The sequence below is a fragment of the Streptomyces sp. NPDC029164 genome, from assembly GCF_055563995.1.
Genome location: NZ_JBVHWW010000001.1, coordinates 1 through 103,523, shown reverse-complemented (window position 1 = coordinate 103,523; position 103,523 = coordinate 1). Strand labels below are relative to the sequence as shown.

Here is a 103,523-nt window from a genome sequence, read left to right as displayed (position 1 = left end):
GTGTGTCTGGTCCTTGGGGTTTGTGGTTTTGGTTGTGTTTCTGCTTCGGTTCCCTCCCCCCCCCTCCCTCCCCCCCCCCCCCCCCCCGGGGGGAGGGAGCTGCGGGGGTGCCCCCGTCCGCGGCGCGGTCATGGCAGCAGCCAGTCGACGGGGCGCCGGGCGGCGAGGTGGACGGCGCCGGTGAGCGGGGTCCGCGAGTCGAGGGCGTACGGGGGCCCGTCCGCGGAGGACCACCGGTAGCCGGACTTGGTGGAGGGCGATCGTTCGAGCCGTACGAGCACGGCGACCGGGTTGCCGTGGCCGGCGAACTGTTCGGCGAGCCCGTCGTCGCCGAGGAAGCCGCCGATCTGCGCCGGTGTCTGGGGTGTGCGGCCGACCGCCTGGACGCGGCCGCGCAGCGTGCCGAACTGCTGTTGCGGGACGGACTGGACGCTGAGGTCGACCGCGGCGCCCACGGGGATCGCCGAGCCGTTGCCGCCCGGTACGTACAGAACGGCCACCAGCGGGTCCTCCGGATTCTTCACACGTTCCACGGTCGCCACGTCCGCCCCCGTGGCGACGACCGAGCCGACCTTGGCCACCAGTGCCGTCAGCCGGCCGCCGGTCACCACGCGCACGGGGCGGTCGCCTTGTTCCGTACGGACGTTGAGCAGGGGCGCGCCGGCGTCCAGCAGCTGGCCCTCCTCGGCGAGGACTCCGGTCACCTGTCCCGCGACCGGGGTCTGCAGTACGTAACTGCCCTCGGCCTGGGTGAGGATGCCGGGTGCGCTCAGCTTGGAGGAGACGGTGCCCGTGAAGGCCCAGAAGCCGGCGGCGGCCATGACGACGACCGTGACGGCCAGGACGAGGCGTCCCTGCGGGCGCGCGAACCGGACGGGCACATCCAGTTCTTCGGGCGATTGCAGCTTGGAAAGAGCCTTTTGACGAAACTGCACGGATCATTCCTTCCACTGCATTCGCATCGATCGGGCACGCGGGCAGCCAGGAACCCCGGAGCCGTGGGGGACGCTCCGGGGTTCCTGGGGATATCCGGATCAGAGACCGGCGCGCCCGGTGTTCACCGAAACGCCGGTGAGGCCCGTGACGAGACCGGGGACGTGGGACACGATGCCCTGTGCGGCCTGGACGGTGTGGAGGGAGCCGACGACGCCCACGACGCCGCTGACATCGCTGGTCACGGCGCCGGCCAGACCGCCGGAGACGCTGATGATGCCACCGGAGACGGCGTCCAGCTCGGTGTCGGCGATCTCACGGGTCTCGATGTCGTTACGCATGACGCGCACCTTTCATTGGGGGGAGGAATTCACAGTTGCGGCGCCGGACGAGCCAAAACTCGGCCGTCTTTTCCGACTGCCGCAATGCGCAAGATGAAAGCACGCGAACGGGCTGCCCAGCCAATCCCGTTGACCCCCCATCACGGCCGGATGATCACCTCCGACGACTGACGTGCAGCTTGATTCACCGAATGGTGACGGCTTCTTCACAAGATCGAGTAACAGATAGGGGCCGCCTTCTGCCGACACGGAACCAAACAGGACAAGCCCCCACCAAAGCGCGGGGGCACATCCCTCACATCGTGGAGCGGAGGAGGCGGGCGGAAGCGCTCGCGAACACGATGTGCAGATTTTCGGAAGGCGCGCGGGGTGACCGGCCCCTCACGCCTGGTGTGCGTGCGGAAGGGCGTGCGCTCCAAGAGGATCGATTCGCCCTGCACCGGCCTGGATCTCGTTCATCCGCACCGGGGACCCCAACCATCCGACGATGCCGTGCTGGGAGCGACAGACCAGCGGTCCCGCACCACCATGCGCTTCGACACCGTCACCACGGCCGTTTCCCGTCTCACGCCGTACTGAGGGGACCGGCGATGGGCTGCTCCGTCCAGATCGTCTTCCCGGTGCCGGTGAACCGGCAGCCCCAGCGGTCGGTGAGCTGGGCGACGAGGAACAGGCCGCGCCCGCCCTCGTCCGTCTCCCGTGCCCGGCGCAGGCGCGGCTGCGTGCTGCTGGGGTCGGACACCTCGCAGACGAGTACCCGGTCCCGGATCAGCCGGAGCCCGACCGGGCCGCCCGCGTAGCGGATCGCGTTCGTGACGAGCTCGCTGACGACGAGCTCGGTCACGAAGCTCAGTTCGTCCAGCTGCCAGCCGGACAGCCGGCCCACCACCAGTTCGCGGGCGTGCGCGACGAGGGACAGGTCGGCTTCGAACTCCCACTCGGCGACCCGGTCGGACGGGAGGGCGTGGGTGCGGGCGAGCAGCAGGGCGACGTCGTCGGCGGGCTCCTGGGGCAGCACCTCGTCGAACACGCTCTGGCTGACCTCGCCCAGGGGCCGGCTCGATCCGGCGCCGACGAGCGAGCTGCGCAGTCTCGCCATCCCTTCCTCGATGTCGTCGCCGCGGCGGGCCACGAGTCCGTCCGTGAAGAACGCCAGTGTGCTGTCGGGCCGTACCCCGAACTCCGTCACCTCGAAGGGCATTCCGCCGACGCCGAGCGGCGGTCCCGGCACCATGTCCAGGAAGTGCGGCTCCTCCCCCGGGGGCAGCACGGCCGGCGGCGGATGTCCCGCGGTGGCGACGGCGCACCGCCTCGTCACCGGGTCGTAGACGGCGTACAGGCACGTCGCTCCGAGCACCGCGGGTTCCGTGCGGGACGCGCCGGTCATCTGCTCGTTGGAGAAGCCGAGCACCAGGTCGTCCAGGTGCGTGAGCAGCTCGCCGGGATCCAGGTCGAGGTCGGCCAGGGTCTGCACCGCGGTCCGCAGCCGTGCCATGGCCGCGGTGGCCTCGAGTCCGTGGCCGACGACGTCCCCGACGACGAACGCCACGCGCAGCGAGGGCAGCGGGATGACGTCGAACCAGTCCCCGCCGACCCCGGCGCCGCCGCCCGCCGGCTGGTAGATCCCCGCCGTGTCCGCGGCCGCCGTGTTCAGGACGGACTGCGGCAGCAGGCTTCGCTGCAGGGCCACCACCGACCGGTGTTCCTTCGTGTAGCGGCGCGCGTTGTCCACGCCGAGTGCGGCTCTGGAGGCGACGTCCTGGAGGAGGACCGCGTCCTCCTCGCCGAAGGCGGAGGGCAGCTGGCTGCGCCAGACCGTGACGCAGCCGAGGATCAGACCGCGTGCGTACAGGGGCACCGCGACGGTGGAGTGCGCCCCGCTCGGGACGAACAGGCGCAGGGTCTCGGTGTCCACCCCGAGCGCGGCGCGCAGGACGTCGACGTCGGACACGAGCACGGGCCGTCCCGCCATGAGCGGGCGCATCACGTCGGTGTCCGGTACGGGAGGGAGCGCCTCGCCGACCGGCAGGAGGTCTTCCGCGGAGACCCCCGGGCTCTGCGCGGCGGCGGTCCGGCGCAGGCGGACCTCACGGCTGGTGTCGAGCCGCAGCGGTTCGTCGCCCACCAGCACCGGCTCGGCGAGGTCCACGGTCGCGAGATCGGCGAAGTCGGGGACGAGCAGGTTCACGAGGACCTGGGCCATGTCCGTCACGTCCAGGGACGCCCCGATGCTCGCGGCGGCGGTGAGGGACAGCCGCTTGCGGCGTCGCTCCGCGTCGGGTTCGCCCGCGTCCTCCGCGGTCTCCGCCGGGCTGACCAGGACGAGCCACTGTGCTTCGGCGTCGCGATCGCCCGGAGTGCGGGCCGCGAGCCGGACGACCGTGCAGACCAGGGGCACTTTGGTGCCCACGTGCTCGCCAGCGGGAAGGGTCACCAGGCGCCGGGCCGGTCCCGCCTCCGCTCCGGCGCGCGGCAGCATCCCCAGCAAGGGGGCACAGGTCTCACCCGGCGGGCAGTCGATCAGCTTCGCAGCCCATTCCGAACGGGCGACGACCACGCCTGCGTCGTCCAGTACGACCGCTGCCGTCTCGGTCACGGGCACCGAGGCCGGGCTCGGGCCACGATGCTCCGGTTCACGCATGTCGCCTCCACGCACCGCAACCTTCAGTATCGACCCCGAGGGCAGACCCGGCGACCCGCGGCGGGCTCGCGGGGGCCGTGCCGGCCGTCACCATCGCGCGAGATCTCCGCCCCTCGGCGGTCGGGGGCGACGGCAGGCCGGTGGACGCGCGGCCGCCGGCCTGCCGCCGGGCGGCTACGGCACCGGCTGCTGCTGGGTGACGCAGTGGATGCCGCCGCCACCGGCGCCGAGCCGGTCGATGTTGAGCCGTTCCACGACGCGGCCGGGGAACAGGCGGGTCAGCGTGGCGCGCGCCGCGGCGTCGGCCTGGGTGTCGCCGAACTGACCGCTGATGACCGCGCCGTTGCACACGTAGTAGTTGGCGTAGGACGCGAGGAAGTCCCGGTTGGTGGAGCGGATCTTGTCGTAGTCGGGGCCCTGGAGCCTCTCCACGGTCATCCGGGCGCCGCCCGCGGTCGTGGCGGCGGACAGGATCTGGTACTGCTGGCGCGCGTCCTTGGCGTAGACGTCGTTGTCCGAGGCCGGCGGCATCTGGACGAGGGCCTTCCCGGGAGCGAGGAATCGGGAGGTCGCGTCGACGTGGTCGTCGGTGATGTCCTGGCCGACCACGCCGTCGAACCAGATCACCTTGGAGGCGCCGTAGGCGGTGCGCAGCGCCGCCTCGATCTGGCTCTGCGACATGGTGGGGTTGCGGTTGCGGTTCACCAGGCTGCTGCGGGTGGCCATCAGGGTGCCCGCGCCGTCCTGCTCGACCGCGCCGCCCTCGCCCACCAGGCCGGCGGCGGTGAAGGGGACGCCGAGGTAGGCGGCGATCCGGCCGGCGACCAGGGCGTCCTTGGAGTGGGTCTGCTTCTTGCCCCAGCCGTTGAAGTTCAGGCCGACCGCGTCCATGCCACCGGCCCCGTCCGTGCGGAAGACGGGTCCGGTGTCGCGCATCCAGCAGTCGTCGACGGGGATGGTGGTGACGACGGTGACGGTGGAGCCGCACAGGGAACGGGCCTTGGCGGCGCTGCCGGAGTTGGCGCAGATGTAGACCGGCTCGTACGTGGCGATGGTGCGGGCGATGAGCGCGATGTCGGACTGGACCCCGCTGAGGGTGTTGCCCCAGATGGAGGTGCTGTCCGGCCAGGCCATCCAGGTGCGCGTGTGGCGGACGTCCTCGATCGGCACCCGGAACGTGCCCGCCGCGGCGGCGGCCGGGCGGACCTCGGCCCGCGCCCGTCCCTCGGTGGCCGCGAGGGCGGCGGCCGCGGCGGTCAGTCCCGCTGCGGCCAGGAATCTGCGCCGGTCCAGGCCCGCACCGGGCGGGTTCACTGCGTGATCGTTCATGAGGGGCTCCCTGGGGGTCAACTTCCCGCGCCGACCGCGGGGTTGACCGGAAAGCTAGAACTGGCCAAGCGCTCGGTCAATAGTTTGGACGGGGTCATTCCGGTGGATCACGGAAAGCCGCAGGTGACGACGCGCGGGCTCGTTAGAGTGACGCCATGGCCGCTTCCCCGAAGAACTCGAACCCGCCCGCCGCCCCTGCCCGCACGGGGCGGCCCCGGCCCTCGGCGAAGGGCGAGCAGACCCGGGCACGGCTGATCACCGCCGCGCGGACCCTGCTGGCGGGCGGGATGAGCGAGCGGTTCACCACCCGCAACGTGGCGGCCCTGTCCGGCGTTTCGCATGGAATGTGCCACTACCACTTCCAGGACCGGACCGACCTCGTGCTGGCGGTCATCGAGGACATCCGCCCCGAGTGGATCCACCCCCTGGAGGAGGCGGCCGCCGCTCCGGGGTCGTTCGCCGAGCGGGCCGAGCGCGTGGCCGAGCTGCTGGGGCGGCCCGAGGGCGCCGAACTGTCCCACCTCCACTCGGCGTTGCACTGGCACGCCCTGAACGACGCCCGGGTCAGGGAGTGCCTGGAGGCGGAGTACCGGCGCTGGCGCGGCTGTTTCGTGACCCTGTTCGAGGTCCTGGCCGAGGAACGGGGCGGTGACGTCGACCCGCGCCTGCTGGGCGAAGCGGTGGCCGCCGCCGTGGACGGCCTGGCCGCGGCGGAGTCACTGGGCTCCGAGGTCGACTCCGGGCCGGTGCTGCGCACGCTGATCCGTACGCTCGCCGCCGGCACCTGATCCGGGCCCCCGGAGCGCCCGCTCCCGTACACCCCCCGCACGCCTGTACGCGCGCCCCCGCGCCCGCTACAGCGCCCGCCGGGCCGCGGCGATCACCGCCGGATCCCACCCCGGGCGGGGCACGGACTCCAGCAGCAGCCGGGTGTACGGATGCCCGGGCGCGGCGAGGACCTCCTGCGTGCCGCCCTGTTCGACCACGGCCCCGTGCCGCATCACGACGATCTCGTCGGTCACGCACCGCACCACCCCGAGGTCGTGGGTGATGAACAGGAACGCGATCCCGGTCCGCTCCCTGACGTCGGCCAGCAGGTTGAGGATCTGCGCCTGCACGGAGACGTCGAGCGCGGCGACGGCCTCGTCGAGGACGAGGACGGCCGGTTCGACGGCGAGCGCCCGGGCGAGGGCGACGCGCTGGCGCTGCCCGCCGGACAGCCGGCGCGGCAGGGCGTCGGCGGCGCGGGTTCCCAGGCCCACCTGGTCGAGCAGTTCGCGTACGCGCTTCGCGTGGTCGCGGCCGGGGAAGTGCAGGGCCAGGGCCTCCCGCAGGGCCGCTTCAACGCTGGTGCGCGGATCGAGGGAGAGGTACGGGTCCTGGAAGACCATCTGGATCTCGCGGGCGCGGGCGAGACGCGCGGCCCGGCCGCGGGTGTGCCCGGTCCGGGACCGGCCGCGGACCAGGACCTCTCCCCCGTCGGCGCGCTCCAGGCCGGCGATGATGCGGGCGGTGGTCGTCTTGCCGGAGCCGGACTCGCCGACGATGCCCAGCGATCCGCCCTCGGGGAGGGCGAAGGACACGGCGTCCACCGCGCGGACGGCGCCGAAGGAGCGGCTCAGCCCTTTGACCTCCAGTACGTTCTCAGGCATCGACGACGCTCCTGTCGAGCAGGTCGCTGTGGTGGCAGGCCGCCTGGTGGTCCGGCCGGCCCGGGGCCGCGGACGGCAGCGGGGCCCGCTGGTCGCAGACCTCCGTGGCGAGGGGGCAGCGGGCCGCGAAGGCGCAGCCGTGCAGTGGTTCCCGCAGGTCCGGGGGCTGGCCCTCGATGGCGGCGAGCCTGCCGCGCGGCCCCTCCATCCGTGGGGTGGAGGCGAGGAGGGCCGCCGTGTACGGGTGCCGGGGGCGGGCGAAGAGAGCCTCGGCGGGGCCGGACTCGGCGATCCGGCCGGCGTACATGACGTAGACGCGGTCGCTGATGGCGGCGGCCAGGTCGAGGTCGTGGGTGACGAACAGCAGCCCGGTGCCGAAGCGTTCGCGCAGCGTGGCCAGGAGGGCGATGACCTCGGCCTGGCTGCTGACGTCCAGGGCCGTGGTGGGTTCGTCGGCCAGCAGGAGCGCGGGGTCCCCCATCAGGGCCGCCGCGATCACGACGCGCTGGAGCATGCCGCCGGAGACCTGGCCGGGGTACTTGCGCAGGACGGAGTCGTCCAGGCCCACGGCCGCGAGGAGTTCGACCGCCCGGGCCGTGGCCCCGGTCCGGTTCATGGCCCCGGTGAGGGTGACGCTCTCGGTGAGGAAGTCGCCGATGCGGCGCAGCGGGTGACCGCGGCGCGCGGGTCCTGGAAGACCATGGCGACCGTGCCGGCCCGTACGTCGCGCAGGCGGCCGGTGTCCATGGCGAGCACGTCGTGGCCCTCGACCAGGACGGTGCCTTCGACGACCGCGCCGGGGGGCAGCAGTCGCAGGGCGCTGCGGGAGGTGAGGGTCTTGCCGGAGCCGGACTCGCCGACCAGGGCGACGGTCTCGCCGGCGGCGACGGTGAGGTCGACGCCGTCGAGGACGGGGCGGGCGGTGCCGGGGAGGGTGACCCTCAGCCCTTGGATGTCGAGCGTGTGCGCCGGGCGCGCCGGTTGCGCCGGGGGCGTCTGTCGCGTCGGGTTCATGGGGTCCTCCTGGCTACCCGGTCGGCCCACCGCTCGCCCACCACGTTGAACGCGACGACGGTCAGCACGATGAAGAGGCAGGGCAGGATCGCGGACAGCGGGTAGCCGTGCTGGATGGCGGTCTGCCCGTCGAAGACCATGCGTCCCCAGTCGGGGGTGAGCGCCGGAACGCCGAGCCCGAGGAACGACAGCCCGGCGAGGTCCATCAGGGCGTAGCCGAAGTTGATGGTGGACTGGGCGAGGACGACGGGGGCGATGTTGGGCAGGACGTGGCGCAGGCAGATCTGCACGGCCGAGTGGCCCTGGACCTGGTAGGCGCTCACGTACGGGCGGGTGCGCTCGGCGAGCACGAGGGAACGGGTGAGGCGGCTGACGTAGGGCAGGTAGCCGACGGCCAGCGCGATGACGGGGGCGAGCAGGCCCTCGCCGTAGACGGAGATGATCAGGATGGCCAGCAGCATGCCGGGGAAGGCGAAGACCAGCTCCGTGCTGCGGGACAGGACGGAGTCGAGCCAGCCGCCCCGCCAGGCGGCGGCCATGCCGATGGCGATGCCCGCCACGGTGGAGAAGGCGACGACGCCCAGCGGGCCGAGGAGGGAGGTCCGCGCGCCCAGCAGCAACCGGGAGAGCGTGTCACGGCCGGCGGCGTCCACGCCGAGCGGGTGCGCGGCGGCGGGTCCGGCGAGGGCGTTGCCCAGATCGACGGCGTTGGGGTCCTGCGGAACCACCCAGGGGGCGAGCAGCGCGGCGAGGACGACGAGGGCGACGAGACCCAGGCAGAGGAGGTGGAGCGGGGAGCCGGTGGCACGGATCCGGGAGAGGCCGGGGCGGCGGACGAGTACGGCGCTCATGCGGCGGCTCCCCTCGTTCCGAAGGTGACCCGGGGGTCGACCAGGGGCAGTAGCAGGTCCACGAGCAGGTTCACGATCATGAAGAGGGCGACGATGATCAGGGAGATCGCCTGGACGGTCGGGAAGTCCTTGGTGGTGGTGGACAGTTCGAGGAGCTGGCCGATGCCGCCGATGCTGAAGGCGGTCTCGACCAGGACGGTGCACACCAGGAGGGTGGAGACGATCAGCCCGCCAGTGGTCAGGACGGTTCCGAGGGAGTTGCGGAAGACGTGGCGGCGGATGACCTGGCGCTCCGGGACGCCGCGGCTGCGGGCGACGGTGACGTGCTCGCTGTCGAGGGCTTCGAGCATCGCCGAGCGGGTGACGCGGGCGAGCATGCCGATCAGGTAGAGCGCGAGGGCGACCGCGGGGAGCGCGAGGTGCCAGAGCATGTCCGCGAGGCCCTCGCCGGCGCCGCTGCTGGGGAACCACCCCAGCTGGACGGCGAACAGTCCCTGGAGGAGGACGGCCGCGACGAAGGACGGGGTGCCGACGGCGAACGTGGTGGTGACCAGGATGGCGGAATCGGTGGCCCCGCCCCGGACGGCGGCGGTCCGGCCGAGCAGCAGTCCGACCGCCACGACCACGGCGAGAGCCATGCCGATCAGCAGCAGGGTCACGGGGAGCCGGTCCGCCAGGAGCCGCGAGACATCGGTGCGGTAGGTGATCGAGCGCCCGAAGTCCCCCTGGAGCACGTCCCCGAGCCAGCGGAGGTAGCGGGTGAGGAAGGGGTCGTCCAGGTGGTACTGGGCGTTGACCGAGGCCAGGGCCTCCGGGGACGCCGACCGGCCGGCGAGCAGGAAGCCCGCCGGGCTGCCCGGCGCCAGGTACATGGCCCCGAAGACCACGAACGAGGCGGTGAGGAGGGTGGCGGCCATTTCCGCCACCCGTCGTACGGCGAAGCGGACGAAGCTCACTGTGCGGCCCCCACGTCGGCGGCCCACGGGTAGTACATGTACGAGATCGTGGTGGGCGCGCCCGTGACCCGCCTGCCGAGGAACAGCGCGGTCGGCCACTCCGCCACGGGGATCCACAGCAGCTGCTCGGAGGCCTGCTGCTGGAGTTTCGCCTCGATGTCCATGCGCTGCTCGACCGGGTAGACGCCGGTGGCCTGGTCGACGAGCTGGTCGTACTGGGGGTCGCTGTAGCCGGCGAAGTTCATGTAGGCGCCGGTCTTGAAGTTCGCCAGGAGGTCGAGCGGGTCGGTGATCGAGTCGTAGTAGGTGAGCGGGAACATGTCGATGCCCTCGCGCGCCTGGGGGTCGGTGAACAGTGCGGTGAAGGCGTTGGGGGCGATGGTCTTCAGCCGGACGTCCAGGCCGATCTGCGTGCCGGCCGCCTGGACGGCGGTGGCGAGGAGGGAGACGTCCTGGCCTATGGAACTGGTGGCCATGGTCAGGGTCTTGCCGGTGGCCCCGGCCTCCTGGATCAGGGCCTTGGCCTTCTCGATGTCCTGGCCGGAGGGCGGGAGGCTGTCGAAGGCCGTCTTCAGGGTGCGCTCGGGTGCGGCGGCCCACGCGGCCCTGGTGGTGAGGGAGTTGGTGACGGTGCCCGCGCCCCCGAGTCCGGCCTTGACGAATCCGGTGCGGTCGAGCGCCAGGGACAGGGCCCGGCGGACGCGGACGTCGCCGAGGGGGCCCTCCATGGTGGTGACGTTGACGTTGACCGTGCTCAGGCCCTCGCCGAAGTAGAGGGTGCCCGTGCCGCTGCCGCGCAGGCGGGCGTAGCTCTCGGTGGGGATCAGGTAGCCGCCGTCGACCTCACCGCTGAGCATGGCGTTGGTGCGGGCGGAGGGGTCGGTCAGTACGCGGAAGACGGCCTTCTTCGACTTGGCCTTGGCGCCCCAGTAGCCGTCGAAGCGGTTGAGTTCGATCGACTGGCCCTTGTTCCACGTGCCGAGTTCGAAGGGGCCGGTGCAGGCGAGCCCGCCGGCGGTGCCGTAGTCCTCACCCGCCGCCTCGACACCGGCCTTGGAGGCCACCACGCCGGCCGCCGTCGCCATGTACTGCGGGAACTGGGAGTCGGGCTTCTTGAGCTTGACGGTGACCTGGAGCGGGCCGCTCTTGGTGACGGCGGAGACGTTCTGGAACACCTGGGCCCAGGCGGCGGCGTTGTCGGGGTTCATCTGCCGGCCGAGGCTGAAGACCACGTCGTCGGCGGTCATCTCCTTGCCGTCGTGGAAGCGCACGCCGGGGCGCAGGTCGTACACCCAGGTGGTGGGGTCGGGGTTGGACGCCTTCTGGGCGAGGCCGGGCTCGGTGGTGAGCGCCGGGGTCCAGCGCATCAGGCTCTCGCACACGTTGGACAGGATGGTGTTCTGCGGATAGTCGAACGCCACCGTGTGGTCGAGGGTCGGCGGTTCGGCGTAGACGGCCCAGCTGAAGGAGTCGATCTCGCCGCGGGCCGGGGGCGTGGCGGCGGAGAGGTGGACGTCGGTGACCTCGCCCGCGTCGCCCTTGGGCGGGCCGGCACAGGCCGCGAGCAGGGCGAGGGTGGTCAGGACGGCACTGGTGAGGACCGCGTTGCGGCGGCGACGGCGCGGGCGTCTTGCCGTGCGGGGTGGGGAGGTGGTCATCGTCGCGCTCTCTTTTCCGTGAGGGGTGCGGGGGAGGAGCGAGCGGACCGCCGGGTGGCTCCCGGGTCGGTCCGCGGGGAACGGCGGGAGCCCGGGTCAGCCGGTGGCGTTCGCGCCGGTGCGTGCGGCGGGGATCTGCTGGGTGATGCAGTGGACCCCGCCCCCGCCGAAGGCGATGGCGAGCGCCCGGACGCCGACGACCTTGCGGCCGGGGTGGGCGGAGGCGATGACGGCGAGGGCGTCCTCGTCCTGGGCGAGGCCGGCCACCGGGACGACGACGCCGCCGTTGGCCACGTAGTAGTTCAGGTAGGACACCTCGATCTCGCCGTCGGCGACGTCGGCGAAGGCCGTCTGCGGTACGTCGATGATCTCCAGCCGGCGGCCCCGGGCGTCGGTGGTGGCTTCGAGCACCGCACGGTTGGCGCGCATCCGGGCGTAGTCGGGGTGGTTGGGGTTGTCGGGCAGGGAGACGACGACCGTGCCGGGCGCGGCGAAGGCGCAGACGCCGTCGACGTGGCCGTCGGTCTCGGTGTCGAGCAGGCCGCCGTACGGGAGCCAGATGACCTTGGTGACGCCGAGCCGGGCCTTCAGCTCGGCCTCGATCTCGTCACGGCTCATGCCGGGGTTGCGGTTGGGGTGCAGCAGGCACTGCTCGGTGGTGATCAGGGTGCCCTCGCCGTCGACGGTGATCGCGCCGCCTTCGAGGATCATGTCGGAGGCGATGCGGTCGGCCCCGACGTGCTCCAGCAGCAGGGCGCTGACCCGGTCGTCGGCGTCGAACGGGTGGTGCTTGCCGCCCCAGGCGTTGAAGCGGAAGTCCACGCCGGCGCGGTTGCCGTCGGCGTCGAGGACGAAGAGCGGGGCGCAGTCGCGGAACCAGGAGTCGTCGAGCGGCAGCTCGATGACGGTGATGCCGGCGGTGTCCCGGCCGCAGTGGGCGCGGGCGTCCTCGCCGTGGCCGGGCGGGGCGACCATCGTCACGGGCTCGAAGGCCGCGATGGCGCGGGCGACGTCGGCGTACTCCACCTTCACGTCGGCCAGCACGCTTCCCCACAGGTCCTCGCGGGTGGGCCAGGCCATCAGGCAGCCCTCGTGCTCGGACCACTCGGCAGGCATACGGTATGCGGACATCGGCTGTCTCATTTCTTTCGGTGGAGTCTTGCACCCGACTGAAAATTCAGTCAAGAGTTGGTCCGTGCGAGATGGCGGCGGGCCGGAGGAGCCCTCAGAGGAAATAGAGGCGGTTGAGCGAGACCTGCTGCGCCGGCTCGGAGCGCAGGGGTTCCCCGTCGAGCGTGACGAGACCGGTCCGGGGGTTCACGTCGACGTCTCCCAGCCGGGCGTTGGCGACCATGTCCTTGGGGCCGATGCCCCGGGTCCCCCGCACGGCGACACGGCGCCGCCGGGTGCCCAGGGAGTCGTACGGGGCCCCGAAGGAACCCGACTCGGCGGCGGCGCGGCTGACGAACGCCACCGAGAGGTCCGCGGGGGCGGCGCCGTGGGCGCCGAACAGCGGGCCCAGGACGAGCGGTTCGCAGGTGTCGGTGGCGGCGTTGGGGTCGCCGGTGACTCCGTACGCCGGGAAGCCGGACTTGAGGACGAGCTGGGGCTTGGCGCCGAAGAACTGCGGGCGCCACAGGACGATGTCGGCGAGCTTGCCGACCTCGATGGAGCCGATCTCGTGGGCCAGGCCGTGGGCGATGGCCGGGTTGATCGTCAGCTTGGCCATGTACCGCAGCACGCGGGCGTTGTCGTCGCCCTCGCCGTCACCGGCCAGGGGGCCGAGCTCGCCCTTCATCTTGGCGGCCATCGCGAAGGTGCGGCGGATCGTCTCCCCCGCCCGGCCCATGCCCTGGGCGTCGGAGGAGGTGATGCCGATCGCCCCGAGGTCGTGCAGCACGTCCTCGGCGCCCATCGTGCCCGCGCGGATCCGGTCACGGGCCATGGCGGCATCGCCCGGCAGGTCCGGCTTGAGGTCGTGGACGGAGACGATCATGCCGTAGTGCTCGGCGACCGCGTCCCGGCCGAAGGGCAGCGTCGGGTTGGTGGACGAGCCGATGACGTTGGGCACGCCCGCCATCTTCAGCACGTTCGGCACGTGCCCGCCGCCACAGCCCTCGATGTGGAAGGCGTGGATGGTCCGGCCGTCCAGGACCCGCAGGGTGTCCTCGACGGAAAGACACTCGTTGAGGCCGTCCGAGTGCAGGGCGACCTGCACGTCGTACTCCTCGGCCACCCGCAGGGCCGTGTCCAGGGCGCGGGTGTGGGCGCCCATGTCCTCGTGCACCTTGAAGCCGCAGGCGCCGCCCTCGGCCAGCGCCTCCACCAGCGGAGCCGCGTCCGAGGACGAACCCCGGGCCAGGAAGCCGATGTTCACCGGCCAGGCGTCGAAGGCGTTGAAGGCGTGCCTGAGGGCCCAGGCCGAGTTCACCCCCACGCCCCAGCTCGGCCCGATCTCCTGACCGATGATCGTCGTCACGCCACTCGCGAGGGACGCCTCCATGATCCGCGGGGAGAGCAGGTGCACGTGGGTGTCCACGGCGCCCGCGGTGGCGATCAGCCCCTCGCCCGACACCATGGTCGTGCCGGTGCCGACGACCACGTCGACGCCGTCGAGGGTGTCCGGGTTGCCGGCCCGCCCGATCGCGTGGATGCGCCCCTCACGGATGCCGATGGACACCTTGCGGATACCCAGCACGGCATCGATGACCAGCACATTGCTGATCACCACGTCACAGGTCTCGCGGACCGCGGCCGCCTTCAGGTGCAGACCGTCACGAGCCGTCTTGCCGAAGCCCGCCAGGAACTCGTCACCGGGCTTCTGCGCGTCGGACTCCACCCGGACGACGAGCCCCGAATCGCCCAGGCGTACCCGGTCCCCCGCCCTCGGGCCGTGCACCGCGGCGTACTCGTGCGGGTCGATGTGCCGGCTGCCGGGCGCACAGTGCGCGCTGTGATCGCCGTGCCGTGTCGGTCTGCTCATGAGGGAGTTCCTTCTGGGGTGGCCGCGCCCAGGTAGCCGCAGGCCGCGGCCTTGTGGAGGGCTTCTTCCTTGGCTCCGGGGGCGTCCAGCGGGCCGTCCACGAGGCCGGCGAAGCCGATCGCGATCCGATCGCCGCCGATGGGGACCAGGCCCACCTCGACGGTGGAGCCCGCGCCGAAGCGGACGGACGACCCCGCGGGGACGGCCAGCCGCATGCCGTAGGCCGCGGCGCGGTCGAAGTCGAGGCGCGGATTGGCCTCGAAGAAGTGGAAGTGCGAGGTCACGCTGACCGGGACGGTCGCGCGGTTGCGCACGTCGAGGACCACGGCCGGCGCGACGGCCTCGACGGCGTCCGCGGCGGGCAGTACGGCTCCCGGTGCGCCGTCGTCACGGGGGTACTCGCCGAAGGGTTCGCTGACCGCCGCGAGCCGGGTGCCGTCCTCGAACACCGCCTCGACCATCACCTCGGTCACGATGTCGACGACGCCGGGCAGGACGTCGTCCGGGCCGAGGACGCCACGGCCGCGCGCGAGGGCGTCGGCGAGGCGGAGGCCGTCGCGGGCCGCCTCGCACACCGTGTCGGCGATCACGGCGGTCGCCTCCGGGACGTTGAGCCGCAGGCCCCGTGCGTGGCGGGCCCGGGCCAGTTCGGCGGCGCCGAACAGCAGGAGTCGGTCACGTTCGGTGGGCGTCAGCGGCATGACGCCCACCGGGCGTCCGCCCAGGGATCCTGGCCGGTCGAAGCCTTCATGATCTGTCCATTCCTTCGCTCGGAGGCGGGTGAGGGAGGCACCGGGGCCGCGAAATCCGCGATCCGGGTGCGGAGGTGCGCGGAGCGCCGGGACCGTGGCGGCGGGACGGAGAGCGGGGGCCGGGCCATGGCCGGCGAGGGATCCCGGGGCCCACGGGGCCGGAGCGGGGCTCTGCGGCCGGCGGCGGCTCGGGCCCTCACTCTGGCATTGACTGAAAATTCAGTCAATAGAGGGGACAGCGAAAGGTCCGGGCCCCGCAGGGCAGGGCGACCCGGGTACGTCAGTTCTGCCGGAGCCCGGCCAGTTCGGCGTCGACGGCCCCGCGCATGAGCTCCCGCGCGTGACCGATCCGGATGCCGCCACTGAGCCAGCGCATGCTGAGCCCCTCCAGGAGGGCGGTGAGCCGTTCGGCGGCGGCCGCGAGCGACGAGGCGGGCGCCATCGGCTGGACCCGACCCAGCAGCGCGGCGACCTCCTGGACCCACACCAGGGTCGCCCGGGCGAGGTCCTCGCGCAGCACCTCGTCGAAGACGGCGCTGGCCCGCAGTTCACCCCAGGCCGAGCTGTTCTCCCGTACCTCCGCGGTGTCCTGGAGCTCCAGGAGCAAGGTCTCCTCCAGCTCCTCACGAGGGGTGAGCGGAGGGTCGTCCGGGTCGCGGTCGGTGGTGTAGCGCTCGGCGCGGTCGTTGATGAATTCGAGGGTCTGGCGCAGGACCCCCGTGCGGTCCTTGAAGTGGTAGTAGATCAGGGCGGTGGAGACCCCGGCCTCGGCCGCGAGTTCCTCCACGCGCAGCCCGCGGACCCCGCGCCGGGCGATCACCCGTGCGGCCGCTTCCAGGATCCGAGTGCTGCGAGACGCCATGATCCGCACCTTACCGGGGCCCTGCCGAACAGGTACACACGGCCCCGCGTCCGCTGCGCGCGCGATGCCGAAGTCGATCACTCGGGGACCGTCCCGGCGAGCAGCACGTCGGCCGGCTTGAGGTCGTACCGTGCGCACCGGCAGCGGTCCGTGCCTGCGCACCACCTCGTGCAGCGTGGGTCCGCGGCGAACTCGCCGCGGACGGCCTTCAGCGCGATGGGGGGCCTGCTACTAACTAAAGTTTCAGTCAATGTGTGACAATGCGAGACGCACACGGCCAGGAGGGATCAACAGTGACCGACCGCAGACGAGCCATCCTCACGGGCGCCGCGCGGGTCATCGCGCGCTGCGGCGTCCGCGGGCTGCGGGTGGCGGACCTGGCGGCCGAGGCCGGCGTGTCCACCGCCTTGATCTACTACCACTTCAAGGACCGGCCCGGCATCCTGCGGCACGCGCTGGCGTTCATCGGAGACCGGGCGGACCGCTACACCGCGACGGAAGAGGGCCAGGTCGCGGCCCGGCCGTCCGATCCGCGGCAGCTGCTGGAACAGACCTTGCTGCTGGAGTTCCAAGACCTGCCCGAGGTGCGCGAGAACAGCACGGCCTGGGGAGAGCTGCGGGCCCACTCGGTCTTCGACCCGGAGCTGCGGGAGGAACTGGCGGCTGCGGGGGCGGCCTGGGTGGCTGAGGTCGCCGGCCACCTCGCCGTGCTGTGCCCGGCCGCGCCGGCCGGCGCGGTCACGGCCGCCGCCGAGCGGCTGACCGCCCTGCTGGAGGGGCTGAGCGTCCGCTGGCTCAGCGGCCTGCTCCCCCTCGAACACGCCCGCGGCCTACTGCGCGAGGCGATCGGAGTGGAAATAGGGCGGCTGGGTTTCGCCACCGCCGAGAGTTGACTGAATTTCCAGTCAGTGAGAGAGTGGCGGCACGAGGCCGCATCACTCTCCGTGCAGAGCGGCCGTTCGCGGCGCGGAGCGCGCAGTCTGTTCGTAGGGCCCGGTTCGTCCGCCTACGCCACGCCTTCGTGCCCGCCCTGGCCGGATGCACCCCTTCCGCCAGCCCACGATCGGAGTCCCCCGTGTCCTTCCTGCCCCCCACCCGTCGGACCGTCCTGCGCACCCTCGCCGGAATCGGCGCCATCATCGCGGGCGCCTCGGCCTGTGGTCCCTCCGCGACCGGAGCCACCGCCGGCTCCTCGCAGCCCGCCACCACGGGCGGCAAGCGTCGCCTCGGCGCCGAGTGGGAGAGCCACACCCGCACCTTCATGTCCTGGCCGGCCCTGGCATCGGTCTGGGAGGAGGACCTGCCCTACGTACGCGAGGACATCGCGCGGATCGCGCGCGCCGTCGGGGAGTACGAGGCGGTCGTCATGATGGCCCGGCCCGATCAGGCGCACGCGGCCCAGCGGGCCTGCGGATCACAGGTCGAGGTGATCCCGCTGGCGGTCGACGACCTGTGGGCACGTGACACCGTTCCCGTCTTCGCCGAGGAGGGCGGGAAGGTCGTCGGCGTCGACTTCAACTTCAACGGCTGGGGCAACAAACAGGAGCACACGAACGACGGGGCGGTCGGCCGCACCCTGCTCCAGAAGTACGGGATCCCCCGGACCCAGGCCCCCCTCGTCGCCGAGGGCGGCTCCTTCGAGCCCGACGGCGAGGGCACCCTGCTGATCACCGAGAGCTCGATCGTCAACGACAACCGCAACCGGGGCAAGAGCCGGGACGCGATCGAGGCCGAGCTCAAGCAGACCCTGGGCGTCGAGAAGGTGGTGTGGCTGGCCGGCGTACGCGGCGAGGACATCACCGACGCCCACGTGGACAGCCTCGTCCGCTTCACCGCGCCGGGTGTGGTCCTGCTGGACCGCGCGCACCCCAGCACCCCGCCGGACTCCTGGTCCCGCTCCGCCGACCAGGCCAAGTCCGTCCTGTCGAAGGCGACGGACGCGCGCGGCCGGACCTTCGAGGTCATCGACCTGCCCCAGCCCGATCTGAACAGGATCACGGGCCAGGGCGACGACTTCGTGTCGACGTACGCCAACTTCTACATCGCCAACGACGCCGTCTTCATGCCCGAGTTCGGGGACCGCAAGGCCGACGACAAGGCCCGCGGCATCCTGCAGGAGCACTTCCCGAAGCGGGACATCGTGCCGGTCGCGATCGACACGATCGCCTCGGGCGGCGGCGGCATCCACTGCTCGACCCACGACCAGCCCGGCAAGCCCGCGGCCTGACCGCCGGACCGCCGGACCGCCGGACCGAAGCGAACGACGGGCCGCGGAGCGCGTTGTCAGACCCCTCCCCCATGATGGAGAGCTTCAAGGGGACATGGAGGAGGGGAGAGTTGGAGAAGCTCACCGAGGCAGAACTGAGGGATGTATTCCGGCTGTCGGAGACCGTGTGGTCACGCATCACCACCGGCATGATCGCCCCGATCGATCCCGCCCACACCGAGGGCGAGACGATGTGGTCGGGGCACGCCTTCGGCCGTTGGCTCGCCACCGAACATCCCGGCCTGGCGGGCAAGGGCCCCCTCCTGCTGCGCCCGGCGCCTCCCGTCGAGGCCCGCTACCTCGGCGGTGCGTACCGGACTCCCCAGGACGACACGGCCGTCGGCACCGAACTCTTCGCCGGGCTGTGGCGGACGCGCGCGGGCGTCGTCGCCGTCGTCTATCCCCTGCACGACGGGCCCGACGCGGAGAGCGAGCTCCTCGGCGTCCACGACGACGCCGGCACCATCGTCGTCGTCGGGTACGCCTACGACCTCGACGGACCCGGGCTGCGAGCGGTGGACCGGGACCGGCCCGAGCTCGTCTACCACCCCTCCTGGGCGCAACTGGCCGCCCATCTGGGGACCCGCGTCCCGTGGTGGCCCCCCTCGCTGCGCCGCGAGGAGCACCTGACCGCATGGCGGCCCGGGGACGCACCCCGGCCAGTGGAGGTGATCACCCAGCCCTCCTGGGAGCCGCTCTACGCGCTGGCGCGGCAGGAGCCCGAGGGTTCCCCCCTCCGGCACGCCTGTTTCACCATCGGTCACCGGATCCGGGCCGGAGCGGCGGAGAGCGCCACCCAGGAGATGGAGCACCTCCGCACCCGGGAGCCGTTCGCGACGGCCTCGATGGTGTTCCCGGCCGTACCGGACACGGCCGACCCCGGTCTCGCACAGCTCGCGGCGGAGGACGTCGTCGGCGCCGGACTCGCCGAGCTCTGCGCACGCACCGACGACCTGGCGGTGGAGTGCCTGGAACAGGTCAGCGGGTGGAGCGGCGCCGAAGACCTTCCGTACGGCGGCACGTTCCACGTGATGCGGACGGAGGTCACCCGGGCCGCGGCCGAGTGGATCAACCGGCTGCGGGCCGTGCCGCCGACCGCGCTCCACCGGGTCTGGGAGGAGGACTACGACACCGTGGGCACCTTCGTCGATCCGGCGACCGGAAGCCCCGTGGTCGCCGTCAAGGGAAGGTTCCGCTTCCGTGACGCCCGGGAGATCACCTATATCGGACGGGCGCCCAAGCGGCTTCCCGCCGGCTCCGTCCTCAAGGAGATCGTCCTCGACGAGCCGGTCTGGGTGCGCACCGGCGACGGCATGCTGTACCCGGCCCCCGTCATGGACGCCCCGGGCCTGTCCTGGGGGTACGGCGGCTCGGGGCCCACGACGCTCGCCGAGTACGTCGGCCGGCTGCTCGACGACGGGGGCAGCCACGCCGTCACGTACGACGACGACGGCTCGGAGGACGAACCCGGACTCCGCGCGTTCTTCCGGATCAAGCACGAGCGGGGCACGCGCATCTCACGGCGGGAACTCATACGCGCGCGCGACTCCTCCTGACGGCCCGCCCCGTCCACCCCACCGTGCGACCCGCGTCCCTCCCGAAAGGCCCCCCCTGCGCCCATGCCCCGACACCGCCCGCGCCCCGCATGGCAGGTCGCCGACCTCTTCGCCCTGGAGGGGGAAGCAGCGGCGTACCTCGCGGCGGTGGACGCCTGCGTAGCCGAACCGGCCACCGCGCGGCGCCTCGGCGTGCGTCCGCAGGCGACCGTCGAAAGCACCCGTGCGGCCATGCTCACCGAGGCCAACGTCGCACGTGCCGTGGAACCCTGCCAGGACACCCAGGCGCGCTTCCGTTCCCTGCTCGAACGGGAGGAACGGCTTCGCCGACGGCTCGACTACCTGCGCAACGGGACGCATCCGGCCACCGTGCTGCTCGGCTCGACCACGCTGCTGACGCTCCTGTTCCTCGCCTTCGCGTCCTGGTCCACGGCGCTCGCCGCCGCCGTGGTCCCGCTCCTGACCGCGGCCGCCGTGTGGCGGCACCCGGTGTGGCGCATGAGCGTCCTGCTGAACCTCCGGGAATGGCGGCTGCGGCCGTCCCTTCTCCTCGTGAGCAGGAGAACCGCATGGGCCGGTGCGGCCTGGCGCCGGGACCTCGAGGAGAACGGCGTGCGCCCGCTGGTCGCCCGTGTGGTGGAAGCGCTGCTCGGTGAGGACCACGACTCGCTCCTTCTCGCCGACAGTTACGACGGCCTGCGCTCCCCGCGCAGTCCGCAGTACGTGATCGACAGTCCGGCTGCCCGTAGCCTCGCCCGGAAGATCACCCAGCTGGAGAGCGGCGGCACCATCGCGGTCAGCGGCTCCCGGGGCGTGGGCAAGTCGACGCTCCTGGAAACCTGCGCGAACGACGCCGGGTTCGCGGTCGTCGTCCAGGCACCGGCCACCTACTCCCCGTACGACTTCCTGCTGTCCCTCTACGTCAAGACCTGCGAGAGCTACCTCGTCCATCACGGCTACGACCCGCCCGCCTTCGTCCGGCTCTCGACCGTGCGCAGGGCGGCGCGCCGCCTGTTCCCCGCCCTCCGGAACACGCTCACCGTGCTTGCCTTCGGACTCGCGGCGGGCGCGCTCGTCGTCCTCGGCCTCGCCGCGAACGCGCGCTCCCTCGCGACCCGGTACGAACGTCCCTTGCGCGCGCACGCGGCGGAGTACGGGCACCGGGCGGCCGACGTGGTGGCGGACGTCTGGCGGGGCGAGCGGATCGGGGCGGCCCTCCTCGCCGTCATCGCCGGCGTCGTCCTGTGGAGCCTTCGGCGGTGGAGCCGGTGGGCCGACCTCCTCCGGGGCGCCCGCTACGCGGTCGTCGCGATCGGCGCGCTGCTGAGCACGGCCGCGTTCGGCTCGCTGCTCTTCGACGGCGATGTCCGCAGCGTCATGGCGGGCATCGACAAGGACCCGGAGAGTCTCCTGCTGCTGACCGTGGCGTTGACCGGACTGGCGAATCTGATGCCCGACCAGCAGTGGGAATTCCGGGGGCGGTTGCTCCTCGGCACCGCCGCCCGCCGCCGGATCGCGGCCGGGATGCTCCTGGTGTCGCTCGCGCTGCTCCTCACCAGGCCCGTGGCGCAGGCGATCGTGACCGACCCCGAGAACCCCCTCCGGCTCGCCTGCGTCCTCGCGGGACTCCTGCTGGTCAGAGCCGGCTCCTGGACCCCTCCGGACCCGACGCCGTACCTCTTGACGGCCTGCCGCGACGAGCTGTACCGCCTGCAGACCATGCAGACGGCGTCCTCCGCGGTCACCGCCGGGGCCGCACAGCTCCTCACCACGCACACCGCCTCACTGTCGACCCTGCCACCGAACTTCCCCGATCTGGTATCCGACTTCCGTGACCTGCTGACGGACATCGCCGCCGAGCAGCAGCGGCGGGAGGAGCGGGTCGTGATCGCGATCGACGAGCTGGACCGGCTGGGCTCGGACACCGAGGCGCTCGCGTTCCTGAACGAGATCAAGGCCATCCTGGGCGTACCCCACGTCCACTACCTGATCTCCGTCGCCGAGGACGTCGGCGCTTCCTTCGTACGCCGGGGCCTGCCGCACCGCGGCGTCACCGACAGCTCGCTGGACGACATCGTGCACGTCCTGCCGTGCACACTGGAGGAGTCCAAGAAGATCCTCGGGCGCCGGGCCTCAGGTCTCTCCGAGCCGTACAAGGTGCTCACGCACGCCCTCTCGGGCGGAATACCCAGGGATCTCATCCGCTACGGCCTGCGCCTGGACGAGATCACCTCCACGACCCGGCTCATCGAACTCACCGACATCGCACACCAGTTGATCCTGGAAGAGCTCGCCGACACGCTCGCGGGGTTCCGCACGCTCCTGAGCAAGCAGCGGTGGACGCCACGGACCAGCGCGCTCCTCATCGCGTTCCGGAACCTGACGGGCCATCTGCGGGCCGGCTGCCCCTGCGTCTCCCCCGAGCTCCGGCGAGCCCTGGAACACGTGGCCTTCCACGATCTCCACCGGCACCTGGGGGAGGAGGCGGCCGCGGAGATCGCGGAGGCGGCCCGGAATCTCATCGACGAGGCGTCGGCGTACGTCCTGTTCTCCCTGACCCTGCTCGACATCTTCGGCGAGGGTGACCTGGCCCGCCGGCGGGACGAGGCGGCAGCACGAGGCCCGGAGGGGGACTTGGACCTCCTGGGCCAGGCCCGTCAGGAGCTGGAGGTGTCCCCGTACAGCGCACGACAGTTGATCGGCTCCATCCGCACCGCGTGGCGGCTCACGGACGGCCCGGCCGCCGGCCTTCCGCCGACGGTCCCGCCCGCCCGCGGCCGCGACTGCCCCCGGCATCCGCGGCCGGCGGCCTGACGGGGTCGTCGTGCCCGCGGGTAGGGTGTGAGTGCAGCTGGTACGCCCCCGTCCGCCAGGCGGGACGCGTCGTAAGAGGGAACCCGGTGGGAATCCGGGACTGCCCCGCAGCGGTGAGCGGGAACGACCGCCGTCATACGCACTGGGACCGGAACCGGTCCTGGGAAGCGACGGCCAGTAGGTGCCCGCCGGGAGACCGGCAGGCGCGCCCGCGAGTCCGAAGACCTGCCACTGCCCGCACGCCGAAGCGTCGTGCGGGGTCCCGAGGAACGCCTCCGGGACCTTTCTGCCGCGACTCGCGAAGGAGAGTTGACGTGGCCAATCGATCCGTGGCCCCCGATCCCCACCCAGGCCTGCCGGGGCTCCGCCTCAAACGCCGGCGAGGCTGAAATACCGGGGTCCGCCCCGCACCCCGCTCCTCAAACGCCGGAGGGGCTGGTTTGTGCGGCGAGGCCGGGCGGTGCGGCGCAGCTGGACGGCGCGCCTCAAACGCCGGCGAGGCTGAACTTGCCGGTTGGGACGGGGTCGGGTGTGTGTCGGGGTGTCCCCGCAGGGCGCCGAACACAACAAGACCGATCAATCCGACCCCCCGCCACGTTCGGCGCCCGAGGAGACACCCCGGCGCGCGCCCGACCCCGGCCCAACCGGCCCCCTCGTACCCCGGCCCGAGCGGCGCAGCCAAGCGGCGGCGCAGCCAACCGGCGCAGCCGACCGGCAGCCAACCGGCCCCCAGCCATTCGATCCATCCGCGGTGAGAGGACCACCCATGCCCCGCAACCACCACCCGAAGGCCGTGCTGTCCGCACTCGCCGTGGCCCTGCTGATATCCGGCTGCGGTGGCGGCACCGCCGAGCCCTCCGCCACCACGACCGCGGACGCGGCCGGCTTTCCGGTCACCGTGGACAACTGCGGGGTGACGAGCACCTATCGGCGGCCGCCACAGCGCGCCGTATCGCTCAACCAGCACGCGACCGAGGTGATGCTGTCGCTCGGCCTGGAGAAGTCGATGGTGGGGACGGGCTATCTCGACGACAAGATCCTCCCCGAGTACCAGGCCGCCTACGACAGCGTGAAGGTGCTCTCCAAGGAGTACCCGTCCTTCGAGGCGCTCCTGGAGGCCGAGCCCGACTTCGTCTACGGCGGGTGGACCTCCACCTTCGACGAGAAGGAGGGCCGCGGCCGGGCCGCCTTCGCCAAGGCCGGGATCAACACCCGCCTCAACACCGAGGAGTGCCCCACCGGTCCGGTGGACGTGTCCGCCATGGACGAGGAGATCCGTACGATCGCCAAGATCTTCGGCGTGCCCGAGCGGGCCGAGGAGCGGCTGGGGAAGCTGCACGCCACCCTCGCCGCGGTGGAGTCCCAGCTCACCGGGGTCACCCCGGTCAAGCTGTTCGTGTACGACAGCGGCGACAAGACGGCCTTCACCGCGGGCGGCAAGGGCATCGGCAACGAGATGATCCGGCGGGCCGGCGGGGTGAACCTCTTCGCCGACCTGGACAAGGCCTTCGGCGACGTCTCGTTCGAGCAGGTGGCGCAGCGCGCCCCCGAGGCGATCGTCATCTACGACTACGGCGACCAGTCCGTCGAGGACAAGAAGAAGTTCCTGCTCGCCCACCCGGCGCTGAAGGACGTGCCCGCGATCAAGAACCAGCGGTTCGCGGTCCTGCCGCTGTCCTCCGCGGTGGTCGGCGTGCGAGTGCCGGCGGCTGTCGAGTCGCTGGCGCGTCAGCTCCACCCGGGCCGCGTCCAGTGACCGGTGCGGGGGCCCCGGCGGCCCTTGAGGCCGCCCCACGTCAGGAGGGCCGGCCCGTTCCCGCGCGGCGGCCCGGGATCCCGTACTCCGTGGTGCTGACGCTCCTCGGTGTCCTGGTGCTCTGCGCCGCCACGGCCGGGATCGCGGCCGGCTCGATCAGCGTCCCGGCCGACCAGGTGTGGGGGATCCTGCTGCACCGCGTGCACCCGGCCCTCGCCGAGCCGACGTGGACCCCGGTGCGCGAGACGATCGTCGTGGACGTCCGCCTCCCCCGGGTGCTGCTGGCCGGGGTGGTCGGCGCGGGTCTGTCGGTGGCCGGCATGGCGCTGCAGGCGCTGGTCCGCAATCCGCTGGCCGATCCGATGCTGCTGGGCGTGTCCTCGGGCGCGTCGGTCGGCGCGGTGCTCGTCCTGGTCCTGAACCTTTCGGTGTTCGGACTGTTCACCCTGCCGGTGGCGGCGTTCTGCGGGGCCCTGGCCGCCCTGGTCGCCGTCTACTTCCTGGCCCGCTCCGGCGGGCGGATGACGACGGTACGTCTGGTCCTCGCGGGTGTGGCCACGGCCGAGGTGCTGTCGGCGCTGGCCAGCTTCCTGATCGTCACCTCGAACGATCCGCACAAGACGCAGTCCGCGCTGCGCTGGATGCTCGGCGGGCTGGCCGGCACCACCTGGACGACGGTGTGGATCCCGGTGGGTGCGGTCCTGCTCGGGACGGCCGTCCTCCTGGGTGTCTGCCGTCCGCTGAACCTGCTGCTGGCCGGGGAGGAGGCGGCCGCGGCCCTCGGTCTGGACGTGCACCGGTTCCGCGGCGCCCTGTTCACGCTGGTGGCCCTGATGATCGGCACGATCGTGGCGGTCAGCGGGCAGATCGGGTTCGTCGGGCTGATCATGCCGCACGTGGTGCGGCTGCTCGTGGGCGCCGACCACCGTCGCGCGCTGCCCGCCGCGGTCCTCCTGGGGGCGGCGTTCCTGATCTCCGCCGATCTGGCCGCGCGGACGTTCATGAGCCCGGAGGAGATACCCGTCGGCATCCTCACCGCCCTGGTCGGCGGTCCCTTCTTCCTCTGGCTGATGCGACGGAAGGCGGCCGGGTGAGCGACCGACCGATCGCAGAGCCCGGATCCCTGCGCGCCGAGGAGGTCAGCGTCGTGGTGAACGGCAGGGCGCTGGTCCACCAGGCGTCGCTGCAGGCGGCGCCCGGCGAGGTCGTGGGCCTGGTCGGCCCCAACGGCGCCGGCAAGTCCACCCTGCTGCGCACCTTGTACCGGGCGGTGCGCCCCACCTCGGGCCGGGTCGTCCTCGACGGCGAGGACGTCTGGCGGATGCCGGGCAAGCGGCTCGCCCAGCGGCTCGCGGCCGTACTCCAGGAGACCGCCGGGGACTTCGAACTGACCGTCTACGACGTGGTGGCGATGGGCCGTACCCCGCACAAGCGGGCCTTCGCCGGTGATGACGCGGACGACCGCGACATCATCACGCGGTCCCTGGCGGAGCTCCGCGTCGACGCCCTCGCGCACGCGCCGTTCGACCGGCTGTCGGGCGGGGAGAAGCAACGGGTGCTGATCGCCCGCGCGCTGGCCCAGCGCACGGGGACATTGGTGCTGGACGAGCCGACCAACCACTTGGACCTGCGTCATCAGCTCGACGCGCTCCGGCTCGTGCGCGGGCTCGGCGTCACCGCGGTCGTCGCGCTGCACGACCTGAACCTCGCCGCGGCGTTCTGCGACCGGATCTGCGTCATGGCGGGCGGCCGCGTCGTCGCCACCGGGACGCCCGAGGAGGTACTGACGGCGCGGCTGCTGTCCGAGGTGTACGAGGTCGAGGCGGAGGTCATCGAGCATCCGCGCACCGGGGTGCCGTTCGTCAGCGTCCTGCCCGGCTGGGAACGGCCCGCCGGCGGGGCACCGGCCGGCCGAGAACCGGAACGGGTACTGCCGCCCGTTCGCCGGGACTGACCGGTACGCCGCTCACGCGGCCCTCTCCGCGGTACGGGCCACGGGGTGCAGGGCCGCGTACTCCAGCGGCGCCGACGGGTCGATCGAGACGTCGAGCTGTGCCGGGGCCGAGCCCGCCCGCACCAGGAGGTCACCGACGGCGGCGATCATCGCCCCGTTGTCGGTGCACAGGGTGAGCGGGGGCACCCGCAGTTCGACCCCGGCGGCGGCGCAGCGTTCCTCCGCCAGCGCGCGCACCCTCGAGTTGGCGGCGACCCCGCCCACCACGACGAGCGTGCTCACTCCGTACTCCCGGCAGGCGGCCAGGGCCTTGCGGGTGAGCACGTCCGCCACGGCCTCCTGGAGGGAGGCGGCGCCGTCGGCCAGCGGGATCTCCTCGCCGCGCAGGCGGTGCTGCTCGGCCCAGCGCGCGGCGGCGGTCTTCAGCCCGGAGAAGGAGAAGGCGTACGGGGCGTCTGCGGGGCGCGTCAGCGGGCGGGGGAAGGCCACCGCGCAGCCGTTGCCGCCGCGGGCGGCCCTGTCGATGGCCGGCCCGCCGGGATAGGGCAGGCCGAAGACCCGGGCCACCTTGTCGAAGCACTCCCCGGCCGCGTCGTCCACGGTGTCGCCGAGATGCAGGATCGGATCGCGTACGAGGTCCCGTACGAACAGGAGCGAGGTGTGCCCGCCCGACACGATGAGCACCATGCACGGGTTGGGGAGCGGCCCGTGTTCCAGGGTGTCGGCGGCGACGTGTCCGGCCAGGTGGTGAACCCCGTACAGCGGTACGCCGGCCGCGTAGGCCAGGGTCTTCGCCCCGGCCAGCCCGACCTGCAGGGCGCCTGAGAGGCCCGGTCCGGTGGTGACCGCGACGGCGTCGATGTCGGAGATCCGCAGCCCCGCCCGGTCCAGGGCCTCTTGTACGACGGGGTTGAAGGCGTGCAGGTGGGCGCGGGCGGCGATCTCCGGCACCACCCCGCCGAACCGCGCGTGTTCGTCCATGCTCGACGCCACCACGTGCGCGAGCAGCCGCCCTTCGGACACGATCCCGGCACCGGTCTCGTCACACGACGATTCGATGCCCAGCACCACAGGAGAGCCCACCGGAAACCTCTTTCGCGCATCCAGATCAATTGCAAGTGACTTGCAATAAGGTACGCCGCCGGACGGACCCACCGCGGACGGGCGGCGGGCGGGAACTCGGACCGCACCGCGTACGACTACCTCCCCGGCGGCTCCCGCGCGGACGACCACGACGGGCGCAGCGCCGTACACGTACCCAGGATCTGGAGAGCCGATGACCGGAAGGCAACCCGAGACCCGCCCCGACGGCGCCTGGCCGCGTGGGGCGCCGCCACCGGCCCTGGCCGGCTTCGTCGTGCTCCTGGCGGCGCTGTTCGCCCTCTCCTACGGGGTGGGTTCGGCCGCCGGGCCGGTCGCCCCCGGCCTGCACCGCACCGGCACGGGTACGGGATCCACCGGCGGTTCGCACGGTGGCGGCGGCACGGGCGGCATGAACGGCACGCATCCGGGGAGCGGCCGATGACCGCGGACACGGCGGGCGGCACCCTGACGACGACCGATCTGATCGTCGGCGGCATGACGTGCGCGGCCTGTGTGAACCGGGTGGAGAAGCGGCTGGCCCGGCTCGACGGGGTGACCGCGACGGTCAACCTCGCCACCGGGAAGGCGCGGGTGAGCCATCCGCCGGCCGTGAGCGCCCAGGACCTGGTCGCGGCGGTGGAACGCGCCGGTTACACGGCCGAACTGCCCCCGCCGGCCACCGCTCCTCGTGCGCAGGCCCCGCCCGCGGATCCGCCGGCGGACGGTGAACACCCCGAGCGCGAACGGCTGTTGATCACCGCGCTGCTCTGCCTGCCGGTCCTCGTGCTGTCGATGGCGCCCGCCCTGCAGTTCCGCAACTGGCAGTGGCTGTGCCTCACTCTGGCCGCTCCGGTCGTCGTGTGGAGCGCCCTGCCGTTCCACCTGCGGGCGGTACGCGGGCTGCGGCACGCGACGGCCACCATGGACACCCTGGTCTCCCTCGGGGTGCTCGCCTCGTTCTCCTGGTCCCTGTACGCGCTGTTCCTCGGCGGCGCCGGCGATCCGGACATGCGGATGCCGTTCACCTTCCTCCCCTCGGCGGGCGGGGAGGTCGCGCACGTCTACCTGGAAGCCGCCGTCGGAGTTCCCCTGTTCGTCCTGGCGGGCCGCCACCTGGAGGGCCGGGCCCGGCGGAGCACCGGCGCGGCCCTGCGCTCACTGGCCGGGCTCGCCGTCAAGGACGTGACGGTCCGCGAGGACGGCAGGGAGCGGCTGATCCCCGTGGAAGAACTGCGGGTGGGGCAGGAGTTCCTCGTCCGGCCGGGGGAACGGGTCGCCACCGACGGTGTGGTGGTCTCCGGCAGCTCGGCCCTGGACCTGTCCCTGGTCACCGGTGAGAGCGATCCCGTGGAGGTGGGGCCCGGCCGGAAGGTGGTGGGCGCCGCCGTCAACGCCGGTGGGCTGCTCCTCGTCCGGGCCACCGCGGTCGGTGCGGACACCCAGCTCGCCCGGATCACCCGTATGGTCACCGAAGCCCAGGCGGGCAAGGCGCGGGCCCAGCGGCTCGCCGACCGCGTGGCGGGGGTCTTCGTCCCGGTCATCCTGGCTCTGGCGGTCACGGTGCTCGGTTTCTGGCTCGGCGCCGAGGCGGACCCGCAGGCGGCCGTGACCGCGGCGGTGGCGATCCTCGTCGTCGCCTGCCCGTGCGCGCTCGGGCTGGCGACGCCCACCGCACTGCTGGCCGCGACCGGCCGGGGCGCGCAGCTGGGCGTGCTGGTCAGCGGTCCGCAGGCGCTGGAGGCACTGCGGCACGTCGACACCGTGGTCCTGGACAAGACCGGCACGCTCACCACCGGGCACATGAGTGTCGTCCAGGTCACCGCGGTCAGCGGCGGCATCGGGCGCGAGGCGGTCCTGCGCCTGGCCGGGGCCGTGGAGCAGGGCTCGGAGCATCCGCTGGGCCGCGCCCTCGCCGCGTACGCGCAGCGCGCGCTGCCCGGGGGCACGCTGCCGCCGGTCACCGACTTCCTGGCGACGGCCGGGGCGGGGGTCACGGGACTCGTGGAGGGCCGGCGCATCGACCTGCTCTCTCCCGACGACGGCCTGCCGAAGTCGTTGGCGCAGGCCCTGGCCGAGGCGGAGGCGTCCGTGCTCACTCCCGTCCTGGTCCGGGTGGACGGCTTCGACGAGGCCCTGATCACCCTCGGGGACGTGCTGCGGCCCGGGAGCTACCGGGCCGTGGACCGGATGCGGCGGCTGGGAGTGGAACCGGTGCTGGCCACCGGCGACCGCGATGCCACGGCCCTGGCGGTCGCCGCGCAGCTCGGCATCTCCGCGGTCCACGCCCGCTGCACTCCGGAGGAGAAGGCCGAGCTGGTCACGCGCCTGAAGGAGGAGGGCCGCCGGGTGGCGGTGATCGGCGACGGGGTGAACGACGCCGCCGCCCTGGCCCGCGCCGATCTCGGCATCGCGATGGGCAGCGGTACGGACGTGGCGATCGGCGCCGCCGACGTGACGCTGGTGCGCGGTGACATCGAGGCGGTGGCCGACGCCGTCCGGCTGGCCCGTCGCACCCTGGGGACGATCCGCGCCAACCTCGTCTGGGCGTTCGGCTACAACGCGGTCACCGTGCCCCTGGCCGCGGTCGGCTGGCTCAACCCGATGGTCGCCGCCGCCGCGATGTCCGCCAGCTCCCTGCTGGTGGTCGGCAACAGCCTGCGCCTGCGGGCCTGGCAGCCCGCGCCGAAGCGCCACGGCGGCTTGTCACCCCGTCCCCGCCGAAAGGGTTTTCAGCGATGACCGATCCCCTCTCTCCCACCGCCTCGGCCGCCTCGGCCGCGGAGTCGCCCGGCGGCCGTCGGCTGCGCGAAGGCCTGATCGCCGTGCTCGCGCCGGTGACCGCCTGTCTCACGGCCCTGGTGGGGCTGACCGCGTGGACCACGGCGGGGGCCGCGGGCACTCCGGCCCGGATCGAGGTCGGCATCGGGCGGGTCTTCCTGCCGTACGCCGACAAGGAGCGCACCGCCGCGTTCTTCCGGATCACGAACACCGGTGGCTCCGGCGACCAGTTGGTCTCCGTGACCTCCCCCGTCGTCGAGGCGGTGATGCTGAGCCGGCACGTGAGCGCCGCGGGGGCGGATTCCATGCGCATGGTCCCCTCGGCGGAGATCCCCGCCGGCTCGACGCTGCAGATGACCCCGAGCACGCTGGACGTGATGATGACGGTCAAGGGCCGCTGGCAGGTGGGGGACGCCGTGCCCTTCGTCCTGCACTTCCGCACCAACGGGCCCGTCCAGGCCGTGGCGTTCGTCGTGCGGCCCGGCAGCTGAGCCGCCTCTCGTCACGGATCTCGTCGAACCTCGTCGATCTCGTCGATCTCGTCGGTTTCATCGATCTCGTCCATTTCGCCGATCGCGGGAACCCGGGGCCCGCTCCGGCCGACTACTGCCACGTGCGAGGCGGACACTGCGCCGAAATCATCCTGCTGCTGCAGAGGATCGAGGGACGAGAGATGGGCGGGATGGACGTCCACATGCGCGAAGTGGCCTGTCGGCACGGCCGGGTGGAGGCCGTCGCCGACGTGGATCTGGAGATCGCGGCCGGTGAGCGGGTGGCCCTGACGGGTACGAACGGTTCGGGCAAGACCACGCTGCTGCGTGCCGTGCTCGGCCTCCACCGACAGGTGTCGGGCGCGATCACCGTCGGCGGACGCGGCACCGGTTCCGCCGCGGAGTGGGCCTGGCGGCGCCGGGCCTGCGCCTGGATCCCGCAGAAGCCGGCCGCGGGGCGCTTCCCGCTGCTCGGCGCCGAGCTGCTGGCCAGCAGCGGCGCCGCGGCGGACGCGGCCGAGGCCGCGGACCGGCTCGGGGTGGGTCCGCTGACCGGGCGGCCGCTGCACACCCTCTCCGGCGGGCAGTTGCAGCGCATGTACCTGGCCCGGGCGATCGGCTGTGTCACCGCGGGAGCCCAGGTGCTCCTGGCCGACGAGCCCACCGCGGCCCTCGACTTCGACGGCCAGGAGGAGGCGGCGGACGTCCTCACCTCCCTGCCGGTGACCCTCGTCGTGGTGACGCACGACCGCGCGCTGGCGGAGCGCTGCGACCGGGTATTGGAGATGGCCGCGGGCCGGCTGCGGGAGGTCCGGTGACGCTCGCCACCGCCGACCTCGGCGCGCTCCTGCAACTCCTGCCCGTGCAGCGGGCGGGCATCGCCCTGCTGCTGGCCGCCGTCGGGCTGCCCGTGATCGGGGTGGTCATCGTCGGGCTCGACATCATGCCGGTCCGGTTCGCGATGATGCACGTCGCCCTGCTCGGCATCGCGGTCGGCCTGCTCACCGGCCTCGACCCCATGCTGTGCGCGCTGGTGGCCTGTGCCCTGGCCGGCGCGGGCGTCGCACCGCTCGCCCGTACCCCGGACGGGCTGTCGGGGGCGATGGGGCTGCTGATGAGCCTGGCCATCGCGGCGGCCCTGCTCCTGCTCGCCGTCTCGGGCGTCAACGCCTCCGGCGCCTTCGCCCTGCTCTGGGGGTCGATCCTGTCGGTGGGCGCCGCCGATCTCGTGGTCCTCGGGGTGCTCGCCGTCGTGGTCCCCGGCCTGTTCTGGTGGCGGCGCCGCGAGATCGGCCTGCTCCTCTACGACCGCGAACTCGCCCAGTGCTCCGGCGTGCCCGTGCGGGCGCTGACCGCGGTCCTCCTGGTCCTCGTCGCCGTCGCGGTCGCCGGCGCCATCAAACTCACGGGCGCCCTGCTCGTCGACGCGCTGACCCTGCTGCCCGCGCTCGCGGCCCGCCGCCTCGGCAGTTCGCTGCGGTCGATCACCCTCTGGGCGGTCGGCATCGGCATCGTCGTCAACCTGACGGGGTTCCTGCTGGCCCTGTGGCTGGACTGGCCTCCCGGCCCGGTCCTCGTCCTGACGGCGGGGGCCCTCGTCCTCGCCGTGCACTTCATACCCGAACGGAGCATCAGCACATGGCGCGCACCCGCGGCCGTATCCCTTCCCTCCTCGCACTGAGCGCGGCGGTCCTCCTCACGGCCGGCTGCGGAGACGACACCGGCACCGGCACGGCGGGCGACAGCCCGGCGCCGGCCGGTGCCCCGGCCGCCAAGGGCCGGCCCGTCGTGGTCGTGACCACCACCTGGGAGGGCGCCTTCGCCCGGGCCGCCGGCGCCCAGGACGTCAAGGTCATCGTCCCGCAGTCCGTGCACCACGCCCCCGACTACGACCCGAAGCCCTCGGACCTCGCCGCCGTCGCCAAGGCCGACTTCGTGCTCTACGCGCCCTTCGAGCCGTACGCGGCGAAGATCAAGGAGGCCGCGGGCTCCAAGGCGAAGCTGGTCGAGGTCAACCTCGACAACGACCCCGACAAGGTCAAGGCCGAGGTCGACAAGCTGGGCGCCCTCTTCGGCACGGCGGACGCCGCCACGCAGTGGAAGACCGGATTCGACACCGAGTACGGGAAGCTGAACAAGGACGTCCAGGCAGCCTGGCCCGGCGGCAAGAGCCCCTCCGTCGTCAGCCAGGTCTTCACCGCCTGGGCCGCGAAGCTCGGCGGGACCACGCCCGTGGGCACGTTCGGGCCGGAGGCCGTCACCCCGTCGCAGCTCGCGGAGCTGTCCGCGAAGAAGCCGGCGCTCGTCCTGGACAACGCCCACATGTCCACCGGCACGGTCCTGCCCGACTCCGGCGCCAAGCAGGTCAAGATCGTCAACTACCCGGGCGAGGACCTCGACCTGCTGCCGGTCTACCGCAACGCGGCGGCCGAGCTGAAGAAGGCCATGGGCGCCTCCTGACCCGGCGCCGGAAGGCGTCACACACACGGGAGGGCACGCATGGAACGCGTGCCCTCCCGTGTCGCGTGTGCGGGGCCCGGCGGCGAGGCGCCGCCGGGCCCCGACCTCTCATCCCGCCTGGGCGAGCGTGACGCTTCCGGTCTCCGGCAGCGCGCGGACGTCGGTCAGGCACGCGCGCAGGGCCGCCCGGTCGGGCTTGCCCGCCGGGGTCAGCGGGAGTTCGGCGGCGATCAGGAGCCGCTCGGGGAACTTGCGCGGTTCGAGCCCGCGCTCCGCGAGGTGCGCGCCGAGCTCGTCCAGGGAGGGCGCCTGCGCCGTGCGGGGTACGACGCAGGCCGCCAGCCTCTCCCCCATCACCGCGTCCGGAACGCCCACGCACACCACGTCGCGCACCAGCGGGTGGGAGGACAGCTGGCGTTCGACCTCGGCGGGGCTGATGTTGGCGCCGCCCCGGATGACGATGTCCTTGAGCCGTCCGACGATGTGCAGGGTGCCGGCCTCGTCGAGGAAGCCGAGGTCTCCGGTGCGGACCCAGCCGTCGGGTGTGCGGTAGCGGGCGTCGAGGTCCGGGGAGGCGACGTAGCACAGCGGGGTCATCGGGCCGCGCGCGATGATCTCCCCGACCCGGCCGTCCGGGAGCGGCTCGTGCGTCTCGGTGTCGGCGATGCGGATGTCGGCGACCCGGGGGTCGGGGCGCCCGGCCACCACTCCCCGGCCGTCCGCGGGAGGGGTGTCGTTGTCCAGTCCGGTGTGGCAGTTGACGCCGTCGGCCGAGCCGTAGAGGTTGACGACCGGGCAGCCGAAGGCGCGGGCGGCGTCCTTGGCCGTGCGCTCGTCGAGCGCGGACCCGCCCAGGACGAGGGCGGTGGGGGCGGGCAGCGGGGCCGCGTCGCCTTCGAGCCGGTCCAGCATCATCCGCACCATGGTCGGTACGCCGAGGACGTGCGTGGGCGCGTGCTCGCGGACCGCCGTGATGGCCGCTTCCGGGGTGAAGTGGTCGAGGAGGACGAGCGTGCCGCCGTGCCGGGCCAGGGTGACGGCCGTCCCGTTGGAGCCGAAGGCGGAGCCGAGCGGCACCAGGAACAGGCAGCGCGGCGCGGTCCCGTCGGGCATCAGCGAGGCGAGGAAGTTGCCGCGACCGCCCGCGAGGGCGTTGTGCGAGTACGCGACCATCTTCGGCTCGGCCTCGGAACCGGAGGAGACCAGGATGCGGGCCGCGCTGTCCGGGTCGGGCCGGGCGGGTACGAAGGCGCTCGCGTCGGAGCGCAGCAGCGCGGAGAGGGCAACCGTTCCCTCGGGGGCCGGCCCGGGTCCGGCGGCGATCACGTGCCGAAGCGCGGGCAGGGCCGGTGCCAGGGTGTGCAGGTCGGCGGCGTACCGGCTGCCGCGGTGCTCGGTCGCGGCGATGACGGCGACGGCCTCGGCGCGGCGCAGCAGGCATTCCGCTTCGAGGCTGCCCCGGCCGACGGGGAAGGGCAGGGCCACCGCGCCGAGGGCGGCCAGGGCCAGGTCGGCGATGACGGCGTTGCGGTTGTTCGGGAGCTGGACGGCGACGACATCGCCGGGGCGTATGCCGAGGTCCCGTAGGCCGCCGGCCAGACATCGCACTTTGCGGTCGAGCGCGGTGTAACAGAGGGGGCCCTTGGCGTCGATGACGGCGGTGGCGTGCAGGTCGGCGATCTGCCGGGCCCGGAACAGGCTGTAGAGATCGAGATCGGGGCAGGTACCGTCGACCGCCCAGGAGCGGCGGAGGCCGGCGGGCAGCAGGTCGTGCAGGACGAGCCGGTTGGCGGTCATGCGAAGCTCCAGGGGTCGGGAACGGCAGGGGCGCCGTGCGCGTCGCGGCTGATCGAGCCGGTGAAGCGCTGGTCGTGGTGCAGGTCGGCCAGGTCGGTGGTGACGGCCGTGGCCGTCAGGCCGTGTTCCCGCAACTGCCTGAGGGCGTCCGCGGTGGGCAGTTCGCGCAGGTCGTACGCTCCCGCGGCGGGGGCGCCCGCGTCGGTCGGGGCGATCCAGCCGTCGGCCGTGGGCAGGGGCCGCCGGAATCCGGCCGGCCGGCGGGGGCTCTCGCCGCGTGCCGCGCGTCGCAGGGCGGGGGCGGTCAGGGTGTCGGCGGCGCCGAGCAGGGAGGAGTCCACGCGGACGCCGTGGCCGGTGCGTTCGCGCAGGAGGAGTCCGGCGAGGACCGCCTCGGTGCCGTGCAGTCCGCCGAGTACGTCGAGCAGGGTCATCAGTGAGGGGGCCGGGGCCTCGTCCTGGGGGCGGACGGCCTCGCCGACCGCGGTGCGCGCCTGGACCATGAAGTCCGTGCCCATGGGGGCGTCGTCGAGCCGGCCGGCCCAGCCGCTGGTGTACGCGTAGACCAGTGCGGGGTTCACCGACGCGAGGTCGTCGTGGTCCAGGCCGAGTTCGGCGGCCTTGCCGGGGGCCCAGTTGTGCAGGAAGACGTCGGCCTCCGCGGCCATCTCGCGCAGGCGGCGCCGGTCCGCGTCGGCCTTGATGTCGATCTCCACGGCCCGCTTGCCCCGGTTGAGGGCGAGCCAGCGCGCGGAGATCCCGGAGCAGGCGGGCGGCATACCGCGCAGCGGGTCGCCGCCCGGCGGCTCGATCCGGATCACGTCGGCGCCCAGCAGGCCCAACAGGTGTGCGGCGAGCGGGGCCTGGATGCGCCGGCCGGCCTCCAGGACGGTCAGTCCGGCCAGCGGACGGCCGGCTTCCGGCCGCAGGCCCCGCCCGTCTCCGCGCCAGGCGGCCGCCTCCGGACGACCGGCTTCCGGCCCGAGGAGCCGGAGCTCCCACGGGGCGGCGCCGTCGTCCTCCAGCGCCCTTTCCCCGAGCGTGCGCAGGACGCACACCTCGGCGCCGGAGAGGGCGGCGGCCCGCCGGATACCCGTCATGGGGGTGGCCCGGGTGATCTCGTGGAGGGCTTGCGGGAAGGGCGCGCAGGCGGTGGCGTACCGGAACTGGAAGGGCCGCCAGCCTGCCCGCATCGCGTCGGCGGGCGCCTCCAGCGCCCGCCAGAAGGCGGCCCACGCGCCCGGGTCGAGGGTTTCCAGTTCGAAGAGGACGCCCTCCGCGGAGCGGAAGGGCGGTCCGCCTGCGGCGAGTTCGGCGGCTTCGCCCTCGTCGGCTCCGGCGGCGGCGAGGTACTGGGACACCGTCAGCAGGCCCGCCCGGTCCGCGCGGGTGGCGACCTGGGCGGCGGCGCCTCCGCGAACCTGGCCGATGAGGCCGGCGAGCAGCCCCTGCACGGTCAGGACGGCGGTGGCCGTGGCCGCGTAGTCGGCGGCCAGCCCCCGCGGGGAGCCGTCGCGGCGGCCGTGCACGGCCATGATGCCGGTGGCGGCCTGCACGGTCGCCTCGTCGACGAGCCCGCTCGCGGGGCCCGCCCAGGTGGTGACCGCGTGGGCCGGTGCGAAGCCGCCGCCGGTGAGCGTGATGCGGTCCGGCGGAGCGTCCCGGCCGGGGTGCTCCCCGCTCGCGCCGAGCATGCGCAGGTGGTCGGCGACCACGCCTGTGATCTGCGGGGGCCCCGAGGTGTCGAAGCGCAGTGTGTCGAGCGGCCGGACCGTCTGCGTGGTGGCTGGTGACGCCATGCCTCTCCTCTCCCGGCGCGGCGGTGGCCGTCGCCCGGTTCGTGCGATACGCGGGAACCGGGGGGCGTCCGCGCCCGACCAGTTCCACGGACAGAGAGTCGGACAACCGTTCCCACGAGTTCCCGGGAATGAGGAGGAAAACAGTGACGGATCCAGACACGGCCACCCAACCTGCGCTCCAGGGCGCCGAGTTGAGAGACCGGATCGCCGCATTCGTCCGCGGCCGGGTGATCCCTCGGGAGGGCGTGCTGGACGCCGGCGGCCCGGCGGCGGCAGCGGCGCTCGCCGAGTTGCGGCGGCAGGCCCGCGAGGAAGGGCTCTGGGCGCTCCCGCTCCCGGCCGAACTGGGCGGCGGCGGCCTGTCCTTCGCCGCGTACGCCGCACTGGCCGAGGACGAGGGCGCCAGTGACCACGGCCCCGCCGCGCTCGGCTCCGCTCCCCTGCTCGACGTGACGATGCTGGCCCGCCACGGCACGCCCCGGGTCCGCGAGGAGCATCTGGAACGGCTGGTCGCCGGGGAGTTGCGGACCTGCTACGCGATGACGGAGCCGGACGTGCCCGGCACCGACCCGTTCTCGACCGCCACCGGCGCCGAACGCCTGGCGGACGGCAGCTGGCGCGTGAGCGGCCGCAAGTGGTTCACCTCCGGCGCCGCCGGCGCCGACCTGGTGACCGTCATGGCCCGCACCGGTGGAACCGCCGGGGACCGCACGGGGCTCTCCCTGCTCCTGGTGCCGACCTCCTCCCCCGGCTTCCGGGTGGTCCGCGAACTCCCCGTGCTCGGTGGGGCGGGGCAGTACGAGATCGCGCTCGACCGGGTCCGGGTGCCCGCCGACCACCTCCTCGGCGAGCCCGGTGACGCCCTCGCCATCGCGGGTGAGCGGCTGCTGCTCGGCCGTACGCTGCGTTGCCTGCGCTGGCTGGGCCAGGCCCGGCGCGCCTTCGACCTGATGTGTGAACGGGCCGCCACCCGCAGCGGGTCCCGTGGGCCCCTCGCCGACCAACAGCTGGTCCAGCAGCACGTTTTCGACGCCCTGCTCGCGCTGCGCACCACGCGGCCCCTCGTCCACGAGGCGGTGGACCTGATCGCGTCCGGGCAGGACGCCCGTACGGAGGTCGGACTCGCCAAGGTCGCCGCCGCGCGCATGCTCCAGCAGGTCACGGACTCGGCCATCCAGGTCCACGGCGCCGCCGGGCTCGGTCCGGACACCCCCCTGCCCGCTCTCTTCCGTACGGGCCGCGCCGCCCGGATCCTCGACGGCCCCGACGAACTCCACATCACCACCGTGGCCCGCCGCGTCCTGCGCGACTACGGCGCGGGGCGGGTCACACCCGGGTGATGTCGACGAGGCCGTCCAGGGCGGCCAGGCCGAGCGCCAGGAAGAAGTCGCCCCAGATCAGCTCGTGCCGGACCGCCAGCCCCTTCCCGGCGTCGTAGCAGCCGTCCAGGAGCATCCCCGGCGGGCGGCCGGAGCACGCGCCGGTCAGGTGGGCCTGCGCCAGCCGGTTCAGGATGGCCACGGCCCGGTCCGAGCAGACCTCCGCCCGGGGGCCCGGGGCCCGTGCGAGCTTCAGCAGGGCCACCGCGGTGATCGCGGCGGCCGATGTGTCGAGGGGGCCGGCGGGCCGGGAGGCGTCGGCCGGCGGTACCAGCCGCCCGGCCAGCACCTCCCCCTGCGCCAGCAGTTGTCCGACCGCCTCGTCGAGCCGGGCGCGGGCACCGCCCACGACGTCGGGCCGTACGAGGGCGTCGGCGACGGCCAGGAGCAGCCAGGCCTGGCCGCGGCTCCAGCCCGGCGCGGGATCGTCGCAGGGCTGCCATCCGGTGCTCTCGTCGAACAGCCGGGCGGGCCACAGCCAGGGGTGCCGCTCGGCGCCCGTGCCGAGGCAGAGGTCGAGGTGCCGGTGGAGGTGGGCGGCCGCGGCGGCCGTCCCCCGCGCGTCGGCGCCCGCCAGCAGGGGCACCATTCCCGGTACGCCGTCCACGCGGGCCAGCAGGCGCGGCCCGCCCAGCGCATCGCCCCAGGGAACCAGGCCGAGTGCGGGGTCGTAGGCCGACAGGCAGGCCCGGGCGGCCCGTTCCCGCAGCCGGGCGGCTTCGGCGTCGGCTCCGGCGAGCGAGGTCCCGTACCAGAAGATCAGTCCCCGGGTGGCGGTGTCGGAGTCCGCCCACGGCGCGAGCCGGGCCGTGCACGCGGCGGCGGCCCGCCGGTCGGCGTCGGTACCGGTGTAGCGGGCCCGCAGCCACAGCAGCCCGGCCCAGAAGCCTCCGGTCCAGGAACCGCGGCCGGTGCTCGTCCACCGCCCGTCGTCGGGCTGCGCGTAGAGCGGGAAGCGTTCGCCGACCTGGGCCTCGGTCACGCTCACGCGCCCGATGACGGCCGCGAGGGCGTTTTCGGCCCAATCCGTGGGCGCCGCGCCGTTCACGAGGCGGCCTTCCGCCGGTCCCGTGAAGCCCACACGAAGGCGACGGCCCCCGCCGCCGCGAACTCCACCGCGACCAGCAGCCACCCGTGGCCGTACCGGCCGCTCCCGGCCAGCAGCCCGAACAGGGGCGGCCCCACGGCGAATCCGCCGAAGAACCCGGCCGCGACGAGCGCCGAGTCCTGTCCGGCCCGGCCCGGAGCGGCCCGCTGCATGACCAGCACCATGGACACGGCGTTGCCGGACACCGCGAACACACCGACGGCGACGGCCCCGAGCCACACCAACGGGCCCGCGACGAGCGCGGCACCGAGGAGGAGCGCCGCCCCGAGCGCGCCACAGGCGAGCCATCCCGGCAGCCACTCGGCCCGCCCGGGCCGGGCCGCCTTCGACCAGCCGATGCGTCCGGCGATCCCGGCCACTCCCAGTACGGCGACCAGGGCGCCGGCCGCGGTCGGGCCCATCCCGAGGCGCTGCGCCCCGAAGAGGGCCAGGTAGGTGTTGACCGAGGCGATCCCGGCCCCGAGGAACAGGGAGAAGGCCGCCAGCCAGGCGACCATCCCGCGGGGGACGAGTGAGCCGTGAGGGCCGGTGGGTGGCGGCGCGGGATCGTCGGGCAGCGCCCGCAGCGCCCACCCCCCGGCGAGCAGGGCCGCGCCCGCCGCCGTCCACACCGCGCCCCGCCAGCCGATCCCGCCCGCCAGCAGCACGAGGGGCAGTCCGGCCACGAAGGCGCCCAGCTGGACGCCGGACTGCTTGAGTCCGGTCACCGCACCGCGCCGGGCCGGCGGGACGACGCGCACGATGGCCTTGTTGGTGGCGGGGTTGGCCAGCGCCTGCGGTACGCCGCCCAGTGCGACGGCGCCCAGCAGCCCGGCCGCGCCGGGCGCCGCGCCGATCAGGGCGAGCGCCGCGGCCGACACCAGCAGCAGGACGACCAGCGAGCGGCGCGGACCGATCCGGTCCACGATCCGGCCGCCGGCCGGGGACAGCAGGGCGGCCGTCCCGAAGCCGAGCGTCGTCGTCAGCCCGAGGACCGCGGGCGAGACTCCCAGTTCGTCCACCAGGCGCGGGCCCAGGGCCCCGAGGAGGAACAGCTGGAGCATCGAGAACGCCATGGCGCACGTGAGCAGCGCCGTCAGCGGCCTTCCCGTGCCCTCGTCGGTGCGCGCCGGCACGGTCCCGGGTTCCTCCACCGCCACTGATGGCTCCTTCCCCACGCTGCGCGCACATCGTTGCGACCGGCCAGTCAGTCGGCCGGCGAGGGCCTGCGGTTCCCCGCGCGTCGTGTGGTCCGGCTCACACGAGACGGGCGCTCAAGGCGCGGCCGGGCCGGCCACCAGAACTTGTCCAGAAGTGCGCAGCCTTCTTCGAAGTCCCGGACGCTGGTGCGAGGATGAGCCCCGCCATGAACCCGGGCCGATGTTCACGAGTCGTACGGGCTGCGATGTTCGCAGCCCTCTGCGTGCTGCTCGCGGCCACCGGCCACATCCTCATGTCGGGTACGGCGGTGCCCTGGTGGGCCCTGTCCGCAGCGTTCGCCGGCACGGCGGGGGCGGCCTGGGCCTTCGCCGGCCGTGAGCGGGGGCTGCTCGCCGTCACCGCCGCGGCCGTCACCGTCCAGGCCGGGCTCCACGCGGGGTTCTCCCTGGCCCAGTCCCTGGTCCACCCCGCCCTGCCCACCGGCACCTCGTTCGCCCACCAGTGGGCGGAGTACCTGACCTGCGGAGGCGGGGCGACCTCGGCCGTCTCCCCGCGCGAGGCGCCGAGGATGGTCACCGAGGCCGGGGCCGGCGGGCTGGTCTTCCGGCCACCGCCCGGCAGCGCGCTCTCCGATGCCACCGCCCACGGCCACCACGCCGTGCACGAGATGGCCGGCGCCGTGTCCGCGGGGACTCCGACGGCGGGCGCGGGCCACGACATGGGCGGCATGTCGCCGACGGCGATGCTCGTCGCCCACCTCGTGGCGGCGGTGGTGTGCGGCCTGTGGCTCGCCTACGGAGAGCGAGCCGCCTTCCGCATCCTGCGCTCCGTCGCCGGATGGCTCTGGACACCGCTGCGCCTGCTCCTCCGGCCGGCCGCGGCCGCGCACCCGCCGCGCGTCCTCGTACGCCGCGCGCGCCGGCGCCGCGCGCTGCGCCGGCTCCTCCTCGTCCACGCCATCACCTCACGGGGTCCCCCGACGGGAGCCGCTGTCGTCTGACAGCCGGTTCCCCGAGCACGCGTCGGCACCCGCGTTCACGTCCGCCCCCCGCGCCTCGGGCCTCGGCCCTGCCCTCCGGCAGGCCGTACACCCTTCACCGGCCCCGCCGCCGCGCGGCGCCGGTCACCCCTTCCCCGAAGGACCTGTGGCGATGACTCCTGCCCTGCCCACCCGGAACCGTCCCGCCGTCGAGCAGCCGGACCGGCACACCGCCGACGCGGCGGTGACCCGACTGGCCCTGGACGCCCGCGACGGCGACCCCGCGAAGGCCGACCGTTTCGTCCGCGCACTGCACCGCGACGTCTGGCGCTACGTCGCCTACCTCAGCGCCGACACCCAGGCCGCCGACGACCTCACCCAGGACGTGTTCCTGCGGGCCCTCGCCGCCCTTCCCCGCTTCGAGGGCCGGTCCTCGGCGCGCACCTGGCTGCTGTCCATCGCCCGCCGCACCGTCGTCGACAGCCTCCGCCACGCCGCGGCCCGGCCCCGGCTCTCGGACCGGTACGACTGGCAGACCGCCGCCGAGCAGACCCAGCCGCACGACGTGCCGGGCTTCGACGAGGGCGTCGCGCTGGCCGAACTCCTGGCCACGATCCCGGCCGAACGCCGGGAGGCCTTCGTCCTCACCCAGCTCCTGGGCCTGCCGTACGCCGACGCGGCCGAGGCCATCGGCTGCCCCATCGGCACCGTCCGCTCCCGCGTCGCCCGTGCCCGCACCTCCCTCATCGAACTGCTGACGGGCACCGCTCCGTCCGCGCCGCCCGCACGGGAGCACCCGCTCCCCGACCGGGAACCGCGGTTCGTCGCACCGGCCGTGCGCAAGGGTGCGCTCACCACGTCACCCGCCTGATCCGGCCGGGGCGCACGGGAGGGCCCGGCGTGACCGCCGCCCTCCCGTGGCCCCGCGCGGGCCGTGTGCGTACGGGGACTCCGCAATCGGGGGCCGGCGCGCTACCCTCCGCCCATGATTGACATGGGCATGGTAATAGACCGGGTGCGCGGACACCTCCGGAGGCGTACCGGCCGGCACGCCTTCGCCGGCCTCCTGCTGCTGGCCCTCCTCGGCACGGCGACCACCGCGGCCGCCTCGGCCCCGGCCCCGGCCCGCACCCCCTCCCCCGTCGCCGTCGCGCCGGACACGAGTGCGGCCGGCGCCGCGGCCGCCCGCTGGGGCGACCGGCGCCTGGACGAGGCCGCCTTCCTGACCACCCACAACGCCTTCACCAACTACGAGGACTCCCGGTGGAGTTCGGTGAACCAGGCCGAGTCGGTGCGCGCCCAGCTCGACAACGGGGTCCGCGGCCTGAGCCTGGACACGCACTGGTACGAGCGCAGCACCTGGCTGTGCGTCATCAGCTTCGGCAGCGACTGCTACCCCAGCGACGTCTACCTGTGCCACGGCGACTGCAAGACCTTCGCCGGGGCCACGTACGCGCTCCCCCGGCAGTCCCTCCACGGCACGATGCAGACCGTGGTGGACTTCCTCGCCGCCCATCCGCAGGAGGTCGTGACCGTCTTCCTCGAGGACTACGTCAGCGCCGGGCAGCTGGCGCAGTCCCTCGGCAGGGTCAGGGGGCTCTCCGAGATGGCGTTCCGGCCCGACGCGTGGGACGTGCGCGGGCACGACTGGCCGAAGGTGGCCGACCTCGTCACCGCCGGCAAGCGGCTGCTGATCTTCTCCGACCGCTCCGACCGCGAGCACCTGGGCGTCATGTACGACAAGTCCTGGACGGTGAGCAACTACTGGAGCCTCGGCGACCTGGGCAACGACCTCGGCTGCGTCAGCCGCTGGTCCGACCTGCCCCTGGACCGTCAGGAGCCGGGATTCCGGCGGCTGTTCACCATGAGCCACCACCGCAACGTGCCCACCGTCATGACGGCGGCCCTGGACAACGGCGCCAAACTGCGGGACCGCATCGCCGGTCAGTGCCGGACCGCCACCGGGGGACGCGACCCGAACTACGTCTCCGTCGACTTCCACCGGCTGTCGGACGGAAGCGGCCACACCCCCGCCTCGATCGTCGCGGAGCTCAACGCCCGCCCCTGAGGCCCGTACGCACGCGGGAGCGGGGGGGGGGGGGGGGGGGGGGGGGGGGGGGGGGGGGGGGGGGGGGGGGGGGGGGGGGGGGGGGGGGGGGGGGGGGGGGGGGGGGGGGGTCTGTCCCCCCCCCCCCCCCCCCCCCCCCCCCCCCCCCCCCCCCCCCCCCCCCCCCCCCCCCCCCCCCCCCCCCCCCCCCCCCCCCCCCCCCCGCTCCCGGTCACCGCGCTGGCGCAGGGACGCGATACCGCGTTACGGCGCTACCTTCAGCAGCTTGTTCGCGGTGCCGGAGGACGGGTTCTTGATGGCACCCTTCGTCGCGGTCCCGGTCAGCGCGGCGGCCGTGTCGGCGGGAGTCGCCGACGGGTGGGCCGCCAGGTAGAGGGCGGCGGCGCCCGCCACGTGCGGGGAGGCCATCGACGTCCCGGAGATCGTCTTGACGGCCGTGTCGCTGTCCTTCCAGGCCGACGTGATCTCCGAGCCGGGCGCGTACAGGTCCACCACTGAGCCGAAGTTCGAGAAGTCCGACTGCTGGTCGTCCTCGGTGCTCGACGCCACCGTGAGGGCCTCGGGCACCCGGGAGGGCGAGCCCTGGCCGGCGTCGGAGGACTCGTTGCCGGCCGCCACCGCGAAGGTGACGCCGGCGGCGACGGCCCGCTTGACGGCCGCGTCCAGCGCCTCGTCGGCGCCGCCGCCGAGGCTCATGTTGGCGACCGAAGGCCCGGAGTGGTTCTTCGTCACCCAGTCGATGCCCGCCACGACCTGCTCGGTCGTACCGGATCCGTTGTCGTCCAGCACCCGCACCGCGACGACCTTGGCCTTCTTGGCGACGCCGTGGGCGGTGCCGGCGATGGTGCCGGCCACGTGCGTGCCGTGGCCGTTGCCGTCGTCGGCGGTTTCGTCGTTGTCGACCGCGTCGAAACCGTGCTCGGCGCGGCCGCCGAAGTCCTTGTGCGAGATCCTGACGCCGGTGTCGATGACGTACGCCGTCACCCCCTGGCCGCCGCCGTCCGGGTACGTGTACTTCTGGTCGCCGGCCGTGGCCGCCTGGTCGATCCGGTCCAGACCCCAGGACGGGGGCTTCTCCTGTGTCTCATTGATGCGGAACCGCTTGTTCTGCACGACCGTGCCGACGGCGGGGTCCGCGGCGAGCCGCTTCGCCTCCTTCGGCGTCATACCGGACGCGGAGAATCCGTTGACCTGGGAGCCGTAGGAGCGCTCCAGCTTGCCGCCGTACTTCTTCGCCAAGTCCTCCTTGTTCGCGGATGCGTCGAGGATGACGACGAAACTGCCGTCCACGGCGTCCGGGGCGCCGAGTCCGTGCACCGTGCCTTCGGCCGGTGTGGCCGCCCCGGCAAGGGGGCTCGCAAACAGGGCCGCTGCAACCGCAGTTGCCGCGCCCGCGGCTATGCCCGCGTTGCGAAGAGCGTGGGATCGCTTGTGAGTTGCCATGGAAGAGGGTTCTCCTCGTGTTGACGTGTGGGGCGTCAAACGTTCTGGAGAACCCTGTTCCGATTGACAGGAGCAAATCAAGGGCGAACCCGGGGTAAGAGCTTCTTCAACAAGGTTTCTTAATAGACCCTCCGCACCGCCTCCATCTCGCACACATGTTCTTGTGAACCCCTTCACGTAATGGACACATGATCGTTTCGGCGGCGGGAGCCGGGCGCGTGTTTGGCGGGGGCCTGACGGGTTAGGCGCCCGCTGCCGGGAAAACCCGTGAGGAGTGTGAGCCGTCATGGGCACGGACAAGCAGCAGACGCCGGACACCGGCCGCGGGGAGCGGATCCGCGGGCGGTCGCCGGAACCGGACCAGCTGAAGACGGGCGGCCGACCGCGCAGCCCCGACGAGATCGCGCACGAGCGGGGCCGCGAGGACGCGACGATGCGTGACGTGATGCACGACCTGCGTGAGGAAGACCTGGACGACATGCGCGACGACCGCTGACGCGATCTGACGCGATCGCCCAGCCCCCACACCCCCATGACGGGCCAGTTCGTCCACGTCTGCAACGAGAACGCCTCGCCCTCCTGGAGCTAGCCCGTGATTCCGGCCGCATAGGAGGCCAGGCCCTCCGCGGTCGTGCCGGCCCAGCCGACATAGCCGTCGGGGCGGATGAGGAACACCCCGTCCCCGTACGCCTCGTACGAGGGGATCCGGACGGTACGGACGTCCGCGAGCCCGGGAAGTGCGGACGGGTCCGGCAGACCGGGCACGCCGGAAGCGTCACCGGAACCGGCACCGGTGCCGGTGCCGGTGCCGGCACCGACCGCCAGCAGCGTCCAGTGCGGCCCCCGGAACTCGTCGAACAGCCGGAGGCCGCTGCGCACCCCGTCCGGTGCGCGGTCACCCGCCCGCAGGGCCTGCTCGGCGAGGCCGTCGCGGGTCTCCACCGCGAGGGCCGAAGCCCGGTAGCCGATGCCGAGCTGCCGGGTGGCCTCGCCGCGCCGGGCCTCGCCTTGGTGGATGCGGGTGGACAGGCCGAGCATCTCGGCGGCCACCGGCAGCCGCTCCTCCTCGTAGGAGTCGAGGAGTGACGCGCCGGCTTCCCCGCTCAGCACGGCGGCCAGCTTCCAGCCCAGGTTGTAGGCGTCCTGGACGCTGGTGTTGAGGCCCTGCCCGCCGGCGGGCGAGTGCACGTGCGCACTGTCTCCGGCGAGGAACACCCGGCCGTCGCGGAAGCGGTCGGCCATCGCGGCCCTCGGCCGGAAGTCCGAGGCCCAGCGCACCTCCGTCACGTCGCCGGGAGCGAGGTGCGAGCGGGCGCCGACCAGCTTGCGGATCCCGTCGAGCGAGAGGTCCGGCTCGGTGCCCTCTTGGAACCCCGCCACCACCTGGAACTCCTCGGTCGCGGCCAGGGGCCAGACGGCGAGGTAGCCCCCGCCCTCGGCCGGCGGGAAGACGTGCATGTGGTCGCGGTCGAGGCCCTCGATGCGGACGTCGGCGACCAGCATCGGGCTCGGGTCCACGCTCTCGCCGGTCATGCCGATGCCCAGCGCCCGCCGCACGGTGGACCGGCCGCCGTCCGCGGCCACGGCGTACCGCGCCCGGACGGGCGGCCCGGAGACGAAGGTGGCCGTCACCCCCTCCGGGTCCTGCTCGATGCCGGCCAGCTCCCGGCCGAAGGTGATCTCCCCGCCCAGTTCCGCGAGCCGCGCGGCGAGGATCTCCTGCGTCCGCCACTGCGGCACCATCCAGGGCTCGGCGTACGGGGCACCCTCGGTCGGCACGGCCGCATCGAACATCCGGTGCCCGCCGGTGCGGACGCCGTCCTGCCAGATCACGCCGACCGGGTACGGGGCTCCGGCCGCCCGGATCGCGTCGTGCACGCCGAGGTCGTCGAGCACCTCCAGGGTGCGGGGCTGCAGCCCCTTGCCGCGCGATCCGGGGAAGAGGGAACCGGCCCGCTCGACGACGAGGGCGCCGACTCCGCGCCGGGCGAGGTCGATGGCCAGCGCCAGCCCGGTGGGGCCGGCTCCGACGATGAGCACCTCGGTGCGCTGTGCGCCGGCATGGGCGTGGACGGGGGCGTGCGTGTTCACGACATTCTCCTTAACGTTGTTAAGTGCTGCGCTCACCAGCATCCATTTAACGGTGTTAAGCTGCCAAGCGTGGCAACCCGGAAACCCCCCAAGCTGGACAAGAAGCAGGCCGTCGACACCGCATTGCGGCTGTTGAACGAGGTCGGCCTCGACGGACTGACCCTGCGCGCGATCGCCAAGGAGCTGGACGTCCAGGCGCCGGCCCTCTACTGGCACTTCAAGAACAAGCAGGAACTCCTCGACGAGATGGCCACCGAGATGTACCGCCGGATGGTCGCCGGGCAGCGGATCCCCTCCGGCGCCACCTGGCAGGAACGGCTGATGGTCTTCAACACCGGGCTGCGGGCCGCTCTGCTCGGCTACCGCGACGGCGCCAAGGTGTACAGCGGCTCCCGCTTCACCGGCACCGACCACGCGGTCCAGCTGGAGGAGAACCTCCGCGCCTTCGTCGCCGCCGGCTTCGAGCCCACCCAGGCCGTACGGGCCCTCACCACGGCCTACTACTTCACGCTGGGTTTCGTCACCGAGGAACAAGGGGTCGAACCCCTGCCGGGCGACCGTCGCGACGGCTTCGACGTCGACGAACGCGCCGCGCGCATGGCGGAGTTCCCCCTGGCGGCAGCCGCGGGAGCCGAGCTCTTCCAGGACTTCGCCGCGGGGTTCGAGGAGGGCCTGCGCCTGCTCATCGCGGGCATCGAGGCGCGCTACGGCATCGCCTGATCCGTCGTCATATCCGGGCGCCCCGTGCGCGTCGGCGCGCATCGCCTCCTCCCGTCCCGTGCGCCTGGCCCCGGTGACCCACGCTCACCCCGGCTCGGGCGTAGGCTTCGCCCATCGGCACGGCGGGGGCGGAGCACATGACGACGGAAACGGCAGACACGGCAGGGACAGCGGGAGTCTGGGGGGCGACCCTCGATTCGGTCGTGGTGTACGCGCAGGGGGCTCTCTGCCGCCGCGTGGCCCGCGGCAGCGTGCCGCCCGACGGCCGGGTACGGCTGCCGGGGCTGCCCCGCTCGCTGGACCCGGGCTCGCTGCGGGCCCGTGTCCTCGGCGCTCCCGGGGTGCGCGTCACCGAGGCCCGGGTGGAGGTCGAGGCCGAACCGCTCGGCGCGGGCACGCCCGACGCCCTGCGGCGCGAGGTCGAGCGGCTGGGCGACGTGTACGCGGCCGCGCAGGGACGCCGGAACCGGCAGCTCGGCCTGATCGAGGAGGTCCGGTCCCTCCACCCGGTGCCGCCTCCCCGCAAGCGCGACGATCCGCACCGCCGCACCCCCGTCGACGCGTGGCTGGAGCTGGCCGACTTCGTCGACGAGCGACTGGCGGCACTGCACGCCCGCCTCGTGCAGCTGGAGGAGGAACTCCGCATCGCCGAGCACGAGTTCTCCGTCGCCGCCGACCGGCTCGCCCGTGCCTCCACCGACGCGCCCTCCTCGCACGTGGAGACCACGGTCTGCGCGGCCCTGACCCTCGTGGGCGCCGGTGAGGACGAGGTGGAACTGGAGCTGGAGTACGGGGTGCCGGGCGCCGTCTGGGTGCCGGCCTACCGGCTCACCCACCGTCAGGGCGACGACAGCGGGCACCTGGTGCTGCGCGCCTCGGTCGCCCAGCGGACCGGCGAGGACTGGACGGGGGTGCGCATCGCCCTGGCCACCGCCGATCTCCGGCGCCGCACCGACCTGCCCAAGCTCCGCTCGGTCCGGATCGGACGCCGTCAGCCCGCCCCCGCGCCCTCCGGCTGGCGCGAGCCTCCCGCAGGACTGGCCGGCCTGTTCGCCGGGTACGAGGCGGCCGGCCCGCGCCCCGTCACGGCCGCCGCCCCCGCGGCTGTCGGGGCTGCCGCGGCCTACGTGACGTCCATGACGTCGGTGACCTCCGTGGGCGGCTCCGGGTACGGCCCCGTTCCGCCGCCGCCACCGCCGCCGCCCGCGCCGCAGGGCTACGGCGGCGCGATGCCCGACTTCGCGCTGCCGGCTCCCGCGCAGCCGGCCCCCGCGCAGTCCGCCGCCCCGCGGCCCGGTTCCAGGCCGCGGTCCGCGGCCCGGTCCTTCGCAGGAGCCCCCGCCGCGATGCCGGCCGCCGCCATGGCACCCCTGGCTCCCGCGGCTCCGGGCGGGGCTCCGCCGCCGCCCCCTCCGGAACCGGTGGCCGGTCCGCCACGGCCCAGCGGCGCCGAACTCGACTACGCCGCCCTCGTCCTGTGCGGCCCCGACGAGCAGGGCGGCCGCCGCGGCCGGCTCTTCCCCGGCTCGCCCGTCGACCCGGGGGCGGCCGAGTGCCGGCGCCGCGCCGAGGCGGTGGCCTCGCTGCCGCTGCCCGGACAGGCCGTGCGGCCCCGCGAGTCGGCGGGGTCCTTCGACCACCGCTTCGACGCCGCCGCACGCGCCGACGTCCCGTCGGACGGCACCTGGCACACCGTCACCGTCGCCGAGGTCCCGGTCGGCCTGCGCACCGAGTACCTCTGCGTGCCGTCGGTGGAGCAGACCGTGTACGCCACGCTGGTCCTCTCCAACGCCACCGACCAGGCACTGCTGGCCGGCCCGGTGGAGGTCGTCGTCGACAACGAGTTCCTGCTGACCGCCGCGCTGCCCACGCTCGCCCCCGGCGGGATCCGCCGCGTCGGGCTCGGGTCCGCCGAGGGCATCCGGGTCACCCGCCGTACGAACCTGCGCGAGTCGACCTCGGGCCTGCGCAACAACACCACCGTGCTCGACCACCACGTACACGTGGAGCTGGCCAACGGGCTGGCGCGGCCCGTCACCGTCGAAGTCCGCGAGCGGGTTCCGGTCACCTCCGATCCGGACGTCCGCATCGAGGAACGGGCCGACTGGACGGCGCCCGAGGAGGGCACGGAGCCCGAACACCACGCCCCGGGCACCCGCGTCTGGCGGCTGGAACTGCCCGCAGGCGCCACCGCCGCCCTCGACGGCGGCTACGAGATCCGCATCCCGACCGGCAAGGCCCTGGTCGGCGGCAACCGCAGGAGCTGACGCACCCCATGTCCACGGCCCCGAAGCCGATCGCCCTCCCCGTCACCGCCGTCACCTGTCTCGAGGACCGCGCCCACGTCGAGCGCACCGCCGTGCTCGACCTGGAGGCCGGGGTCCAGCGGCTGCGGCTCGGCCCGGTCAGTGCGCTGGCCGTCGACCGCACCCTGCATGCCGAGCTGACCGCCGAACACCCGGCGACCGTGCTCGACGTGCGGATCGTCCGCGGCTGGACCCCGCGCGGGCCGCTGCCGTCCGCCGCCGAGGACTCCGCGCTGCGCCACCGCGTCCACGCTCTCGAAGAGGAGCGGCTGGCCGCCGGGCAGCGGCGCGAGAGGCTGCGCGCCCGCCTCGACCTGCTCGGCCGCCTCACCGCCGACCTGCTGCGGGACATCGGCGAAGGCGCCGGTTCGGGGGAGGCCGAACAGCCCCGCTGGGCCCGCGAACTGGACCGGCTGGACGCCGAGCGCGATACGTGCGGCGAGCGACTGCGCACCGTGGAGGCCCGGCTGGCCGCCCTCGGCGCCGAACTCGGGGCCGTCCAGCGGGCCATGGACCTTTCCGAGGAGGAGCCCGCCGAGCTGCTCGCCCATGTCGAGCTGACGGTGGAGAGCGCGGTCGCCGGACCGGCCGGGCTGCGTCTGAGCCACCTCACCCCGTGCGCGCTGTGGCGGCCCGCCTACCGGGCCGTACTCGCCGGGGACGCCCTGACGCTGGAGACGGACGCGGTGGTCTGGCAGCGCACCGGGGAGGACTGGTCGGACGTACGGCTGACCCTGTCGACGGCGCGCTCGGCGCTGGCCACCGACCCGCCGCGGCTGGAGGAGGACCGGCTGACGCTGGGGGACCGCTCCGCGGCGGAGCGCCGCACGGTCGACGTCGAGCTGCGCGAGGAGGAGATCGGGGCCCTCGGCCCGGCCCCGGTGCTCGGCCTGCCCGGGGTGGACGACGGCGGCGAGGCGCGCGTCCTGCACTCCCCCGCGCCGGTCTCCGTGCCCGGGGACGGCCGCGCCCACCGGGTGCCGCTGTCCGTCTTCACCACGGCCGCCAGCAGCGAGTACGCCTGCTCACCGGAGGTCTCGCCGCTGGTCACCCAGGTGGTGCGGTTCGACAACCTGTCCGGTCACGCCCTGCTCGCCGGGCCGGTGGACCTGGTCCGCGGCAGCGGGTTCAGCGGCCGCGGCACGCTGGAGTTCACCGCCCCGGGCACCCCCGTCGAGCTGGCCTTCGGCAGCTGCGACGACCACGGTGTGGTCCGGCAGGCCGAGGAGACCCGCGATTCGGCCGGGATCATGCAGCGGACCGTGGTCACCCGTACGGTCCGGCTGCACCTGTCGCGGTTCTCCGCCCCCGGCGAGCGCGGTGACCGGGTGGTCGTGCTGCGGGAGCGGATCCCGGTCTCCGAGGTCTCGGCGGTGGAGGTGCGGCTGCGCAAGGAGGCCTGTTCCCCGCCGCCCGAGGTGGTCGACGCCGACGGCATCGCCCGCTGGGACGTCGCCCTCCCGCCCGGCGGCCGTCGCACGGTCACCCTGGTCTACGAGCTGTCGGCGAGCTCCAAGGTCGCCGGGCTCTGAGCTCACGCGTGCGGCGGACCTGAAGCGCAGGAGGGGCACAGCCCGCGGTAGGTGACCTCGGCCTCGGACACCGTGAAGCCGAAGCGTTCCTCCGCGGGAAGGCCGGCCAGGGGATCACCGGTCGGGTGGACGTCGCGGATGAGGCCGCAGCCGGAGCACACCAGGTGCTGGTGCGGATGGTGCGCGTTGGGGTCGTAGCGTTTGGCGCGGCCGTGCGCGGAGACCTCCACGACCTCACCGATCGAGACCAGTTCGCCCAGCGTGTTGTAGACGGTGGCCCGGGAGATCTCGGGCAGTCGCTCCGCCGCACGGGCGTGCACCTCGTCGGCCGTGAGGTGCACGTGCTCCCCGTCGAGGACCTCCGCCACGACGCGCCGCTGGGAGGCCATGCGCCAGCCGCGTCCTCGCAGCCGCTCCGTCAGGTCACTCATGCCGGTCCACCTCTCCCTTGCGCGCCGGGCCGCACCGGCCGCGCGGGGCCGGAACAACTCCCATTCCACTTCCGCTTCCGTCACCCTCTGCGTGTTCTCGTGGCTGCGCGGTCTGCGGTGCGCGACCATACGGACGCCGATACGCGCTGATTATCGGCGCCGTTCGTGAGCAAAGGGAAACACCGAGACAGGAAGAAGGACTGACGTGTCCGGCAGCGAAAGCGAGAACCCCGTCATCCCCGCCCCGGCCCCCACGCCGACTCGCCCCCGGGCGAACCGGGACTGGTGGCCGAATCAGCTGGACCTTCAGGTTCTCCACCAGAACTCGCCACTGTCCGATCCCATGGGTGAGGACTTCGACTACGCGAAAGAGTTCGCCTCCCTGGACCTCGACGCGCTGAAGCAGGACGTCTTCGAGCTGATGACGGCCTCGCAGGAGTGGTGGCCCGCCGACTACGGCCACTACGGGCCGCTCTTCATCCGGATGAGCTGGCATGCCGCGGGCACCTACCGCATCGAGGACGGCCGGGGTGGCGGCGGCTCCGGCGCCCAGCGCTTCGCCCCGCTCAACAGCTGGCCGGACAACGCGAGCCTCGACAAGGCGCGCCGTCTGCTCTGGCCGGTGAAGCAGAAGTACGGCCGGAAGATCTCATGGGCCGATCTTCTGATTTTCGCCGGTAACTGCGCGATGGAATCCATGGGGTTCAAGACGTTCGGTTTCGGATTCGGACGAGAGGACATCTGGGAGCCCGAAGAGGTTTTCTGGGGGCCCGAGGACACGTGGCTCGGGGACGAGCGCTACAGCGGCGACCGGGAACTCACCGGTCCTTTCGGCGCCGTGCAGATGGGACTGATCTACGTCAATCCGGAGGGGCCCAACGGCAATCCGGATCCGATCGCCGCCGCCAAGGACATCCGCGAGACGTTCAAGCGCATGGCGATGAACGACGAGGAGACGGTCGCGCTCATCGTCGGCGGTCACACGTTCGGCAAGTGCCACGGCGCGGTCGGGCCCGAGTACATCGGTCCGGAACCCGAGGCCTGCCCGATCGAGCAGCAGGGCCTCGGCTGGAAGAACTCGTACGGCAGCGGCAGTGGTGTCGACGCGCTCACCAGTGGGATCGAGGGCGCGTGGACCTCCGAGCCGACGAAGTGGGACAACGGGTACCTGGACAACCTGTTCCGCTACGACTGGGAGCTGACGACGAGCCCGGCCGGCGCGCACCAGTGGACCCCGAAGGATCCCTCGGCCCAGGGCACGGTGCCCGACGCCCACGATCCGTCGAAGCGGCACGCTCCCATGATGCTGACGACGGACCTCTCGCTGAAGCTGGATCCGGTCTACGCGCCGATCTCGAAGGCCTTCCACGAGAACCCGGACCGGCTGGCGAAGGCGTTCGCCAAGGCCTGGTACAAGCTGCTGCACCGCGACATGGGCCCCCTCTCGCGTTACCTGGGCCCGTGGATCCCGGAGCCGCAGCTGTGGCAGGACCCCGTACCCGCGGTCGATCACGCGCTGGTCGGGGACGCGGAGATCGCCGACCTCAAGGCCCGGATCCTCGCCTCCGGGCTGTCGGTCCCCCAGCTGGTCACCACGGCGTGGGCGGCGGCCGCGAGCTTCCGCGGCACGGACAAGCGGGGCGGGGCCAACGGGGCCCGGATCCGGCTCGCTCCGCAGAAGGACTGGGAGGTCAACGCCCTGCCCGAGGTGGCCGAGACGCTGCGGGCCCTGGAGCGGATCCAGCAGGACTTCAACGGCTCGCAGACCGGGGCGGTGAAGGTGTCGCTCGCCGACCTGATCGTCCTGGGCGGGTGCGCGGCGGTGGAGCAGGCCGCGAAGAAGGCCGGGCACGCCGTCACGGTCCCGTTCGCACCGGGGCGCACGGACGCCTCGCAGGAGCAGACCGACGTGGAGGCGTTCGCCGTACTCGAGCCGCGGGCGGACGGGTTCCGCAACTACCTCCCGGCGGGAGAGAAGCTGTCGCCGGAGACCCTGCTGCTGGACCGCGCCAACCTGCTGACGCTGACGGCGCCCGAGATGACGGTCCTGGTCGGCGGCATGCGGGCCCTGAACGCCGGCTTCGGGGGGACCTCCCACGGTGTCCTCACCCAGCGGCCGGAGACGTTGACCAACGACTTCTTCGTCAACCTGCTCGACATGGGTACGGAGTGGAAGGCGTCGGCCACGGCGGAGAACGTGTTCGAAGGCCAGGACGTCGCCACGGGCAAGGCCAAGTGGACCGCCACCGCCGTCGACCTCGTGTTCGGTTCGCACTCCCAGCTCCGGGCCCTCTCGGAGGTCTACGCGTCCAAGGACGCGGGAGAGAAGTTCGTACGCGATTTCGTGGCGGCCTGGGACAAGGTGATGACCCTCGACCGCTTCGACCTCGCCTGAGCCCGAGGTCCCGGCCGGCCCTCACCGGCCGGCCGGGACCCTGCGGTCCGACCGGTGCGTGGTGGCGCCGGGGCCCGGCGCGGTCACGCGGTTAGGCTCGGAGCATGGCACTGGAGTGGGAGCAGCTCGTCGTCGACGCCGGGGACCCCGCCGCCCTGGGCCGCTGGTGGGCGCAGGCCCTGGGATGGGTCGTCGTGAACGACGATCCGGACGAGTACGAGATCCGAGCGGCCCCCGAACGGCTGCCGGGGCTGCTCTTCGTACCGGTGCCGGACACCAAGACGGTGAAGAACCGCCTCCACCTCGACTTCCGCCCCGACGACCAGGAGGCGGAGGTACGGCGCCTGCTGGCGCACGGCGCGCGCCCGGCCGACGTCGGGCAGGGCCCCGAGGTGACGTGGGTCGTGCTCGCGGATCCCGAGGGCAACGAGTTCTGCGTCCTGGCCCCGCGCCGTACCTGACCTGGCGGTCACCCCGCCCGGCGCCGCCCCTGGTCAGACGGACCACGGAGAGGGAACGCGCGGGTCGGGGACGTAGGCGCAGTAGGTCCCCGTGCGGATCGTGCGGTCGAGGTGGTCGGCGAGCTCCGGAGCGGCTTCGCGGAGGTGGCCGATGGCCTTGCGCACGGCCTGGGTGACGGCGGCACGGGCCCGTTCGGAGGCGACGCCGGCGCGGCGGTCGCGTCCGCCGAGGCCGACGGCGCGGGCGAGTTCGTCGATCAGGAAGGCGCGTTCCAGTTCGGTCTGTTCGCGCCGGGCGATGTCGTGGTCGGCGCGGGCCTCCTCGATGTCCTCGTCGATCTCGGCGAGCCTTCGGCGGTACATGTCCTTGGCCCGGCCGTCCAGGAGGGGGCCGAGGTCGCCGGCGCGGGAGAGCCCGGCGGCCGCTTCGGGGTCGTCGCTGTCGGCGGCCACGAGGTCGAGGACGTGGAACTCGCGGCCGGGCGCGGCGAGCAGCCGGGCCAGGTGGTGCATGCCCTTGCTGTCGCGGACGCTCACGCGCCGGTCGTCGAGGACGACCTTCCAGTAGTCGCCCTCCCGGACGAAGGTGTTCGGCTCGGGCGGGGCCGCGGGCGGCTCGTCGGCCGCCGGCGCGCGGGCGATCCGGTCCAGTTCGGTACGCGCCGCCTCCCGTTCCAGGGTCTCGCCCCGGAGGTTTCCCAGAGCCCGGTGGGCGTCCGCGAGCCGCAGCCGGCACTCGGCCGTCTCGTAGGGGGCGCCGAGCTCGCTCCAGGCCCGGACGGCGTCGGCGAACAGAGCCGACGCGCCGCTCGCGTCGCCCTCGGCGAGCAGGACTTCGCCCCGCGCCCGCACGGCCGCGGCGGCGAGCGCGCTGCTTTCGAAGCGGACGGCGACCTCCGCGAGCTCGCGGGCCGCGTCCCGTGCCGTCTCCACGTCGCCGCGGGCCAGGGCGATCCTCACCTGGGCGTCCAGCAGGGGTGCCCGCCGCAGCCCGGTGGCGGGCGGCTGCTCCTTCGACGGCACCGGCAGCGGCCGGACCAGCGCCTCCCGGATCGCGGCCGCCGCGGTGTCGGCGTCGCCGCCGGCGAGCCGGACGAGCGAGAGCCCGGGTTCGGGATCCCATCCCAGGCGGTGCGCGGCGAGCAGCGCCTCCTCGGCCCCGCTCAGGTCGCCGCGCCGCAGCCTGATCCGGCCCAGTTCGGTCAGCGGCCAGCCCAGCTCGCGGCGCAGGTAGGGGCGCAGCTCGTCGCAGGCCAGCAGCACCTGCCGTTCGGCGCCGGCGCACTGGCCGCGCAGGCGCAGGATCTCGGCCCGGTGCACCCGGCACCGGCCGTGCAGGCTGCCGATCGCGTTCGTGCGCGCCCAGCGCTCCATCGCCTCGGTCCACTGCTCGGCCAGGTCGTACTGGGCCAGGCCCTGCAGGGCGCACACCAGCTCGCAGTAGACGACTCCGGTCGACAGCGGGTCGAGGTCCCCGGACATCGCCGCCGCCCCGGCGTCGTCGAGGAGCCCCAGACCCCGCTCGACGTCTCCGTCGAGGATCACCAGCCGGGCCTGCGCCACGCGCCCGAGCGCGGCTGCCGCCGGATCGGTGCGCGAGCCGGTCCCGACCGCCCGCCCGGCCCAGTCCCGGGCCGCTTCGAGGTCGCCGCTGAGGAACCGCTCGAAGGTGCGCACCACCGCGAACCACGCGTGAGCGGGGGTCTCCGAGGCGGGGTCGAGGAGGCGTTCCGCCCGCCGCAGCCACCCCCGTACCGGTGCCATGAGCGCGGTGTCGAACAGCAGGTGCATGGCCACCCGTACGGCGGCCCCGGCCGCCCCGTTGTCCTCGCCGAGGCCGGCCAGCCGCGCGTGGAGCCGCTCCCAGGTCTCGATCGTCACGTCGAGGTGGCCCGCGGCGTAGGCGACGCCCGCGAACTCGGCGAGCTCCGCCGGGCCCAGCCCGCCCGGCTCCTCCCGGGCCGCCAGATAGCCCTCGTACGCCTGCGCCCACGCGCCGGTGGCGGCGGCGTTCCGTGCCCGCTCCAGCGCGGTCCCTTCGGCGGAGGCATGAGTCATGGAGGTCTTCCTTCGCCGTGCCGGTGGTCCCGGGGGCGGGCGGGTTACGGCGGTAACGGGCCCGCTTACGCCTCCATGGTGAGCCACAACCTCAGTGGAGGACATCATGGACACCATCACGGTGAACGGCATCCGGCTGGAACACGAGATCCGCGGAACCGGGGAGCCGGTCCTGCTGATCAGCCCGGTCCTCGCCGACGGGTTCGCCCCGCTCGTCGCGGAACCGGCACTGGCCGGGAACCACCGGCTCATCCGCTATCACAAGCGGGGCTGGAGCGGCAGCACCCACACCCCCGGGCCGGTCTCCGTAGCCGATCACGCGGCTGACGCCCTCGCGCTGCTCGACCACCTCGGCATCGGGTGCGTCCACGTCGCCGGACACTCCAGCGGCGCGGCGGTCGCCGCGCAGCTCGCCCAGGACCGCCCCGACCGCATCGCCACGGTCACCCTGCTGGAGCTCTCGCTGCTGTCGGTGCCCGCGGGCGAGGCGTTCTTCGCCCAGGCGGCGCCGGCGTTCCAGGCGTACGCCGACGGGGACGCCGAACGCGCCCTCGGGCTGTTCCTGTCCCTGGTCAGCGGCATGGAACCGGAACGCTGCCGGGCGCTGCTCGACGAGCGTGTGCCGGGCAGCGTCGAGCAGGCGGTCAAGGACGCCGACACGTTCTTCGGAATCGAGCTGCCCGCCCTGGCCGCGTGGCGGTTCGGGCCGGACGACGCGGCGGCGATCCGCCGGCCGGTGCTGTCCGTGCTGGGAAGCGCGACCCGGCCTCTGTGGGTGGAGGTCGCGGAGTTCCTCCGCTCGACCGTGCCCGACGTCGAGGAGCGCGTCATCGACGGGGTGGGGCATCTGCTCCACATCGAACGGTCCCGGCCTGTCGCCGAGGAGATGGCCCGCTTCCTGGCCCGTCACCCGATCGGATCCTGACGGCGGGAGCCCGGCAGGCGGCCTGCCTGCCGGGCTCCCGGTCCGGTCGCCGCGGACCGGCTACTGCCAGTCCTCCCACGGCGGTTCCTCGTCCAGGTCGAAGGGCGGCTCTTCGTCGGGCGGGCCGTCGAGGGCCGGCCGGGCCGATCCGGCCGGCGGCGCCGCGGCGGGCCCGGCCCCGGCGGCGGCAGCGGGGGCGGGAGTGGTGGCGGGGGCGGGGGTGGTGGCGTTGCACTCCGCCAGGGTGTCGAGGACGCCCTGGGCGTACTTGGCGAGCTTGGCCTCGCCGACCCCGCCGATGGTGCCCAGCTCCGCCTCGGTGGCGGGAAGTCGCGTCGCGATCTCCCGCAGCGTCGCGTCGTGGAAGACGACGTACGCCGGTACGCCCTGCTCGCGTGCCGTCGCGGCCCGCCAGGCGCGCAGCGCCAGGAAGAACGGCTCGGCCCCGGCCGGCAGGTCGACGGGGACGCGGGCGCCCTTCCCGGAGCGCGACCCGGACTCCTTCTTCGCCGGGCCGGCCGGCGCCTTCTCCTTGCGCATCAGGACGCTGCGGCGCCCGCCCAGCACCTCGCCGCTGTCGTCCGTCAGCACGAGCGTCCCGTAGTCGCCCTCCACCGCCAGCAGCCGCGACGCCAGCAGCCGGCGCACGACACCGCGCCACTCCGCGGTGCTCAGATCGGCTCCGATGCCGAACACCGAGAGCGCGTCGTGGTCGAACTGGATGACCTTGGCGGTCTTCTTGCCCTGCAGGATGTCGATGATCTGGCCGGCGCCGAACTTCTGGCGCCGCTCCCGCGCGAGCCGCCACACCGTGGACAGCAGTTTCTGCGCCGGGACCGTCCCGTCCCAGGACTCGGCCGGTGTCAGGCAGGTGTCGCAGTTGCCGCACGGCTCGCCCGACTGCCCGAAGTACTCCAGCAGCCGCGTCCGGCGGCAGTCGACCGTCTCGCAGAGCGCCAGCATGGCGTCCAGGTGCATGCCGAGGGACCGGCGGTGGGCCTCGTCGCCCTCGGAGCCCTCGATGAGCTTGCGCTGCTGGACCACGTCCTGCAGGCCGTAGGCCAGCCACGCCGTGGCCGGCTCCCCGTCGCGGCCGGCGCGGCCGGTCTCCTGGTAGTAGCCCTCGACCGACTTCGGCAGGTCCAGGTGCGCGACGAAGCGCACGTCCGGCTTGTCGATGCCCATGCCGAAGGCGATCGTGGCCACCACCACGACCCCGTCCTCCCGCAGGAAGCGCGCCTGGTTGGCCGCGCGCGTCCGGGCGTCCATTCCGGCGTGGTACGCGACGGCGTCGATGCCCTGCTCCGCCAGGAAGGCCGCGGTCTTCTCCACCGAGGCCCGCGAGAGGCAGTAGACGACTCCGGCGTCCCCGTCGTGCTCGGTGCGGATCAGGTCGAGGAGCTGCCGCTGCGGGTTGCTCTTCGGGACGATCCGGTACTGGATGTTCGGCCGGTCGAAGCTGGCGACGAAGTGCCGGGCGTCCTCCAGGCCGAGCCGGGCGACGATCTCGGCGTGGGTGGCTTCGGTGGCCGTCGCCGTCAGCGCGATCCGCGGCACCTTCGGCCAGCGCTCGTGCAGCATCGACAGCGCGAGGTAGTCGGGCCGGAAGTCGTGGCCCCACTGGGCGACGCAGTGCGCCTCGTCGATCGCGAAGAGCGACACCTTGCCGCGGTCGAGCAGCCGCTGGGTGCCCTCGGTGCGCAGCCGCTCGGGGGCCAGGTAGAGGAGGTCCAGCTCGTCGGCGAGGAAGGCCTGCTCGACGGCCTGCCGCTCGTAGGGGTCCTGCGTGGAATTGAGGAACCCGGCCCGCACCCCGAGGGCGGTGAGCGCGTTCACCTGGTCCTGCATCAGCGCGATGAGCGGCGAGATCACGACGCCCGTGCCGTCTCTGACGAGCGCCGGGATCTGGTAGCAGAGCGATTTGCCGCCGCCGGTGGGCATCAGGACGAGGGCGTCACCGCCGCCGACGACCTGGTCGATGATCTCCTGCTGCTCGCCGCGGAAGGAGCTGTAACCGAAGACGCGGTGCAGCACCTGCAGAGCATCGGAGATTTCGTGGGAGGTGTCCGGAGCGGCCATTCGAGAAGCCTAGCGGCACCCACGGACACCCCTGGTCCACTCACCGGAACCTGTGGACAACCGGCCGTCAGAGCGGGCCCGTCGGCTCCTGTCAAGGTACGAACAGCCGGGGCTACGACCCCGTCCCTCCTCCGGGCACGGTGGAAATCGACCGTCCCTGCGCCAGTGCAGGACCGATACACCACCCGGATCGGAGCCTTCCGTGTCCCGTCGCGCAGGGGTCTTCGTGACCCGTCGCCCCCGACTCGTGCTCTTCGCCGCGCTCGCGTTCCTCGTCCTGTCCGCCGTTTTCGGCGCGGGGGCGACCGGCCGGCTGAAGTCGCAGGGATACGACGACCCGCGCTCCGAGTCCAGCCGCGCCGCCCAGTCGGCGGCCGGGGGCCTGGGGGCGTCCCCGAACCTGGTCGTCGTCGCGCAGGCCCGCGGCGGGTCCGTCGACGACGCCGCGGCCCGCGGCGAGGGCGAGGCCCTGACCCGCCGCCTCGCCGCCCTGCCCCACGTCAGCGCCGTGACCTCGTACTGGACGGGCGGCGCGGCCGAGCTGCGCGGTCGCGACGGCGACGCGGCCATGCTGGTCGCGCACGTCGACGGCGAGGGGGAGCAGCTCGGAGCCCGGGTGAAGGAGCTGAAGCGGGAACTGACCGGCCCGGGCGCTCGCGAGAGGGCCCTGACCCTGCACGTGGGAGGGACGGCGCTCGTCGACGCCGAGCTCCAGGACCTCTCGGAGTCCGACCTCAAGCGGGCCGAGTCCGTCGTCCTGCCGGGAACCCTGATCCTGCTGGTCCTGGTCTTCGGCAGTGTCGTGGCCGCCGCGCTGCCGCTGCTGATCGGCGTTCTGGCGATCGCCGGGACGCTGCTGGTCCTGAGCGTCCTCGGCTCCGTCACCGACGTGTCCGTGTTCGCGCTGAACCTCACCACGGCGCTCGGCCTGGGGCTGGGCATCGACTACGGGCTGCTGATCGTCTCCCGCTTCCGTGAGGAGCTCGCCGACGGGTACCGGCCGCGCACCGCCGCCATCCGGACCGTGCGCACCGCGGGCCACACCATCGTCTTCAGTGCCGCCACGGTCTCCGCGGCGCTCGCGACGCTGCTGGTGTTCCCGCCGTACTTCCTGCGCTCCTTCGCCTACGCGGGCATCGCCGTGGTGGTGATCGCGGCGGTGAGCGCCCTGACCGTACTGCCGGCCCTGCTCGTGCTGCTCGGCAAGCGGGTGAACGCCTGGGCCGTGCCGTGGCGCCGCCGGGTCCACGGCGGCTCGCGGTCCCGCTTCTGGGAGGGGCTGGCGCGGATCGTCGTACGCCGCCCGCTGGTCGCGGCGCTGCCGGTGATCGGGCTGCTGCTGGTGCTCGCGGCGCCGTTCGCACACGCCGGTTTCGCCACTCCCGACGACCGGGCGCTGCCGGTGAGCGCGTCCAGCCGGCGGACCGGGGACCTGGTGCGCGGCTCGTTCGACATGAAGGGCTCCAGCGCGCTCACGGTCGTCGTCACGGGTACGGCGTCCCCGTCGGCGCGGGAGGACTACGCCCGTCGGCTGTCCGCGCTCCCGCAGGTCGCCCAGGTCGTGGGTGCCGAGGGCAGCTTCCGGCACGGGGAGGAGGCGACGGTGTCCGGGCCCGCGGCCGGCTCCGCCGGTACGGCGGCCGGGTCCGCCGGCGAAGGCCCGGCGCGGCTCTCCGTGGTGCCGCTGGCCGACCCCCAGTCGCGCGCGGCCCAGCAGCTCGTGCGCGACATCCGCTCCGCTCCCGTCCCGGCGGGCACCGAGGTCCTCGTCGGCGGACCGAGCGCGGTCCTGGTCGACGCCAAGGCCACCGTGGGAGACCGGATCCCGCTGGCGCTCTCCTTGATCACCCTGACCACCTTCGCGCTGCTGTTCGGCTTCACGCGCAGCCTGCTCCTGCCGGTCAAGGCGATCGCGCTGAACGCCCTGAGCCTCGCGGCCGTCCTCGGTGCCATGGTGTGGATCTTCCAGTCGGGCCATCTGCACCACCTGCTCGGTTTCACGCCCGGACCGCTCAGCACGACCATGCCGGTGCTGCTGTTCTGCATCGTCTTCGGCCTGTCGGTGGACTACGAGGTGTTCGTCCTCGCCCGCATCAAGGAGGCGCACGACGCCGGGCAGGACGACCGCGCGTCGATCGTCTCCGGCATCGCCCGCACCGGAGGGATCGTCACGACCGCCGGCGCCCTGCTCGCCTTCACCCTGCTGAGCTTCGGCACCTCCCAGGTGTCCCTCCTGCAGTTCTTCGGGATCGGCGCGGGCCTCGGTGTCCTGCTCGACGCCACGCTCGTCCGCGGAGTCCTCGTACCGGCGCTCATGCGTCTGGCGGGCGGCCTGAACTGGTGGGCACCGCGGCTGCCGAGGTCCAAGGCGCCGCGCCCGGTGCCCCTGCCTCCCCCGCCCCGGAGGTGCCCGCCGGGCCGGTGTCCCCCACACGGCCGCGCCGCGGTCCGTACGCCCGCCCGCCCCCACGCGCGCGCACCCGCGGGCCGCTGACCGGCCGGGGCACGGGCCCCGGCCCCGTACCTCCCGGTTCCCGTACCTCCCGTTCCCGCAGACCCCCGTTCCGACAGACCCCGTTCCGACAGACCTCACCCCCGCACGGGTGATCACGACAAGGAAGACCCGTCATGACCGACATCGCCATCACCGGACTCGGCTGCCGCTTCCCCGGCGCCCCCGACATCCGCGCCTATTGGAAGCTCCTGCTGAGCGGGGAACGCCAGTTCTCCGCCGTCCCGGCCGAGCGCTGGAACCACGAGATCTTCCACCGGCCCGGCGACCGATCGGCCCCCAACGCCGCGTACACCGACCAGGTCGCGTTCCTGGACGACGTGGACCGGTTCGACGCCCTGCACTACGGGGTGCCGCCCGCGCGCGCCCGGTCCATGGACCCCCAGCACCGGCTGATGCTCGACATCGCCCGCGAGGCCCTCGACGACGCGGGGATGGGCCGTGGCGACTTCGACCGCGAGAACACCGGTGTCTTCTTCGGAGCGTCGGTGTCCGACTACAAGGATCTCATGGCCGCTCCCCTGCGGGCCATCTCCCTGGCCGAGGAGTCGCGGGCGGCGGACCGCCCCGGCGGCCTCGACGCCGTCAGGGAGCAGGCGGCCGAACTCGGCACCATCCACTCCTTCACCCTGCCCGGGAGCCTGCTCAACATGGCGTCCGGCACCGTCAGCCGGCACTTCGGCCTCGGCGGCCCCAGCTTCACCGTCGACGCCGCCTGCTCCGGTTCGCTGGTCGCCCTCGACCAGGCGATCGCCCAGATCCGCCAGGGCGGTTGCCGGATCGCCGTCGTCGGCGGCGTGTACCTCAACCTCACCCCGGACAGCCTGGTCGGCTTCTCCAGGCTCCGCGCGCTGTCCGCCACCGGGGTGTGCCGGCCGTTCGACGAGGCCGCCGACGGCTTCGTCCTCGGCGAGGGGGCCGGCGCCGTCGTCGTACGGCCGCTCGCCGACGCCCTCGCCGCCGGCGACCGCGTCTACGCGGTGGTCAGGGGCATCGGCTCGGCCAACGACGGAGCCTCCCCCGGCCCGCTGGTCCCCACCGCCGAAGGCCAGCTGCGCGCCATGCGCCGGGCCTACGATGACGCCGGGGTCGCCCCGTCCTCCGTGGGCTTCATCGAGGCCCACGGCACCGGCACCACCACGGGCGACCGTGCCGAGGTGGAGGCCCTGCGCCGGCTGCGCACCGAATACCCCGACGACGACCCCTCGCTGTCCTACCTCGGCTCCGGCAAGGCCCTCATCGGGCACTCCCTGTCCGCGGCCGGCATCGCGGGTCTGATCAAGACGGCCCTGATCGTCCACCACCGCACGATCGTGCCGCAGCCGGTCACCACGCCCCATCCCGACCTGGGCGTCTCCGCCGCGGGCCTGCGCTTCGCCGACACCGCGCGGCCCTGGCCGGGCACGGGCACCCCGCGGCGCGCCGCCGTCAGCTCCTTCGGTTTCGGCGGCACGAACGTGCACGTCGTGCTCGAGGAGCAGCCGGCTCCCGCCCGCGGCCACGCCCCGGTGCGCGCCGAAGGCCCCCGGCCCCAGCTGCTCCTCCTCTCGGCCGGCAGCCCCGCGCTGCTGGAACGGCACATCGACGAGGTGCTCGACATGGTGGAGGAGGCCGCGCCCGTGCCGATCGCCGCGCTGGCCCACACCCTGGGCGCGCGCGAGCCGCTCACGACGCGGCTCGCGATCGTGGCCGCCTGCACGGAGGAGTTCACCCGGCGGCTGCGCCACGCCCGCGGGCAGCTGGCCGAAGGCGCCCGCGGCGACCTCGGCGACGGCGCCTACGCCGCCGACGCCCCGCTGCCGGAGGCCGAACGCCGCATCGCGTTCCTCTTCCCCGGTCAGGGCAGCCAAGCGCCGGGCATGATGCAGGACCTCTACGACCGGTTCGCGGGCTTCCGCACGGACGTCAACGTCCTCAGCGCCGTCGCCCGCCGCGACGCCGGCTTCGACCTCGCGGACCTGCTGTACGGCGAGGCCCCGACCGCCCACGGCGGTCCCGAGGAGCACAGCCGGCGGCTCGCCGGCACCGATGTGTGCCAGCCGCTGCTCGGCACCGTACAGATCGCCGCGACCCGGCTGCTCGGCCACTGCGGCATCGCGCCCGGCCTGGCCCTCGGCCACAGCGTCGGGGAGTTCGCCGCCGCCGCGGCGGCCGGAGCGCTCACCGACGAGGACACCGTCCGGCTGCTGGTCCACCGGGGCGCGGCCCTCCGCGAGGCCGAGACGGGCCTCGGGGGCGGGATGCTCGCCGTACAGACCGACAAGGACACCTGCCGCCGGCTCATGACCGGCATCGACGACGTGTGGCTCGCCTGCTTCAACCAGCCGCGGCAGGTCGTGGTCAGCGGTACCCCCGAGGGGCTCGCCGCGGTGCGGCGGGCCTGCGCCGAGGCCCGGGTGGTCACGGCGGCGCTCGACGTGTCCAACGCCTTCCACTCGCCGCGGCTGGCCTCCGCCGAGGAGGCCGTGCGCGCGGACCTCGCCGCCCTCCGCATCGCCGGCCCGGTCCTGCCGTTCGTCTCGTCCGTGAACGCGGAGGTCTGCGCCGACCCCGAGGGGTTGCGCGAACTGTGGGCCCGGCACGCGTCCGCTCCGGTCCACTTCGGCGACGCCGTCCGGACCGCCTACGAGCAGGGGGCGCGCGTCTTCCTCCAGGTGACCGGCGGCAGCTCGCTCCTCGCCTCGGTCCGCCGCAACCTCACCGGCCACGGCGACGTGCACGTCGTGCCCGCCGGCGAGGTGGCTCCGGACGGCGGGCGCGGCTTCGTACGGGCCCTCGCCCGGCTCGCGGTCCTGGGCGTCCCGGTCGACCCGCGCGCCCTGGTGCCCGAGGAGGACCGCCGCCTGCTGGACCTGCCGGTGGCGAAGCTCGCGACGCAGTCCTACTGGGTGCCGCGCGGGCGCCCCGCCAAGAAGAAGGACGCCTGCGCCACCGCCCCGCCGGCCCGGCCCGTATCCCCGGAGGAGACCTTGATGAACGCCCCGATCGAAGCCCCCGTGACCGCCCCCGTGACCGCTCCCGTGACCGCTCCCGCGGCCGCCCAGGCGAACGACCCGATGGGTGAGCTGATCCGGCTGGTCCGGCAGCAGGTGACGCTGCTCGCCCGGCTCACCGAGGCGCTTCCCGTACGGAACCCGGCCGCGGAGGCCGCCGAGCAGGTCGAACCTGTCGAACCGGCGCCGAGGCCCCTTGCCCCCGCCATCCCCGCCGTCCCCGCCATCCCCGCCGACCCGCCGGTTTCACGCCCGCCGGCCGCGGAGGAGCCCTCACCGGCCGGTGACCTCGACGAGTTCACCGAAGGCGTGCTCGCGCACGTGGCCCGGATCAGTGCCTTCCCCGTGAGTCACCTGCGCGTCGACCAGCTGCTGATCGACGAGCTCGGTTTCGACTCGCTGATGCTGACGGACCTCTTCACCGCCCTCACCCGGCAGTGGCCGCGGTGGACGTTCGACGAGGACGCCGCCGACCGGCCGACCGCCGGGAAGATCGCGGCAATGATCGCGAACGGCTGCGGCGCGGACGCGGCACCGGCCCCCACACCCTCCACCGCACCCGCCGGCGCACCCGAGGGCTTCCCCGTACAGCGGGCCGGCCACGGTGAGGAGAGCCCGCCAGCGCCGGCGCCCGGCCCGCCGGCCGCGCCGCTGCCCGAGGAGCACACGCGGATCGAGTGCTTCCCGGAGGTCGCCGCCCACGGCGAGCGCCTCTCCGCACTCAGCGGGCTGGGGGTGCCCAATCCGTACTTCCTCGTCCACGAACGCGGGATGACGGACACGACCGTCGTCGACGGCCGGGAACTCCTCTCCTTCTCCAGCTACAACTACCTGGGCATGGCGACGCACCCCCAGGTGAACGAGGCGGCCCGGGACGCGATCGAGCGCTGTGGCACCTCGGTGTCGGCCAGCCGGCTGCTGTCCGGCAGCCGTCCGCTCCACCTGGAACTCGAGGCGGAACTCGCCGGCCGGCTCTCGTGCGAGGCCGCGGTCACCCTGGCCAACGGGCACGCCACCAACGTCACCGTGATCGGTCACCTCGTCGGCCCCGGGGACCTCGTCATCCACGACGCGCTCGCCCACGACAGCATCCTGCAGGGGTGCAAGCTCTCCGGCGCGACCCGGCGGCCCTTCCCGCACAACGACGCGGCCGCCCTGGACGCGATCCTCACGCAGGTCCGCCACCAGTACCGGCGGGTCCTCGTCGTCATCGAGGGCGTGTACAGCATGGACGGCGACATCGCCGACCTGCCCGCCCTCGTCGAGGTCAAGCGCCGGCACGGCGCGCTGCTGATGATCGACGAGGCGCACAGCATAGGGACGATCGGTGCGACGGGACGCGGCATCGGCGAGTACTTCGACATCGACCGCTCGGCGGTCGAACTGTGGTCGGGCACGCTGTCCAAGGCCCTTGCCAGCTGTGGCGGCTACGTCGCGGGGAAGCGCTCGGTCGTCGAGTACCTGCGCTACACCGTTCCGGGCTTCGTCTTCAGCGCCGGTATGACCCCGGCCGACACCGCCGCGTCCCTGACCGCGCTGCGCCTGCTGCGTGCCGAGCCGCGGCGCGTGGCACGGCTCGCGGAGAACGCCGCGCTGTTCGTCCGCCTCGCCCGCGATGCGGGGATCGACGTCGGGAACAGCCACGACACACCGGTGGTCCCGTGCATCGTCGGGGACTCGCTGAAGGCCCTGCGGCTCGCGGAGGCCCTGTTCCAGCAGGGCATCAGCGTCAACCCGATCCTCTATCCGGCCGTACCGGAGGAACTGGCCCGGCTGCGCTTCTTCCTCACCTGCGAGCACACGCCCGACCAGATCCGGCACGCGGTGACGGCGCTGGAGCACGAGCTGCGGCACCTGACGACCGCCCGAGCGGCCTGACCCCGCGGCCATGAACACCACCGCCATGAACACCACCGCTGCGGGCACCGCCTTCCGGGCGATCACGCCGGGCCGCATCCACCGTTGGGGCGGAGCCCGCCTCCTCGTGGCCCGGTTCGCCGACCTCGACGCGCCCCCGTCCCTCTCCCCGGCCGAGCGGCGGGTGGTCCACGCGCTGCCGGCCCGCCGGCAGGCCGAGTGGGCGGCCGGCCGGCTGCTCGCCAAGCGCCTGGTCGGCGACGCCCTCGCGGCACCGGCCGACGAGGTGGAGGTCCTCCCCCGGGACGACGGCAGCCCGTACGTCGTCATCAGCGGCAGCCCGATGCCGGCTGTGCACGTCTCGATCAGCCACACCGCCCGCCACGTCGCCGCGGCCCTCGCACCCGAAGCGGTCGGAGTGGACCTGTGCGAGACGGCCTCGGCCCCTGCGGTACGCCGTGTCGCGGACCACGCCTTCTCCCCCGGGGAGCTCTCCCGCATCGAGGCGGACCGGCCCGATGACCTGGCCGGCGCCTGGGCGCTCAAGGAGGCCGCGGTCAAGGCCGACCGGAGCAGCATCTTCGGCGCCGCCCCGCGCCTCGTGGAAATCCTCGGCCTCCGGCCACCCGTGCTCAGCGGACGGCGCCGCGCGACGGTGTGGCGTGCGCGAGACGTGGTCCTCGCCCTCGTCCTCGCGCGTCCCCGCGCGCTCCCCGGGCCGGGCGGGCTGAGCGCACCCCCTTGGCAGCACTGCGTTGGTGCTCCTCGGCCCGCCGGATGATGCTTGTCAGTGGAGCCCCTGGCCGTGCGGGTTGCCGTGGAAGCACGGCGAGGGAACTAGCGAGGGCGAGATGAGCGGCGATGGAGCAACTTCCCACCTCTCCTGGTGAGGGCCCGGCGGAGACGAACGCCTCCGACGGCTCGACCTACACGGCCACGGCCACCCTCAGCGAGCAGGGCATCGTGACCGAGTGGAGCGAGGACGCCCATCGGCTGCTCGGCTACGCGCCCGCCGAGATCGTGGGACTCCCCGCCGCCCGTCTGCTCGCCGACGGCGCCGGGAACGCCGAGGACGTCGACGAGAGCGCCGGGCGGATCCCGTCCGGGCTGGACCGGTGGAGCGGCACCGTGGCGCTGCGGCACCGGGACGGCCGGCGGATGGAGCTGAGACTGCTCGCGCACCGCTGGACGTCCACCGGCGGGAACACCAAGTGGTTCGTGGTGTCCGCCGTTCCGGGTGAGCCCCGTACGCCCTGGGACGAAGCGCTGAAGGAGTGGACGTTCACCCAGTCCCCCTGTTTCCTCGCGGTCTTCGACGCGGACCTGCGGCTGGTGCGGGCGAACGCCGGCATGGAGCGCGCGCTGACCCTGACGGAGAACGAGATGCGCGGGCTGCGGCTGCCCGAGATCGCCCCGGATCCGGTCAGCGACGAGACCGAGCGCAGGATGCGCCTGGTGGTGGAGACGGGGGAGCCGCAGCACGTCGACGCCTTCGTCCGTCCCACGGGCGCGCCGACGGAGCAGGGCCTCGCGGCCTCACTGGCCCCCTTGCGGGACGCTGACGGACGGGTGCGCGCCGTGTGTCTGGCCGCGCACGAGAAGAGCGGAACCGCCGGTGAGCGGCCGCAGCTGCTCCTGTCGGACGTCGACACCGCCGGCATCGGCACCACCATGGACAGCGCCCGCACCGCGGAGGAGCTCGCCGGCGCGGCCGTCCCCCGGATCGCCGACTTCGCCGTCGTCGACCTGCTGGAGCCTCCCCCGCGCCCGGACGAGCACGCGTCCAGGCCGGCGGCGGGACCGGTCACCGTGTCCCACGTCGCCGTGCGCTCGCTCCCGGAGGGCAGCCTGGAGTCCCAGGTCCCCATCGGCGGGACGGCCGTCTATCCGGCGCTGTCCCCTCCCGTCGAGTGTCTGGCCGCGGGGCGCGGCGCCGTGTACCCGACCTCGGACCCGGCGGTCGCCCGCTGGGTGGCCCAGGATCCGGGAGCCGCCTGGATCAGTCACTCCGGGACCCACTCGATGATGATGGTGCCGCTGCGCGCCGGAGGGACCACGCTCGGTCTGGCCGTCTTCAGCCGGCACCAGCGGCAGGATCCCTTCCACCCGGAGGACCTGTGGCTGGCCGAGGAGCTCACGTCCAAGGCGGCCGTCAGCATCCACAACGCGCGCCGGCACACCCGCGAGCACACCAGCACCATGACGCTGCAGCGCAGCCTGCTCCCGCACTCGCTGCCCGACCACCCGGCCCTGGAGATCGCCTCCCGCTACCTGCCCGCCGGCACCGATGCCGGGGTGGGCGGTGACTGGTTCGACGTGATCCCGCTGTCCGGCGCACGGGTGGCCCTCGTCGTGGGCGACGTCGTCGGTCACGGCATCCGCGCCTCCGCCACCATGGGCCGGCTGCGCACCGCGGTGCGCACGCTGGCCGACGTCGACCTGCCGCCCGACGAGCTGCTCACCCACCTCGACGACCTGATCATCCACCTGTCCGCCGACGAGGGCGAGCAGGGGGCCGCCGCGGAGGCCGCCGGCGGCATCGGCACCACCTGTCTGTACGTGGTCTACGACCCGGTCACCCGCCGCTGCACGGTCGCCCGGGCCGGCCACCCCCCGCCGGCCGTGGTCTCGCCGGAGGGTTCCGCGTACCTCCTCGACGTCCCGGCCGGACCGCCGCTGGGCCTGGGGGGCCTGCCCTTCGAGACCATCGAGGCCGAGATCCCCGAGGGCAGCCTGCTCGCCCTGTACACCGACGGCCTGCTGCAACCCCGCGAGCGGGACATCGACGAGTCGCTGGACAGCATGTTCGCGGCCCTCGTACGTCCCGCCGCCAGCCTGGACACGGTCTGTGACCGCGTTCTGGCGGCTCTGTTGACCCACCGTCCCGACGACGACGTCGCCCTGCTCGTCGCCCGGACCCGGGCCCTGCACGCCGACAAGGTCGTCGTCTGGGAGCTGCCGTCCGATCCGTCCGTCGTCGCCCGGGCCCGCCGGTACACCACCGAGCAGCTGACGGCCTGGGGACTGGACGAGGCCGCCTTCGTCACCGAGCTCGTGGTCAGCGAACTGGTGACCAATGCCATCCGCTACGGGGCGCCCCCCATCGAGCTGCGGCTGATCCACGACGACAGCACCCTGCTCTGCGAGGTCTCCGACGCGAGCAGCACCGCCCCGCACATGCGCCGTGCCCGGACGTTCGACGAGGGAGGGCGGGGCCTGCTGCTGGTAGCCCAGCTCGCCCAGCGCTGGGGCACCCGGCACTCCGCCCTCGGCAAGACCATCTGGGCCGAGCAGTCGCTCGCCGGGTTCTGAGGACTACGGTCAGCCGGACGGGGGTCAGCCGGACGGGGAGTGGAAGACCGGCAGGGCCCAGAGCGGAGGGTCCGGCGGCGGCTCCAGGGGTTCCACCCGGTGCGACGGGCCGTCCTCCCGCCTGGCGCCGCCTCCGGCGGCGGCGCGCAGGGCCCCCACGAACTCCAGGCAGGAGTCGTAGCGGTCCTCCGGAACCTTCGCCAGGGCCTTGGCCAGGACTTCGTCGACGGCGGGCAGGATCCCGGGCCGCCTCTCCGTCAGGGGAGGCGGCTGGTCGTACTGGTGCGCCCACAGCAGCGCCACGTCCTCGTCGCGTACGAAGGGGGGTCCGCCGGCGAGGGTTTCGTAGACGACGCAGGCGAGGCTGTAGAGGTCGCACCTGCCGTCGACCGGGCGGCCGGTGATCTGTTCCGGCGCCATGTAGTCGAGGGTGCCGACGAACTCCCCCGCCGTGGTGAACCCGCTGAGCGACAGGGACTTCTTCGTCAGTCCGAAGTCCGTGAGGTAGATGTGTTCCGGGTGGTCGCTGTCGGTGCCCGCGGCGACCAGGATGTTGCCGGGCTTGACGTCCCGGTGCACCAGGTCGTGCTCATGGGCCGCGTCGAGGGCGGACGCCACCTGGGAGGCGATGCGCAGGGCCGTCGCGACGGGGAGCGGGCCCTCCCGGTCCAGCAGGGCCCGCAGGTCCAGGCCGGAGACGTACCGCATGGCGATGTAGAGGACGCCGTCGGTCTCACCGGCTTCGAAGATCGGCACGATGTGCGGGTGGTCGATCTTCGCGGCGACCCGCGACTCGTGCGTGAAACGGCGGCGGAAGGTGTCGTCGCGGGCGCGCTCCGGGGCGATCAGCTTGAGTGCGACCGTGCGGTCCAGGCGCAGGTCCTTGGCGGAGTAGACGACGGCCATGCCACCGCGGCCGATCAGGCGCTCCACCCGGTAGCCGGCGATCTGCTTGCCGATCAGGCCGGAGGGCCGGCCCGTGTACACGCTCAGGTCGGATGCCGAGGCCATCAGGTGCCCGCCTCAGCCGGCCTGCCGGACAACGGCGGGGCGCCGGCGCGATGTCCGTGGGCGAAGGTGCCGATCATGCCGACCCCGTCCTCGATGGAGCGTCGCCCGAGGGACGACATGGCTGAACGGGTCGCGCTCGACGCGACGGTGTCGGCTCGGGCGCGAAAATGACGCGCCAGGCCGCTCTTCCACACCTGAAGTCTATCCAGTGGTCCATACGAGTGCCCCTTCACGAGTTCCCCTTCACGAGTGCCTGCGAAGCGGAACGGGTCCCCGGCACGTGGTGCCGGGGACCCGTGGCGTGGCGCCGGTGGCGTGGCGCCCGTGGTGGGGGTCAGCCCATGCCGCCGTTGCCGCCGCGGCCGCCGAACCCGCTGGTCTCGCAGCCGATGCCGACGCAGAGGCCGCCGTCGCCGCCGAGGCCGCCCTCGCCGCCGTCGCCGCCGGGCGACGCCGCCCCGCCGGTACCGCCGTCGCCACCGTTGACGCTGCCGTGGCAGACGCCGGCGCAGACTCCGCCGTTGCCGCCCGTCCCGCCGGTGCCGCCGCCGGGCCGGCCCGTCACTCCGGTGCCGCCGTTGGCGCTGCCGTTGCAGAGACCGGCGCAGATGCCGCCCTTGCCGCCCTCGGTGCCGTTGACCGAGCCGTTGCACTTGCCCGCGCAGACCTTGTCACCGACGCGGACGCTGTCCTTGTCGACCTTGACCTTGCCGGTGAGCTGGTCACCGTACTTGCCGATCGCCCCGCCGCGGCCGAAGCGGTTGCCGCCCGTCTGGGTGTCGCCGCCGCCGGGTGCGGGGCCGTGCTGTTGGGTGACGGCCGTCTCGACCGGCTGGCTCGGCAGCGCCGGAGCCGCCGTGGCGGCCGTCGTCATCGCACCGGCGCCGAGCAGGGTCGTCGAGATGAGAAGGCCGAGACGGAACTTCCAAGATCGCACGCGCATGAGATTCTCCCTTGTCTGGAAACTGATGTCCGCCGAGCGGTTCGGTTGGTCGAATTCCTCGCCGTGGAAATTCCGCCGGCGCAAAACACTCGGGGCGCTCCGGCCGCATCGGGTCGGAGCGCCCCGAGGGGGATTCGTGCCTCAGGTCGAGGAGGAGAAGCCGTCTCCCATGAGGGCGAACCAGTTGCCCTGCAGGTAGTCGTCCTTCAGATTGTCGAGCTGGTCCTCGGAGAGGTCGTATTTCTTGGCGATCTTCTCCTTCATCTCGTCGGAGTCGTCGACCAGCAGGATCATCACGATGTGGACCTTGTCGACCATCGAGAGGTCGGACTTCGACTTGTCGGGCAGGTCGTCGAACCGGAAGCAGCCCACTCCGCCGGGCTTGCCGGGCTCACCCGGCTTGCCGGGCTCGCCACCCCTGCCACCCGCTCCGCCCTTGCCACCTTCGCCGCCACGGCCACCCAGCGCACAGTGCGAGGGCTGCTCGGCCACGACCGAGGAGCTGGTGCCCGCCGGGGCCTTGAACTCCGACGCTTGCGCGGCGCAGGCCGTGCCGGTGACGAGGGCCAGAGAGGCCGCCGCCAGGATGAGCGGACGCTGCCAGGTGCACGTGAACATGGGGTTCTCCGTTTCCAAAGGACAAGAAGGTGTGGATGGGGGGTTGGGGGTTGGGGGGGGTGGGGTGGGGTGGAGGCCCGGAGACCTCCACCCCGTCGGATCAGTGCGCCTTCTAGAAGATGGAGCCACCACCGGCTCCGGCGTCGCCGCCGAGGCCACCGATCAGGCCGCCGAAGCCACCGTCTCCGGCGTCACCGCCGGCACCGCCCTGAAGGAAGCTGAAGCCGCCCTTGCCGCCGTTGCCGCCCTTGCCGCCGACGAGCCGGCCGTCACCGCCGCCACCGCCGGCGCCACCGCCGCCGCCTTCGAGGATTCCGAAGCCGCCCTTGCCGCCGTCGCCGCCGGCGCCACCGATGCGACCCTCGCCGCCACCGCCGCCGCCACCGCCGCCACCGCCGACGAGCAGCCCGTCCCCGCCGTTGCCGCCGAGGCCGCCCTTACCACCGGTCCCGTTGACGCTGCCGCCACCGGCACCGCCGGAACCGCCACCGCCTCCGACGAGGCCGCCGCTCCCGCCCTTGCCACCCTTGCCTCCGGCGCCTCCGTCGGTCGGGAGGAGGATCGAGTGCACGTGGTCGGGCATCGGAGCCGCCGTCGCAGCAGAGGCCGGCACGAGGATCCCTCCGAGCACCACAGCGGCCGATGCAGCCAGCGTCGCGAAGCGGAAGCCCTTGCGGGTGGGGCGGACGGTGCTGTTGGTGTGCATCTTGCGGTTCATGGTTTTCTCCTACCGATTTAAGAGGGATATTGACCTGCCCGGATTTCCGGGACGGTGCGGTGATACTGGCGAGAGGAGGAGTCCCTTTGCGAGGAGTTCCTTCTGTACCTTTCGCTTCGTTTCCTTTCCGCTCCTCAAGTAAGCCCCGGGCGGCACCCCCGGGTCATGTTCCGGAATCTCGGGACTTGACACCCGCCTAAACGCGGGGTAAAACTCCGCGCGGCCGGCGCCCCGAGGGACGGACGGCCCTCGCTTGACCTCAACCGCACTTGATGTCCGAGGCTCGCGGCACGGGCACCGGAGGGACCGGAGGCCCTGCTGGAGGGGTGAGTGCCATGCGTGCGACACAGGCGATCGGGTTCGGCGGTCCGGAGGTACTGGTTCCCACGGAGGTGCCCGAGCCGGCGGCCGGCCCGGGACAGGTGCTGGTCGCCGTCGCCGCCGTGGACACGATCTTCGTGGAGACCCAGGTGCGCGGCGGGTGGGGCCGCGAGCACTTCCAGGTCACGGCGCCCTACCTGCCGGGCGGCGGCATAGCCGGTACCGTCCGCGCCACCGGCGAGGGAGTGGACCCGGCCTGGCAGGGCCGCCGGGTCGTCGCCTCCCTCGGCATCGCCGGCGGCGGCTACGCGGAGCTGGCCCTGGCCCCGGCCGAGGGGCTGGCCGCCGTACCGGACGAGGTCTCCTTCACCGATGCGGCGGCCCTGGTGCACGACGCCGTGACGGCCGCACGGCTGCTGGACACCACCGCGCTGCGACCCGGCGAGCAGGTGCTGATCCTGGGCGCCTCGGGCGGCATGGGCACCGTACTGGTCCAGCTGGCGAAGGCTGCGGGCGCCCGGGTCGTCGGCGTGGCCCGCGGCGACCGCAAGACCGCCCTCGTACGGGAGTTGGGAGCGGACGCCGTGGTCGACGCGACCGGACCCGGCTGGGTGGAACGGGCCCGCGAGGCGCTCGGCGGCGCGGGGGCGGACGTCGTCCTGGACGGGGTGGGCGGCGAGGTCGGCCTGGCCGCGTTCCCCCTGGTCCGGGCGGGCGGCCGGTTCTCCGCCCACGGCGCCCCGACGGGCGGTTTCGCCCCGGTGACCCCGGCGGACGCGGCGGCCCGTGACGTCCGCCTGCTCGGCATCGCGGACGTCCAGCTGACGGCCCCGGAGCACGCCGCACTCGCGGTACGGGCCTTGCGGGCGGCGGCCGAGGGCACCCTGCGCCCCGTGATCGGCGCCACCTTCCCCCTGGAGCGCGCGGCGGCGGCGCACGCGGCGATCGAGTCCCGGGAGCTCGTGGGCAAGACCGTGATCACCGTGTGAGGGGCCTTCCGGTGAGCGGGGCGCCCGTCACCCTGCGGGGGACGCGGTACATGGCGCCGGCGGGGCGACGGGCAGCCTGTCCTGCGACGGACGATGCCGACCGCGTACCGGGGAGCGACAGTGCCGGTGTCTGCTCCCCCGTGGCCGCCCCGGCCCCGGTGCACGCACACCGGGCACGGCCCGACGTACGCGTACATGCGCGGCCTCGCACGGCACCCGGCCTTCGCCGCCTCACGCCGGCGCGACCGGGGCAGACTGCGGCGGGCGGGTGGACGCCCCTGGCTGTGCCGGGTCGCACGGCCCGCCGGGCTGGACACCGTGTGCGCGGCCGAGCGCCGGCGGATGGCCGCCGGGCACTGGAGCGCCTCCGCGAGCCCTGGCCCCCGTGCGCGCGGGACGTCTGGAGCCTGTGGAGCCGCTACGTGTGGCTGGGGTAGCGGCACCGGTCCGCGCTCCGCGGTCTGTCGGGATCAACGCCTGCGACGCGTGGCAGCGCAAGCATCCTCGACCGGTGTCCGTCGCTCGGCGCGCGCCACGCGGTGCCGTTCCGCCGCCGCGCGGCCCGGCCGGGGACCTTCACCGCGGGACTCGACGCCTTCGATGCCTGCGTGGCCGGTGGCGAACCGATCCTCCTGCCCGTGCGGTCGCGGGGCTTCGCCCGGGAGGCGACGGCCCACCTGTGTGCCGAGCACCACGGCGGACTGTCGTGCCATCAGGGGGAGGGCGAGGGCGCGGGAGACTCCTGGAGGTAGGCGGCGATCAGGGCGAGGTCGTTGGCGATGGTCAGCACTCCCGCGGGGTCGGTGGTCGGCGTGGAGGCGCCGTTGACTCCCGCGTAGAAGGTGTCGTAGCGGCCGCCGCCCTTGTCGAGGTAGCCGGCGATCGTGATGGCGCCGACGGCCAGCCGGTCGTTGAGCGCGTCGCCTCCGACAGCCGCACCGGTCTTGGCGAACACCTTCCCGCGCGCCGGACAAGTGCGGCAGTTGTCGGCCAGCAGTCCGTCGACGCCCAGGATCGGCAGGGCCTCCCGGAAGAGCCGCGCGTCAGGGGTGCGCTGCCAGTACGCCAGCATCTGCACCAGCGCCTGCGGGGTCACGCGGTCCGCCGGGTTGCCGCCCCGGCCGTCCATGAGCTGGGCCTGCTCGCGGTCGACGCCCGCCCGGTCCAGGAAGTCGGCGAGCACGGGGAAGCCGTCCTCGCACTGGCGGCTGCCGGTCGTGACCGCCATCAGGCAGATCCCGAGGTTGGCGCCGAGGTTGTGGCTGACCTTGAGGATCAGCTTGGCGTACTGGGCGTAGGGCGGGGAGGTGTACGCGGCCACCCGCGGCCGCCCCGCGTAGTCGCGCGGCAGCCGGGCGACCGGGTTGGGGCCGGCCGGGTCCGCGGTGACCCGTACCCCGGCCCGGCGGAGCGCCTCGATCAGCGCGGTGCGGCCGAAGGCGGCCGGATCGGTGATCGGTGAGGTGCGCAGCAGGGGCTCGGCGTCCGCCGCGATCGTTCCGGACAGCCGGATCCGGGTGCCGCCGTCGGTGGCCGTCACCGTGACGGCGGTCGGCTCGCCGGCCGCGACGGTCTTCACGGTGGAGGTGACCCGGTACGGGGCGACCTTCGGCCGCCAGTCCAGCCGGGCGTCCGCGCCGGCCCGGTCCCCGGGGGTGGTCATCAGGTCGATGAGGTTGTCGTTGATGATCAGCGGCGTCGGGGTGGGGTCGAGGACGGGGTCGGGGAGGAAGAGCCGGCTGTCGACGATCACGTCGCCGTCGACGCGGGTGATGCCGGACGCGCGGACCTGCCGGGCGAGCTGGTCGATCCCGGCGAGGGGGTTCTCCGGGGTGAGGGTCGCGCCGGGGAAGTCGTTGGCGTAGGTGTGGTCGAGGTCGGTGTAGGCGACCGTGCCGTCGGGCCGCGTCCTGCCGCCCATGGTGAGGTCGCCCTGGGCGACGAGGTCGAGGTCGCCGGTGAGCGTGGCGCCGCTGCGCTCGCCGACCGCGTAGAGGGGGGTCACGAAGCGGTGGCCCGCGCCGAGGGTCTGCCACGGGCCCGAGACGCTGATCAGCTTGGCGGTGGAGCCGGGGATGAAGAACTGGCCGGGAAACATGCTGTGCACCACGCGCCCGTCGTCCGGTGCGGTCTGGAGCAGGCCCCATTGGGCATGGCTGTACTGCGGCTTCCGCATGATCTCGGTGATGCGCGGATCGAGCGGGCCCTGCTCCGCGTCACCCGACGGCGACGGAGAGGGAGAGGGCGAGGGCGCGGGAGAGGGATCCGCCGCGGCCGCCGTACCCGGGGCCAGTGCCGCGAAGAGCAGTGCGGCGCAGGCGGCGGCCAGGCCCCGCCGCAGCCGTGCGGAGTGGACGGAGTGGATCGGACTGCTCACAGCGCGCTCCGTTCGTCGCGGCTGCCTGGTCCCCGAGGCCGTGTGAACAGAGTGGCACGGCCGGATTCGACTTGCATGTCACGCCCTCCGAGGGCCTCGGATGCCGTGCCGTGGCCGGATCTCGGCGCTGGGCCGTGATGCTCCGGAGGCAGCCCTGACGGCTGTTGCCGGCGGCGGGTACGGTTCCGGCATGAATTCCGCAGCAAGTTCGAACGGCGACGACGGGGCGACGACGAAGGCCGCGACGGTGATCAAGGACACCGCACGCCGTCAGTTGGCGGAGCTGGGGGCCGCAGGGCTGTCCCCGCAGGCGGTGGCCCGTGCCGGCGGTCTCGCCGTCGCCGATGTCGAGGCCGTGTTCCCGCACCGGGACGACCTGTTGACCGCGCTGGTCATCGACGCCTACGACGCGTCGGGCGCCGCGATGGAGGAGGCCGACGAGGCCGCCGTCAAAGCCGGCGCCACGGCGGGTGCCCGGCTCCTCGCGGTGACGCGCGCGCTGCGCCGGTGGTCCTTCGCCAACCCCGCCGAGTTCACCCTGATCTACGGCTCCCCCGTGCCGGGCTACCACGCCCCGCAGGACACGGTCCCGCCGGCCTCGCGCACGCCCGGGGTGCTCGCGGGCATCGTGCGGTCGGCGCTGGTGGGCGGTGAACTCTCCCCGCCGCGGCGGGCGGTGCCCGGTCCGCCGCTGCTGCTGCCGGCCGCCGTGGAGGCGTTCGGCGGTGTGCCCGAGGCTCCGTTCTCGGACATCATCGAGCGCGGCATCGTCCTGTGGAGCAATCTCGTCGGGCTCCTGGTGTTCCAGGTCTTCAGCCGCACCCACGACAGCGTCCGGGACGAGGCCGCGTTCTTCGACTACTCCATCGCCGTGGCGGCCGAGAGCATCGGGCTCGTGGTCCCCTCGGGCGAGACCACCGACTGAACCCCTGTCCGCCGCAAGCGCGGCACGTGCAGAAAAGCGGGACGTGAACACCACCAGAACCCTCTGCTTCGTCATAGCGGCGCTGTCCTCGTACGCGGCGCTCGTCTACCGTCTGTGCCAGGCACGCCGCAGTTGGCGGGACAGCGCCTACCGCGCGCTGATCGCCACTCTGCTGCTCCAGTGCCTCACCTTCACCATGGGTGCCTTCGCCATGGGCGGCAAGAGCCTCCTGGGCGTCGGGAACCTCGCCATTCTCGTCATGCACCTGGCCGCGGTCGCCTTCTGCGTCAGCGCGCAGATCATCCTGCTCCGGTGGGCGGCCGCGGACGAGGCGACGGTGCGCAGGACGCGCTACTGGCTGGTCTCCGGCATCGTCCTCGACGTGCTGCTGACGGCCCTGTTCTTCGTCGCCGACGGCCCGGCCCGGCCCACCTCGGACTTCGACGGCACCAGCGAGCCGCTGATGCTCACGTACCTCCTGGTGTTCATCGTCTCCCAGGCGGTTCCGTGCGTCACCATCTACCGGCAGTGCGGCCCCTACGCCCGGATGACGGACAACACCACACTGCGCCAGGCCCTTCGGCTGCTCTCGGTGGCCGCGGTGGTCCTCTTCCTCTACTGCCTGGCCAGGACGGTCAACATCCTCACCGCCGCGGGGGGTGTCGACATCGGCGCCTGGAAGGTCGCCGCTTCGGTCTTCAGCGCCGCGGGCATCGTCCTGCTCTCGCTGAGCCTGACCAACTCCTCCTGGGGGCCCTCGGCCACCCGGCTCCTGGAGTGGTCCCGGACCTACCGGACCTACCGCGCGCTGTACCCGCTGTGGCGGGACCTGTACGAGGCCTCCCCGGACATCGCCCTGGAGCCGCCGGGTGCGTCGGTCGCGGACCTCGACTACCGCCTCCACCGGCGCGTGGTCGAAATACGCGACGGTTGGCGGGACTTGCGCCCGTACATCGACCGCACGGCCGGCGGCGCGGACCGGCCCGGCGGGCCGGGCGGGGAGGCGAGTGAGGAGCTGCGGCAGGCGTTCACGGAGGCGGCGCAGATCAAGCAGGCTCTGCTCGCCAAGCGGACCGGTACCGTCCCGTACGACAACAAGGACGCGGGCGACTTCGACGACCGCGACACGGACAACTTCAGTGCGGAAGTGGCATGGCTCACCCAAGTCGCAGCCGCCTACAGTAAACTCGGCACCGCGAGTTGAGAGCTCCCGCCCGGTTTGCATCCCCCGTCAAACCGGGCGGGCATGCCCGTTCCGCCCGATTCACATCGGGCTGGACGGGCGGACTCCCGCCCGGACTGGCCCGGCCCATCCCCCGAGGGCCGGGCCAGTCCGATGTCGCCGGCAGCCGACTCCGTGAAGCCCCCGTGAGTCGACTTAGCTGACAGCTATCGGCGAGACCCCAACGGTGGCGGATTCCCGGCCAATTGTCAACTGACTGCTAATCTGTGAGACTGACAGATAGCCAAGGGCTATGCCGAGGAGGTGACGGGAGGAAGATTCACCATGACCGGGACGGAAAGCGGGTCCGATGACCGGCCCCTGCTCGCAGTGCGCCTCGACGACCTGTTCAAGACGGTTCGCCCCAAGGGCAAGCACTGGACCAATGCCGAGGTGGCGGAGGAGCTGAAGCGCGCCCATCCCGAACTCAAGGTCGGGGGCGTGTACTTGTCGCAGCTGCGGACGGGCAAGCGTTCCAACCCCTCACCCGACCTCCTGGCGGCCCTGGCCCGCTTCTTCGGCGTTTCGGTCGCCTACTTCTTCGACGACCAGGTCGCGGAGTCGGTGCTCAGCCAGGTCGCCGCCATCGAGGCACTGCGCCAGTACGGGGTCCGCGCGGTGGCGATGCGCGCGGCCGGGATGAAGAAGGAGAACCTCCAGGCCATCACGGCCATCATGGACCAGTACCGGCAGATGCAGGGCCTGCCGCCCGTCACCGACTCCTCCCAGCCCGAATGAGGGCCTCGCGGAAGGAACGGTCGGCCGACCAGGACCGGCGCAGCGGGCTCAAGAGGCTCCGCAAGGCCGGCGCCCGGCGGATCGCCGAACTCGACCTCCCCGAGGTGACCGACGTGGCCGGACTGTGCCGCCACCTCGGCGAGGTGCGCGACCGTCCGATCACGCTCGTCCCGATGCAGATGCCCTCCACGCATCCGTGCGGCATGTGGGTCGCCGCACGCGACGAGGACCTCATCTTCTACGACGCCAACACGACCAGCGCGCATCAGGAGCACATCATCTTGCACGAGCTGGGCCACATCATCTGCTGTCATCGAGGAGCGGGCGGGCTGGACGAGGCGGCCGCCCGCCTCCTCTTCCCCAACCTCGACCCCCAACTCGTACGGGACATGCTCCTGCGCGCGACGTACGACGACGTCCAGGAGCAGGAGGCGGAGATCATCGCCTATCTGCTCTCCCAGCGGATGGGCGGCGCCGAACACCGGCACGGCGCTCCCCCGGCGGCGGACGCGGACGAGGCCGGCGACCCCGGCAGGAGCGCCGTGCTCAGCCGGATCGAGCGCACCCTGTTCTGAGGAGTCGCTCAGTGCCCTGTGGAGTTCACCTCCTCGGCGAGGACCGAGACGGCCCGTCTGATGTCGTCCTCGCGGTGTTCGCTGGTCAGGAAGAACCGCAGCCTCGACAGCCCGTCCTCCACGGCGGGGTGCACGATCGGGTCCGCGATGATCCCGCGGTCGAACAGCCCGCCCGCGACGCGCAGGGTCCGTGCCGAGTCACCGAGGACGCACGGCACGATCGGGGTGTCGGCGCTGGAACCGGTGGCCAGACCGGCCGAGGCGGCCAGGCCGAGGAAGAGCCGGGCGTTGGCGTGCAGGGCGCGGACCCGGTGCGGCTCCGCCGCGATCAGCTCGGTCGCGGCCAGCGCCGCGGCCGCGTTGGCGGGCGTCAAGCCCACGCTGTAGACGAAGCCCGGGAGCGTGTGGCGCAGCCAGCGCACCATCCGGGCCGAGCCGCCGAGGTACCCGCCGCAGCTGGCGAAGGCCTTGGAGAGGGTGCCCATCCACAGGTCCACGTCGGACCGGTCCACGCCGAAGAACTCCCCGACGCCCCGGCCGTGTTCGCCGACCGTGCCGATGCTGTGCGCCTCGTCCACCAGCAGCAGGGCGCCGTAACGCTTCTTCAGCTCGATCACGGCGGGCAGGTCGACGAGGTCGCCGTCCATGCTGTAGGCGCCCTCGACGGCGATCAGCACCCGCCGGAAGCGGGACCGGTTGAGCCGCAGCATGTGTTCCAGCTGCCCGATGTCGTTGTGGGCGAACGGGCGTCGCGCCGCCCCGGACAGGGCGCAGCCCTGGAGGATGCTGTCGTGGGCGAGCGCGTCGTGCACCACCAGGTCCTGCGCGCCGACGAGGTGCCCTATCGCGGTGACGTTGGTGGCGTGGCCGCTCACCAGCGTCAGGCAGTCCCCGACGCCGAGGAACTCGGCCAGTGCCCGCTCCAGGCGGACCGTCAGCTCCCGTTCGCCCGACAGCACGCGGCTCGCGGAGACCGAGGTCCCGTACCGGTCGACCGCCCGGTGCGCTGCCTCGTTGACCGCGGGATGTCCGGAGATCCCCAGGTAGTTGTAGCTTCCGAAGGACAGGTACGCACGCCCTCCGATCACCGTGGTGTCGCGGACGTTGCCCTCGTGGACGCGGAAGTACGGGTACTGCGCCCCGCTGTCGGCGACCGCGGCCAGGCGCTGCTCGAACCGGCCCACCTCGGGGAAGTCGTCGACGCTCGCCGTCGCGGCGCCCCACTGCGGCGGCGTCTCGCGGGGCGACGGCAGTGCGGGGGGCGCCGGCTCGGCGCGGTCCGGATCGACCAGGGCGATCAGCCGGCCGACGGTGAGTCCGGGCGTGAAGAGCTCTTCGGTGCGGAAGCCCGGTACGCGCTTGCCGATGTTGACCTCCAGTTCCTGGAGCATCAGGGAGTCGAAGCCGAGGTCGGTCACCAGCGTCATCCGTTCGCTCACGTCGGAGAGCGGGAAGACGCCGGTCCGCGACACCTCTTCGAGCACGACGGCCGCGGCGGACGCGCCCGCGGGCCACGGCGAGCCCGCGGGCTCCGCCTCCCCGGGCCGCTCGACCGGCGCGGCGGGGTCCGGCAGGTCGCGCGCCGACTCGTCCACGACCCAGTGCCGGCGCGGGGCGAGCGGACTCGGCGGGAGGGTGCACGGGGGCATGCGCTCCGTCCCCGTACGGGGCTCCGGTACGGCCTCCCGGCCCGGGCCGGGGTCTCCGGTGCCGCCCGCCTCGACGGCCTCGGCCGCCGCGGTCAGCCGGGCCACGGCGTCGGCGGTGTCCCGCACCACGAGGGCGAGGTGTTCCGTGAGGGGGGTCCGGCGGGCCAGGGTGTCCGCCACCGCGGCGAGCGGCGGCCGGTCCTCGGTGAGGGTGTGGGCCACTTCCCGGGCGTAGCGGGCCAGCCCGGCCCGGTCGCGGGCACTGAGGACCAGCCGGTGCGGTCCCGCGGCCGGCGCCGGGCGGGCCGGCGGGGCGCACTCCTCGACCACCATGTGCACGCCCGTGCCGCCGAAGCCGAAGGCGCTCACCCCCGCCCGGCGCGGCCGGCCGTCCTCCGGCCACGGGGTCGGCGCCGTGGCTACGGTCAGCCGGGCCGCGTCCAGCGCGGAGCGGTCGGCCGGGTCGAACTCCGGCTGGGGCGGTATCACTCCCCGCTGCACGGCCAGGACGGACTTGATGAGCCCGGCCATGCCGGCGGAGTTGAGCGAGTGGCCGATCACCGCCTTCACCGCCCCGAGGTAGGCGGGTGCGGCCCCCTCACCGCGCAGTTCGCTCAGAACGCCCAGCTCGACGGGGTCGCCGACCGTCGTCCCGGTGCCGTGGGCCTCCAGGTAGCCCACCGCGTCGGGGGGCAGGTCCGCGTCCCGGTACGCGCGGCGCAGGGCCCGGAGCTGGCCGGCCGCACGGGGGTACATACCGCCGTGCACGGTCCCGTCGTTGGCCGTTCCCACCCCGCGGATCACCGCGTAGACCCGGTCGCCGGCCGCCAGCGCGTCGGACAGGGGCCGCAGCACCAGGACCCCGGCTCCCTCTCCCAGGACGAAGCCGTCGGCCCGCGCGCCGAAGGGCAGGCACCTTCCGCTGCGCGAGAGGGCGCCGATCCGGCACAGCCCCACCAGCAGATCGGGGGCGAGTATCAGCTGGGCGCCGCCGGCGAGTGCGATGCGGGACCGGCCCGCGCGCAGGGCGTGCACGGCGTTGGCCACGGCCATGAGGCCACCGGAGCAGGCCGAGTCCAGCGCGTAGCTCTCGCCGTGCAGGTCGAAGACCGAACTGATCGCGTTGGGGCCCATGTTGAGCAGCAGCCCGGCCACGGACGTGCCGTGCAGGCCGTCGACCGCGCGGACGGTCTCCGGCCACCGGAGGTCGGCCGCCCGCGCACCGAACTCGCCGCCGGCCAGCTGGCGCATCCGGATCTGCAGGGTGCTGAGCTCGCGGTAGCCGCTCTCGGTGAGCGCGGTGATCACCGAGGTCTCCTCGCGGTCGAAGCCGTCGGCCTCCCACCCCGCGTCCTGGATCGCCTCGCGGGCGAGGTCGATCAGCAGCCGGTGCTGGGGGTCCATCGCCCTGGCCCGCCGCGGCGGGATGCCGTAGTGCGCGGCGTCGAAGTGGCCCACGTCCGGGAGCAGCGCCATGGTGTCCGTGTAGGCCGAGGAGGTGTCACGGGCGTCGTCGCCGAGGAAGGCGGCGGTGCGCCAGCGCGAGTCCGGGATGGCGGAGAACTGCGCCTGAGGTGCCGTCAGAAGCCGCCAGTACTGGTTCACATCGCGCGCTCCGGGGAACCTGCACGCCATCCCCACGACGGCTATGTCGTCGCGCGCCGCGCGCCTTGGGTCCACGGTGGGATCCGTTCCTGTCGCCGCGGTCACCCGGTGACCGCCAGGCGCTCGCGCCACCAGTCCACGGTCTCCTTGACCTGTTCGTCGAGGGGCGTGGCCCTGCCGCCGAACGCCGCCTCGTACGCGTGCGCGTCGACGGTGAACGGGCGGTCGAACTGGTGGCGGATCTCCTTCAGTTCGCGGATCAGCGGGGAGAAGAGCGAGGCCAGGCCCAGCGCGGCCGGCGGGATCCGGCGCACCGCGACCGGTCCCGTACCCGCCTGGGCGGCCAGCCGGCCGACCATCTCCCGGACCGACAGCGCCGGCTCGGTCGGAACGTGCCACGGCCGCCCCCAGGCCCGCTCCTCCTCCGCGACCTCGACCAGGGTCCTGGCCACGTCGGGGAGGTACGTCCAGCTGTGCGGCGCGTCCGGGTCCCCGAGGGTGGAGACCGGCTTGCCCCGCAGCAGCGGTGGCAGGACCCGTCCGGCCAGGTGGCCTCCGTCGGTCACACCGGGTCCGAAGAAGTCCGAGGCCCGCACCTCGACCGCCCTGACCCGGCCCTGCTCGTGCAGCTTCCGCGCCTGCTCCCAGACGGCGGCGCGCACCCGTCCCTTGGTGCCGGTGGCCGCGAGCGGCAGCTCTTCGGTGAGGGGACCGTCCACCGGGCCGTAGCCGTAGAGGTTGCCCAGCATCACCAGGACGGCCCCGGTCTCCTCGGCCGCGGCGAGGACCGACGAGGCCAGGGGCGGCCAGGCACGCGCCCAGTGGTGGTAGGGAGGCGCGGCGCAGTTGTGGATCGCGGCGGCGCCCCGCGCCGTCTCGGTCAGCCGCGCGCTGTCGGTCGCGTCGAACGCGAAGTGCTGGATTCCGGGTTCCGGTTTTCTGCCCGACCTGGTGACCACCTTTACGGAATGGCCCCGTTCGGCCAGAAGCCGGGCGGTGGCCGCGCCGGCAGGCCCAAAACCGATGACGACATGAGAGCTCACGTACGCACACTAGCGCGAGCCGCCCGCGTCAGACGGCGTACGGCGGCATCCCCCCTGCCATCCGCTCCGAGCGGGCCGATAGTCGCCTACGGACTGCCGGATCACGACGTTCCGCCGCCCGGAGGCAGGACCCGCGTCCCCCGGTGCCGGCCCTCCGCGGTGTTATTCGTATGACTATTCCGTTTTCATGAGTATCGGCCGTTCGGGCGCGGCACCATGGCTGCTCTCAATGGGCGGGCACGCGGGGGAGCACATGAGGTTCACGGCGTACGACCGCGCTCTCGTCCTGGCGGGGCGCATGGCCCGGGACCGGAAGCTCCCGCTGCGCGGAGGACTCTCCACCCGCGGCACCCGGTGGACGGCGGCGCGCATCGACGCCTGTCTGCAGCGTCCCGAGGGCCTGCCGGCCCGTCGCCACCGCGAGCTGCTCGAACTCGACGGATTCCTGGGCGGGCTGAGCATCGCGGACTCGAAGGACCCGGGGAACGCCGGGCACTCCTGGGTACGGGCGATGCTCATCAGGATGACCGACCAGCCCTGGGAGCGCGGCGAGCTGCCGCCCAGGGACCGCCATCTCGCCCGGCTCTACGAGCTGCTGGGGCGCGAGTACGTGCGCTGCGCGGACTGGTCGACCGCGTCCGAGTGCTTCATCGGCGCCGCCCTCCACTGGGGCACACCCCGCCACAAGCGGCGCACGTACGCCCAGATGGTCGTCCTCACGATGAAGGAGGGGGACCACGCCGCCGCCCGGAACGGTCTGGAGATCCTCCAGGGCGCGACGCACGGCCCGTCCGCCGCCTTCCACCGGATCGCGGCCCGGATCCTGGACCCGGAGCCCCTGCTCGACGCGACCGCGGGCGAGGGCATCGAGCGGGTGCGCGAGCTGGGGATCATCCCCTACACCTACCTCGTCTCCTGCCTCGCGGAGCGCCTCGCCGCCGACGCGCAGCCGGAACGCGCCCTCGGCCTCCTCACCGGCGCCCTCGCCCGGCTCGCCGCGGACAAGGCCGACGACTGGCTGGTCGGGGAGCTGGAACAGGCGGCCGCGAGCATCTGGACCACGCTGGAGCGGTACGAGGAGGGCCTCGCCCTGGCCCTGTCCGCCTGGGCGAAGCTCGACGCGCAGCGGTACCGGGCGTGTTCGCACACCCAACGGCTCTCCCTCTGGAAGAACTTCGGGCCCACCCGCCGGGCCGCCCTGGTCTCGGCGGTCGCCCTGGGGGACGAACGGACGGTCGCCGAGCTGATCGAGTCGTGCAGGCTCCAGTCCCTGCTCGGCGCCGCCGTCGAGATCGACGACGACGAGAAGCTCGCCGAGACCGGGATCGAGGCCAGGACGGGCCCGGCGGACGCCGGGACGCAGAACCCGGACGGCGAGGACGCCGGGAGGGCCGTGACACCCGCCCCCACCGAGGAGGTCGGACCCGGTACGGAGGGCGGCAAGGACCTGGTCGTGTCCTCGGCCGTCTTCACCGCGTACCAGGACGCCCTCAACTCGACGCTGCTGCACTTCCCCGAGCCCGTCTCCTACCAGGGCGAGGCCCGCCTTCTGCCCCACTACCGCACCGCGCTGCCGCCGAAGGAGGCGCAGCGCCTCGCGGCCCGGCCACTGGACGACGCGCTGCCCGACGGCGTCTTCTGGGCGACCCACATCGAGGACGGTCTCCTCTTCTGGTTCCTCGCACGGGACGGCCGGCCCGCCGGGTTCGGTGTCCAGGACCTCCGCGAGTTCGACCGGATCAAGCCGGTCCTGCTGGGCCTGGCCGGGCATTCCCAGTCCTCCGAACGCAAGACGTGGAGCCTGTTCCCCTACAAGCGCGGCCCCGGGGACTTCTACGAGCCGTTCACGCAGCTGAGGAGCTGGAGGTCGGCGGAGGAACAGATCATCACCCGCACCATCGGGCAGCTCCTGCCGCCGCCGCTCATCGACGCGCTGCGGCGGTCCTGCGCGGACGAACCGCTCCGGCTCACGATCTCTGCGGCCCGCGAACTCACCTGCGTGCCCTGGGCGATCACGATGGTTCCCGGCACGGAGGAGCGGCTGATCGAGAAGGCGGTCCTGCGGATGTGGACCTCCACGCCGACGCAGCTCAAGCGCGCGTCCCGAGACCTCCGGCTGCCGCCCGGCGCGCCCGTGCCCTTCCTGCTGGCCTGCGACAACCCGGACGGGTCGCTGCGCGAGCGGACCGCGGACTCCGTGGTGAACGAGGCGGCCGCGCTCCTGACCGCCTCCGGGCCCGGCGGCCCCGGGACCAAGGACGCCCTGCTGGCCGCCCTGCACGAGATCGGACCCTCCACCCACGGGGTCTTCTTCTACCGCGGGCACGGGGTGCACGACAGCGACCCGGCCTGGTCGGCCCTGCCCCTGGCCGAGGAGACGTACGTACAGTCGGGCGAGCTCTTCGGGGCCTTCGACGACGGCACGCCCTTCCTGCCGATGCCCACGCGGGTGATCCTTTCGTGCTGTTCCAGCTCCAGCGCATCGGCCCTCGGCGGCGAGGGCATGGGGCTCGCGGCGGGCGTCATCCACTCCGGCGCCGATCAGGTGATCGCCACCTCGCTCGACATCCGCGACGCCTCCTTCACCGAGGCCTTCGAGGACCTCCTCGTCCGGGGAATGCTCGACGGGCAGCGGGCCGGCGACCACGCGGACCTGCTGAGACGGTTGCAGCTGCGGATGCTCACCGAGTGGAAGGTGTTCTCGGTGCGCGGGGAAGACCTCGACGGCGAGGAGATCCGCGATCCCCACCCCATCATCTGGGCCTCGTTCCAGGCGTACTGACCAACCGAGAGGACCTTCTTCATGATTGCCGTTTCGATGCCGTCGGACATCGCCGATCTGCTGGTCGCAGAAGGACTGGCCATCCGGCCGGGGGGCCGCGGCAGTGCGGCCGATTTCACCATCGTGGGCATCTCGGCCCTGTCCGCCACCGTCAGCCTCCTCCAGGGGCCCGACACCTTCCTGCGGCTCACGGAGCTCGTCCGCACCAACTTCGGGCGGTCCACCACCGGGGTCACGGTCGAGATCAAGGCGAACGGCGACACGGTGACCATCCGGGTTCCGGGCGACGCCGACGTCGTGACCGTCGCCCGCCAGGTCCAGGAGGCCCTGATCGGCGACGACGAATAGCCGCGGTCCGCATCGCTGTCGCGACCGGAAACCTTCTGCAACCATATGACTGCAAGCGGTAATCGAACGGGGCGGGGGCTTCGCCGTGGATCCGGCACTCTTGGAACTGGCCAGCATCAGCAGTACGGCCATCTTGGCGGCGGCGGCCACCGACGCCTGGCAGACCATGCGCTCCGGGGTCGCCGGACTCCTCAGGCGGCACGGTGAGAGCCGCGGCGGGAGCGCCGAGCCGGGCCTGCTGGCGCGGCTCGACCAGGACGCGGCCGCCCTGGAGGCCGTCGCCGAGGACGACCGGCAGGCGGCCCGCGACGAGCGGGCGGAGGCCCTGCGGACCCGGCTGGAGGACTGGCTCGCGGAGCATCCGCAGGCCGCCGCCGAGCTGGAGGCCCTCACCGCGCGGCGCGGCGGGCGGCCGGCGAGGAACGTCATGCACGTCAACGGCCAGGGACCGGGCCCCACTTACGGCGTGATGTACGGGACGATGAACGTCGACAACCGCGGGAACGACCGTGCCGGCGGTACCGACAGGAACGACGGTATCGACAGGAACGACGCTTCATGACGGGGCCGCAGGACACCCCGCACCCGTCCCGGCGCACGGATTGAGGCCCCTGAGACGTGTCGTCCACCGACGAGCCTCCCCTGGAGGCGTCCCAGTACATCCACGCCGAGCCGGGCAGTTCCGTGTACGCCGTCCTCCACGGAGACATCCACGTGCGAGGTGGCCGGCCCGTGTACCAGGTGGCGCCGTTCGACCTCACGCCCCGGCCCGTGTCGATCGAGGCCGCTCTTCACCAGCCCAGCAGGCTGCTGGCCGCCGAGAACCACGTGGTGCCCTTCCACGGCCGGGGCGGCGAACTCGACGCGCTGAGCCGGTGGCGGGAGGAGGAGAGCGCGCGCTCGGTGGCGCTCGTGCACGCCGCCGGCGGCCAGGGCAAGACCCGGCTGGCGGGGCGGCTCGCCGCCGATTCCGCGGAACGGGGATGGACGGTGTGGGCCGCCCACCACCGGAGCGACCCCATCGCCGAACAGGTCGTCGCCCCCGGAGACCCGGGGCGCACGCTGTTGCTGATCGTGGACTACGCCGACCGCTGGCCCGCCGACGACCTGCTGATGCTGCTGTCGAACCCCCTGCTGCACCGCCCCCGGCAGTGCCGCGTCCTGCTCGTCGCCCGATCCGCGAACCTGTGGTGGCCCGCCCTGCAGAACCGTCTGGCCAAAGCCGGCCTCGACCCCGGCCCCACCCTCGAACTGCCCTCGCTGGCCGCGAGCCACACCGACCGGCAGATCTCCTACCGCGTCGCCCACCAGGCGTTCTCGAAGGCGCTCGGGCTCCGCAACCCACCCCTGCCCGCGGTGCCCGCCGACCTCGACGGCAAGGCGTACGACGTGGCCCTCACCCTCCACATGGCCGCACTCGTCGCGCTCGACAGCTTCCGGCTGGGGCTCACGGAACCGCGCGATCCCGTGGGCCTGTCCCGCTACCTGCTGGACCGCGAACACGATTTCTGGCTGAGCCTCCACGACAACGGCCGCGTCTCCACCGAGCCGCGGATCATGCGCCGGGCCGTCCACACGGCCGCGCTGACCGGGCCCCTGCCGCACGCCGAGGCCGCCACGGCCCTGGACCGCATCGGCCTGTCCGGCGCTTCCGCGTCGGTCGTCGTCGACGATCACGCCGTGTGCTACCCGCCGCGCGATCCGGCGGCCGGCGTCGTACTCGAACCGCTGTACCCGGACCGGCTCGCGGAGGACTTCCTCGCCCTGTCCACGGCCGGTCACGCGTGCGCCGGCTACGTACCGGACCCGTGGGCGACCGGAGCGGCCGGCCGGCTGCTGCGGCCCGAGGAGGGCCCTTCCCCGGCCGCCGGAGGCCTGAACTGGTTCCGCCGCAAGGCGCAGCCGCCACCCCCGGAGACCGTGCCGTACACCCGGTCCGCGCTGTCGGTCCTGGCGGACACCGCCCGCCGCTGGCCGCACGTCGCCGAGCGCGAGCTGTGGCCGCTCCTGCGGGCGCGGCCGCAGCTGGCCGTCGAGGCCGGCGGCGCCGTGGTGGCCGCCCTGACCGAGATCGCGAGCGTCGACCTTCCCGCGCTGGAGGCGGTGGAGAAGTGTCTGCCCCGGCACCAGGACATCGACTCCGCACCCGGTGCGGCGGCGCTGGGCCGCGTGCTGACGGAACACCGGCTGCGCCTCAGCGACAGCCCGGCCGAGCGGGCGAAACTCCACGAGGCGCTGGGCACCAGGCTGGTCCAGGCCGGAGTCTGGAGGGAGGCGGTGGCCTCGTTCCGTTCCGCGGTGAGCATCCGCAGGAGCCTGCCGGACGAGGGCTCGCCGTCGAACAGGCTGCGCCTCGCCGGTGCGCTGGCCGATCTCGGCATCGCCATGTACCGGACGGGCCGGCAACAGCCGGCCGTGGAGCTCATGACCGAGGGGATCCGGCTCTTCCGTGAGCTGCGGCACTCCGGTGTCACCCTGCCCGTCCACGACTACGCCATGGCCCTCAGCAATCTGGGCATGGCGCTCATGGAGATGGGACGGGGGCCGGAGGCCGAGCCCTACACCGCGGAGGGTCTGCGGCTGCGCCGGCGCACGGCCCGCTCGGGCCGCCCGGAGGCCGAGGCCGAACTCGCCGCGTCCCTGGACAACTACGGCCTCCTCCTCTACCAGAGCGGCCGGTCCCGCGAAGCGCTGCCGTACGTCCGTGACGCGGCCGAGCGGTACACGAAGCTCCACAGGGTGCACCCGGGCAGGTTCGACGAGGACGTGTCCATCGCCCTGAAGAACCTGGGCATGGTGCTCGACGCGACCGGTGACGCCGCGGGCGCCCTCGACGCGGCCCGGAGGGCGTGCGCCATCGCGGAGGAACTCGCGCGGCGCAACCCCTCGGCGTACCAGCGCCTCCACGCCTTCAACCTGCACGGGCTGGCCATCCGCCTGCACCACCAGGAGCGGTTCGAGGAGGCTCTGTCCGCGGCCCTCCAGGCCCACGGGATCCGCTCCGCCCTGGCGCAGGACGGCTCGGCTCCGCACGCGCTGCACCTGGCGGAGACGGCCGGGTTCGCCGACACCGTCCTGGCGACGCTCGACCGCCCCGCGGAGGCCGTCCCGTACGCCCGGGAAGCGGCCGGCCTCCTGCGCGGGCTGTACGAGGCCGACGGCCGGATGTACCGCGCGTACTTCGCCGGCCAGCTCGTCGCCCTGGCACAACGGCTGTCCCAGGTGAACGATCCGCGTGCCGCGTGGCCGCTCGCGCAGGAGGCGGCCGGTCATCTGCGCGCGGAACTGCGGGACGCCCCGGACTCGTCCCTGCGGTCCGTCCTCCTCATGTGTCTCGTCGTGTGGGCCGGCCTGTCGAAGGACCTGGAGCTGTGGTCCGAGGCCCTCGTTCAGATCACGGAGGCCGCCGACCTGTTCGCGGACCTGCCGCCCGGCACCGAGGAGGACGACGCCTGGCGGATGCTCCTGAGCGCCACGCGTGCCGAGATCCTGGACGCCCTGAACCGGGGGCGGGAGCGCCCGCGTCCCTGAGCCTGATCAGGTCTGCGCGGATCTGCCGGCTGAGCGCGTCGGGCTGGCGGGGCCCCGGCGGCGCCACCAGAGCGCACTCGGGAGGCACGGAGCACCGGACCGGGCACCAGACGGGCCGGGCCGTGGGCAGGTGCCCGTTACGATCTTCCTTCGTGATCAACGAGGGGACACGAATGTCGAACGCCGACCGCGCCGTGCTGGGCCCGCTGGGGCCGAACGACCCGCAGGAGATAGCCGGTTACCGGCTGCTCGCCAAGATCGGCGAAGGTGGCATGGGCTGCGTCTACTTCTCCCGCACCCGGGGGAACCAGCCCGTCGCGCTGAAGGTCATCCGGCGCGAGTTCGCCCAGGAGCAGGACTTCCGGGCCCGGTTCGAGCACGAGGTGCAGTCGGCCCGCCGGGTGCAGGGCTACCACATCGTGCCGGTCCTCGACCACGACACCAGCGGCGAACAGCCCTGGCTAGCCACGGCGTTCGTACCGGGTCTGCCGCTCGACGAGGCCCTCGCCACCCACGGACCGCTGCCGCTGCCCGCCGTGTTCCAGCTGATCGGCTGCACCGCGCAGGCGCTGCACTCCGTACACGCCGCCTCGGTGGTGCACCGCGACCTCAAACCCAGCAACATCCTGCTCGGTTCGAACGGTCCCTGGGTGATCGACTTCGGGATCGCGCGGGCCACCGACACCACCCAACTGACCCGCAGCGGCGGGTTCATCGGGACCCCGCAGTACATGTCGCCCGAGCACGCGCTCGGCAAGCAGGTCACTCCGGCCACCGACATCTTCGCGCTGGGTCTGATCGCCGCCGTCGTGGCCACCGGCCGGCACCCGTACGGCGACGGCGCGGGCATCTCGATCGCCGCCTCCATAGCCAACACCCCGCAGCAGGCGCCGGACCTGAGCGGGTACCCGGACGCGCTGCGGCCCCTGCTGGAGCGCTGCCTGGCCGCCGATCCCGCGCAGCGGCCCCTGCCCGCCGAGATCGCCGAGTGGTGCCGCGAGTCGGCGGGCCGCGAGCTGCGCGATTTCGCGGACTGGCTGCCCGCTCCGGTCGCCGCGGCGATCGCACGGCGCGAGCAGCTGGCCCAGACGCCCCCGCAGCCCGCGTACACGCCGACCCGGGCCCCCGAGCCGGCCCGGCCGGCGTACGCCCCCACGCAGGCCTCCGGACCGGCCCACCCGGCGTACGCGCCGACGCAGGGGCCGGTGGGCGGTCCTCCGCGGTCCCCCGTCTACGGCGCCCCCACGAGCCCCGCCTACGCGGCGCCCGCCCACGCCGCATCCGCCGCCGCCCCGGCTGCCCCCGCGTCCGCGGGCCGCGGCCGCCTGCCGCTGGTCGTGGGCGCGGGGGTGCTGGCGGTGGCCCTGATCGCGGGCGGCACCTGGTACCTCACCCGCGAGGACGGCGGCGGCTCGACCGCGCGCGACGGCGAGCAGAAGACGGCGGACCGGCCGAAGGACGCCGCCCCGGCGTCGCAGCCGAGCGGATCCGCGGCGGCGCCGCAGGCCTCCGCCCCGGCCGCCACCCCCGTCTACACCGCCGTCTTCAAGGACAAGCCCCTGAAGCTCCTGGCGGGCCGGGAGTTCGGCAAGGTCTACGACGTCGACCTGGACTTCCCAAAGGTCGCCCCGTTCGGCGAGATCGGCTGGAAGGACCAGGAGCTGGCGATGGGCTACATCGACGTCAAGAGCAGCACCCCGTTCGGGAAGAGCAAGGGAGCCACTCCCGAACAGTGCGAGACCGGGGCGGCCACCAACCCGATCCCCGACAGGCTGCCGAGCTCGGACCTGTCCGGCGCGGACAGCGCCATCGTCCAGGGCGACCTGCTGTGCACGGTCACCACCAAGGGCAACCTGGCCATGGTCAAGATCGTCTCCATCGAGCCGTCGACCAGCAAGCAGTACACCGTCCCGACCTACCTCACCGAAGTGACGCTGTGGAAGCGCCAGCCCTGAGGAGGCGGGGGCGGCTACTCAGGGAAGTCTGAGTAGCCGCCCCCAGGTGCGCCGATCGCCCTCCGCCTAGCCTGTTCCCATGAGTTCCACGGAGCAGGCCGTCACACCGGCCCACGAGGCAGAACCGCGGTCCACGGGCATGGGGTCACTGCTCCTGGGCATCGCCGCTGTCGGGGCGATCGGCTGCCCGTTCCTGCCGGAGGCCGTCCCGCCCCTGATCCGCTTCGTACCCCTCTACTTCGTTCTGCCCCTCGGCATCTGCGCGATCGTGTGGGGCCTTCCCGACCTGCGGCGTTCGCGGCGGGACGGGGTGCCGGCACCGGCCGGGGCCCGCATCGGGGTCCCGCTCGGTGCGGCGGCCCTCGTGATGGTGGCCGTGGTGCTGGTCTGGGTCACCTTCTTCTTCGACATCGGGTGAACCCCGGCCGGCCGGCCTGTCGCTCAGCCGGCCGCGTCGAGCAGCAGCTTCGCCGCGACCATCGCCCCGTCGGTGTGGAACGCGGCGGCCACGGCGGTCGCCCGTGCGCGGGTCTCGGGGGTCAGGGCCGTCTTGAGCGCCGCCGAGAGGGACGCGAAGGCGGGGGTCGGACCGTCGTGTGCCGCGCCGATGCCCAGCTCGGCCACCCGGCCGGCGAAATAGGGCTGGTCCGCCCCCTGGGGGACCACCACCTGGGGCGCGCCGGCCCAGGTGGCCGTCGTCGTCGTTCCCGCGCCGCCGTGGTGCACGACGGCGGCCGTACGGCGGAACAGCGCCTGGTGGTTGACCTCGCCGACGACGAAGCAGTCGTCCTGGTCGTCTGTCAGGGCCAGGTCGGCCCAGCCGCGCGAGAGGACCGCGCGGCGGCCCCGCGCGCGGATCGCCTCGACGGTCGCCCGGGCGACGCCCTCCGGGTCGCGCATGGGGATGCTGCCGAAGCCCACGTACACCGGGGGTGTGCCGGCGTCGAGGAACGCCATCAGGTCGGCGGGGAGCGGGCGTTCGTCCGGCAGGACCCACGCGCCGGTCTGCACCACGTCGAGGTCCGCCGGCTGCTGCCAGGGGGCCAGGACCGGGTCCGCGGCCAGCCACGGGCGGTCGGTGAAGACGTGATCGCGGACGTTGTCCACCGGCGGCAGGCCGATCGACACCCGGTGGGTGTTGATCGCCTCGCCGAACACCGCCTGGGCGTCCTCGATGTCGCGGTCCCACAGCTCCCGGTTGCCGGTCACGTCCTCCGGAAGCGGCCGGCCCGGCCGCGGCATCGGCGGGTGGTGCGGCGACGGCAGGCTCACCGGTTGGTAACTCGCGTACACGTAGGGGATGTCCAGCTTCTCGGCGACGGCCTTCACACCGGCCACGGCCGGCACGAGCCCGGTCGCGACCAGCACGTCGCACCCCTCGGCCGCCACGCTGACGTTGTCGTAGAACGCGGCGACCAGATCGGCCGCCCGCCGCGGCACGCCCCCGGGCGACGGCGGCGTCTTCCCGGTCACCAGGGCGCGTACCGACTGGCCCGTCGGCACCATCTCCACGCCGACCCCGGCCAGCCGCTTGGCGAACTCCTCGTCCGGCGGCGCGCACACCCTCACCTCCGCGCCGAGCTCCTGCAACCGCACCGCGAGACCCACCAGCGGCTCGACGCCCCCGCGCGAATCGTAGGCCGACAGCACCACGCGCATTCCGCACTCCCCGTTCCGAAGACACTGACCACGGTGGGAGATTCTGCCCTCAGGACCCGGCGAAGAGGGAAACCACGATCAGGATCCCCAGCACGGACAGCGCGGGCACCTGCACGCGCCGGATGCGCGCGATGGCGACGAGGGCCGGTCCGATCGCACAGATCAGCACGAAGGGCCACGTGACCCGCAGGCTGGGGCTTCCGGGGGCGTACAGCCAGTCACCCGAGCGCAGCAGGACGTACGCCGTCAGCACGAGGCAGACCGGGACGCTGACCTGCAGGGGGCGGACCTGGGAGATCCACAGGCCCACCGGGACGAACACGAGGACGATCGCGACGGCCAGGCCGACCGCGTACAGCGGGTAGTACGTGACGCAGACGCTCGAAGCGTCCTCGCACACTTTCGCGTCTTTGCGGAAGCCCCAATTCCATATTCCGGATACCGCGATTCCGGTCAGCGCCCCGGTGGCCGCCGCACCGGCCGCGCCCGCGAGTTCCCGCATGGTCCGCCTTTCGATGGGAAGGTGCCCGAGGCCGTGTGCGGCCTCGGGCACCGGTGGAGCGGTGGAGCCGTCAGAACGTCACGGCTTCAGAGCCTCGTTGAGGACTCCGGCGTAGATCGTGGCGCCTGTGGTCTTGGGATGGAATCCCTGCGCTGAAACCGGATCACCCGGCTTGTCACCCGGCGTCTTGTCGTTGACGATACCGTGGATGGTTTCCGGGGTCCCACAGATTCCCTTTCCGTTGAAGGCGACTCTGGGATCCGCGAACACCACCCGGACTCCGGCCGTGCGGGCGTCGGCCGCGGCGTTGCCCATCTCGGTCGCCATGGTGTTGGTCACGGTCCCGAAATCCGCGTACTCGGCGGCGTTGACGAACGGGGCGCCGGCACAGTTCACACCATTGGAGAACAACATGGGATAACCCATGAGAACTATCTTCGCGTTGGGCGCCCGCAGTGCGATCTCCTTGAGGGTGGTCACGATGGAGGGGCGGACCTTCGTCGCGAGGGTCTTCGGAACGGCCGTCCTCATCGCCTCGCTCTCCCCGTCGAGCGGATCGTCGAAGCAGTTGGAGGTCGGGAAGGTCAGGAGCATGCACTTCTTGATCACCTCGGAGTACCCCGCGTCGTTGCCCCCGATGGACAGGGTGACGAGCGTGGTGTTCCTGTCGAGGTACCCCTTGTCCAGTTGGGGCAGCTCCCCGTACGAGGACCCGCCCTTCTTCCCCCAGGCGTTCGTCGGGCCTTCACCGTTTCCGGACAGGAGCTGATGGGTTCTCGCACCGGAACAGGCGATGAACTGGAGGTCGATGCTGCCCGAGTCCCCCCAGTTGTCGGCCCGCGACCCGAAGGTCCGCCCGATGCCGGAGTCGTAGGGAGCGCCGGCCTGACGGATCCAGGCGTTCTTCGAGCGGTGGCAGGCGTTGCGTGCCGAACCCTGGTCGCCGCCGTAGTCCGTCTCCGGGTAGTACTCGCCGCCGCCGGTGACCGAGGCTCCTTCACCGGAGGAGTAGGAGTCGCCCATCGCCACGATCATGTGCTCGGGCTTGGCCGCCAGCGGCTGGATGGCCACGGCGTCCCAGGCGATGTCCTCGTCCCCGGTTCCGTCCTGGGCGATGTTGTCGAGCTTGATCTGCGGAACGCCGTTGAACTGGAAGACGCCGATCGAGACCCACTTGTTGGATCTGATGCGCTGCGGCACGGCTCGGAACGAGACGCCGCTCGCGGTGGAGACCTGGTATCTGGCCTGCCGGGTGTGGGCTCCGTGGTCGGGCATGTGGACCATCACGCGGGCCCATTGGTTCAGGCTCTTGTTCAGGGTCCAGGTGCCGGTGATCTTGAGGCGTTCGCCCTTCACGTCGGACGCACGGGTGTGGCCGAAGTAGAAGTGCCCGCCGAAGCCGGCACCCAGCTGGTGCAGGTCCACCTTCGAGGGGTACACGGTCTCGCCGGAGGACTTGGAGAAGGTCATGCCGAAGCTGCCCTGGTTGGTCCAGGGCCTCCCGCAGTTGGGGCGTACGGACGGGGTGCCGTCCGGCACGTCATCGATGACCAGCGCGTTCGAGGGCAGCCCCGAGGTCGAGCAGTTCGGCGCGTACGGCGTCCCGTCGGCCTCCTCCGGGTAGGTGGAGTTGAAGCGGATGAACTCGAACCCGCAGGAGGCGGAGCAGTCCTCCTTCCAGGTGGCCGGTCCGGACCACCAGCACTTGAAGTCCGCCCGGCCGCAGGGGCCGGAGGTGGTGGTGTCGTTCGTCGCCGTGTCACCGATCCTCGCCGGGTCGCAGTTGTTGGCCGCGGTGCAGAAGAGGTTCTCCGGCGGCTTCACGTGCGCGCGGTTGTACTTCGCGCTTCCCGGGGCGTCCACCGGGGCGGCGGTGCCGTTCCAGTAGGAGGCGATGAAGGCGGGCACCATCTTGCCCGGGGACTCCAGGAAGGACGGCGGGTGCGCGGCGAAGCCCAGTACCTTCTCCGGGTAGGGCCAGTGCTGCGGGCGGGCCGCGGCGCTGGCGTCCTCGTCGCCGTTCCAGTTCTCCAGGAACGGCGGGCGGGCCGCGTCCCACTCGGGGTTGGCCGGGTTGTTGAACCAGCCCAGACCCCAGGGCTCACCTGCCGCGCCCTGGGGGTGGAAACCGGAGTTGTACGCCCACAGGGCGAAGTACCAGTTCTCCAGCTTCGCCGGGTTGGCGTTGTTGAGCTTCATCCCGGCGTTGTACGTCTGGTTCCACTTCTCGATCAGGATCTGGAGACCGGCGGAGATGTTCGCGGTGTAGTCGAGCGCCACCGCGCGCTGCGTCTGATACGGCCAGGCGGCCCCGCCGTGGCCGTCCTCACGGCCGGCCATCCGCATGTGGTCGGTGACCTGCGTGATGCCGTAACCGCAGTCGGCCTCGGCGAAGTTGACGTCCCAGTCGTTGGCGGACGTGCCGTCGTAGTAGTCGATGCCGTAGTAGTTGCCGATCAGCGGGTTGCCGGTGACACCGGGGACGGCGCTGCGCGCCGCCTGCCACATGTTCGACTCCTGGGTGGTGATGCCCAGGAGCACCTGGGCCGGCACCCTGCCGCCCCCCGCGAGCGGCGGGTTCAGGAAGAGCGACTGCGGCATGTACGCCGGCATGCCCAGGTTCTTCCAGTTCGCCGGGCGCTCGATGTGCGTGTTGAGGAACCCGGTGACGGCCTGGTCCGCCGCCCACTCCACCTGGCGCGGCTTGGGCTGCATGGCCTGGTTGCGGGGGTCGTTGCGGGGAACGGAACAGGTCCGGTCCGACTCCACGATCTCGGTGGGCGAGCTCGCAGCGGCCGCGGCCGCTGCCGAGGCGGTGGCCTCGGCCGTCGACGTGGCGCCCGACGGCGCCGCGGAATCGGCGCCCTTGGCCGTCTTGCGGCCGGCGGCGGGAGCGGGGTCGCGGCCCTGCTTCCAGCTGTCGGGGATCACCGCGAGCGGGTCGGCCGTGAAGCCGACCTTCTTCTTGGTGTCGAGTACGGACAGCTCGATCTTCACGGGCCGTGCGTCGAGGGCCGACTCGGGCTGGAGGGTGGAGTCCTTGGCGTCGGCCCATTCGGTGCGCTGGACCACGGACTTGCCGCCCGTCGAGACCAGGGCGTCCTTGGGGGTGCCCGGCAGGGACTTCACCCGGGCGGGAAGCGACGTGGCCGCCTTGGCGTCACCGGTGATGTAGACGTCGCCGCCGGCCCGGACGAGTCCGGTGCTGGTCAGCGGCCCCTCCCCCAGGGTGCTGGTCTTGCCGCCGGCCACGCGCCGCACCTGGGTGGTGCCGCGGTCGGCGGCCGACTTCCGCGGCTGCTGGTCGAGGAAGGTGATGCCGCCGTCGGCGTCGGGGCTCAGCCGGTAGGGCACCGACGCGGTGCGGGCCAGCGTCCGGCTGCGGCCCTGGGCGTCGATCCTGACGATCTGCGCCCCGTTCGCGGCGACGACCGCCCCGTCCGCGGGCACGCCCGAGGTGACCTGACCGGTGACCTCGACCGGTGCGGCGAGCCTGGCGGTGACCGCGTCCACGGTCACCAGCCGGGTGCCGCTCTTGTCGTCACCGCCGGACTGGGTGAACACGGCGCTCTCCCCCGTGCCGCAGCCCGGGTTGTAGTACGAGAGCGAGGCGCGCAGGTCCAGCTTGGTCACCTTGCCGGTGTCCAGCTCGACCACGGCCGTGAACGCGCCGCGCGCCATGAGCTGCGGCTTGTTGGTGAACGTACGCGGGGCGTACACGACGACGGCCCGCCTGCCGGAGCCGGTGACGCACGCGTTGCCGATCCAGGCGTCGGCGTCCAGACCGGGCTCGGCGAGCGAGGCGACGGTCTTCCATGCGTATCCGGCGTTCTCATTGGCCGTGAGGATGTGGAACCCCTGGGCGTCCGACGTGGTCGTCCACGCCAGGTCGCCGGAGTTCTGCCAGCCCTTGCCCAGTACCTTCTCGCGGTCGGCCGAGGGGACGGACGACTTGTCGGTCTCGGGAGCGGGCGAGCCCGCGGCGGCCGACGGAGCCGGCTCGGCCGCGGCCGCGGGCAGCTGCAGCAGCCCCGCTCCCAATGAGGTCGCCACCATACCGATGAGTAACGCAGATATGCGTCTACTTCGTTTCACTGCATCTCCTGAACTAAATGCGACAAAACCTCGGACGGCGTCAACTGGCGCCGACCGCACGGACTTTACGTGTGCGGCATGTCGTCACGTCAAGGAATATTCGACGCAGATATTTGTCCGGAGAATTCCGGTTGTGAAGACGCTTGCACTTGTGGGGAAGCCGCTTCCGTTCGCTCGTCCGAAATGAAACCAGGAAAGGGAATTCGCCCCCGAAATCGGAGGGGATTCAAACCGGCAGAAAAGGACCGGCCGGGCGGACGTTCTCCACACGAGCGTCGGCGAGACCAACGGCACCTGCACCACCACCCGGACCATCGGCGGCGGCGCGGAGGTGTGCGTCGTGACCCACACCCTCCCGGGCGGCCGGCTGTCCGTGCAGGGGATGGTCGACCGCGCTCGCGGCTCGGTCCACGCCGACACGATCGGCACGGGCGTGCGGCGCTTCACGATCGACCTCTACCTCTGACGGACGCTAGGAGAGGGACGCTCCCACGGCGGCTTCCGGGCGGGCCGCCGCCGGGAGGGACGACGGAAGGGCGAAGGCCTCGGCCAGCAGTTCGTACGAACGCCGCCGGTCGGCCGGGTCGGCCGTCAGGGTGTTGACGACCAGCTCGTCCACCCCGTGGGTGCCGGCGAGGGCCGTCAGTACGGAGTGCACCTGCTCGGGCGCCCCGGAGACGAGCGCGGGGCGGTGCACCTTGGCCCGCTCCAGCTCGGCGCCCGTCCACCGGTGACGGCGCGTGGTCTCGTACGACGGCAGCGGGGCGTCCTGGCCGAGGTCCTTGCGGGCGCGCCACAGCAGCAGGCTCTGGGCCAGTTCCTCGGCGCGGCCGGCGCTGTCCGCGGTCACCACGCGCACGGCGAGCGCACCGCCCGCCCGGCGGCCGGTGGCCGCCCGGAACTCGGCGCGGTAGTCCTCGAACGCCTCCCGGCCCCCGGTCGGGGAGAAGAAGTGCCCGAACGCGAACTCGGTCCCGAGCAGGCCGGCCAGCCGTGCCGACTCGCGTCCCGCGCCCAGCAGCCACATCTGCGGCGGGACCGGTGCGTGCGGTACGACGCCCCCCTCGCCCAGCAGCACCCGGAGCTCCGCCAGCCGCTGCGGGAAGTCCCGCGCGGGGCCGCCCGCCCGGCCGATGCCGAGGTCGACCCGCCCCGGGTAGAGGGAGGCCAGCACGCCGAAGACCTCGGCCACCTTCGCCGGTTCGTAGCGGGGCAGCAGCACGCCGCCCGTCCCGATCCGCATCCGCGAGGTGTGGGCGAGCAGTGCCCCCGCGAGGATCTCCGGCGCGCTGCTCGCGAAACCGGGGGAGCCGTGGTGCTCGGCGGCCCAATACCGGGTGTAGCCGAGGTCCTCCGCGACACGGGCGAGGTCCACGGAGGCGCGCAGCGCCTGGTCCGGGGTGTGGTCCTCGCCGACCGGGGTCTGGTCGAGCACGGACAGTCGCAGGTTCGTCATGAGGGATGGCCTTTCAGTGCTGGTGGGCGGGGACACCGGTGGCACCCGCCATGGTCGCGGGCACGATCCTGAAGTCCCGTTCGAAGACCAGGTTGTGGAGGTCGGCGGCGGCGATGGCGCGCAGCGTGGGCAGTTCGGCGGCGGCCTGGGCGTCGTCGAAGACGTTCAGCGGCCACTCGGAGACCGTCGCCCCGCGCAGGTGGGGGTGGTGGAAGGAGGCGCCGTAGTGCGCGTACAGGGTCACAGGCGGGATGTCGGCGGCCGACTGCTCGTCCCACCACAGGGTCCAGGCGTGGAAGAGGCTTCCGTCGTCGGCGCGTTGCACCCCGCTCGCGTCCACCACGCCTTGGCCGAGGAGCAGCTCCTCGTTGAGCTCGCCGAGTGCCTGGCGGGCGTACGGGTCCAGGAGGCGTGCGGCGGTGCGGAAGTGCTCCTCCTTGTCGGGGCGGGTCACGGCTCCGCCGTGGATGCCGTCGCGCAGGTCGGCGAAGTGCCGGAGCAGGGCGTCGAGGTTGGGGACGTCGGGGGTCATGTCAGCTCCTTGTGAGGTGAAGGACGGGAGGGACGAGAAGGGGAGGGAACAGGGAAGCGGGCCGGGTGGCCTCAGGCGCCGGCGGTGTCCGGTTGGGCGAGCAGGTGCAGGGCCGGGCCCAGCCAGCCGCGCAGGGACACCGTCGGATGACCGCCCATGGGGCGGCCGGGGTGGAGGAAGGCCCCGTGGCCCGTCTCCCGGAACTCCCGCAGGGTCACCTCCACTCCGGCCGCCCGCAGCAGGCGCCCGTACTGGTGCACGTCGTCACCCACGGGGTCGAGGTCGCCGGTGGCCATGACGGCGCTTGCGACTCCGCGCAGGTCGGACGCCTCGAAGGGGGTGCTGTAGAGGCGCGTGCCGTCCGCGGCCACGGGCCGGCCCGGCTGCCGGTAGTCCTGCCAGGCCGCCATCAGGTAGGCGGCCGTGGGGAACATGTCGGGGAAGCGGTGGTAGGAGGCCGCGGTGCAGCCGGGGTCCAGCGGCGGGTACGCGAGGACCTGGGCGGCGAGGGGAAGGGCGCGGTCGCGGCAGGCGAGCGCGGCGCAGGCGGCCAGGGTGGCTCCCGCGCTGTCTCCGCCGACGGCGACGGGAGCGGTTGCCCCGGCCCGCTCCCGGACCCAGTCGAGGGCGGACAGCACGTCCTCGACCATGGCCGGGTGGCGTACCTCGGGGGCGAGCCGGTAGTCGACGCTCACGACGGCGAATCCGGAGGACTGGGCGAGTTCGGCGGTCGGGCCGTGCCAGTCCTGGGCGGATCCGGCGCGCCAGCTGCCGCCGTGGGCCCACACCAGCCACCCTTGTGGCGCTGATGTCCCCGGTCGGTACACCCTGGCGGGGACCGGACCGGACGGGGAGGGGATGCGGGCCTGCTCCCAGCGGACCGCGACACGGCTGTTTCCGGCGGCCGCGTGGGTGGGTGTTGCCATCGGGTTTCCTTCCCTCCGTGCCTGGGGCCAACGTTCGCCGCCGCGGCAGGGCTGTCACAAGGCGGAGTTGCCTTAGTTGCCGTTGCGGGGCTGCTTGTTGCGGAGGAAGAGGGCGGTGGTGAGGGTCCCGAGGACCACGATCGCGGTGTTCACGATCACCGCCGTCGTGATACCCGCATGGATGTCCGTGTTCGCCGCCGCGATCGCCGACATGATCGGCGTACCCATCGTGATACCGATCTGCTGCGTCATCGTCGCCAGACCCGTCGCCATGCCCTGCTCGTGATCCGGCAGACCCGTCGTCGCCGTCACCATGAACCCGACGATCACCAGCATGTTCCCCACACCACCCGCGAACGTCGCGACCAGCAACAACCACATCGACGACGACGACTCACCCAACGCCACCAGACTCAACGTCGCCACCGCCTGGAGCAGCCCACCAACGATCAACGTCGTGCGGGTACTCGTCGCACCGATCACCCGCG

Annotated in this window: 78 protein-coding genes, 1 pseudogene and 1 riboswitch; of the genes and pseudogenes, 41 read left to right on the top strand and 38 right to left on the bottom strand. The window is 73.2% G+C overall.

Annotated features, from left to right (window positions below):
• Window positions 1-128 precede the first annotated feature (128 nt).
• The 4 genes from ACZ4VT_RS00395 to ACZ4VT_RS00380 form a co-directional block, all read right to left on the bottom strand.
• The gene (locus tag ACZ4VT_RS00395) at window positions 129-935 is read right to left on the bottom strand and encodes a hypothetical protein (RefSeq protein ID WP_467945239.1); all 807 of its coding nucleotides are present in this window, start codon (window positions 933-935) and stop codon (window positions 129-131) included.
• Between the two features lie 99 nt (window positions 936-1,034).
• A complete protein-coding gene (locus tag ACZ4VT_RS00390) occupies window positions 1,035-1,274 on the bottom strand; it encodes a hypothetical protein (RefSeq protein WP_351292478.1) in 240 nt (79 codons plus the stop codon).
• Window positions 1,275-1,839: 565 nt separating this feature from the next.
• Window positions 1,840-3,870, bottom strand: a complete 2,031-nt coding sequence (locus ACZ4VT_RS00385; protein ID WP_467945237.1) for an ATP-binding SpoIIE family protein phosphatase — start codon at window positions 3,868-3,870, stop codon at window positions 1,840-1,842.
• Between the two features lie 219 nt (window positions 3,871-4,089).
• Window positions 4,090-5,244 (bottom strand): agmatine deiminase family protein, encoded by a 1,155-nt coding sequence (locus ACZ4VT_RS00380; RefSeq protein ID WP_467945235.1) that lies wholly within the window; start codon window positions 5,242-5,244, stop codon window positions 4,090-4,092.
• 155 nt (window positions 5,245-5,399) lie between these two features.
• On the opposite strand from ACZ4VT_RS00380, the gene ACZ4VT_RS00375 reads away from it, so the two are divergent.
• The gene (locus ACZ4VT_RS00375) at window positions 5,400-6,032 is read left to right on the top strand and encodes a TetR/AcrR family transcriptional regulator (protein ID WP_467945233.1); all 633 of its coding nucleotides are present in this window, start codon (window positions 5,400-5,402) and stop codon (window positions 6,030-6,032) included.
• A gap of 66 nt (window positions 6,033-6,098) precedes the next feature.
• Here the strand turns inward: ACZ4VT_RS00375 and ACZ4VT_RS00370 are convergent, their stop codons facing one another.
• The 9 genes and pseudogenes from ACZ4VT_RS00370 to ACZ4VT_RS00330 form a co-directional block, all read right to left on the bottom strand.
• Window positions 6,099-6,896 carry an ABC transporter ATP-binding protein gene (locus tag ACZ4VT_RS00370; RefSeq protein WP_467945231.1) on the bottom strand — a complete coding sequence of 266 codons (798 nt, stop codon included), beginning with the start codon at window positions 6,894-6,896 and terminating at the stop codon, window positions 6,099-6,101.
• Window positions 6,889-7,910: pseudogene (locus tag ACZ4VT_RS00365) on the bottom strand (ABC transporter ATP-binding protein). Before ACZ4VT_RS00365 ends, ACZ4VT_RS00370 begins: the two are co-directional and overlap by 8 nt.
• A complete protein-coding gene (locus tag ACZ4VT_RS00360) occupies window positions 7,907-8,761 on the bottom strand; it encodes an ABC transporter permease (RefSeq protein WP_467945229.1) in 855 nt (284 codons plus the stop codon). Before ACZ4VT_RS00360 ends, ACZ4VT_RS00365 begins: the two are co-directional and overlap by 4 nt.
• Window positions 8,758-9,717 (bottom strand): ABC transporter permease, encoded by a 960-nt coding sequence (locus ACZ4VT_RS00355; RefSeq protein ID WP_467945226.1) that lies wholly within the window; start codon window positions 9,715-9,717, stop codon window positions 8,758-8,760. The genes ACZ4VT_RS00360 and ACZ4VT_RS00355 overlap by 4 nt, the downstream gene beginning before the upstream one ends.
• A complete protein-coding gene (locus ACZ4VT_RS00350; protein ID WP_467945224.1) occupies window positions 9,714-11,375 on the bottom strand; it encodes an ABC transporter substrate-binding protein in 1,662 nt (553 codons plus the stop codon). Before ACZ4VT_RS00350 ends, ACZ4VT_RS00355 begins: the two co-directional genes overlap by 4 nt.
• 96 nt (window positions 11,376-11,471) lie before the next feature.
• Entirely contained in the window at window positions 11,472-12,506 is a 1,035-nt protein-coding gene (locus ACZ4VT_RS00345; protein ID WP_467945222.1) for an agmatine deiminase family protein, read from the bottom strand.
• A gap of 94 nt (window positions 12,507-12,600) precedes the next feature.
• The gene (locus tag ACZ4VT_RS00340; protein WP_467945220.1) at window positions 12,601-14,358 is read right to left on the bottom strand and encodes an urease subunit alpha; all 1,758 of its coding nucleotides are present in this window, start codon (window positions 14,356-14,358) and stop codon (window positions 12,601-12,603) included.
• Window positions 14,355-15,059, bottom strand: a complete 705-nt coding sequence (ureA, locus tag ACZ4VT_RS00335; RefSeq protein WP_467945218.1) for an urease subunit gamma — start codon at window positions 15,057-15,059, stop codon at window positions 14,355-14,357. Before ureA ends, ACZ4VT_RS00340 begins: the two co-directional genes overlap by 4 nt.
• A 331-nt stretch (window positions 15,060-15,390) precedes the next feature.
• On the bottom strand, window positions 15,391-15,972 hold the full coding sequence (locus tag ACZ4VT_RS00330) for a TetR/AcrR family transcriptional regulator (RefSeq protein ID WP_467945216.1): 582 nt from the start codon (window positions 15,970-15,972) through the stop codon (window positions 15,391-15,393).
• A 293-nt stretch (window positions 15,973-16,265) separates the two neighbouring features.
• Here ACZ4VT_RS00330 and ACZ4VT_RS00325 point away from each other — a divergent pair, with 293 nt between their 5' ends.
• The 7 genes from ACZ4VT_RS00325 to ACZ4VT_RS00295 all read left to right on the top strand — a co-directional run bounded on the left by ACZ4VT_RS00325 (window position 16,266) and on the right by ACZ4VT_RS00295 (window position 26,318).
• Complete coding sequence (locus ACZ4VT_RS00325) at window positions 16,266-16,865, top strand: TetR/AcrR family transcriptional regulator (protein WP_467945214.1); 600 nt, start codon at window positions 16,266-16,268, stop codon at window positions 16,863-16,865.
• Window positions 16,866-17,047: 182 nt separating this feature from the next.
• Window positions 17,048-18,199 (top strand): agmatine deiminase family protein, encoded by a 1,152-nt coding sequence (locus ACZ4VT_RS00320; protein WP_467945212.1) that lies wholly within the window; start codon window positions 17,048-17,050, stop codon window positions 18,197-18,199.
• Window positions 18,200-18,309: 110 nt separating this feature from the next.
• On the top strand, window positions 18,310-19,794 hold the full coding sequence (locus ACZ4VT_RS00315; protein ID WP_467945210.1) for a hypothetical protein: 1,485 nt from the start codon (window positions 18,310-18,312) through the stop codon (window positions 19,792-19,794).
• Between the two features lie 63 nt (window positions 19,795-19,857).
• Window positions 19,858-22,608, top strand: coding sequence for a P-loop NTPase fold protein (locus ACZ4VT_RS00310; protein ID WP_467945208.1), 2,751 nt, complete (start codon window positions 19,858-19,860; stop codon window positions 22,606-22,608).
• Window positions 22,609-22,628: 20 nt separating this feature from the next.
• Window positions 22,629-22,855, top strand: a riboswitch (cobalamin riboswitch).
• Window positions 22,856-23,374: 519 nt separating this feature from the next.
• On the top strand, window positions 23,375-24,364 hold the full coding sequence (locus ACZ4VT_RS00305; RefSeq protein WP_467945206.1) for an ABC transporter substrate-binding protein: 990 nt from the start codon (window positions 23,375-23,377) through the stop codon (window positions 24,362-24,364).
• A gap of 89 nt (window positions 24,365-24,453) precedes the next feature.
• Window positions 24,454-25,458 (top strand): FecCD family ABC transporter permease, encoded by a 1,005-nt coding sequence (locus tag ACZ4VT_RS00300; protein ID WP_467945204.1) that lies wholly within the window; start codon window positions 24,454-24,456, stop codon window positions 25,456-25,458.
• The gene (locus tag ACZ4VT_RS00295) at window positions 25,428-26,318 is read left to right on the top strand and encodes an ABC transporter ATP-binding protein (protein WP_467945894.1); all 891 of its coding nucleotides are present in this window, start codon (window positions 25,428-25,430) and stop codon (window positions 26,316-26,318) included. Before ACZ4VT_RS00300 ends, ACZ4VT_RS00295 begins: the two co-directional genes overlap by 31 nt.
• Before the next feature lie 12 nt (window positions 26,319-26,330).
• On the opposite strand, the gene tsaD is transcribed toward ACZ4VT_RS00295, so the two are convergent.
• Entirely contained in the window at window positions 26,331-27,389 is a 1,059-nt protein-coding gene (tsaD, locus tag ACZ4VT_RS00290; protein WP_467945892.1) for a tRNA (adenosine(37)-N6)-threonylcarbamoyltransferase complex transferase subunit TsaD, read from the bottom strand.
• 205 nt (window positions 27,390-27,594) lie between these two features.
• Between tsaD and ACZ4VT_RS00285 the strand changes: the two genes are divergently transcribed.
• The 3 genes from ACZ4VT_RS00285 to ACZ4VT_RS00275 are packed head-to-tail and all read left to right on the top strand — an operon-like array spanning window position 27,595 to window position 30,670.
• Entirely contained in the window at window positions 27,595-27,843 is a 249-nt protein-coding gene (locus ACZ4VT_RS00285; protein ID WP_467945202.1) for a hypothetical protein, read from the top strand.
• Complete coding sequence (locus tag ACZ4VT_RS00280; RefSeq protein WP_467945200.1) at window positions 27,840-30,140, top strand: heavy metal translocating P-type ATPase; 2,301 nt, start codon at window positions 27,840-27,842, stop codon at window positions 30,138-30,140. The genes ACZ4VT_RS00285 and ACZ4VT_RS00280 overlap by 4 nt, the downstream gene beginning before the upstream one ends.
• Complete coding sequence (locus ACZ4VT_RS00275; RefSeq protein ID WP_467945198.1) at window positions 30,137-30,670, top strand: copper chaperone PCu(A)C; 534 nt, start codon at window positions 30,137-30,139, stop codon at window positions 30,668-30,670. The genes ACZ4VT_RS00280 and ACZ4VT_RS00275 overlap by 4 nt, the downstream gene beginning before the upstream one ends.
• An 11-nt stretch (window positions 30,671-30,681) precedes the next feature.
• Here ACZ4VT_RS00275 and ACZ4VT_RS00270 read toward each other — a convergent pair whose 3' ends face one another.
• Entirely contained in the window at window positions 30,682-30,873 is a 192-nt protein-coding gene (locus ACZ4VT_RS00270; protein WP_467945196.1) for a hypothetical protein, read from the bottom strand.
• On the opposite strand from ACZ4VT_RS00270, the gene ACZ4VT_RS00265 reads away from it, so the two are divergent.
• The 3 genes from ACZ4VT_RS00265 to ACZ4VT_RS00255 are packed head-to-tail and all read left to right on the top strand — an operon-like array spanning window position 30,853 to window position 33,130.
• A complete protein-coding gene (locus ACZ4VT_RS00265; RefSeq protein WP_467945194.1) occupies window positions 30,853-31,488 on the top strand; it encodes an ATP-binding cassette domain-containing protein in 636 nt (211 codons plus the stop codon). The genes ACZ4VT_RS00270 and ACZ4VT_RS00265 overlap by 21 nt on opposite strands.
• On the top strand, window positions 31,485-32,351 hold the full coding sequence (locus ACZ4VT_RS00260; protein WP_467945192.1) for a metal ABC transporter permease: 867 nt from the start codon (window positions 31,485-31,487) through the stop codon (window positions 32,349-32,351). Before ACZ4VT_RS00265 ends, ACZ4VT_RS00260 begins: the two co-directional genes overlap by 4 nt.
• Window positions 32,309-33,130, top strand: coding sequence for a metal ABC transporter solute-binding protein, Zn/Mn family (locus ACZ4VT_RS00255; protein ID WP_467945190.1), 822 nt, complete (start codon window positions 32,309-32,311; stop codon window positions 33,128-33,130). The genes ACZ4VT_RS00260 and ACZ4VT_RS00255 overlap by 43 nt, the downstream gene beginning before the upstream one ends.
• 108 nt (window positions 33,131-33,238) lie before the next feature.
• Here the strand turns inward: ACZ4VT_RS00255 and ACZ4VT_RS00250 are convergent, their stop codons facing one another.
• Both ACZ4VT_RS00250 and ACZ4VT_RS00245 read right to left on the bottom strand, forming a co-directional pair.
• Window positions 33,239-34,927 carry a class I adenylate-forming enzyme family protein gene (locus tag ACZ4VT_RS00250; RefSeq protein WP_467945188.1) on the bottom strand — a complete coding sequence of 563 codons (1,689 nt, stop codon included), beginning with the start codon at window positions 34,925-34,927 and terminating at the stop codon, window positions 33,239-33,241.
• Window positions 34,924-36,726, bottom strand: coding sequence for a CoA transferase (locus tag ACZ4VT_RS00245; RefSeq protein ID WP_467945186.1), 1,803 nt, complete (start codon window positions 36,724-36,726; stop codon window positions 34,924-34,926). Before ACZ4VT_RS00245 ends, ACZ4VT_RS00250 begins: the two co-directional genes overlap by 4 nt.
• Window positions 36,727-36,869: 143 nt before the next feature.
• On the opposite strand from ACZ4VT_RS00245, the gene ACZ4VT_RS00240 reads away from it, so the two are divergent.
• The gene (locus ACZ4VT_RS00240; RefSeq protein ID WP_467945184.1) at window positions 36,870-38,066 is read left to right on the top strand and encodes an acyl-CoA dehydrogenase family protein; all 1,197 of its coding nucleotides are present in this window, start codon (window positions 36,870-36,872) and stop codon (window positions 38,064-38,066) included.
• Here ACZ4VT_RS00240 and ACZ4VT_RS00235 read toward each other — a convergent pair.
• The gene (locus ACZ4VT_RS00235) at window positions 38,053-39,093 is read right to left on the bottom strand and encodes a sugar ABC transporter permease (RefSeq protein ID WP_467945182.1); all 1,041 of its coding nucleotides are present in this window, start codon (window positions 39,091-39,093) and stop codon (window positions 38,053-38,055) included. The genes ACZ4VT_RS00240 and ACZ4VT_RS00235 overlap by 14 nt on opposite strands.
• Window positions 39,094-39,149: 56 nt before the next feature.
• Window positions 39,150-40,352: an MFS transporter gene (locus ACZ4VT_RS00230; RefSeq protein WP_467945180.1), complete on the bottom strand. Its 1,203-nt coding sequence runs from the start codon at window positions 40,350-40,352 to the stop codon at window positions 39,150-39,152.
• A gap of 245 nt (window positions 40,353-40,597) precedes the next feature.
• Between ACZ4VT_RS00230 and ACZ4VT_RS00225 the strand changes: the two genes are divergently transcribed.
• The 3 genes from ACZ4VT_RS00225 to ACZ4VT_RS00215 all read left to right on the top strand — a co-directional run bounded on the left by ACZ4VT_RS00225 (window position 40,598) and on the right by ACZ4VT_RS00215 (window position 43,400).
• Window positions 40,598-41,353 (top strand): hypothetical protein, encoded by a 756-nt coding sequence (locus ACZ4VT_RS00225; protein ID WP_467945178.1) that lies wholly within the window; start codon window positions 40,598-40,600, stop codon window positions 41,351-41,353.
• 151 nt (window positions 41,354-41,504) lie between these two features.
• On the top strand, window positions 41,505-42,203 hold the full coding sequence (locus ACZ4VT_RS00220) for a sigma-70 family RNA polymerase sigma factor (RefSeq protein WP_467945176.1): 699 nt from the start codon (window positions 41,505-41,507) through the stop codon (window positions 42,201-42,203).
• Between the two features lie 123 nt (window positions 42,204-42,326).
• Window positions 42,327-43,400, top strand: a complete 1,074-nt coding sequence (locus tag ACZ4VT_RS00215; RefSeq protein WP_467945174.1) for a PI-PLC domain-containing protein — start codon at window positions 42,327-42,329, stop codon at window positions 43,398-43,400.
• A gap of 243 nt (window positions 43,401-43,643) precedes the next feature.
• Here the strand turns inward: ACZ4VT_RS00215 and ACZ4VT_RS00210 are convergent, their stop codons facing one another.
• Window positions 43,644-44,843: a S8 family peptidase gene (locus tag ACZ4VT_RS00210; protein ID WP_467945171.1), complete on the bottom strand. Its 1,200-nt coding sequence runs from the start codon at window positions 44,841-44,843 to the stop codon at window positions 43,644-43,646.
• Between the two features lie 286 nt (window positions 44,844-45,129).
• Between ACZ4VT_RS00210 and ACZ4VT_RS00205 the strand changes: the two genes are divergently transcribed.
• Window positions 45,130-45,339 (top strand): hypothetical protein, encoded by a 210-nt coding sequence (locus ACZ4VT_RS00205; protein WP_362805976.1) that lies wholly within the window; start codon window positions 45,130-45,132, stop codon window positions 45,337-45,339.
• 89 nt (window positions 45,340-45,428) lie between these two features.
• On the opposite strand, the gene ACZ4VT_RS00200 is transcribed toward ACZ4VT_RS00205, so the two are convergent.
• Window positions 45,429-46,934 carry an FAD-dependent monooxygenase gene (locus ACZ4VT_RS00200; protein ID WP_467945167.1) on the bottom strand — a complete coding sequence of 502 codons (1,506 nt, stop codon included), beginning with the start codon at window positions 46,932-46,934 and terminating at the stop codon, window positions 45,429-45,431.
• Between the two features lie 69 nt (window positions 46,935-47,003).
• On the opposite strand from ACZ4VT_RS00200, the gene ACZ4VT_RS00195 reads away from it, so the two are divergent.
• From ACZ4VT_RS00195 to ACZ4VT_RS00185, 3 genes are all read left to right on the top strand, one after another.
• Window positions 47,004-47,654 carry a TetR/AcrR family transcriptional regulator C-terminal domain-containing protein gene (locus ACZ4VT_RS00195; RefSeq protein WP_467945165.1) on the top strand — a complete coding sequence of 217 codons (651 nt, stop codon included), beginning with the start codon at window positions 47,004-47,006 and terminating at the stop codon, window positions 47,652-47,654.
• A gap of 203 nt (window positions 47,655-47,857) precedes the next feature.
• Window positions 47,858-49,921, top strand: coding sequence for a DUF4139 domain-containing protein (locus ACZ4VT_RS00190; RefSeq protein WP_467945163.1), 2,064 nt, complete (start codon window positions 47,858-47,860; stop codon window positions 49,919-49,921).
• Window positions 49,922-49,929: 8 nt separating this feature from the next.
• On the top strand, window positions 49,930-51,492 hold the full coding sequence (locus tag ACZ4VT_RS00185) for a DUF4139 domain-containing protein (RefSeq protein WP_467945160.1): 1,563 nt from the start codon (window positions 49,930-49,932) through the stop codon (window positions 51,490-51,492).
• Between the two features lie 2 nt (window positions 51,493-51,494).
• Here the strand turns inward: ACZ4VT_RS00185 and ACZ4VT_RS00180 are convergent, their stop codons facing one another.
• Entirely contained in the window at window positions 51,495-51,923 is a 429-nt protein-coding gene (locus ACZ4VT_RS00180) for a Fur family transcriptional regulator (RefSeq protein ID WP_467945156.1), read from the bottom strand.
• 205 nt (window positions 51,924-52,128) lie between these two features.
• Here ACZ4VT_RS00180 and katG point away from each other — a divergent pair, with 205 nt between their 5' ends.
• Both katG and ACZ4VT_RS00170 read left to right on the top strand, forming a co-directional pair.
• Window positions 52,129-54,318: a catalase/peroxidase HPI gene (gene katG, locus ACZ4VT_RS00175; protein ID WP_467945153.1), complete on the top strand. Its 2,190-nt coding sequence runs from the start codon at window positions 52,129-52,131 to the stop codon at window positions 54,316-54,318.
• Window positions 54,319-54,422: 104 nt separating this feature from the next.
• Window positions 54,423-54,779, top strand: a complete 357-nt coding sequence (locus ACZ4VT_RS00170; protein ID WP_467945151.1) for a VOC family protein — start codon at window positions 54,423-54,425, stop codon at window positions 54,777-54,779.
• Window positions 54,780-54,812: 33 nt separating this feature from the next.
• On the opposite strand, the gene ACZ4VT_RS00165 is transcribed toward ACZ4VT_RS00170, so the two are convergent.
• Window positions 54,813-56,837 carry a transcriptional regulator gene (locus ACZ4VT_RS00165; protein ID WP_467945149.1) on the bottom strand — a complete coding sequence of 675 codons (2,025 nt, stop codon included), beginning with the start codon at window positions 56,835-56,837 and terminating at the stop codon, window positions 54,813-54,815.
• Window positions 56,838-56,943: 106 nt separating this feature from the next.
• Between ACZ4VT_RS00165 and ACZ4VT_RS00160 the strand changes: the two genes are divergently transcribed.
• Window positions 56,944-57,762: an alpha/beta fold hydrolase gene (locus tag ACZ4VT_RS00160; RefSeq protein ID WP_467945147.1), complete on the top strand. Its 819-nt coding sequence runs from the start codon at window positions 56,944-56,946 to the stop codon at window positions 57,760-57,762.
• A 60-nt stretch (window positions 57,763-57,822) separates the two neighbouring features.
• On the opposite strand, the gene recQ is transcribed toward ACZ4VT_RS00160, so the two are convergent.
• The gene (gene recQ, locus ACZ4VT_RS00155; RefSeq protein WP_467945145.1) at window positions 57,823-59,841 is read right to left on the bottom strand and encodes a DNA helicase RecQ; all 2,019 of its coding nucleotides are present in this window, start codon (window positions 59,839-59,841) and stop codon (window positions 57,823-57,825) included.
• A gap of 226 nt (window positions 59,842-60,067) precedes the next feature.
• Here recQ and ACZ4VT_RS00150 point away from each other — a divergent pair, with 226 nt between their 5' ends.
• The 4 genes from ACZ4VT_RS00150 to ACZ4VT_RS00135 all read left to right on the top strand — a co-directional run bounded on the left by ACZ4VT_RS00150 (window position 60,068) and on the right by ACZ4VT_RS00135 (window position 70,515).
• Window positions 60,068-62,335, top strand: a complete 2,268-nt coding sequence (locus ACZ4VT_RS00150) for an MMPL family transporter (protein ID WP_467945143.1) — start codon at window positions 60,068-60,070, stop codon at window positions 62,333-62,335.
• A gap of 134 nt (window positions 62,336-62,469) precedes the next feature.
• Window positions 62,470-67,224 (top strand): type I polyketide synthase, encoded by a 4,755-nt coding sequence (locus ACZ4VT_RS00145; protein WP_467945141.1) that lies wholly within the window; start codon window positions 62,470-62,472, stop codon window positions 67,222-67,224.
• 10 nt (window positions 67,225-67,234) lie between these two features.
• Window positions 67,235-67,984 (top strand): 4'-phosphopantetheinyl transferase family protein, encoded by a 750-nt coding sequence (locus ACZ4VT_RS00140; protein WP_467945139.1) that lies wholly within the window; start codon window positions 67,235-67,237, stop codon window positions 67,982-67,984.
• 80 nt (window positions 67,985-68,064) lie between these two features.
• Window positions 68,065-70,515: a SpoIIE family protein phosphatase gene (locus tag ACZ4VT_RS00135; protein ID WP_467945137.1), complete on the top strand. Its 2,451-nt coding sequence runs from the start codon at window positions 68,065-68,067 to the stop codon at window positions 70,513-70,515.
• A gap of 24 nt (window positions 70,516-70,539) precedes the next feature.
• On the opposite strand, the gene ACZ4VT_RS00130 is transcribed toward ACZ4VT_RS00135, so the two are convergent.
• The 4 genes from ACZ4VT_RS00130 to ACZ4VT_RS00115 form a co-directional block, all read right to left on the bottom strand.
• Window positions 70,540-71,526, bottom strand: a complete 987-nt coding sequence (locus ACZ4VT_RS00130) for a serine/threonine-protein kinase (protein ID WP_467945135.1) — start codon at window positions 71,524-71,526, stop codon at window positions 70,540-70,542.
• Window positions 71,527-71,860: 334 nt separating this feature from the next.
• Window positions 71,861-72,469: a hypothetical protein gene (locus ACZ4VT_RS00125; protein WP_467945133.1), complete on the bottom strand. Its 609-nt coding sequence runs from the start codon at window positions 72,467-72,469 to the stop codon at window positions 71,861-71,863.
• Between the two features lie 141 nt (window positions 72,470-72,610).
• Window positions 72,611-73,087 carry a hypothetical protein gene (locus tag ACZ4VT_RS00120; protein ID WP_467945131.1) on the bottom strand — a complete coding sequence of 159 codons (477 nt, stop codon included), beginning with the start codon at window positions 73,085-73,087 and terminating at the stop codon, window positions 72,611-72,613.
• A 112-nt stretch (window positions 73,088-73,199) separates the two neighbouring features.
• Entirely contained in the window at window positions 73,200-73,805 is a 606-nt protein-coding gene (locus ACZ4VT_RS00115; protein ID WP_467945129.1) for a hypothetical protein, read from the bottom strand.
• Between the two features lie 335 nt (window positions 73,806-74,140).
• Between ACZ4VT_RS00115 and ACZ4VT_RS00110 the strand changes: the two genes are divergently transcribed.
• Window positions 74,141-75,115, top strand: a complete 975-nt coding sequence (locus ACZ4VT_RS00110; RefSeq protein WP_467945127.1) for a zinc-binding dehydrogenase — start codon at window positions 74,141-74,143, stop codon at window positions 75,113-75,115.
• Window positions 75,116-75,827: 712 nt separating this feature from the next.
• On the opposite strand, the gene dacB is transcribed toward ACZ4VT_RS00110, so the two are convergent.
• Window positions 75,828-77,492, bottom strand: a complete 1,665-nt coding sequence (gene dacB / locus ACZ4VT_RS00105; protein WP_467945125.1) for a D-alanyl-D-alanine carboxypeptidase/D-alanyl-D-alanine endopeptidase — start codon at window positions 77,490-77,492, stop codon at window positions 75,828-75,830.
• Window positions 77,493-77,682: 190 nt separating this feature from the next.
• Here dacB and ACZ4VT_RS00100 point away from each other — a divergent pair, with 190 nt between their 5' ends.
• From ACZ4VT_RS00100 to ACZ4VT_RS00085, 4 genes are all read left to right on the top strand, one after another.
• Complete coding sequence (locus ACZ4VT_RS00100) at window positions 77,683-78,417, top strand: TetR-like C-terminal domain-containing protein (protein WP_467945123.1); 735 nt, start codon at window positions 77,683-77,685, stop codon at window positions 78,415-78,417.
• 43 nt (window positions 78,418-78,460) lie between these two features.
• Window positions 78,461-79,621: an MAB_1171c family putative transporter gene (locus ACZ4VT_RS00095; protein WP_467945121.1), complete on the top strand. Its 1,161-nt coding sequence runs from the start codon at window positions 78,461-78,463 to the stop codon at window positions 79,619-79,621.
• 303 nt (window positions 79,622-79,924) lie between these two features.
• Window positions 79,925-80,377, top strand: coding sequence for a helix-turn-helix domain-containing protein (locus tag ACZ4VT_RS00090; protein ID WP_467945119.1), 453 nt, complete (start codon window positions 79,925-79,927; stop codon window positions 80,375-80,377).
• Window positions 80,374-80,952 (top strand): toxin, encoded by a 579-nt coding sequence (locus tag ACZ4VT_RS00085; protein WP_467945117.1) that lies wholly within the window; start codon window positions 80,374-80,376, stop codon window positions 80,950-80,952. The genes ACZ4VT_RS00090 and ACZ4VT_RS00085 overlap by 4 nt, the downstream gene beginning before the upstream one ends.
• A gap of 8 nt (window positions 80,953-80,960) precedes the next feature.
• On the opposite strand, the gene ACZ4VT_RS00080 is transcribed toward ACZ4VT_RS00085, so the two are convergent.
• Window positions 80,961-84,281, bottom strand: coding sequence for an aminotransferase class I/II-fold pyridoxal phosphate-dependent enzyme (locus ACZ4VT_RS00080; protein ID WP_467945115.1), 3,321 nt, complete (start codon window positions 84,279-84,281; stop codon window positions 80,961-80,963).
• Between the two features lie 26 nt (window positions 84,282-84,307).
• Window positions 84,308-85,249 carry an NAD-dependent epimerase/dehydratase family protein gene (locus tag ACZ4VT_RS00075; RefSeq protein WP_467945113.1) on the bottom strand — a complete coding sequence of 314 codons (942 nt, stop codon included), beginning with the start codon at window positions 85,247-85,249 and terminating at the stop codon, window positions 84,308-84,310.
• Between the two features lie 253 nt (window positions 85,250-85,502).
• Here ACZ4VT_RS00075 and ACZ4VT_RS00070 point away from each other — a divergent pair, with 253 nt between their 5' ends.
• The 6 genes from ACZ4VT_RS00070 (at window position 85,503) to ACZ4VT_RS00045 (ending at window position 94,283) form a co-directional block, all read left to right on the top strand.
• Window positions 85,503-88,031 carry a CHAT domain-containing protein gene (locus ACZ4VT_RS00070; protein WP_467945111.1) on the top strand — a complete coding sequence of 843 codons (2,529 nt, stop codon included), beginning with the start codon at window positions 85,503-85,505 and terminating at the stop codon, window positions 88,029-88,031.
• A 21-nt stretch (window positions 88,032-88,052) separates the two neighbouring features.
• Entirely contained in the window at window positions 88,053-88,379 is a 327-nt protein-coding gene (locus ACZ4VT_RS00065; protein WP_467945109.1) for a hypothetical protein, read from the top strand.
• 85 nt (window positions 88,380-88,464) lie between these two features.
• Entirely contained in the window at window positions 88,465-88,941 is a 477-nt protein-coding gene (locus ACZ4VT_RS00060; RefSeq protein WP_467945107.1) for a hypothetical protein, read from the top strand.
• 56 nt (window positions 88,942-88,997) lie between these two features.
• On the top strand, window positions 88,998-91,910 hold the full coding sequence (locus tag ACZ4VT_RS00055; RefSeq protein ID WP_467945105.1) for a tetratricopeptide repeat protein: 2,913 nt from the start codon (window positions 88,998-89,000) through the stop codon (window positions 91,908-91,910).
• 173 nt (window positions 91,911-92,083) lie between these two features.
• Window positions 92,084-93,865 (top strand): serine/threonine protein kinase, encoded by a 1,782-nt coding sequence (locus ACZ4VT_RS00050; protein WP_467945103.1) that lies wholly within the window; start codon window positions 92,084-92,086, stop codon window positions 93,863-93,865.
• 79 nt (window positions 93,866-93,944) lie between these two features.
• Window positions 93,945-94,283 carry a hypothetical protein gene (locus ACZ4VT_RS00045; protein ID WP_467945101.1) on the top strand — a complete coding sequence of 113 codons (339 nt, stop codon included), beginning with the start codon at window positions 93,945-93,947 and terminating at the stop codon, window positions 94,281-94,283.
• 23 nt (window positions 94,284-94,306) lie between these two features.
• On the opposite strand, the gene ACZ4VT_RS00040 is transcribed toward ACZ4VT_RS00045, so the two are convergent.
• The 3 genes from ACZ4VT_RS00040 to ACZ4VT_RS00030 all read right to left on the bottom strand — a co-directional run bounded on the left by ACZ4VT_RS00040 (window position 94,307) and on the right by ACZ4VT_RS00030 (window position 100,082).
• Window positions 94,307-95,524 (bottom strand): glycosyltransferase, encoded by a 1,218-nt coding sequence (locus tag ACZ4VT_RS00040; RefSeq protein WP_467945099.1) that lies wholly within the window; start codon window positions 95,522-95,524, stop codon window positions 94,307-94,309.
• A gap of 49 nt (window positions 95,525-95,573) precedes the next feature.
• Window positions 95,574-96,026 carry a hypothetical protein gene (locus ACZ4VT_RS00035; protein WP_467945097.1) on the bottom strand — a complete coding sequence of 151 codons (453 nt, stop codon included), beginning with the start codon at window positions 96,024-96,026 and terminating at the stop codon, window positions 95,574-95,576.
• A 78-nt stretch (window positions 96,027-96,104) separates the two neighbouring features.
• The gene (locus tag ACZ4VT_RS00030) at window positions 96,105-100,082 is read right to left on the bottom strand and encodes a golvesin C-terminal-like domain-containing protein (protein ID WP_467945095.1); all 3,978 of its coding nucleotides are present in this window, start codon (window positions 100,080-100,082) and stop codon (window positions 96,105-96,107) included.
• A gap of 379 nt (window positions 100,083-100,461) precedes the next feature.
• Here ACZ4VT_RS00030 and ACZ4VT_RS00025 point away from each other — a divergent pair, with 379 nt between their 5' ends.
• A complete protein-coding gene (locus ACZ4VT_RS00025) occupies window positions 100,462-100,587 on the top strand; it encodes a hypothetical protein (RefSeq protein WP_467945093.1) in 126 nt (41 codons plus the stop codon).
• A gap of 6 nt (window positions 100,588-100,593) precedes the next feature.
• Here the strand turns inward: ACZ4VT_RS00025 and ACZ4VT_RS00020 are convergent, their stop codons facing one another.
• The 4 genes from ACZ4VT_RS00020 to ACZ4VT_RS00005 form a co-directional block, all read right to left on the bottom strand.
• Entirely contained in the window at window positions 100,594-101,577 is a 984-nt protein-coding gene (locus ACZ4VT_RS00020) for an LLM class flavin-dependent oxidoreductase (RefSeq protein WP_467945090.1), read from the bottom strand.
• Window positions 101,578-101,590: 13 nt separating this feature from the next.
• Window positions 101,591-102,109 (bottom strand): hypothetical protein, encoded by a 519-nt coding sequence (locus ACZ4VT_RS00015; RefSeq protein ID WP_467945088.1) that lies wholly within the window; start codon window positions 102,107-102,109, stop codon window positions 101,591-101,593.
• A gap of 71 nt (window positions 102,110-102,180) precedes the next feature.
• Entirely contained in the window at window positions 102,181-103,035 is an 855-nt protein-coding gene (locus ACZ4VT_RS00010) for an alpha/beta hydrolase fold domain-containing protein (RefSeq protein WP_467945086.1), read from the bottom strand.
• A 72-nt stretch (window positions 103,036-103,107) separates the two neighbouring features.
• The coding region (locus ACZ4VT_RS00005) for an MFS transporter (protein WP_467945084.1) at window positions 103,108-103,523 on the bottom strand (416 nt) is incomplete at its 5' end.

Bases quoted from the DNA above. Each gene is read 5' to 3' on its own strand.
- ACZ4VT_RS00390 (WP_351292478.1), bottom strand. From the start codon at position 1,274: ATGCGTAACGACATCGAGACCCGTGAGATCGCCGACACCGAGCTGGAC.
- ACZ4VT_RS00380 (WP_467945235.1), bottom strand. From the start codon at position 5,244: ATGAACGATCACGCAGTGAACCCGCCCGGTGCGGGCCTGGACCGGCGC.
- ACZ4VT_RS00375 (WP_467945233.1), top strand. From the start codon at position 5,400: ATGGCCGCTTCCCCGAAGAACTCGAACCCGCCCGCCGCCCCTGCCCGC.
- ACZ4VT_RS00370 (WP_467945231.1), bottom strand. From the start codon at position 6,896: ATGCCTGAGAACGTACTGGAGGTCAAAGGGCTGAGCCGCTCCTTCGGC.
- ACZ4VT_RS00360 (WP_467945229.1), bottom strand. From the start codon at position 8,761: ATGAGCGCCGTACTCGTCCGCCGCCCCGGCCTCTCCCGGATCCGTGCC.
- ACZ4VT_RS00350 (WP_467945224.1), bottom strand. From the start codon at position 11,375: ATGACCACCTCCCCACCCCGCACGGCAAGACGCCCGCGCCGTCGCCGC.
- ACZ4VT_RS00345 (WP_467945222.1), bottom strand. From the start codon at position 12,506: ATGTCCGCATACCGTATGCCTGCCGAGTGGTCCGAGCACGAGGGCTGC.
- ACZ4VT_RS00340 (WP_467945220.1), bottom strand. From the start codon at position 14,358: ATGAGCAGACCGACACGGCACGGCGATCACAGCGCGCACTGTGCGCCC.
- ureA (WP_467945218.1), bottom strand. From the start codon at position 15,059: ATGCCGCTGACGCCCACCGAACGTGACCGACTCCTGCTGTTCGGCGCC.
- ACZ4VT_RS00330 (WP_467945216.1), bottom strand. From the start codon at position 15,972: ATGGCGTCTCGCAGCACTCGGATCCTGGAAGCGGCCGCACGGGTGATC.
- ACZ4VT_RS00310 (WP_467945208.1), top strand. From the start codon at position 19,858: ATGCCCCGACACCGCCCGCGCCCCGCATGGCAGGTCGCCGACCTCTTC.
- ACZ4VT_RS00305 (WP_467945206.1), top strand. From the start codon at position 23,375: ATGCCCCGCAACCACCACCCGAAGGCCGTGCTGTCCGCACTCGCCGTG.
- ACZ4VT_RS00285 (WP_467945202.1), top strand. From the start codon at position 27,595: ATGACCGGAAGGCAACCCGAGACCCGCCCCGACGGCGCCTGGCCGCGT.
- ACZ4VT_RS00280 (WP_467945200.1), top strand. From the start codon at position 27,840: ATGACCGCGGACACGGCGGGCGGCACCCTGACGACGACCGATCTGATC.
- ACZ4VT_RS00275 (WP_467945198.1), top strand. From the start codon at position 30,137: ATGACCGATCCCCTCTCTCCCACCGCCTCGGCCGCCTCGGCCGCGGAG.
- ACZ4VT_RS00265 (WP_467945194.1), top strand. From the start codon at position 30,853: ATGGGCGGGATGGACGTCCACATGCGCGAAGTGGCCTGTCGGCACGGC.
- ACZ4VT_RS00255 (WP_467945190.1), top strand. From the start codon at position 32,309: ATGGCGCGCACCCGCGGCCGTATCCCTTCCCTCCTCGCACTGAGCGCG.
- ACZ4VT_RS00250 (WP_467945188.1), bottom strand. From the start codon at position 34,927: ATGACCGCCAACCGGCTCGTCCTGCACGACCTGCTGCCCGCCGGCCTC.
- ACZ4VT_RS00245 (WP_467945186.1), bottom strand. From the start codon at position 36,726: ATGGCGTCACCAGCCACCACGCAGACGGTCCGGCCGCTCGACACACTG.
- ACZ4VT_RS00225 (WP_467945178.1), top strand. From the start codon at position 40,598: ATGTTCGCAGCCCTCTGCGTGCTGCTCGCGGCCACCGGCCACATCCTC.
- ACZ4VT_RS00220 (WP_467945176.1), top strand. From the start codon at position 41,505: ATGACTCCTGCCCTGCCCACCCGGAACCGTCCCGCCGTCGAGCAGCCG.
- ACZ4VT_RS00215 (WP_467945174.1), top strand. From the start codon at position 42,327: ATGGGCATGGTAATAGACCGGGTGCGCGGACACCTCCGGAGGCGTACC.
- ACZ4VT_RS00210 (WP_467945171.1), bottom strand. From the start codon at position 44,843: ATGGCAACTCACAAGCGATCCCACGCTCTTCGCAACGCGGGCATAGCC.
- ACZ4VT_RS00205 (WP_362805976.1), top strand. From the start codon at position 45,130: ATGGGCACGGACAAGCAGCAGACGCCGGACACCGGCCGCGGGGAGCGG.
- ACZ4VT_RS00185 (WP_467945160.1), top strand. From the start codon at position 49,930: ATGTCCACGGCCCCGAAGCCGATCGCCCTCCCCGTCACCGCCGTCACC.
- ACZ4VT_RS00180 (WP_467945156.1), bottom strand. From the start codon at position 51,923: ATGAGTGACCTGACGGAGCGGCTGCGAGGACGCGGCTGGCGCATGGCC.
- ACZ4VT_RS00170 (WP_467945151.1), top strand. From the start codon at position 54,423: ATGGCACTGGAGTGGGAGCAGCTCGTCGTCGACGCCGGGGACCCCGCC.
- ACZ4VT_RS00165 (WP_467945149.1), bottom strand. From the start codon at position 56,837: ATGACTCATGCCTCCGCCGAAGGGACCGCGCTGGAGCGGGCACGGAAC.
- ACZ4VT_RS00160 (WP_467945147.1), top strand. From the start codon at position 56,944: ATGGACACCATCACGGTGAACGGCATCCGGCTGGAACACGAGATCCGC.
- recQ (WP_467945145.1), bottom strand. From the start codon at position 59,841: ATGGCCGCTCCGGACACCTCCCACGAAATCTCCGATGCTCTGCAGGTG.
- ACZ4VT_RS00145 (WP_467945141.1), top strand. From the start codon at position 62,470: ATGACCGACATCGCCATCACCGGACTCGGCTGCCGCTTCCCCGGCGCC.
- ACZ4VT_RS00140 (WP_467945139.1), top strand. From the start codon at position 67,235: ATGAACACCACCGCCATGAACACCACCGCTGCGGGCACCGCCTTCCGG.
- ACZ4VT_RS00135 (WP_467945137.1), top strand. From the start codon at position 68,065: ATGGAGCAACTTCCCACCTCTCCTGGTGAGGGCCCGGCGGAGACGAAC.
- ACZ4VT_RS00130 (WP_467945135.1), bottom strand. From the start codon at position 71,526: ATGGCCTCGGCATCCGACCTGAGCGTGTACACGGGCCGGCCCTCCGGC.
- ACZ4VT_RS00125 (WP_467945133.1), bottom strand. From the start codon at position 72,469: ATGCGCGTGCGATCTTGGAAGTTCCGTCTCGGCCTTCTCATCTCGACG.
- ACZ4VT_RS00120 (WP_467945131.1), bottom strand. From the start codon at position 73,087: ATGTTCACGTGCACCTGGCAGCGTCCGCTCATCCTGGCGGCGGCCTCT.
- ACZ4VT_RS00115 (WP_467945129.1), bottom strand. From the start codon at position 73,805: ATGAACCGCAAGATGCACACCAACAGCACCGTCCGCCCCACCCGCAAG.
- ACZ4VT_RS00110 (WP_467945127.1), top strand. From the start codon at position 74,141: ATGCGTGCGACACAGGCGATCGGGTTCGGCGGTCCGGAGGTACTGGTT.
- ACZ4VT_RS00100 (WP_467945123.1), top strand. From the start codon at position 77,683: ATGAATTCCGCAGCAAGTTCGAACGGCGACGACGGGGCGACGACGAAG.
- ACZ4VT_RS00090 (WP_467945119.1), top strand. From the start codon at position 79,925: ATGACCGGGACGGAAAGCGGGTCCGATGACCGGCCCCTGCTCGCAGTG.
- ACZ4VT_RS00085 (WP_467945117.1), top strand. From the start codon at position 80,374: ATGAGGGCCTCGCGGAAGGAACGGTCGGCCGACCAGGACCGGCGCAGC.
- ACZ4VT_RS00070 (WP_467945111.1), top strand. From the start codon at position 85,503: ATGAGGTTCACGGCGTACGACCGCGCTCTCGTCCTGGCGGGGCGCATG.
- ACZ4VT_RS00065 (WP_467945109.1), top strand. From the start codon at position 88,053: ATGATTGCCGTTTCGATGCCGTCGGACATCGCCGATCTGCTGGTCGCA.
- ACZ4VT_RS00050 (WP_467945103.1), top strand. From the start codon at position 92,084: ATGTCGAACGCCGACCGCGCCGTGCTGGGCCCGCTGGGGCCGAACGAC.
- ACZ4VT_RS00045 (WP_467945101.1), top strand. From the start codon at position 93,945: ATGAGTTCCACGGAGCAGGCCGTCACACCGGCCCACGAGGCAGAACCG.
- ACZ4VT_RS00040 (WP_467945099.1), bottom strand. From the start codon at position 95,524: ATGCGCGTGGTGCTGTCGGCCTACGATTCGCGCGGGGGCGTCGAGCCG.
- ACZ4VT_RS00035 (WP_467945097.1), bottom strand. From the start codon at position 96,026: ATGCGGGAACTCGCGGGCGCGGCCGGTGCGGCGGCCACCGGGGCGCTG.
- ACZ4VT_RS00030 (WP_467945095.1), bottom strand. From the start codon at position 100,082: ATGGTGGCGACCTCATTGGGAGCGGGGCTGCTGCAGCTGCCCGCGGCC.
- ACZ4VT_RS00020 (WP_467945090.1), bottom strand. From the start codon at position 101,577: ATGACGAACCTGCGACTGTCCGTGCTCGACCAGACCCCGGTCGGCGAG.
- ACZ4VT_RS00015 (WP_467945088.1), bottom strand. From the start codon at position 102,109: ATGACCCCCGACGTCCCCAACCTCGACGCCCTGCTCCGGCACTTCGCC.
- ACZ4VT_RS00010 (WP_467945086.1), bottom strand. From the start codon at position 103,035: ATGGCAACACCCACCCACGCGGCCGCCGGAAACAGCCGTGTCGCGGTC.